Below are 115,343 nucleotides of genomic sequence, written 5' to 3' on the forward strand. Positions count from 1 at the left end.
TGGGGGTCGAGTGCGGCGCAGACTTCGTCGAACGCGGCGGCGAACGCGGGGAAGTGTTCGTACAGTTCCATGCCCATGCCCGGCCGCTGCGCGCCCTGTCCGGTGAACAGGAACGCGGTCTTCCCGGGTGTGGGGGTGCCGGAGACGACGCCCGGCGATGTGGTCCTGCCGTCGGCGAGTGACTCGGTGCCGCTGAGAAGCTCGGTCAGGTCCGCACCTGTGATCACGGCGCGGTGCGTGTGGGTGGTACGGGTGGTGGCCAGGGACCATCCGATGTCGACGGGGGAGAGCGTGGTGCTCCGGCCGACGAAGTCGCTCAGTCGCCGGGCCTGCTCGCGCAGCCCCTGCTCGTTCTTCGCCGACAGCAGCCAGGGAACCACCGACGGCGCCGTGGGGGTGGCGCCGGGCGCGGTCGGGGGGTGTTCCTCGGCCGGTGCCTGCTCGAGGATCACATGCGCGTTCGTCCCGCTCACACCGAAAGCCGAGACGGCGGCCCGCCGTGGAGCCTCCCTGTCCGGCCACTCGCGCTGGCGGGTCAGGAGTTCCACGGCTCCGGAGGACCAGTCGACCATCGGTGTGGGTTCGTCGACGTGGAGCGTCCGGGGCAGGACACCGTGCCGCATGGCCTGCACCATCTTGATGATGCCACCGACCCCGGCCGCGGCGACCGTGTGTCCGATGTTGGATTTGAGTGAGCCGAGGTAGAGGGGGTGGGGGGTGGTGCGGTTGTGGCCGTAGGTGGCGAGGAGGGCTTGGGCTTCGATGGGGTCGCCGAGGCGGGTTCCGGTGCCGTGGGCTTCGACGGCGTCGATGTCGTCGGTGGTGAGGCCGGCGTCGGTGAGGGCTTGGCGGATGACGCGTTCTTGTGAGGGGCCGTTGGGGGCGGTGAGGCCGTTGCTGGCGCCGTCCTGGTTGACGGCCGATCCGCGGAGGACGGCGAGGATCTGGTGTCCGTTGCGGCGGGCGTCGGAGAGGCGTTCGACCAGGAGGAGGCCGACGCCTTCGGACCACGCGGTGCCGTCGGCCGCCGCCGCGAACGACTTGATACGCCCGTCGGGCGCCAGGCCGCTCTGGCGCGAGAAGTCGACGAACCCGCTGGGGGTCGCGGTCACGGTGGCGCCGCCGGCGAGTGCCAGGTCGCATTCGCCGCGGCGCAGCGCGTTGGCCGCGAGGTGCAGGGCCACCAGGGAGGACGAGCAGGCGGTGTCGACCGAGATCGCCGGCCCCTCGAAGCCGAACGTGTAGGAGATACGTCCGGAGGCGACGCTGCTGAGCTTGCCGGTGAGCAGATAGCCCTCGAACTCCTCCGGTCCTTCGAGTCCCAGGTAGCTCTGTTCCACCACGCCCGCGAACACGCCGGTGCGGCTGCCCTTGAGGGTCTCGGGGTCGATGCCGGCCCGCTCGAAGGTCTCCCACGCCGTTTCGAGCAGCAACCGCTGCTGCGGGTCCATGGCCCGGGCCTCGCGCGGCGCGATGCCGAAGAACGCGGCGTCGAACAGCGCGGCATCGTGCAGGAAGCCGCCTTCCCGGGTGTACGACGTGCCCGGCGTCTCCGGGTCGGGGTCGTAGAGCTTCTCCAGGTCCCAGCCGCGGTCCGTCGGGAAGGGGGTGATGGCGTCGACGCCCTCCGCCGCGAGCCGCCACAACTCCTCCGGCGAGGTCGCCCCACCGGGGAAGCGGCAGGCCATCGACACGATCGCGATCGGCTCCCCGGTGCCGCTTTCCAGTTCGGCGAGCCGTTGCTGAGCCTTGTGGAGATCGGCGGTCACCCGCCTGAGGTACTCGACGAGCTTCTCTTCGTTGGACATAGGGGATCAATTTCTCCTTGAGGCACAGGAACGGCGGAGAGTCGTCGGGATGCCGGTCGGCCGGGCGTCGGTGTACGGATCAGCCGAGCTGGGAGTCGATGAAGCTGAAGAGCTCCTCCGCGGACGCCGATGCGAGCGGGTCGTCCTCCTCCCGCGCCGGAGACCCCGCATCGGGCCCCTTCACCCTTGCCATCAGAGCCTGGAGCCGCGCGGTCAGCTCGGCGCGCTCCTCCCGCTGGGGCGGCTCCGCGGCCAGGAGGGCGTCGACCTTGTCGAGTTCGGCCAGCGCCGAGCGCGCCGCGGTGCCCGCGATCGGCCCGAGCCGCTCCAGCAGATGACCGGCGAGGGCCGCGGGACTCGGATGGTCGAAGACCACCGTGGCGGGCAGACGGACGCCGGTGGCCCCGTTGACCCGGTTGCGCAACTCGACGCCGGTCATCGAATCGAGCCCCAGATCCTGGAACGAGCGCTCGGATGTCACGGCTTCGGGCGAGGCGTGACCGAGGACCGACGCCACTTCGGTCCGCACCAGGGCGAGCGCCCACTGCTCCCGCTCCACGGGCGACAACATGGCCAACTGCTCCGTGGCCGACTGCTGCGTCGGCGGCTGCTCGGGCGACGACGGCTCGGGAGCGTGCCGCTCCGGTCCGCTCGACAGCACCGTACGCAGCAGGTGCGGGATCCGGCCTCCGTTACGAATCTCCGACTCGTCCAGCGGGGTGGCCACGACCGCCGGCGCGCCGGAGGCGAGGGACCGGTCGAACAGCGCGAGTCCCTGTGCCCGGGTGGTCGCGCGAAAACCGCTCCGCGCGAACCGGTCGAGGTCCTTCCCGTCCAACCGGCCGTTGATACCCCCTTCTTCCCACAGCCCCCAGGCGATCGACGTCGCCGGCAGGCCGTGCGCCTGACGGTGGTGAGCGAGGGCGTCGAGCCCGGCGTTGGCCGCGGCGTAGTTCGACTGACCGGGACCGCCGAAGACCCCCACGGTGGAGGAGAACAGCACGAACGCCGTGAGGTCCGAGTCACGGGTCAGCTCATGGAGGTTCCATGCGCCGTCGACCTTCGGGCGAAGCACCGCCTGCAGCCGGTCCGGGGTCAAGGTCTCGAACAGACCGTTGTCGAGCACGCCCGCGGCGTGGACGACACCCGTGAGGGGGCGGTCCGCAGGGAGCCCCGACAGCAGTGCGGCGAGGGCGTCCCGGTCGGCGACATCGCAGGCGGCGAGGGTGACGTCGGCGCCGAGTTCCTTGAGCTCGACCGCCAGTTCCGCCGCCTCGGTGGTCTGTTCACCGCCGCGGCCGACGAGCAGGAGGCTCGTGACGCCGTGCTCGACGACCAGGTGCCGGGAGACGGCCGCGCCGAGGAGCCCCGTACCACCGGTGATCAGGACGGTGCCGGTGGCGGACCAGGTGGGCCGGTCCGCTGCGCCGGCGGCAGCCCTGCGGCGCAGGGGGCGCAGCCGCGGAGTCAGTACCGCGCCCTGCCGCAGAGCTGTTTCGGACATCCCGCCCGCCAGTACGGAGGCAAGGAGCGAGGACAGCTGCTGGGTGGAAGCGGCGCCGTCGGTGTCGACGAGCACGATCCTGCCGGGGTGCTCCGTCTGCACGGAACGCAACAGCCCCCACACCGCCGCTGCGGCCGGATCCGTCACGTCCCCGGGTACCGCGCTCACCGCGCCTCGCGTCAGCACGACGAGCGGAAGCCCCGGAAGTCGCTCGTCGGCCAGCGCTTGCTGCACCAGTTCGAGAGCACGGGCCGCGGCATCGTGCACGGAAGTGACGGGTTCCGAAAGGTCCCCCGGCCCCCACAGCACGACGAGCGCGTCGACCTGCGCCGCGGCGGCCGCCGCTTCGATGCCATCGAACTCCTCGACGCCGTCGAACTCCTCGGCGATGAGGCCGGGCTCGACGCCGTCCGCCTGCGTAGCCAGCACGCCCCACCTGCGAGGGCGGACGTCGTCGCGTCCGGCGGCGGCCTCCCACTCGACGGTGAACAGCGCATCGGCCGTCGGCGAGTCCCGCGACTCGTCGGCCGAGGGCATCAGCCAATGCCGCTCGCGCTGGAAGGGGTAGGTGGGCAGGTCGACGTGGTGGGTGGTGTGGGGTTGGAAGAGGGTGGGCCAGTCGATGGTGGTGCCGTGGACGTGGGTGGTGGCGAGGGCGGTGAGGAGGGTGTGGGTTTCGTCGCGGCCGGTGCGCATGAGGGGTATGGCGGTGGTGTTGTCGAGGGTCTGGTGGGTGAGGCCGGTGAGGACGGCGTCGGGGCCGATTTCGAGGTAGGTGGTGGTGCCCTGACTGTGAAGTGTGTGGAGGGCGTCGGTGAAGCGGACGGTTCCGCGGAGTTGGTCGGCCCAGTAGTCGGGGGTGAGGAGTCGGTCGTCGGCGGGTTGTCCGGTGAGGGTGGAGATGATGGGGATGGAGGGCTGGTGGTAGGTGATCGTGGCGGCGATGTCGCGGTAGCCGTCGAGGATGTCGTCCATGTGGGGGGAGTGGAAGGCGTGGCTGACGGTGAGCCGGCCGGCCTTGCGGCCGCGTGACGTCCAGAGGTCGGCGATGCTCTGCGCGACGTCGGGATCGCCCGAGATCACAAGAGAACGCGGGGCGTTGAGTGCGGCGATGCTGACGCTTGACTCGTGTCCGGCGAGGCTGGAGAGGATTTCGTTTTCGTCTGCCTGGATGGCGATCATGGTGCCGCCGGGTGTGGCGGTTTGCATGAGGCGGGCGCGGGCGGTGACGAGTGTGGCGGCGTCGGGGAGGGTGAGAACTCCCGCCACGTGTGCGGCGGTGAGTTCGCCGATGGAGTGTCCTGCGATGAGGTCGGGGTGGATGCCGAAGGATTCGACGAGTCGGTAGAGGGCGACTTCGAGGGCGAAGAGTGCGGGCTGGGTGTTGGCTGTCTGGTCGAGTTGTGGTCCGCCGTTGCGGATCACGTCGGCGATGGGGTGTTCGAGGTGGGGGTCGAGTGCGGCGCAGACTTCGTCGAACGCGGCGGCGAACGCGGGGAAGTGTTCGTACAGTTCCATGCCCATGCCCGGCCGCTGCGCGCCCTGTCCGGTGAACAGGAACGCGGTCTTCCCGGGCGTCACGACACCCGAGACGACACCGGGCGCCGGCTCTCCCTGCGCCACCGCCCGCAACCCGTCGAGGAGTTGGGTCCGGTCCGTGCCGAGTACGACGCTCCGGTGGGTGTGCGTGGCGCGTGTGGTGGCCAGGGACCAGCCGACATCGACAGGAGAGGCCGCCGTGTTCCGGCTGCAGAGGTCGATGAGCCGCTCGGCCTGTTCGCGTAGAGCCTGGTGGCTCTTGGCCGACAGCAGCCAGGGAACCACCGACGGCGCCGTGGGGGTGGCGCCGGGCGCGGTCGGGGGGTGTTCCTCGGCCGGTGCCTGCTCGAGGATCACATGGGCGTTCGTCCCTCCGAACCCGAACGAAGAGACTGCCGCACGCCGTGTCCGACCCGTCTCCGGCCACTCCCTCTGGCGGGTCAGGAGTTCCACGGCTCCGGAGGTCCAGTCGACCATCGGTGTGGGTTCGTCGACGTGGAGTGTCCGGGGCAGGACGCCGTGCCGCATGGCCTGCACCATCTTGATCACCCCGCCCACACCCGCGGCCGCCTGGGCGTGTCCGATGTTGGATTTGAGTGAGCCGAGGTAGAGGGGGTGGGGGGTGGTGCGGTTGTGGCCGTAGGTGGCGAGGAGGGCTTGGGCTTCGATGGGGTCGCCGAGGCGGGTTCCGGTGCCGTGGGCTTCGACGGCGTCGATGTCGTCGGTGGTGAGGCCGGCGTCGGTGAGGGCTTGGCGGATGACGCGTTCTTGTGAGGGGCCGTTGGGGGCGGTGAGGCCGTTGCTGGCGCCGTCCTGGTTGACGGCCGATCCGCGGAGGACGGCGAGGATCTGGTGTCCGTTGCGGCGGGCGTCGGAGAGGCGTTCGACCAGGAGGAGGCCGACGCCTTCGGACCAGGCGGTGCCGTCGGCCGCCGCTGCGAACGACTTGATACGCCCGTCGGGCGCCAGGCCCCGCAACCGGGAGAACTCGACGAAGGCGACCGGCGTCGACATCACGGTGGCGCCGCCGGCGAGTGCCAGGTCGCATTCGCCGCGGCGCAGCGCGTTGGCCGCGAGGTGCAGGGCCACCAGGGAGGACGAGCAGGCGGTGTCGACCGAGATCGCCGGCCCCTCGAAGCCGAACGTGTACGAGAGTCTGCCCGCGGCGATGCTGCCCGCGCTGCCACTGAAGAGATAGCCCTCCGAGGTCTCCTTGGGCAGACCCGGCCGCGAGCCGTAGTCGTTGTACATGACACCCGCGAACACGCCGGTGCGGCTGCCCTTGAGGGTCTCGGGGTCGATGCCGGCCCGCTCGAAGGTCTCCCACGCCGTTTCGAGCAGCAACCGCTGCTGGGGGTCCGCAGTCGATGCCTCACGGGGCGACATCGCGAAGAACGCCGCGTCGAACTCCGCGGCGTCGTGCAGGAATCCGCCCTCACGCCCGTAACTGGTGCCGACCTGAGCCGGGTCGGGGTCGTAGAGCTTCTCCAGGTCCCAGCCGCGGTCCGTCGGGAAGGGGGTGACGGCGTCGACGCCCTCCGCCGCGAGCCGCCACAACTCCTCCGGTGAGGTCGCCCCACCGGGGTACCGGCAGCCCATCGACACGATCGCGATCGGCTCTCGCGCTCTCTCCTCGACGTCGCGCAGTCGGTCGCGCGCGTCACGGGCGTCCGTGATCGCTCGCTTGAGGTACTCGCGGAGTGTGTCCTCGTCCGCCATGATGCTCAGCTCCCCGGTGTGATGTTCTCGTGCTCCCTTGATGTGCGCCACATGACGGAAGTCGAATGTCTCCCACGGAGATGTCTCGCAGCCGGTCATGAATGCGGCGAATTTCAGAAGGGCCCGTAGATCGTAATGCGAAGCTGCGCATGCTGCGGTAACTGCAGCCGGACCCGATGAGGTGGCCGGCTCATTACTTCACAGTGACTGGGTGGTTCCTGACGCGTTGTTACCTTCTCCGGGCATCCAGCCGAAATTCCCTTGGGTGGTTGAGCGGTCGCCTGAACAGAGGAGTTCAATCATGGCGCAACTCACGAACGACGTCGAAAAGCACACGGCGCTCTATGTCGAGGCGTTCAACGCGGGTGACGCGGACGCCGTGAACGCGATGTACACCGAAGACGCCGTGGCGGTCTGGGACCGGGGTGTTCCGCTCACCGGACAGGCCCGGATCGATTCGGTCAAGGCCTACCTCGCCGCGGGTCCGAGGATGACCGCGGTTCCGCGTCAGTCCTTCGTGACCGGCGACACGGCCCTGCTGATCGTCGACTGGACCATCGACACCACGGACGCGGACGGAAACGCCGAGCACCTCTCGGGCGTCGGGGTCGACGTCCTGCGCCTGGGTGCGGACGGGAACTGGCGGTACGCCATCGACGACCCGTACGGCGAGGAGTAGGCGGGCCCGGATCCCCTCGCCTCCGGTCCCGCGCCGGCAGGCGCGTCGTACGCACCATCTCCGTCAACGAAGAAAGCAGGGGTCTCCCACTCCATGGCCATCACCGTCGACATCGACTTCGACAAGCCCGACCTGACCGACGACACCGATCTGCAGAACGAGATATTCCTGCAGGTCTTCAACTCCGGTGACGGTGAGCTGTTCGACAGGCTCTACCGGCCGGACGCGATCTCCAACTTCTCCGGGACGCCGCTGACCGGCAAGGAGCGGCTCACGTTCTTCAAGGAGTTCCTGGCGTCCAAGCCCGTGCTGCAGGCGGAGGTCACGCACTCGTACGTCGCCGGCGACGTGGCCCTGATCGGCGTTCGGTTCGTCATCGACGGCACCGACGCCGACGGCGGGCCGCTGCACATCGAGGGCAACTGCACGGACGTCCTGCGCCGCGGCACGGACGGCCGCTGGCTCATGGCCGTCGACCGCCCCGTCGCCGGCGGTCTGCTGCCCGAGTGACCGAGGGCCCCACCCCTCACCCACGTCCCATCCCCGTGTGCCGGACGGCTTCACCCGGCTCACGGGGATCGGCGTACCGGAGCGGATGGGCGGACCGTTGCCGGTGAATGGGCGGGTGACTGGACCGACGCCCGAAGGTCCTGGAGCCGGCCAGGGCTTCGTTCTCCTCCGGGAGGTCCTTGATTACCCGTCCATTACTGCTCGTTTGAAGGGGGCCGGTAGTTTTGTCGACGCTACTTGCGGTGGCCTCGCGAGATGTGTCCGTAGTCCGTTTCGATATTCGGGATTCGCCTACAGGCATGTCCCCGGGGTCGGCTGGAATTGATCGGCGGATGATCGGACCGGAGTAGCGGTCGACCCTGCTTGGAAGCCGCCGCTTCATCTCGTGCGAAAGCGCGCGCAATTCCCGATCGGAGCATCACGATGATCAATGTCTTCCAGCCGAGCCTCGGCTCCGAGGAACTCGCCGCGGTCGCGGCGGTGTTCGAGAGCAACTGGCTCGGTCACGGACCGCGCACCAAGGAGTTCGAAGCCGCTTTCGCCGCACACCTGGGCGTGGCGGCGGAGCAGACGATCTTCATCAACTCGGCCACCGCCGGACTGTTCCTCAGCACCGAACTCCTCGGCCTCGGCCCGGACGACGACGTCGTGCTGCCCTCCGCGAGCTTCGTCGCCGCCGGCAACGCCGTCGCCGCCACGGGCGCCCGCCCGGTCTTCTGCGACGTCGACCCGCACCTGCTCAACCCGACCGTCGAGCATGTCGAGCGCGCCCTGACCCCGCGCACCAAGGCCGTCCTCCTTCTGCACTACGGAGGGCGGCCCGGCGACGTCGTCGCCATCGCCGAGCTGTGCCGCGCCCGCGGTATCACGCTCATCGAGGACGCGGCATGCGCCGTCGCCTCCTCCGTCGACGGTGTCACGTGCGGCACCTTCGGCGACGTGGCGATGTGGAGCTTCGACTCCATGAAGGTCCTGGTGACCGGCGACGGCGGCATGCTGTACGTCCGCGACCCCGAACTCGCCCGCAAGGCGCGCCGGTTGGCCTACCACGGCCTGGAGCAGTCCAGCGGCTTCTCGGCGGCCAAGGTCTCGCACCGCTGGTGGGAGCTGAACGTCAGGGAGTTCGGCCGCCGGATCATCGGCAACGACGTCACCGCTGCCATCGGCGGCGTCCAGCTCCGCCGTCTCCCCGAGTTCGTGGAGCGCCGCCGGGCCATCGCGGAGCGGTACGACACCCTCCTCGCCGGCGTGGAGGGGCTGCGCCTGCCCGCCCCGCTGCCGGCCGGACACGACTCGACGTACTACTTCCACTGGGTGCAGATGGACGCCGGCATCCGCGACCAGGTCGCCGCCGACCTCCTCGACAAGGGCATCTACACCACCTACCGCTACCCGCCCCTGCACAAGGTGCCCGCGTACGGCGATCCCGGCACCCATCTCCCCGGCACCGACATCGCCGCCGAGACCACCCTCCTGCTGCCGCTGCACCAGGGACTCGACGACAGTGAGGTGAGCACCGTCGCCGACGAGCTGCGAAAGTCGGTCGAGCACCGCCTCGCACAGCTCGCAGGCTGACCGGACGCGACCAGGAGAGGCTGTCATTTCCGTGCACATCGCCGAAACCGCGGTCCCCGGCGCGTACGTCGTCACCCCCGCGCCGCACACCGACGAACGCGGCGACTTCTTCGAGGGCCTGCGCACCGACCTCCTCGAAGCCGCCGTCGGACGACCCTTCGTGCCCCGCCAGATCAACTACTCGACCTCGCGCCGCAACACCCTGCGCGGGATCCACGGCGTGGCCATCCCGCCGGGGCAGGCCAAGTACGTCACCTGTGTGCGCGGCGCACTGCGCGACGTCGTGGTGGATCTGCGGGTCGGCTCGCCCACCTTCGGCGCGTACGCGACCAACGTGCTCGACGCCGCGTCGGGCAGAGCGGTCTACATACCGGAGGGTGTCGGTCACGGGTTCCTCACCCTCACCGACGACGCCTGCATCTGCTACGTACTCTCCAGCGTGTACATCCCCGGCACGCAGATCGACATCAACCCCCTGGACGCCGATCTCGCCCTCCCCTGGGGCTTCACCGAACCCCCACTGATGTCCCGCAAGGACGCGACGGCGCCCGGCGTTCGCGAAGCCGTATCCACGGGACTCCTGGCCTCATGGCAGGAAGCGACCCGAGGCACTCATTCCTCAGCTTCAAGGAAGGCACTGTCATGAAGGCTCTGGTGCTGTCGGGCGGGGCGGGTACGCGCCTGCGCCCCTTCAGCTATTCGATGCCGAAACAGCTGATCCCGATCGTGAACAAGCCGGTCCTCGAGTACGCCGTGGAGAACATCGTCGACCTGGGCGTGAGCGAGATCGCCGTGATCGTCGGCGACCGCGCCGCGCAGATCACCGAGGCCCTCGGCGACGGTTCCCGCTTCGGCGCCCGCATCACCCCCATCCACCAGGACAAGCCGCGCGGGCTCGCCCACTGCGTCGAGCTGGCACGCCCGTTCCTCGGTGACGACGACTTCGTCATGTACCTCGGCGACAACATGCTTCCCGAGGGCATCACCAAGATCGCCGAGGAGTTCCGCGCCGACCGTCCCGCCGCCCAGATCGTCGTCTCCAAGGTGCCCGACCCGCGCGCCTTCGGAGTCGCCGAACTCGACGCGGACGGCGCCGTCGTCTCCCTGGAGGAGAAGCCGAGCCGGCCGCGCAGCGACCTCGCCCTGATCGGCGTGTACTTCTTCACCAGCGCCGTCCACCAGGCCGTCGCCGCCATCGAGCCCAGCGCCCGGGGCGAGCTGGAGATCACCGACGCCATCCAGTGGCTGCTCACCCACGGCCACGGCGTGAAGGCCGGCGAGTACGACGGGTACTGGAAGGACACCGGCAAGGCCGACGACGTCCTGGAGTGCAACCGGCACCTCCTCGGCGCACTGAGCCGTCGCGTCGACGGAGAGGTCGACGCGACCAGCGAACTGATCGGCCCGGTCGTCGTCGAGCACGGCGCCCGTGTCGTACGCTCGCGCATCGTGGGGCCGGTCGTGATCGGCGCAGGCACGCTCGTGGAGGACAGCCGGATCGGCCCGGACACCTCCATCGCCCGTGACTGCGTCCTGCGAGCCACCCAGCTCACCGACTCCATCGTCATGGCCGGCGCGTCGATCACCCAGGTGCCGGGGCTGCACGGCTCGCTCATCGGCCGCTCCGCGAGCATCGGGCCGAGCGACCACGCCGAGGCCCACCACCGTCTCGTGGTCGGCGACCACACCCATGTGGAGGTGGCGGCATGAGGGTACTGGTCACCGGCGGAGCCGGGTTCATCGGATCCCACTACGTCCGCACCATGCTGGCCGGGGGATACCCCGGCTACGAGCAGGCCCACGTCACCGTGCTCGACAAGCTGACCTACGCCGGCAACCGGGACAACATCCCCCTCGGGCACCCCCGCCTCGACCTGGTCGAAGGCGACGTCTGCGACCGCGAGCTGCTGCTCGACGTGCTCCCCGGACACGACGCCGTCGTCCACTTCGCCGCCGAGTCCCACGTCGACCGCTCGCTCGCCCTCGCCGACGCGTTCGTCCGTACGAACGTCCTCGGCACCCAGATCCTCCTCGACGCCTGCCTCGCCGCCCGCGTGAGCCGCGTCGTCCACGTCTCCACCGACGAGGTGTACGGCTCCATCGCCGAGGGCTCGTGGACCGAGGAGTGGCCGCTGCTGCCGAACTCCCCGTACGCCGCGTCGAAGGCCGCGTCCGACCTGATCGCCCGCGCCTACTGGCGTACGCACGGACTGAACCTCTCGATCACCCGCTGCTCCAACAACTTCGGCCCCCACCAGCACCCCGAGAAGCTCATCCCGCTGTTCATCACCAACCTCCTCGAAGGGGAGCGGGTTCCGCTGTACGGCGACGGGCTCAACGTGCGCGAATGGCTGCACGTCGACGACCACTCGCGGGCCATCCAGCTGGTCCTCACCCGGGGACGCGCCGGCGAGATCTACAACGTCGGCGGCGGCAACGAGCAGACCAACCTCTCCGTCACCGAGCGGCTCCTCGAGCTGTGCGGGGCGGACCGGTCGAGCGTCCGGCACGTCGAGGACCGCAAGGGACACGACCTGCGCTACTCGCTCGACGAGACCAAGATCCGTGAAGAGCTGGGGTACGCCCCGCGGATCGACTTCGGCCGGGGCCTGGCGGAGACCGTCGCCTGGTACCGCGACAACGTGCACTGGTGGAAAGCGTCCAAGGAGCGGGCCCGTGGCTGAGGAGCGATCGATGAGCGACCACAAGGCGCTGGTCCTGGACGAGGTGCGCAAGTACCACCTCGACCAGCAGAACACCGACGGGTTCGTGCCCGGGGTCACGGAGATCTGGCCCTCCGGCGCCGTCCTCGACGCCGACGACCGGGCGGCCCTCGTCGAGGCCGCACTCGACCTGCGCATCGCGGCCGGGCCGAGCTCCCGCCGGTTCGAGTCCGCCTTCGCCCGCCGGCTGCGGCGCCGCAAGGCGCACCTGACGAACTCGGGCTCCTCCGCCAACCTGCTGGCGCTGTCCGCGTACACCTCGCACCTGTTCGAGGACCGCAGGCTCCGCCCGGGCGACGAGGTGATCACCGTCGCCGCGGGTTTCCCCACGACGGTGAACCCGATCGTGCAGAACGGACTCATCCCCGTCTTCGTCGACGTGGAACTGGGCACCTACAACACCACGGCCGACCGCGTGGCGCAGGCCATCGGACCCAAGACCCGCGCCATCATGATCGCCCACGCGCTCGGCAACCCCTTCGAGGCCGCAGAGATCGCCCAACTCGCCAAGGACCACGGCCTGTTCTTCATCGAGGACAACTGCGACGGCGTGGGCTCCACGTACAAGGGGCAGCTCACCGGCACCTTCGGCGACGTCACGACCGTCAGCTTCTATCCCGCCCACCACCTCACCATGGGCGAGGGCGGCTGTGTCCTGACCTCCGACCTGAAGCTCGCGCGGATCGTGGAGTCACTGCGCGACTGGGGGCGGGACTGCTGGTGCGAGCCCGGCAAGAACAACACGTGCCTCAAGCGCTTCCAGTACCAGATGGGAACGCTCCCGGAGGGCTACGACCACAAGTACATCTTCTCCCACGTCGGCTACAACCTGAAGGCGACCGACCTTCAGGCGGCCCTGGGCCTCACCCAGCTGGAGAAGCTCGACGGGTTCATCGAGGCCCGTAAGCGGAACTGGCGCCGGCTGCGCGAAGGACTCGACGGCGTCCCGCATCTGCTGCTGCCCGAACCCACCCCGGGCAGCGACCCCAGCTGGTTCGGGTTCGTGATCACCGTGGACGAGGACGCGCCGTTCAGCCGGGCCGAGCTGGTCCATCACCTGGAGGACCGCAAGATCGGCACCCGCCGGCTCTTCGCCGGCAACCTCACGCGCCACCCCGCCTACCTGGACCGCCCCCACCGGGTCGTCGGCGACCTGGTCAACTCCGACATCGTCACGGACCGCACCTTCTGGGTCGGCGTCTATCCGGGGCTGACCGAGCCGATGCTCGACTACGTGATCGCCACGGTCAAGGAGTTCGTGGAGGCCCGCGGATGAACACCGCGCCCTCTCTCCTGAACCCACGTCACGACCCCGGCCTCGGCGCGCGGTTCACCCGGTCGGCACAGGTCACCGACGTCGGCGCACAGCTCCGCACGGCCGACTTCGACCGCTGGCTCCAGGGCCGGAGGCAGGCTCACCACTTCCGCGTGGAGCGCATCCCGTTCGCCGAGCTGGACGGCTGGTCGTTCCAGGACGGCACCGGCAACCTCGGCCACCGCAGCGGCAGGTTCTTCACCGTCGAGGGGCTGTCCGTCGACACCGACACCGGCCCCTTCCCGCACTGGCAGCAGCCGATCATCAAGCAGCCCGAGGTCGGCATCCTCGGCATCCTCGTCAAGGAGTTCGACGGCGTCCTGCACTTCCTGATGCAGGCCAAGATGGAGCCGGGCAACCGCAATCTGCTCCAGCTGTCGCCCACGGTGCAGGCGACCCGCAGCAACTACACCAAGGTCCACCGTGGCGCCGACGTGAAGTACCTCCAACACTTCACCGAGCCCGGCCGCGGCCGGGTCCTCGCGGACGTCCTGCAGTCCGAGCACGGCGCCTGGTTCTTCCGCAAGGCCAACCGCAACATGATCGTCGAGACGGACGAGGACGTCCCGCTCGACGAGGACTTCTGCTGGCTGACCCTCGGCCAGATCGGCGAACTCCTGCGCCGTGACAACGTGGTGAACATGGACTCCCGTACCGTCCTGGCCTGCGCGCCCGTCGCCTCCGCCGAACCGGGCGCTCTGCTGTCCGACACGGCCCTGCTCTCCTGGTTCACGGCCCGACGCTCCGCGCCCGAGGTGCGGGCGGAGCGCATCCCGCTCGGTCAGGTCACGGACTGGGTACGCGGTGAGTCGTCCATCGACCACGTCAAGGGCCGGTTCTTCCGCGTCGTCGCGGTCGCCGTGGAGGCCGCCAACCGGGAGGTGCGCGGCTGGACGCAGCCCCTGTTCGAACCGTGCGGCATCGGTGTCACCGCCTTCGTGACCCGTCGCTTCGGGGGAGTGCCGCATCTGCTCGTCCACGCCAAGCTGGAGGGCGGCTTCCTCGACCGGATCGAGCTGGCACCCACCGTCCAGTACACCGCGGCCAACCACGCGGACCGCACCGGAGACGGCCGGCCGCCGTTCCTCGACCTGGTCCTGTCCGCCGATCCCGCCCGCGTGCGCTACGACGTGCTCCACTCGGAGGAGGGCGGGCGCTTCCTCAACGCGGAGAGCCGCTATCTGTTCGTGGAGGCCGACGAGAGCGAGGCTCCTCTGGACCCGCCCCCCGGATACGCCTGGGTGACCCCCGGCCAGCTGCGCTCCCTGGTCCGCCACAGCCACTACGTCAACGTCCAGGCCCGCACCCTGCTCTCCCTCCTCAACACCGGTGCGGTGCGGCTGTGACCTCGCCCGTACGCCTGGCCGTACTCGGCTGCGCCGACATCGCCCGCCGCCGCATGCTGCCCGCCTTCGCCGCCGGCCGCGACATCACGGTCGCGGCGGTGGCGAGCCGGGATCCCGCGAAGGCCCGCGCGCTCGCGCACACGTACGGCTGCCGCGCTCTCCACGGATACGACGCCGCCCTGGAGGACGACGAGATCGAGGCGGTGTACGTGCCCCTGCCGGCCGCGCTCCACGCCCACTGGGTCAGAGCGGCCCTGCTGGCCGGCAAGCACGTCCTGGCGGAGAAGCCCCTCACGACCAGCCGGGCCGAGACCGCCGAGCTCGTCGCCCTCGCGCGCTCCCGAGGGCTCGCCCTGGTCGAGAACGTCATGTTCCCGCACCACTCCCAGCATGCGGTGGCGCGGAGGCTCGTCGAGGACGGTGCCATCGGCGAACTGCGCTCCTTCCAGGCCGCGTTCACGGTGCCCCGACGCGAGCCCACCGACATCCGCTACCGGGCGGACCTCGGCGGCGGAGCGCTGTGGGACACCGGTGTCTACCCGGTGCGCGCCGCCCTGCTCGCCCTCGGTGACGGACTGCGGGTCGCCGGGGCCGTCGCGCTCCGGGGGCCGAAGGACGAAGTGGACACGGGCGGCACGGTCCTGCTCCACACCCCTGCCGGAGTCGGCGCCCAGCTCGCCTACGGACTCGACGACGCCTACCGCAATGTCTATGCGTACGCGGGCAGCCGGGGCCGGCTGACCGTCGAACGGGCCTTCACCCCACCGGCCGACCACGTCCCCGTGCTGCGTCTGGAGTCCGGCGGCGAGGTCACGGAGGTACGGCTCACCGCCGAGGACCAGGTCGCCCGGGCCGTCGCCGCCTTCGCGAACGCGGTGCGCAGCCGCGCGACGGCGGGCGAGGAGCTGCTGGGACAGGCCGCCCTGCTGGAGGAGATCGCCGCTCGCGCCGCGGGCGCCGAAACCACGTGCCCTCCCCGGACGAGCCTGCGAGACTCCCCACATGTCTAGTGATCTTCTGTTGGGGAAAGTCGTCCTGATCACCGGGGCGAGCAGCGGCATCGGCGCGGCGACGGCGGAGGCGTGCGCCCAGGAAGGCGCGGCGGTGGTCCTGACCGCGCGCAGGGAGGACCGGCTGGCCGAAGTCACCGAGAGACTCAGGGCGAAGGGGGCGCGGGCGTCGTACGTCGTCGCCGACGTCACCGTCGCCGAGGACGCCAAGCGGGCCGTGGACTTCACCGTCGCCGAACACGGGCGGCTGGACGGGGCGTTCAACAACGCCGGCATAGGCGGAGACCGTACTCCGCTGCATCTGATGCCGGACGAGGTCTACGAGACCATCATGGACACCAACGTGCGCGGGGTGTTCAACTGCCTGCGCCAGGAACTCGCGGCGATGCTCGACGGCGGGGGCGGCGCGATCGTGAACAACAGCAGCGTCGGCGGACTGGTCGCCATCCCCACCGCAGCGCCCTACGTCGCGTCCAAGCACGCGGTCATCGGCCTCACGCGGGCCGCTGCGGACGAGTACGCCCACCAGGGCGTGCGGGTGAACGCGATCGCCCCGGGCACCACCCGCAGCGAGATCACCCGCGACTGGTTCGGACGCAACCCCGGCCTGGAGGAGCTCGCCAACTCCCTGACGCCGCAGGGACGGACGGCCGAGCCCGAGGAGATCGCGCAGGCCGTGGTGTGGCTGCTCAGCGATCGCTGCCCGTTCCTGACCGGTGCCGTGGTGCCGGTGGACGGCGGGTTCGTCAACCGATGACGGTCGGCGTGGGCGGGCGTGGCGAGGCCCTCGCCCGCCCGCCCACGCACGAGGGACGGACAGCCGGCGCACGGCCGTGGTGGCCGCGCCGAAGACGGTCAGCTCATCCGCCCGCCCCGCGGAAGACCGCCGAGAACGCGCGCGTACCGTCCTGCGTGCCGGTCACCGACACGGCGAAGCGGCCGGGCTCCGCGGGAAGCAGTTCCGCCTCGATCAGGCACGGCCGGTCGAACTCCACGTACCGGACGTAGCTGGTGGACACCTCCGTGGGCCGGAAGGTCTCGGGCCCCAGTACCGCGTGCGCCGCCTGGTCGGCCGCCTCCATCAGCGTCAGCCCCGGCACATGGTCGACGGGGTGGTCGAAGAGCGAGGTGTTGGCCACGTCGTTGCGCAGGTGCCAGCGGTACGGATCCCTGGTGGGCGAGAGCAGGACGTCGGTGACGTCCTCGCGCCCCACGCGCGCCGGATCCACCGGCTCGGGCAGCGGCCAGGCCCCCCAGTCGACCGTGAGGTGCTCGCCTCTGACGCGGCGGTAGACCTGCGGGGACATCCAGCCGAACTCCGATTCCGCACGCGCCACGGTGGTGCCCTCGTGGCGCAGGCGGAAGTCCATGTGCAGCGAACTGCGGGCCTGGCGACCCCCTTTGGAGCGCGCCACCGTCACATCGACGTCCAGGTGAGCGGGTTGCCCGTCCGGTATCGGGAAGGGATCGGCGACGGTGATGTCGAGGAAGCGCAGCAGGGTCTGGTGATCCAGCGGGACGTCGTACTCGGCATGAGCGACGACCAGTCCGCTCTGCCTGATCGTCTGGTTGAGGACGCGTGGATCGTACGGCCGTCCCGCGGAGGCCGAGGGCCAGTGGACGCGCAGTGTCGAGGTGTGCTCGCCGGTGCGTTCCCAGCTGGTCACGAGGATGGATTCACGGATCGTCAGGTGTGTGAAACCGCCTAAGAGCGCCGAAAGGTCGGTGGTGGAGGATGGTGCGGGGCGGAGACGGCGCGACGTGCAACGGGCAACAGAGACTGCGGGCAAGGCCCCCCCTTGGACTTGAGAACGCTGTCGTGATGTTGTGGTTGTAAAGTACCGGTCCTCCGTTCGGTTTTTTTGGTTTGGTCAATGTGAGTTCAAGCACTGGCAAAGAGAGTGCCATGGAGGCTACTGGTGGCGAGACAGGAACGAGCGATCCGCACCCGCAGAGCGATCCTTGTGGCGGCTGCGGAGATGTTCAACGAGCTGGGGTACGACGCCACCACCATCGGTGGGCTCATCGAGCGGATCCAACTCACGCGTGGCGGGCTGTACTTCCACTTCACGTCGAAGGAGGAGCTGGCGCGTGCCGTGCTGGACGAGGCGGTCACGACCGAAGGTGCCACGCCGCAGCAGTTCAAGCTGCAGGAGTGGGTGGACCTGGCGCTCCTGCTTGCCTACCGCCTGCCCAGGGAACCCCTGTTGAGCGCCTCGGTCCGGCTGTCCGTGGATCCCAAGGCCCGCAGCCTCTTCGGGACCCGGTGGCCCGACTGGATCGTGGTCAGCCGTGATGTCCTCCAAGAGGCGCAGGAGCGGGGGGAGTTGCTGCCCCACGTCGATCCGGGCGAGACGGCTCGGCTGTTCGTCGGGGCGTGGACCGGGGTGCAGTTGGTGACCGAGGCGCTGCCGGACGCCGACCTCTCCGAGGAGATCTCGGCCCTGTTCGCGCTGGTGCTTCCCAACGTCGCGAGTCCCGGTGTGCTGGCGAAGCTGGACACCTCGCCCTACCGCGCCGAGCGGCTGCTGGCGGCCGTCGATCCCGCCCGGCTTGTCCCGGTTCCGATGCGGGGGCAGGGGGCCGGCCACCCCGCCTGACGGAGGAGGCCGGCCCTTCCGGCCGTCTCCACTTCCGTTCGCAGGGATCGTGTTCCATTGAAAACGGACGTCTGACCTGTTTCGCGAGCGGCATCCGGCCGCCAGGGGCCACGTCCGGATCGTCACATCACGGGGGAATCTTGAACAGGCACATCTCGCCACCTGTCCATGCGGCGGGGAACGCCCTGCCGCGTCCCGTTCTCGACGCCGGGCTCGGCCGCCGCCTGTTCGGCTCGCTGCCGCGCGCCGAGCAGCGTCGCAAGGCCGAACAGTACGTGCGCGGCCTGCTCGACCAACCCGGCCGCAAGACCCTGCGCAACATCGCCGCGCAGTTCGACGGGAACGCCGCGCAGCAGAACGTGCATCACTTCATCAGCGCCTCACCCTGGGACTGGGTGCCGGTGCGCCACGCTCTGGCCAGGCATGTCCAGCACGCCCTGGCCCCCGAGGCGTGGGTCGTCAGGCCCACGGTGATCCCGAAGGCGGGGCCCCATTCGATCGGCGTCGACCCCCAGGGGCCCAGCCTCTACGGCCAGCAGGCGGTGGGGGTCTGGATGGCCGCGGGCCGGTACGCCGTACCCGTCGACTGGCGGCTGCGGCTCTCCGGCCGCTGGCTGGAGGACCCGCTCCGAGAGCGCGCGAACATCCCCGCGGACGCCACCTCGGGGACCCTTGAGCAGTGCGTTCGTGAGGCGGTCGCCGGTGTCGAGGGGATCGACGGCGTCCTCGGCGGCCCCGTCGTCGTCGATGCCGAGGAGATAGACGGACCGGCGCTCGCGGGCCGGCTCGCGTCGCGTGGCACCCGCTTCCTCGTACGCGTCCCCGCCGATGCCCTTCTCCGGCTGAACCGGGCCAAGCTGCCCCGGTTCGGCGACCGCGACCGGACCGCGGCGGAGCTCGCGGCCACGCTCCCCCGTCTGCGGCGGCAGGTGAATCCCGGGGACGGGCCCACGACGGCCGCGGCGATCCCCGTCACGCACCCGGAAGCGCTCAGGCGGGGCATGCTGCTGGTGGGGGAGTGGCGCAACGGGCCGGGGGACCCGAGCCTGTGGCTGACCAACGCCGATGCGCCGGATCTGGCGTCGCTGCTGCGGCTGACCCGGCTTCCCGCCGTCGTGGCACGTGACTTCACGGACATCTCCGCGCGCGTGGGTGTGACCGACTTCGCCGGACGCTCGTTTCCCGGTTGGCACCGGCACGTCACGCTGGCGTCGGTCGCCCATCACGTCCTCGCCGCGCATACGCACGGTGTCGGCGGATGACGGTGGCCCGATTCACCGGACTACCGTCCGGTAATATGACATTCTCGCGGTTACTCATGAGGACGCCCGCCCCTCCGCTCCCTAGTGTCGACAGCAACACACCAGCAGCACCGACACAGGCGGCGGAAGCGCCGGAACGGGAGCGTGCACAGTGCAGTTCAACCTCATCGGCCCCTTCGAGATCGTGACCGATGACGGACAGTCGTGCGCTCCCCGGGCACCGAAGATCTGTCAGATGCTCGCCGTGCTCGCGCTCCAGCCGCGTGAGGCCGTCGCCACGGACACGCTGATCAGGGAACTGTGGGGCGAAGAAGCGCCGAACAACGCGATCAGGACGCTGCAGACCCACGTCTACCACGCCCGCAAGATGCTGGAGGAGATCCTGTCGCCCACGGCCGAACTGGTCGTGACCCAGGCACCCGGCTACCGGCTCGACATCAACGACGACGAGGTCGACGCGCTGGTCTTCGAGCAGTTCGTCCGGCGGGCCCAATGGGACCTCGCCCAAGGCTCTCCCGAACGAGCAGCCGATCACCTCACGCGGGCCCAACAGCTGTGGCGCGGCCCCGTACTGAGCAACATCCCGGTCAAGGGAGTGCTCACGGGACGCATCGCCCACCTGCAGGAACTCCGCATCCGGGCCCTGGAACTCCGCGTGGAGACCGAGACCCGCCTCGGCCGCTCCCGCGAGTTCCTCCCCGAACTGCGCACCCTCGTCAACGACCATCCGCTGCACGAGTGGTTCCACGGCCAGCTCATCACGGCCCTGCACCGCGCGGGCCGTCGAGGAGAGGCCCTGCAGGCCTATCAGAGCCTCTACCACATCCTCAGAAACGAACTCGGCCTCGAACCGTCCGAGGAACTCCAGCGCCTGCAGGCCGAGATCCTCCACACGACCGACCGCGCAGCCGTCCCCCTGAGGCCCGGCAAGGGCTTCGCCGCCCGCTCGACCGCCCCCCTGCGAGGCTCGGCGGTCGCCAGCTGAGGACCCGTACGGCGATCGGTCGAACGAACCGGGCGCGTATCTCCTCGTCCGTCACCTGACTCCGCTGCCGTGAACCGGGCCGACCGGCCGGCCGCCCCGCACCACGACCGTCGCACGCCGTCGCCGCACGGGTGCCGACGGGCCAACTCCCGGTCCGGGCGCCCCCGTCCGCACGTACCGGAGCAACCACAGCGCGGCGGATCCCATCACCCGGACCGACCGGGCCCGGCGGTCCGACGGGTCCGGTCGGTACCGGGCGTCTTGTCGACGGTGTGCGCCGGCGTCATGTTCTTCTCGAGGGTCGCGTTCACGGACAGGCCCTTCGCTCGGGAGATCGGCCGGTGCACGATCGATGCCCTCAGTAGAGACCCTGCCGTCGCGTCAAGGTCAACCGGCGTCGCCGCGACGCCCGCCACGACCGCACCCGCCCCGCCAATCGGCCGGACGGGCCGCTCGTACGGGTGAGGTGCGGGCACCGTCGAACGCCGCCGCCACCCCCGGTGTCCGATGATCGCTGGCGGTCGGTCGCCCCGTGTCCCCCGGGCCGTACCGTCCACCGCAACCCGGAAGGGACGCCATGCGCATTCTGCTCATCGCCAGCAGCTTCAACAGCCTCACCCAGCGCGTTCTGGTCGAGCTGCGCGACCGCGGGCACACCGTTCCCGTGGAGGTGACGCCCGACGGATCCGCCATCCGCGACGCCGTCGCGCGCCACACGCCGGACCTGATCGTCGCCCCCATGCTCAAGGCCGCCGTGCCCAGGGACGTGTGGACCGCGCACCGCTGTCTGATCGTGCACCCGGGGCCGGTCGGGGACCGGGGACCGTCGTCGCTGGACCGGGCGGTCCAGGAGGGCGTCGCCGAGTGGGGCGTCACCGTCCTCCAGGCAGAGGAGGAGATGGACGCCGGCGATGTCTGGGCGTCCGTGTCCTTCCGCGTCCCGGACGTCGGCAAGAGCGACCTGTACCGCAACGAGCTGTCCGACGCCGCCGTGACCGCCGTGCTCCTCGCCGTCGAGCGGATCGCCTCCGGTGACGCGCCGCAGCCGCAGACCGGGGCGGTCCACGCCCGCCCCGCGCTCCGCCAGGAACAGCGCGCGATCTCCTGGGGCGACGACACGACGGAGACCGTCCTGCGCATCCTGCGCGCCGCCGACTCGCAGCCCGGGGTCCGCGACCACCTGCTCGGCGCCGAGTGGTTCCTGCACGGCGGCCACCCGGAAGACGGCCTGCGCGGCCGGCCCGGCGAGCTGCTCGCCACCCGGGCCGGCGCCGTCTGCCGTGCCACGGCGGACGGCGCGGTGTGGATTCCCGAACTCCGCGCCCGTACCGGACCCGGCCGGCCGCGTGCGTGCAAGCTCCCCGCCACGCTGGCCCTCGCCGGCCGCCTGCCGAAGCTCCCCGAACTGCCGGCGCCCGCGGACCCGGCGCCCGCGGACCCGGCGCCCGCGGACCCGGCGCCCGCGGACCCGGGACCCGGCGGGCGGACCTGGTCCGACATCCGGTACCGGGAGCAGGGACCGGTCGGAATCCTCTCCTTCGCCTTCCCCGGCGGCGCGATGAGCACCGACCAGTGCCGTCGCCTGCTCGACGCCTACCGGGCCGCCCGTACGCGCCCCACCTCCCTGCTCGTGCTCGGCGGCCGGCGCGACTTCTTCTCCAACGGCATCCACCTCAACGTCATCGAGGCCGCGGCCGACCCGGCCGCCGAGTCCTGGGCCAACATCAACGCCATGAACGACCTGGTCGAGGCGGTCCTCACCACCACCGACCGGCTCGTCGTCAGCGCGATCGGCGGCAATGCCGCCGCCGGCGGGGTGATGCTCGCCCTCGCCGCCGACGAGGTCTGGTGCCGCTCGGGTTCGGTGCTCAACCCGCACTACCGCCGGATGGGTCTGTACGGGTCGGAGTACTGGACGTACACCCTGCCCCGGAAGGTGGGCCCGGCTCTCGCGGCGCGGCTCACCGAAGAGGCCCGGCCCGTCTCCGCGGCCGCCGCGCTCTCCATGGGGCTGGTCGACCGGGTCGTCGACTGCGGACCCGGGGACTTCGCCGACGAGATCACCCGATCGGCCCTCCACCTCGCGTCCCGCGGGGGCATGCAGCCACGTATCGCGGCGAAGAAGGCCGAGCACGAGCGCCGCGAGTCCGTCGCTCCCCTTGCCGCGTACCGCGAGCAGGAGCTCGCCCGGATGCGGCGGATCTTCGACGACCCCGCCGCGGCCTACCACCGACTGCGCCGGGCCTTCGTCCGAAAGGAGGCGAACGCCGCGCGTTCCCCCGACGGCCCAGATGCGGGCGCGGCCGGACCGGTTGACTGTTAAGCAAGACCTAGGCCCGAAATGTGGCCTTTGCCCATCCCTCCTCAGGAGGCGCGACCCATGAGCGCAGCAACGCCGGCCCCGGTCGAGGACCGGGGCGCCGCCCCCGGCAGCGAAGAGAAGCCGATCCACATCCTCTGGATCAACGCGGGTCTGAGCTGCGACGGCGACTCCGTGGCTCTGACCGCCGCCATGCAGCCCAGCATCGAGGAGATCGCTCTCGCCGGGCTGCCGGGACTGCCCAGGATCGCGGTCCACTGGCCACTGATCGACTTCGAGTGCGGCCCGGTGGGCGGTGCCGACACGTTCATCGAGTGGTTCTTCAAGGGCGAGCGGGGCGAGATCGACCCGTTCGTGCTGGTCGTCGAGGGCTCGATCCCGAACGAGGCCATCAAGCAGGAGGGGTACTGGTGCGGCTTCGGCGACGACCCGGAGACCGGCCAGCCCATCACCACGAGCGAGTGGATCGACCGGCTCGCTCCCAAGGCCCTCGCGGTCGTCGCGATCGGCACCTGCGCCACGTACGGCGGCATCCACGCCATGGCGGGGAACCCGACCGGAGCGATGGGCGTGCCGGACTACCTGGGATGGGACTGGAAGTCCCACGCCGGCATTCCGATCGTGTGCGTGCCCGGCTGCCCCATCCAGCCGGACAACTTCGCGGAGACGCTGACGTACCTGCTCTACCAGGCCGCCGGCTCCGCGCCCATGATTCCGCTGGACGACAAGCTCCGCCCCACCTGGCTGTTCGGCGCGACCGTGCACGAGGGCTGTGACCGGGCCGGCTACTACGAGCAGGGCCAGTTCGCCTCGACGTACGACTCGCCCAAGTGCCTGGTGAAGCTGGGCTGTTGGGGACCCGTCGTCAAGTGCAACGTCCCCAAGCGCGGCTGGATGAACGGCGTCGGCGGCTGTCCGAACGTCGGCGGCATCTGCATCGCCTGCACGATGCCCGGCTTCCCCGACAAGTTCATGCCGTTCATGGACGAGCCCCCCGGCGGCAAGGTCTCCAGCGCCGCGAGCGGGGTGTACGGCTCCGTCATCCGCCGCCTGCGCACCATCACGGCGAAGACCGTGGACAAGGAGCCGAAGTGGCGGCACACCGGCGAGCGGATCACCACCGGCTACCGGCCGCCCTGGTGACCGTCGGGTCACCGCACCGCACTCCCCGCTAGACCCCCAACCAACCGCACTGTTCGCGAAGTCGAAGAGCTCACGAAGGGCACCACAACGACCATGGCACCTCCGGCGAAGACGACGGGTGACGGCTCCGGACTGGTGGAGATGGCCTGGGATCCCATCACCCGGATCGTGGGCAGTCTCGGCATCCACACCAAGATCGATTTCAAGCAGAAGCGCGTCGCGGAGTGCTACAGCACGTCCTCCGTGTTCCGCGGCTACAGCGTCTTCATGCGGGGCAAGGACCCCCGCGACGCGCACTTCATCACCAGCCGCATCTGCGGCATCTGCGGTGACAACCACGCCACCTGCTCCGTGTACGCGCAGAACATGGCGTACGGAGTGAAGCCGCCGCACCTCGGCGAGTGGATCATCAACCTCGGCGAGTCCGCCGAGTACATGTTCGACCACAACATCTTCCAGGAGAACCTGGTCGGGGTCGACTACTGCGAGAAGATGGTCCGCGAGACCAACCCCGGGGTCCTGGAGCTGGCCGAGCGCACCGAAGCCCCGCACGCCGCCGAGCACGGCTACCGCACGATCGCCGACATCATGCGGTCGCTCAACCCCCTCGAAGGCGAGTTCTACCGGGAGGCGCTGCAGGTCAGCCGCTACACCCGGGAGATGTTCTGCCTGATGGAGGGACGCCACGTCCACCCCTCCACGCTCTACCCCGGAGGCGTCGGCACCGTCGCGTCGGTCCAGCTCTTCACCGACTACATGAGCCGGCTCATGCGGTACGTGGAGTTCATGAAGCGCGTCGTCCCGCTCCACGACGACCTCTTCGACTTCTTCTACGAGGCGCTGCCCGGCTACGAGGAGGTCGGCCGCCGCCGCGTCCTGCTCGGCTGCTGGGGCGCGCTCAACGACCCCGAGCACTGCGACTTCACCTACGCCAACATGACCGACTGGGGACGGAAGATGTTCGTCACCCCGGGCGTCGTCGTCGACGGCAAGCTGGTGACCAACGACCTCACCGAGATCAACCTCGGCATCCGCATCCTGCTCGGCAGCTCGTACTACGAGGACTGGCAGGGGCAGGAGCAGTTCGTCACCCACGACCCGCTCGGCAACCCGGTCGACCCGCGCCACCCGTGGAACCAGCACACCATCCCGGCGCCGCAGAAGCGCAACTTCGACGACAAGTACAGCTGGGTCATGTCCCCCCGCTGGTTCGACGGCAAGGACCACCTGGCCCTGGACACCGGCGGCGGCCCCATCGCCCGCCTCTGGTCCACGGCCCTGTCCGGCCTCGTCGACATCGGCTACGTCAAGGCCACCGGACACAGCGTCGTCATCAACCTGCCCCGCACCATGACCAAGCCGGAGACCACCTTCGAGTGGAAGATCCCGCAGTGGAGCAACGCCCTGGAGCGCAACCGCGCCCGGACGTACTTCCAGGCCTACGCGGCGGCCGTCGCCCTGCACTGCGCCGAGAAGGGGCTGGAGGAGGTCCGCGCCGGACGCACCCAGACCTGGGAGAAGTTCGAGGTCCCCGACGAGTCCATCGGCGTCGGCTTCACCGAGGCCGTCCGCGGTGTCCTCTCGCACCACATGGTCATCCGCGACGGCAAGATCGCCAACTACCACCCGTACCCGCCCACTCCGTGGAACGCCTCCACCCGGGACACCTTCGGGACCCCCGGGCCGTACGAGGACGCCGTGCAGAACACGCCGATCTTCGAGGAGAACACCCCGGAGAACTTCAAGGGCATCGACATCATGCGTGCCGTGCGCAGCTTCGACCCCTGTCTGCCGTGCGGCGTGCACATGTACACGGGCAACGGCAGGACCGTGAAGTCGATGCACGTCCCCACCGGCCTGAGCGGTCTCGCCGGATGAGCGCGACCACCGCCGAACAGGCGGGCCGGCGGGTCGAGGAGGTGCTGGACCGGCTGGCGGAGAACGGGGACGCCGAGGCCTGTGCGGCGGCCGAGGAAGTCGTACGCGTCCTCATGGAGTTCTACGGAAGCGGCCTCGCCCGCGTCGTGGACCTCCTCGCCCGCCCCGGCGCCCGTCCCTCCACCGGCCCGTCCGCCGCCCCGGCGGCCCCGCAGCCCGCCGGCCCGCTGGATCCGCTGCTCGGGGACGAGCTCGTCGCGAGCCTTCTCACCCTGCACGGACTCCACCCCGAGGACACGCAGACCCGCATCGGACGCGCGCTGTCCGCCCTGCCACAGCCCGTGGAGAACGCCGGATTCGACGCGGAGCGAGGCCTGTTGCGGCTGCGCGTCACCGCCGCTTCCTCCGGCTGCGGCTGTCCCAGCACGCAGGATTCCGTACGGCAGGCGGCCGTGGACGCCCTCGCGTGCTTCGCCCCCGAGGTGACCGACGTCGAGCTGGAGCCCGCCGCTCCGCGCGAGCCGGCGCTGCTCCAGATCGGCACCCGTCCGTCGCTCGCGGGCGCGGACGGCCGCTCCACGGCGGCCCTGTGAACGGGGCGGCGAACGGCGCCGTACGGGCGGCGCGGCGCCCCACGGGGCTGCGCAGGTTCACCGCCCCACGGCCGCCGCGCGAGGAACGCTGCGAACTGTGCGGGGCCCAGCTCGCAGACGAACGCCACCGGCACCTGGTGGACATCGACAAGCGGGCCCTGGCCTGCGCCTGCGGCCCGTGCGCGCAGCTCATGGACGGCTCGGGCGGCTCCCAGGGCCGCTTCCGGGCCGTCCCCGGCCGCTTCCTCGTCGACCCGGCGCACCGGATCGACGACCAGGCATGGGAGTCGCTGCGGATCCCGGTCTCGGTGGCGTTCGTCTTCCGCAACTCCGCCCTCGACCGGCCCGTGGCCCTCTACCCGAGCCCCGCCGGCGCCACCGAGAGCGAACTGGAGGAGACCTCCTGGCGGTCCGTCCTCGACGCCACCCGGCTCGCCGCCCTCCTCGAACCCGACGTGGAGGCTTTGCTGCTGCGCCGCCACGAGGGCCGCACGGAGTGCTTCCTCGTGCCCATCGACCTCTGCTACGAACTGGTGGGCCGCATGAGACTGCTCTGGCAGGGATTCGACGGCGGCGCGGAGGCGCGCGCCGACCTCGACGCCCTCTTCGGCCACGTTCGCGGCCTGGCACGCGAGCCGCAGGGGAGCCGTTCGTGACCGAGTTCTCCTTCAGCTGCACCGACGTCCGCGCCGACCCCTACGCGGCAGGCCCGACCCTCGTGTTCCGGCTGCGCATCACCGCCTCCGGCGGGACCCGCGTCCACGCCCTCGCCCTGCGCTGCCAGATCCGCGTCGAACCCGCCCGGCGCGGCTACGACGACGCCGAGGCCGAGGCGCTCGGCGACCTGTTCGGCGAACGCTCCCGGTGGGGCAGCAGCCTCAACCCGGTCCAGTTCGCCCAGGTCTCCGTCATGGTGCCCGGTTTCACCGACGAGATCGAGACCGACCTCGTCGTCCCGTGCACCTACGACACCGACATCGCCGCGTCCCGCTACTTCCGCGCGCTCTCCGGCGGCGACGTGCCGCTGCTCCTGCTGTTCTCCGGCACCGCGTTCACCGGCGCCGGCGGCTTCCACGTCGAACCCGTGCCGTGGGACAAGGAGATCTCCCACCGCATGCCCGTGAAGGTCTGGCGGGAAATGATCGACCAGCACTTCCCGGGCTGCGGCTGGCTCCGGCTCCCGGCCGACACCATGGACGCCCTGCTCGCCTACCGGTCGCGGAACGCCCTCCCGTCCTGGCAGGCAACCGTCGAGACCCTGCTCGAAGCGGCGGGGGAGAGGACACGATGACCACCGTCGCCTTCACCCCCGGCACCGAGGCGCGGTTCGCCGTCGCCCGGCACGTCGCCGACGCCGTCCTCTTCGAGGGGTACGTGCTCTACCCGTACCGCGCCTCCGCCGCGAAGAACCGCCTCCGCTGGCAGTTCGGGGTCCTCGTGCCGCCGTCCTGGAGCGCGGCCGCGGAGGAGCACGACTTCCAGCACACCGAGTGCCTGATCGAGCCCAGGACCGGCGCCGAACTCGCCGTGGAGGTCCGCTTCCTGCGCGCCCAGCGCCGCACCGTCGAGGAACTCCGCGCGGACGGGACCTTCGCCCCGACCGCCGAACTGCGCCTGGCCGACCGCGTCCTGGTGGCCTGGGACGAAGGAGTCGAGGAGCGGGTCGCCCTCGTCGTCCCCGTCGGCGAACTGGCGGGAGACGGCGCCGCCCTCCCGTTCACCCGCCCCGCCGCCGAGGAGACCGAGGACGTCACCGACTCCGACGGACGTGTCCTCGGACGGCTGGTGCGCCGGCGCGAGGAGATCAGCGGCACGCTGCGGATCTCGGCGACCGAACTCGACGGCCCGTACCGCGTCCAGCGGCTCTCGGTCACCGTGGAGAACACCAGCACCTGGGCCGCCCAGCCGGCCGCGGACCGCCACGCGGCGCTGCCGTACTCCCTGGTCGCCACCCACACGCTGCTCCGTCTCGACGGCGGTTCGTTCCTCTCGATGACGGATCCCCCGGAGTGGGCCAAGGGCGCCGTCGCGGCCTGCCGCAACCTCCACACCTGGCCCGTCCTGGCCGGCGAACCCGGACGCGACGACCTGATGCTCTCCTCGCCGATCATCCTCGAGGACCACCCGGCCATCGCCCCCGAGAGCCCCGGCGCCCTCTACGACGCGACCGAGATCGACGAGATCCTCGCCCTGCGCACCGCCGCCCTCACCGACGAGGAGAAGCGCGAGGCCCGGGGGACCGACGCCCGCGCCGCGGCCGTGATCGAGCTGGCGGACACCATGCCGCCCGAAGTGCTCGAACGCCTCCACGGAGCGGTACGCAGCCTCCAGAGCGTCACCGGACCGAAGGAACCGGACGTCGACGTCCTCCGGCCGGACACCCCCTGGTGGGACCCGGGCGGCGACACCGGCGTCGATCCGGGGCGCGACCACGTCCTCGTCGACGGACGCGCCGTCCGCGCGGGCAGCAGGGTCGTCCTGCGGCCGGGACTGCGCCGCAGCGACGCCCAGGACCTCTTTCTCGACGGACGCACCGCCCTGGTCGAGGCCGTCCTGCACGACGTCGACGGCGGGGTGCACATCGCCGTCACCGTCGAGGACGACCCGGGCGCCGACATCCGCCGTGAACAGGGCCGGTTCCTCTACTTCCAGCCCGACGAGGTCGACGTGGCGGAGGACGCGTGAACGGGCAGCCCGGGCCGGGCGCCGCCGACACCTCAGCGGCCCCGACGGCTCGTACGCTCGTGGCCGGGGTCGGCAACATCTTCCTCGGCGACGACGGCTTCGGGGTCGAGACCGTGCGGCGGCTCACCCGCGAGGAGCTTCCCCCGCACGTCGAGGTGGCCGACGTCGGCGTGCGCGGTGTCCACCTCGCGTACCAGCTCCTCGACGGCTGGGGCACCCTCGTCCTCGTCGACGTCACCGCCCGCGGAGGCGAACCGGGGACGCTGTACCTGATCGACGCCTCGGACACCGCCGGGCGGACCTCCGGTCAGGAGCCCGCACCGCTCGACGGCCACCGGATGACGCCCGACGCCGTCCTCGCCCTGCTCGACACCCTGTGCGCGGGAACCGGAGCCGCACCACCACGGCGGATCTTCGTCGTCGGCTGCGAACCGGCCGCCCTCGACGAAGGCATCGGGCTCACCCCGCGGGTCGCCGCCGCGGTGCCCCAGGCGGTGCGCATGGTGACCGAGCTGGTCCGCCAGGAAGCCGTCGTATGAACACCGAAACGGAGAGCACCATGCCCAAGAACGCCGTCGGCACCGCCGCCGCAGTCACCGCAGCCCTGGCCGCCCTGGCCGTCGTGGTGGGAGTCCTCCCCGACCTCCGGCGCTACCTGCGCATCAGCAGGATGTGACGCCGCGGCCACGGCCACCCGCCCGCGGGCCGGTGGCCGTGGCCGCCGCTGCACCGAACGGACGACACCGTCGTACGATCCCGGCGCGCCGGGCCCGCCCCGCCGCCCGCCCGTCCTCTAATGGCGCCCGAGAGACGCCCCCCCGCGCCCAGGACGGAGACCGATGCACGAGATGTCCGTCGCGGTCGCCGTCGTCGACCAGGTCGAGGCGGCGGCGCGGTCCCGCGGCGCCGTCGGAGTCAGCAGCATCCGACTGGACGTGGGCGAGCTGGCGGGCGTCGTCGACGACGCCCTCGCCTTCTGCTTCGAACTCGCCTGCGCCGGAACCGTCGTCGAGGGCGCCGAACTGATCACCCGTACCGTCCCGGGCCTGGCGCGCTGCGCACCGTGCGCCGAGGACTGGCCGGTCGGCATGCCTCCACGGCTGCTCTGCCCCGGCTGCGGCGCCGCAGCCGACGAACTCGTCTCCGGCCGCGAACTCCAGATCAGGGAAGTCCTCTGGACCGACCCCGAAACGGCCGGCGAACGACGCCCCCGACCGATCACCGAGGAGAGCTGAGCATGTGCCGAGCCGTCGATCTCCAGCGCGCCGTCCTCGCCAAGAACGAGGCCGCGGCAGAGATCCTGCGCACCGAACTGACCGCCCGCGGCACCGCCGTCGTCAACCTGCTCTCCAGCCCGGGAAGCGGTAAGACCGCCCTGCTGGAGCGCGAACTGAGCCTCGCCGGCGAACGGGGCGTCAGCGCCGCCGCGCTCACCGCGGACCTGGCGACCGAGAACGACGCCCGACGGCTGGCCCGGTCGGGCGCTCCCGTGAAGCAGGTGCTCACCGACGGCCTCTGCCACCTGGAGGCCGACATGGTCGCCCGGCACCTGCACGACTGGCTGCCCGAGCACACCCGGCTGCTGTTCGTCGAGAACGTCGGCAACCTCGTCTGCCCGGCAGGCTACGACCTGGGCGAGACCCTCCGGGTCGTCCTCGCCTCGGTCACCGAGGGCGAGGACAAGCCCCTGAAGTACCCGACGGCGTTCGGCCTCGCGCAGCTGGTGATCGTCACCAAGACGGACATGGCCGACGCCGCCGAGTTCGACGAGACGGCCTTCCGCCGGAACGTGGAGCAGGTCAACCCCGGTGTCGAGGTCGTCCTCAGCTCCGTACGTGACGGCCGGGGCTCCGGCGCCCTGCTCGACCGGGCCCTCGCGGCGGCCGAGGGGAACCGCGTCCACACCCCGGTGATGGCCCAGGCCGGCGCGTGACCACGGCACAGCCCGGAACCGCCGCACCCGGCACGGCCCCACGGCGCAGCCGGGTGGTCGTCCGCGGTGTCGTGCAGGGCGTCGGGTTCCGGCCCTTCGTCTACGCCCTCGCCACCGGGCTGCGCCTCTCCGGCCACGTCACCAACACGGCCGACGGTGTCGTCGCCGAGGTCGAGGGCGACGCGGCGGACGTGGCGGCCTTCTGCGCGCGCATCGCGCCCGACGCACCGCCGCTGGCCCGGGTGGAGTCCGTGGAGGCGGCGGAGGTGGCCGCGAGCGGCGGCAGCGGCTTCACGATCGTCCCCTCCCGCCAGGGCGGCGCCGTCCGCACGCTCGTCCCGCCGGACACCGCCACCTGCGCCGACTGCCTCGCCGAGCTGGCGGACCCGGCCGACCGGCGGTACCTCCACCCGTTCATCACCTGCACCCACTGCGGCCCCCGCTTCACCATCGTCACGGGCATGCCCTACGACCGGGTCCACACCACCATGGCCGGCTTCCCGATGTGCCCGGACTGCGCCCGCGAGTACGCGGACCCGTCGGACCGCCGCTTCCACGCCCAACCCGTCGCCTGCCCGGCCTGCGGCCCCCGGCTGCGCCTGGTCACAGCCGGGGGAGGAGGGTCCCGTACCGGCACCGACCCCGTCGCCGAGGCCGGCACCGACCCCGTCGCCGACGCGCGGCGGATGCTCGCGGCGGGCGCGATCCTGGCCGTCAAGGGCCTCGGCGGCTACCACCTCGCCTGCGACGCCACCAACCCCGACGCCGTGACCGAACTGCGGCGCCGGAAGGCGCGCGGTGACAAACCGTTCGCGATGATGGCGGGGGATCTCGCCGACATCGAGCCCCTCGTCCACCTCGGCCCGCTCGAACGCGACCTCCTCGCCGGGAGCGTGCGGCCCGTCGTCCTCCTGCGGCGCCGACAGGACGCGCAGCCGCGCCACGGGGCCGCCCCGGCGGAGGCGGTGGCACCCGGCAGCCCGGACCTCGGCGTCATGCTCCCGTACACCCCCGTCCACCATCTGCTCCTCGGCCTGGGCGCACCGGACGGGCCGGGCCCGCGGCTGCTGGTCATGACCAGCGGCAACCTCTCGGGCGAACCCATCGTCACGGACGACGCCGAGGCGCTGACCCGACTCGCCGGCCTGGCGGACGCCTGGCTGCTGCACGACCGGCCCATCCACGTGCCCTGCGACGACTCCGTCGTCCGCGTCTGCGACGGCGAGCAGCTGACACTGCGGCGGTCGCGGGGGTACGCCCCGCTGCCGGTGACGCTGCCCGTCGAGGTCACCCCCGCGCTCGCCGTGGGAGGTGACCTGAAGAACGCGTTCTGTCTCGGCGAGGGGCGCCAGGCATGGCTCTCCGCCCACATCGGCGACATGGACGACCTCGCCACCCAGCTCGCCCTCGCCTCCGCCGAGCGGCAGTTGGAGTCCATCACGGGTGTACGCCCCGGTCGGCTCGCCGCCGACCGCCACCCCGCGTACCGGTCCACCCGCTGGGCGCGCGGCCAGGCCGCCGGGCGCCCCGTCGTACCGGTGCAGCACCACCACGCGCACGTCGCGGCCGCGATGGCCGAGAACGGCCTCGACGGTACGCGGCCCGTCATCGGTGTGGCGTTCGACGGCACGGGCTACGGCCTGGACGGCGCGGTGTGGGGCGGCGAGTTCCTCGTGGCGGACTACGCCGGCTTCTCGCGGTTCGCCCACCTTGCCTACGTCCCGCTCCCCGGTGGAGACGCGGCCGTACGAAGGCCCTACCGGATGGCGCTGGCCCACCTGCGGGCCGCCGGCCTGACCGCCGATCCGGGGCTGCCGTGCACCCGGGCCTGCCCGCCCGCAGAACTCCCCGTACTCACACGGCAGTTGACGCGTGAGCTGAACTGCGTGCCCACGTCCAGCATGGGGCGTCTCTTCGACGCCGTCTCCTCCCTCGCGGGGATCTGCCACCACGCCGGCTACGAGGCCCAGGCCGCGATCGAGCTGGAGGCCGCCGCCCTGCGTGAGCCCGCCGTCGAGGAGGACGAGCGCTACGTCTTCCGGCCGGGCCCCCGGCAGCCCGGTGAACCGCTCGCCGCCGACCCCGCGCCCCTGCTGGCGGCGGTGGTCGAGGACGTGCTCGGCGGCACCCCCGCCCCCGTGGTCGCGGCGCGGTTCCACCGTGCCGTGGCGCGCTGGGTCCGTACGGTCTGCGCCGCCGCGCGGAGCGGGACCGGAGTGGAGACGGTCGCCCTGACCGGGGGAGTGTTCGCCAACGTGGTGCTCTCCTCCGCCTGTGCCCGGGGACTGCGGGAGGACGGCTTCACCGTGCTGCGCCACCGCCGGATCCCGCCGAACGACGGCGGTCTGGCCCTCGGCCAGCTCGTCGTGGCCGCCCGCGCCACCGACCACCCGGCGGGCGCGGACATCACGGCCCACGCGGTGGGCGCGGACGTCACGGACCGACCCGCGGCCGTCCCCGGCACGCCACGACGAGAGCGACAGTGAGGAGACACCCATGTGCCTGGCGGTACCCGGAAAAGTGCTGGACGTCGAGGACCGGGACGGCACCCGGATGGCCACGGTCGACTTCGGCGGCGTGGTCAAGGAGGTGTGCCTGGAGTACCTGCCGGACCTGCAGCCCGGTGAGTACGCGATCGTCCACGTGGGATTCGCCCTGCAACGCCTGGACGAGGAGTCGGCCATGAGGACGCTGGAGCTGTTCGAGACGCTCGGCATGCTCCAGGAGGAGTTCGGCGACCCGTGGGAGTCGGCCGCGGGAATGACGGTAGACGACGAGCGGCCGGCGCACGAGGGCGTGGCCGGAGAGGTGCAGCGGTGAAGTACATCGACGAGTTCCAGGATCCCGGGCTGGCCCGGCGGCTGCTCGACGACATCCGCGCGACGGTGACGCGGCCCTGGGCGCTGATGGAGGTCTGCGGTGGTCAGACCCACACCATCATCCGGCACGGGATCGACCAACTGCTGCCGCCAGAGGTGGAGTTGATCCACGGGCCGGGCTGTCCGGTGTGTGTGACGCCGCTCGAAGTGATCGACAAGGCACTGGAGATCGCGTCGCGGCCGGGCGTGATCTTCTGTTCGTTCGGGGACATGCTGCGGGTGCCCGGTACCGACCGCGACCTGTTCCAGGTCCGCGGCCAGGGCGGCGACGTCCGGGTCGTCTACTCGCCGCTCGACGCGCTGCGGATCGCCGAGCAGAACCCGGACCGCGAAGTGGTCTTCTTCGGCATCGGGTTCGAGACGACGGCCCCGCCCAACGCGATGACGGTCCATCAGGCACACAAGCTGGGCATCCGTAACTTCAGCCTGCTGGTCTCCCACGTCAGGGTACCCCCGGCGATCGAGGCGATCATGAACTCCCCCGACTGCCGCGTCCAGGGCTTCCTCGCGGCGGGGCACGTGTGCAGTGTGATGGGCACGGAGGAGTACCCCGAACTGGCCGAACGCCACCGGGTGCCGATCGTCGTGACCGGCTTCGAGCCGCTGGACATCCTCGAAGGCGTACGGCGCACCGTCCGCCAGCTGGAGCGCGGGGAGCACACCGTCGAGAACGCCTATCCGCGGGCGGTGCTCGCCGAGGGCAACCCGGCCGCGCGGGCGATGCTCGACGACGTCTTCGAGGTCACGGACCGGGCGTGGCGCGGGATCGGGGTCATCCCGGACAGCGGCTGGAAGCTGTCGGAACGGTACCGGGCGTACGACGCCGAGCACCGGTTCTCCGTCGAGGGGATCACCACCCGCGAGCCGGCCGAGTGCCGGAGCGGCGAGGTCCTGCAGGGGCTGCTCAAGCCCCACGAGTGCGAGGCGTTCGGCACGACCTGCACCCCGCGCTCCCCGCTGGGCGCCACGATGGTCTCCAGTGAAGGGGCGTGCGCCGCCTACTACCTCTACCGGCGGCTCGACCTCGGCACCCCGGCGCGGAAGTCTCCGGCCGAGAAGTCGCCGGCACAGAAGTCCGCCGCCCTGGAGGGGAGTTCCGTTGTCTGAGCTGATGCGCGACACCGCTCCGGGCCAGGCGCCCGACATGCTCGCCTGGACGTGTCCGGCGCCGCTGAGGGACCAGCCGCGTGTGGTGATGGGCCACGGCGGCGGAGGCGCCCTCTCCGCCGAACTGGTCGAGCACGTCTTCGCGCCCGCCTTCGGCGGCCCCGCGCTCTCGGTCACCACCGACGCCGCGACCGTCGAACTCGGCGGCGCCCGGCTGGCGTTCTCCACCGACTCCTTCGTCGTGCGCCCCCTGTTCTTCCCCGGGGGCAGCATCGGCGACCTGGCCGTCAACGGCACGGTCAACGACCTCGCCATGAGCGGTGCGCGTGCGGCCTACCTGTCCTGCGGGTTCATCCTGGAGGAGGGCGTGGAGACCGACGTCGTGACCCGTGTCGCCCAGGCGCTCGGCGCGGCGGCGCGGACGGCGGGCGTGCAGGTGGTCACGGGCGACACCAAGGTGGTCGAGGCAGGCCACGGCGACGGCATCTACATCAACACCTCCGGCATCGGCGTCGTCCCCGCCGGGGTCGATCTCCGGCCGCAGCGCGTGGTACCCGGTGACGTGGTGATCGTCAGCGGTCCCATCGGCGTCCATGGCGTGGCGATCATGAGCGTGCGCGAGGGCCTGGAGTTCGGGGTCGAGATCGAGAGCGACTGCGCCGCGCTCGGCGGCCTGGTCGAGGCGATGCTGGCGGTCACTCCGGACCTGCACGTGCTGCGTGACCCCACGCGCGGGGGGCTCGCAGCCTCGCTCAACGAGATCGCGAGCGCGTCGGGCACCGGAGTCGTCGTCCGGGAGCGGGACATCCCCGTCCCGGACCCCGTGGCGAACGCGTGCGCGGTGCTCGGCCTCGATCCGATGTACGTGGCGAACGAGGGCAAGCTGGTGGCCTTCGTTCCGCGCGAGCACGCCGACGCCGTACTCGCCGCGATGCGCGCGCACCCGCTGGGCGCCGGGGCGGCCGTGATCGGGGAGGCCGTCGAGGCGCATCCCGGCATGGTGGTCGCCCGTACCGGCCTCGGTGGTACGCGTGTGGTGGACATGCCGCTCGGGGAGCAGCTGCCGCGGATCTGCTGAAGGTCAGCCGCGGGCGCGGCGGTGGCGCGAGGTGTCGAGGGTCCAGGTGTGGGTGCAGTTCGGGCACTGCAGATGGACCCGAGGCCCCTTGTTGGAGATCAGGTAGCGCCAGTGCTCCGAGCAGTTGCGGCGCTCGCCGCAGGGCGCGCAGTCACGTGCGTCGTCGCATCCGGGGCAGGCGACCCAGGCGCGGCGGGCCCGGTCGGCGTGGGGATCAATGGGAAGACGCACGACCCGGCTCCTGTCCCGGCAGCACACCCTCCGCCACGAGCATCGCGTGGATCCGCTGCTGCTCCTCGTCCAGTCCGGAGTAGAGCAGGGCGTACGCGGCCTCCTCCTCCCGCAGCACGGCCACGGGGTCCCAGTCGGGGCCCAGCGCCGCCACGACCTCGGCCCGGCGGCGGGCCTCCTCAAGGGTGAGGTCGATGGTGAAACTGACGTGGTCGGGATCGGTGCCGTGGTTCATGGGAGCGCTTTCGATGGTGCTTTCGGAGGAACCCCGAAAATCGAACAGGTTCTGCCACGTGTATCAGAGGGGGCAGGAGGTGCGGAAGGGGCGGCTTGCGCGGCGAGACGCGGTCGGGAGGCGCGTCCCGACGCCGTGAAGCCGCCCCGTGCGGCACCTGACGGCGCAGATCAAAGGGCGCCGGCCCCGGAGGACGGGCGATGGCGTACCTCCGCGCATCCCGGCGGTGTGTCGCATCTCATGCGAAACCGGTCACCCGGACTCGGGTGACCGGGCCTCGCCCGGGCCGCTGTCCGGGCATCTCGCAGGTACCGGAATCCCACCGACCGGTCGGAAGATCGTTGTAGTGTCCGCGCCATGACTACGGACACCGCCGACGCGGAATGCCTCGCCCTCACACGCACGCTGCGCCGCCGGGGCGCGATCGTCCTCGCGGTGTTCGCCCTGGTCTGGGCCCTCGCCGGCGGCTCGGGGATATCGGCGGCACCGGTGTCGGTCGCGGTCGGCGTCGTCGCGGCCCTCGTGACGGCCGGCGCGGTGGTGCTGGCCTTCCGGGGTACGACGGGCCCCGTGACGCGACCGGTGCGGCTGCCGGAGAAGTGGAACCGGGGGGTCGGCCTGGTCAACATGGCCGAGCTGGTGGCGATCTTCGCCGTGATCGCCGCGTCGAACGCCTCGGGCCACCCGGAGTTCATCCCCGTCGGGATCTGCCTCGTCGTGGGGCTGCACTTCTTCCCGCTGGCCCGCCTCTTCGACCAGGGGCAGTACAAGTGGACCGCGATCTTCCTGACGGCCGTCGCCCTGGTGGGGCTCGCGGTCCTGGCGGCCGGGACATCGGCGGAGACGATCCGCACGGTGGTGGGTCTGGGGGCGGCGGTCGTCCTGTGGGCCTCGTCCTTCCACGTGGCCCTGCGCGGCTGACTCCCAGGCCCCGTTCGGCGCAAGCCGCGGCCGTGTTCGCGCCGTACGGGCCGCCGGCAGGGCAGCGTGGGCGGTGACCGAGGGAAGGTGGCTCCGACCGTGCAGCCGAGCGAGATCGCCGAGATCCTGAACCGTCCGCTCAGCCGGGAACTCCTGGCCCGCGACCTGACCCGCCTGGCGTACGTGGGCAGGGACGACGCGCCCCGGGTCGTCCCGATCGGCTTCACGTGGAACGGCACGGAAGTCGTGATGTGCACACCGACGAACGCCCCGAAGATCGCGGCCCTGCGCCGCAACCCGTCGGTCGCCCTGACGATCGACACCGAGGTCCACCCACCGAAGATCCTGCTGCTCCGCGGCCAGGCGGAGCTGGACGTCGTCGACGGCATCCCGGACGAGTTCTTCCAGTCGAGCGGCAGCTACGAAATGACGCCCGAGCAGCGGGCGGAGTGGGAGACCGAGGTCCGCTCGCTCTACGACGGCATGGTCCGGATCGTGGTGACCCCGACGTGGGCGAAGCTGATCGACTTCGAGACGACGCTCCCGAGCGCGGTCGAGGAACTGCTGAAGCGTCGCGAGGAACGCGAAGGCGCGTGACAGCGGACCCCGTGCCGGGAGAGTTCACCTTCGAGTCCGGCGTCATGGCCGTGGTCCGCCACGGGGGCCTGGTCCGACCGCGCGACCGCGCGCGTCGAGGTCGGACTCCCCTCCGGTGCGCACCGGCCCCTGGAGCGGGGCCGGGTTCCGTGTCGGGGTGGTGGCGGGGGCGGCGTGCCGCCCCCGCCGGGTCAGGCCTCGCAGTTGATCTCGGCGTCCGTGCCGGTCTCGCCGTCGCAGTCGTCCGTGCCCGCGCCGCCGTTGAGGCTGTCGTTCGCCGGGCCGCCCCGGAGGTTGTCGTCCCCGGGTCCGCCGTGGATGACGTCGGAGCCGCCCGCGGTGCCCGCCGAGCCGCCCTGGGTGTTGAACGAGTCGCCGACGATGCGGTCGTCGCCGCCGCGCCCGTCGATCACGTCGTGGCCCGCGGTGGAGCCCGTCGGGTCGCCGAAGGCGCTGTCCCCGATGATGAGCTCCTCGTTCGCGGAGCCGCCCGTGATGCGGTCGTTCCCGGAGCCGGTCGCCCGGCCGAAGAACGTCGCGTGGTCACCGTTCGCGCCGATGCCGCCGTCCTCGCCCAGGTCGATGACGTCGTCGCCGCCGGCGCCGCTCGCGTTGCCCAGGGCGGCCTCGTTGTCGCCGGTGACGTAGCCGAACTCCCCCGGACCCTCGAGGAGTACGTCGTCGGCGGCGCCCGTGGCGTCGAAGAAGGCGATCGAGTCGCCGACGAGTGAGTCGCTGCCCGGGCCGCCCTCGAGTCGGTCGGTCGCCGCGCCGAAGGTGTGGTCGGCGAGGCTGTCGCCGACGAGTGAGTCCTCGTCGTTCCCGCCGGAGAGCAGGTCCGTGGAGGCGCCGCGAGCGGCGCCCTGCACGGCCACGTGGTCGCCGGTCAGCGAGTCGAGGCCGGCGCCTCCCGAGAGCCGGTCGCGGCCCGTGGGGCCGGTGGCGTCCCCGGTGAGGACCCAGTCGTCGCCGACCAGCGAGTCGTCGCCGGCGCCGCCGTCGAGCTGGTCGTCACCGGCTCCGCCCGAGATCCGGTCGTCGCCGGCCCCGCCGATCAGGGTGTCGCTGCCGCCCATCCCGCAGATCAGGTCGTTGCCGCCCCCGCCGTCGATCACATCGCGGCCCGGGGTGCCGATGATCACGTCGTCCCCGGGGGTGCCGGTCGTGGTCGTGGCCGGGGCGTCGAAGCAGGTGGGTGCCGCGGCCACGGCGGGCCGGGCGCCGAGTCCGACGAGGGCGGTGACCACCGCGGGCGCACACAGGGTGGCCAGGACGCGGCGTCCGCGGGTGGTGGTTCTTCGGTCCCCGGGCATCTGGGCTCCTTCGGCTGCTGAGTGGGATCGGATCCGAGTGGCATCATGAAGCGAAATGTCACCCAGGGTGCTCAGTGATCGCGGAGAGTGATCGCTGCGCGTGATGCCTGCCAGCAGCCGGGGCGCGAGTCCCAGCGTCCGTCCTGTTTTCATCCGATCGGATTTTCGGCGGATGCCACGGATGTGGTGATGCCCCCGGTCGCCCGCCCGGACATGGGCGGCCGACCGGGGGCATCAGGGTCCGGCCGGCTCAGGCGAGGTCGAACCGGTCGAGGTTCATCACCTTGTCCCACGCCGCCACGAAGTCGCGTACGAACTTCTCGCCCGCGTCCTCGGAGGCGTACACCTCCGCGATCGCCCGGAGCTGGGAGTGCGAACCGAAGACGAGGTCGACGGCGGTCGCGGTCCACTTGACGTCGCCCGTGGCGCGGTCCCGGCCCTCGAACACGTTCTCCGTCGAGGCCGACGGCTTCCACTCCGTACCCATGTCGAGCAGGTTGACGAAGAAGTCGTTCGTCAACGCCTCCGGCCTGTCCGTGAACACACCGTGCGAGGACTGCTTGAAGCCGGTGTTCAGGGCCCGCATGCCGCCGGTCAGCACCGCCATCTCCGGAGCGGTCAGCGTCAGCAGGTTGGCGCGGTCCAGCATGAGGGTCTCCGGCGACAACTTCTCGCCGGCCCGCAGGTAGTTGCGGAACCCGTCCGCCCTCGGTTCGAGGACGGCGAACGCCTCCACGTCCGTCTGCTCCTGCGAGGCGTCCGTGCGTCCCGGGGCGAACGGGACCGTCACGTCGTGCCCCGCGTTCTTCGCGGCCCGCTCGACGGCCGCGCAGCCGCCCAGCACGATCAGGTCGGCGAGTGAGACCTTCTTGCCGCCGGACTGCGCGTCGTTGAAGTCCCGCTGGATCTGTTCGAGGCCACGCACCACCTCGGCCACCTCGGGCAGGTCGTTGACCTCCCAGTCCTTCTGCGGCGCGAGCCGGAGCCGCGCTCCGTTGGCCCCGCCGCGCTTGTCCGTGCCGCGGAAGCTCGCCGCCGACGCCCAGGCGGCCCCGGCCAGCTGGGAGACGGACAGCCCCGAGTCGAGGATCCGGCGCTTGAGGTCGGCGATGTCCGCGTCCCCGACGAGCTCGTGGTCGACCTCGGGCACGGGGTCCTGCCACAGCTGCGCCTCGGGAATCCACGGGCCGAGGTAGCGCGAGGCGGGCCCCATGTCACGGTGCAGCAGCTTGTACCACGCCTTGGCGAACGCCTCCGCGAGCAGCTCGGGGTTCTCGTGGAAGCGCTTCGAGATCGGGGCGTAGACCGGATCCAGCTTCAGCGAGAGGTCCGTCGTCAGCATCATGGGCGCGTGGCTCTTCGACCGGTCGTGGGCGTCGGGCACCGTGCCCTGCGCCGCGGGGTCCGTCGGCTTCCACTGCTGGGCCCCGGCCGGGCTCGTCGTCAGCTCCCACTCGTACCCGAACAGGTTGTCCAGGTACCCGTTGTCCCACCTCGTCGGTTCCGAGGTCCAGGCGCCCTCCAGACCGCTGGTGATCGTGTCGGCGCCCTTGCCGGTGCCGGACGTGTTGAGCCAGCCGATGCCCTGCTGCTCGACGGGAGCGGCCTCGGGCTCGGGACCGACGTACGAGGGATCCACCGCGCCGTGGCACTTGCCGAACGTGTGGCCGCCGATGATGAGCGCGACCGTCTCCTCGTCGTTCATCGCCATGCGTCCGAACGTCTCCCGGATGTCGCGCGCCGCGGCGACCGGGTCCGGATTGCCGTTGGGACCCTCCGGGTTGACGTAGATCAGCCCCATCTGCACGGCGCCGAACGGGCCGGACAGTTCCCTGTCGCCGCTGTAGCGCTCGTCGCCGAGCCAGGTGTCCTCGGGGCCCCAGAAGATCTCCTCGGGCTCCCAGATGTCCTCCCGCCCGAAGCCGAACCCGAAGGTCTTGAACCCCATCGACTCCATGGCGCAGTTGCCGGCGAAGACCAGGAGGTCGGCCCAGGAGATCTTCCGGCCGTACTTCCGCTTCACCGGCCAGAGCAGACGACGCGCCTTGTCGAGGCTCGCGTTGTCCGGCCAGCTGTTGAGCGGGGCGAAGCGCTGGGCGCCGGAGCCGCCGCCGCCCCGGCCGTCCTCGATGCGGTACGTGCCCGCCGCGTGCCAGCTCATGCGGATGAAGAGCGGCCCGTAGTGGCCGTAATCGGCGGGCCACCAGTCCTGCGACGTCGTCATCACGTCGATGACGTCCCGCTTCAGCGCGTCGACGTCGAGGGTCGCGAATTCCTTCGCGTAGTCGAAGTCGCCGTCCATCGGACTGGACTGCGGCGAGTGCGTGTGGAGGACCTGAAGGTCGAGCTGATTCGGCCACCAGTCCCGGTTCGTCCTGGGGCGATCCGGCGTAGGGGTGGGGGAGTCGATTACCGGGTTTTCGCTTTCGCTGCCGGACACGTCCGTCCTTCTTCCTGTCTCGTCATTTCAGGTGGCGTCCGTATGGTCGCGCACGGGGGACCGCGCCGCACGGGAACACGCAGGGCACGCCCGCTTAAGGCCCGGCGGAAAAGCGGCTTCGCGGGCGGCGGATCGCCGCTTCGGTGGTTGTGCCGCCCCGGGAGTGGGACGCTGATAGAGAGCTGGGGGCCCGTTCCGAGGAGAAACGGGAGGGCAGAATGGGACGTGATGTCCCGGCGCTGGAGTTCACCCGTGAAGACCGTCGCCGGTTCCGGAGCAAGATGCACTCGTGCCTCGACGTGTTCGCGCGGATGCTGCGCGAGTCGAGATTCGATTTCGAACGGCCGCAGGTCGGTCTGGAAATCGAACTGAATCTCGTGGACGCCACCGGCGAGCCCGCCATGCGCAGCACGGAGGTTCTGGAGGCGATAGCGGATCCCTCCTGGTCGACCGAGCTGGGCCGGTTCAATCTGGAGATCAACGTCGAGCCGAGGCGGCTCACCGCGGGCGGCCCCGATTCCTGGGAGCAGGAAATCCGTGACGCGCTCAACCATGCCGAGGCGAAGGCCGCGGAGATCGGCGCCCATCTCGTCATGATCGGTATTCTCCCGACGCTGGAGCTGAAGGACGCGGGCCCCGATTCCCTCTCCGAGAATCCGCGGTACCACCTGCTGAACGAGCAGATCTTCTCCGCGCGCGGCGAGGACCTGCTGATCTCGGTGGACGGCGTGGAGCGACTGCGGACCTACGCGGAGACGATCACGCCGGAGGCGGCGTGCACCAGCACGCAGTTCCACCTCCAGGTCTCGCCGGACGAGTTCGCGGAGTACTGGAACGCCGCGCAGGCCATCGCCGGCGTGCAGGTGGCCCTGGCGGCGAACTCCCCGTTCCTGTTCTCCAAGGAGCTGTGGCGCGAGACGCGCATCCCGCTCTTCGAGCAGGCCACCGACACCAGGCCGGACGAGATCAAGGTGCAGGGCGTACGGCCCCGGGTCTGGTTCGGCGAGCGGTGGATCACCTCCGTCTTCGACCTGTTCGAGGAGAACACGCGGTACTTCCCCGCCCTGCTGCCGCTCTGCGACGACGAGGACCCGGAGGAGATGCTCGAGCACGGCGAGACCCCGGGTCTGGCCGAGCTCACCCTGCACAACGGGACGGTCTACCGCTGGAACCGCCCCGTCTACGCCGTCGTCGACGGCGTGCCGCATCTGCGGGTGGAGAACCGGGTGCTGCCCGCCGGCCCGACGGTCGCCGACGTGCTGTCGAACGGCGCCTTCTACTACGGGCTCGTCCGCGCCCTCGTCGACGAGGACCGGCCCGTCTGGTCGCGGATGTCGTTCGCGGCGGCGGAGGACAACCTCCACGCCGCGGCCCGGCACGGAATCGACGCCCAGCTGTACTGGCCCGGCATGGGCGAGGTCCCGGCGACCGAGCTGGTCCTGCGGCGGCTGCTGCCGCTGGCCGACCGCGGCCTCGAGCGGCTCGGCATGGACGCGGGCTGGCGGGAGCCGCTCCTCGGCATCATCGAGCAGCGCTGCGTCACCGGCCGTAACGGCGCCGTGTGGCAGTCCGAGATGTTCCACCACATCCAGGACATCGCCCACGCGGACCGCCACCAGGCGCTCCGGCGGATGACCCAGCAGTACATCGAGTACATGCATCTGAACGCTCCGGCGCACACCTGGCCGGTCGAGTGAGACCGCCCCGGAGACCTCTCGGACCGCCCCGGAGACCTACCGGAGGGCCGACGACGTGACGCGCCCCGAGTGGCTCCTGACCGCAGCCGAACGCGGCAACGACGCCACCTGCCTCGACAGCCGCCACCTGGACGGAAAGGCCTGGTCAGAGGGGAACCAGGCGCGCCCCCTGGTGCACGGTGCGGTGTACTTCCGGGAGCTGCTGGCGGCCGTCCGCGTCATGCGCCGCGGCGACCTGCTGCTCTTCACCGACTGGCGCGGCGATCCCGACGAGAGGCTCGCCGGACCGGGCACCGAGATCGGCGCGGTGCTCGGCCGTGCGGCCAGGCGCGGCGTCGTCGTGAAGGGGCTGCTGTGGCGCTCGCACCTGGACGGTCTGCGGTTCAGCGAGGAGGAGAACCGGCATCTCGGCGCCGAGATCGAGGAGGCGGGCGGCGAGTGCCTGCTCGACCTGCGCGTACGGCCCGGAGGCTCGCACCACCAGAAGATGGTGGTGCTGCGGCACCCCGGCCGCCCGGAACTGGACGTGGCGTACGTCGGCGGCATCGACCTCTGCCACAACCGGAACGACGATGCCGCCCACCGGGGAGACCGCCAGTCCCTGCCCATGGCCGCCGCCTACGGTCCGCACCCGCCGTGGCACGACGTCCAGCTCGCCCTCCGCGGCCCGGTCGTCGGCGACGTCGAGGCCGTGTTCCGGGAGCGCTGGGAGGACCCCGCTCCGCTCAGCCGCAGTCCGCTCACCCGGCTCCGCGCGCTGGCGCACCGGGAGGACACCTCGGCGGGCACGCTGCCGCCGCAGGAACCCGATCCGGCGCCCTGCGGCACGCACTCCGTGCAGCTCCTGCGCACGTACCCGAACCGGCTGCTGCGCGGATATCCCTTCGCACCCGACGGTGAACGGAGCATCGCCCGGGGGTACCTCAGGGCACTGCGCCGGGCCCGTGCGCTGATCTACGTCGAGGACCAGTACTTGTGGTCCCCGAGGGTGGTCGCCGGTTTCGCCCGGGCGCTGGCGGGGGAGCCCGGCCTGCTGATGATCGGTGTCGTCCCCTCGGTCCCGGAGCAGGACGGCCGGTTCTCACGGCCCATGAACCTGATCGGGCGCGTCGAGGCGCTGGACGAGCTGCGCCGCGCGGGCGGTGACAGGGTCGCGGTGTACGGAGTGGAGAACCGCGCGGGGACCCCCGTCTACGTGCACGCGAAGGTGTGCGTGATCGACGACGTGTGGGCCTCCGTCGGCTCCGACAACATCAACCTCCGCTCCTGGACCCACGACTCCGAACTCAGCTGCGCCGTCGTCGACGAGACCCCGGACCCGCGGCGGCCGTCGGACCCCGGCGAACTGGGAGACGGCGCGCGGGTCTTCGCCCGTGAGCTGCGCCTGGAGCTGATGGGCGAGCACCTGGACGTGGAAGGGACGGCCAGGCAGCGGGCGGCGGCGTCGGACGCGCTGTGCGACCCCGCGTTCGCCTTCGCCGCCTTCGAGAAGGCGGCGGCCGCACTGGACGCCTGGCACGCGCGCGGTCGCCGTGGGCCACGGCCGCCGGGACGGCTGCGCCGCTACGCCGCCCCGGATCTGCCCGCCGTCCAGCGGGTGTCGGCGACTCCGCTGCACCGTGCGCTGATCGACCCGGACGGCCGTCCGCAGCGGCTGCGGCGCCGTAACGCGTTCTGATCCGGGCCGGCCGATCTCACGCGCTAGGGGGCGACCGCCGTGATCGGCACGCCGTTGCTGCGCAGCACTTCCCGGACGTCCAGGATCAGCGGGAACACCTCGTGGTTCCGGTCCCTGCCCTGCTCGTCCCAGGCCCGCTGCTCGGCCTCCACCGCCATCCGGTCCTGGGCGAACACCCGCTCCGTGAAGCGGCGGATGAACGGCCAGGCGAGGTCCAGCGCTCCCGGGATCGACGGCTTCGCGATCATCAGCAGGCCGTACGCGTGGTTGGTGCGCTGCTCGGCGTCCTCCGGCACATAGGCGACCCAGAGGGAGAACGCGGGGAGTTCGGAATGCGTGGGCACCGCCTGAAGCGTCTGGTACGGGTATTCGGTGCGTACGGTGACGACGTCGGGGGAGTCGGCACCACCGATCCCCTCGGCGGACAGCAGCCCGGCGCCGCGGTCTTTCCGGCCGCCGCCGGGAACGAAGAGATAGCGCGCCTCGACGAACCGCGGTCCGGTTTCGTAGCCCAGGAGTTTGGGCTGGATCTTGCCCAGGACACCCCGGTGGAGAAACTGGTGGTTCATGTCGAGCAGGTTCTCGTGCATGAAGGTGTAGTGGCACCGCACGGTGCGCGAGAACGTCATGGTCTTGTGCCTGGGCGAGTGGAACTCCGGCAGCACGGGAAGCGGAGTCGTCGCCGCCTTCTCCGGGTCCCCGGGAAAGACGAACACCAGTCCGTACATTTCCCGGACCGGAAAGGCGCGTACACCGCGCGGCGGCCGGTCGACCCCCTTCGGGAGATAGGGGATCTGCGAGATGCGCCCGTTTCCGCGGTACGCCCACGCGTGGTAGCAGCATCGGAGCGTCTCGCCCTCCACGACTCCCATGCTCAGCGGTACCTGACGGTGCGCGCACCGGTCCTCCAATGCGAAGACCTCGCCGCTCGCACCGCGGTACAGCGCGATCCGTTCGCCCGCGAACACGGCCGCGAACGCCTTCCCCTTGGGGACCTTCCGCGACAGCGCGACCGGATACCAGAAATCGGGATGGATTCCGATTCTCCTGAGGTCGGTGAGTGCCCCGGACTCTTCGGCGGTCGTATGCCGTGGTTGCGCCTCGGTCATTCACCACTCCCTCGCCGGGCAGGCCTTCGCTGCGGGAACGCTCTCTTCTGCAGGGTGACAGCGGGCGGACGGTTCAGCCACCGCGTGCCGGGCCGTCACGGCCGGTGCCCCGCCCTCCCCGTCGGGCTCCCGGCCCCGGCCCCGTCCAGCTCACGGACGGTGCCAGGGCCGGGAGAGGGGGCGACGGGCGACACGACCGGCAGGAGGGCCGGCAGCAGGGCCGGCAGGGTGACGGCCGACCCGGTCGGCCGGCCGTCACCCTGCCGCCGGAGCCGACCGGAGCCGCGCCGGCGCCGGCGGGTCAGTCCCTCGCCGGACTGGGAGCGACACACAGTCCCCAGATGATGAGGGCGTCGAGCGCGATGAACAGCAGCGCCCACCCGGGGGTGTACGGCAGCCACATGAAGTTGGCGATCATGCTGAGGCCCGCCAGCCCCACTCCGACGATCCGGGCCCAGGTGGCGCCCGTGAAGAGGGCGAGCCCGGTGAGTGCGATCAGGATGCCCAGGATGAGATGGATCCAGCCCCATGCGGTGAGGTCCAGCTCGTAGACGTAGTTGCGGGTCGCGATGAACACATCGTCCTCGGCGATGGCCGAGATGCCTCCGAGCAGCGTCATGATGCCGCTGAAGAGCATGATCACGGCGGCGAACACGAGCCAGCCGCTGCTGTGCGTCGTCTCTCTGCGGCCGGGTTCGCTCACGTGTGTGGTCATGACAGGTCCTCCCTGTCGTCTGGCCTGTCCGCCGGGACACCTCTCGGCGCGGCGAGTCGGATACATCCAATCTGACCCCGTGCCACCCCGGGCGCACGTCGACAGCGGGCGGAGTGGAGAGCTCCGGATCATGTCGGCCCGTGTCGGGAACCGAACCCGTCGCGTTGGCACTCATGATCCATGGGCTCCGGGGAAGGCACGCGCCGCGGCCGGGTCCTCCGGAGCCTCCCGGCACACCGCAGCCCGTGTGCCGTGTCGAACGAGTCGAGGAATTCACGTGCCCCTGTCGTCGCATCGACGCCTTGCCCTCAGCACCACCCTGCTCGCCGCCCTCGCGGCCGGAGTCGTCCCCGCCACCGGCGCGGTCGCCGCACCGGCCGCTCCCGCCGCCTCCGCCACGGCCTCCGACGCGGCCGCCGCGGCGGCGGCCGCCCGCCCCACCAGCCCCGCCCCCGACATGGAGGGCGTGACCGCCGCGCTGAACGCGGCCATGGCCAAGGGCGCGCCCGGCGCCATGGCCCGGTTCACCGGTCCGAGAGTCGTGAAGGCGAAGACCCTCGGCGTCCGCGACCGCGTCTCGGGCGCGCCCATGGACGCCGCCGCGCGCTTCCGGATCGGCAGCGTCAGCAAGACCTTCTCCTCCGTCGTCCTGCTGCAGCTGGTGGACGAGGGCAAGGTGGAGCTGGACGCACCGGTCAACCGCTACCTGCCCGGGCTGCTGCCCGACGACAAGATCACCGTGCGTCATCTGCTCACCCACCGCAGCGGGTTGGCGGACTACACCGACAAGATGTTCAACCAGACCGTGCCCGGCTTCGAGGCCGTACGGAAGCGGGTCTTCAGCTACCAGGAGCTGGTGGACCTCTCCCTGGCCGAGCCGCGCACCACGCAGCCCGGCGTGTCGTACAAGTACTCCAACGCGAACTTCGTGGTCGTCGGCATGCTCATCGAGAAGGTCGCCGGCGGTCCGGTCGCCCAGGAGTACGAGCGCCGCATCATCAAGCCGCTGGGCCTGCGGAACACCTCGTACGTGCACCCCGACACCCAGATCGCCGGGCTGCACGCGCGCGGCTACCTGCACCCCGACGAGGCCGGCGCGGCGCTCGTCGACTCCACGGAGCAGACCGTGTCCTGGGCGCAGTCTGCCGGGGCGATCATCTCCAACCCGGCGGACCTGAACACCTTCATGACCGCGCTGATGCGGGGCAGGCTCCTTTCGCCGGCGATGCTCGACGCGATGACGACCGTCACCCCGACGGACGCCACCAACACGCGGTTCTACGGCCTCGGGCTGCGCCGCTACGACCTGTCCTGCGGCACCCAGGTGTTCGGTCACACGGGCACCGTGCAGGGCTTCTACACCTACGCCTTCGCCACACGGGACGGCCGGCGCAGCCTCGCCGCGATGGCGAACACCTCGAACCGGGGTGAGGCCAACACCGCCCTGGGCGGAACGCTGGAGGCCGCGTTCTGCGGCAAGAAGCCGGCGACGGCGAAGTCGGCGTCCCCGGCGGACCGCGGCTTCTCGGTGCTCCCGGCCGAGCAGGACCTGCGCGAGCGCGGCTGATCCATGCCCCCGCCCCGCCCGCGCGCAGTCGCGGGCGGGGCCGGGCGCGATCCACCTCGGGGGCCATGGCGAGGACCGCGTACCCCCACCCTGCCACCGGTCGTCGGCACGCAGAAGAGCCGTGCACGAAAGAACCGCGGGCATATTCCGAGACGATCACGCCGACCCCGCCGTGCGAGGCGGGTCCGCCGCCTCCGGCACGTCACGCGCCTCGATCGTGCGGCGTGTGAGCTCCTGAAGGACCGGGAGGTGCTCGCCGAGAGCGGGGCCCGCGGGGCCACCACCAGGCACGTCCGTCGGTCCGCCGGCTCACACCGTAGGCCGGGCGGGTGTGTGACGAGCGTTACCGTGCATGATCGTCCGTGGTCACACCGACGCAACGGACGTTCCGTACCGTCGGGGCCACGCTCGATCGAATGAGAGGCCCCAGCCCGTGCCCCCACAGGACTCGCCGGCCGCTGTCGCCCAGGTGCGCACCGTCTGCTCCTACTGCGGCGTGGGGTGCGGCCTGCTCCTCGACATCGCCGCGGGCCCCGACGGCCGTCGCACCGTCCTCAAGGCCTCGGGGGACAAGGCGCACCCCGCCAACCGCGGCAGGCTCTGCACCAAGGGCGCGACGACGGCCGAGATGCTCGCCGCGCCGGGCCGGCTGACCACCGCCCTCGTACGCCCGGAGCGAGGGGCCGAGCCCCGGCCCGCCCCGGTGGACGAGACGATCACGAGCACCGCCCTGCGCCTGCGGGCGCTCATCGACGAGCACGGACCGGACGCCTTCGCGCTGTACGTGTCCGGGCAGATGAGCCTGGAGGCGCAGTACCTCGCGAACAAGCTGGCCAAGGGCTTCATCCGCACGCGGCGGATCGAGTCCAACTCCCGGCTGTGCATGGCGAGCGCCGGCAGCGGCTACAAGCTCTCCCTCGGCGCCGACGGCCCGCCCGGTTCGTACGAGGACTTCGAACGGGCCGACGTCTTCCTCGTCATCGGCTCCAACATGGCCGACTGCCACCCCATCCTGTTCCTGCGCATGATGGAGCGGGTGAAGGCGGGTGCCCGGCTGATCGTCGTCGACCCGCGGCGCACCGCCACCGCGGACAAGGCCGACCTCTTCCTCCAGATCACCCCGGGCACCGACCTGGCACTGCTCAACGGGCTGCTCCACCTCGTGCACGAGAACGGGCACACGGACGCCCGCTTCATCGCGGAGCACACCGAGGGCTGGGACGCGATGCCGGGCTTCCTCGCCGACCATCCGCCCGCGAAGGTCGCCGAGATCACCGGGCTGCACGAGGCGGACATCCGGCGCGCGGCGGAGTGGATCGGCACGGCGGGGGAGTGGACGAGCTGCTGGACCATGGGGCTCAACCAGTCCACGCACGGCACCTGGAACACCAACGCCCTGATCAACCTCCACCTGGCGACCGGCGCGATCTGCCGCCCCGGCAGCGGCCCCTTCTCCCTGACCGGCCAGCCCAACGCCATGGGCGGACGGGAGATGGGGTACATGGGCCCGGGGCTTCCCGGGCAGCGCTCGCTGCTCGTCGACGAGGACCGGGCGTTCGCCGAGGAACTGTGGGGGCTGGAGCCCGGCACCGTACGCGAGGACGGATCCGGCACGGGCACCGTCGACCTGTTCCGGCGCATGGCCGACGGCGAGATCAAGGCCTGCTGGATCATCTGCACCAACCCCGTCGCCTCCGTGGCCCACCGCAGCACCGTCATCGAGGGCCTGGAGGCGGCCGAACTCGTCATCACGCAGGACGTGTTCGCCGACACCGAGACCAACGCCTACGCCGACGTCGTCCTGCCCGGCGCCCTGTGGACCGAGACCGAGGGCGTACTGGTCAACAGCGAACGCACCCTCACCCTCGCCCGGCCCGCCGTCGATCCACCGGGGGAGGCACTCGCGGACTGGCGGATCATCGCGCGGATCGCCTGCGCGATGGGGTACGAGGACGCCTTCTCCTACGGCAGCGCCGAGGAGGTCTTCGAGGAGATCAAGCGCGCCGCGAACCCGAAGACCGGGTACGACCTGCGGGGCGTGACGTACGAGCGGCTGCGCGCCACGCCCGTCCAGTGGCCCGCCCCGGCCGCCGACGGCCCCGACCGCAATCCGATCCGCTACCTGGCGGAGGACGGCGGTCCGGTGTTCCCGACGGCGAGCGGACGCGCGGTGTTCTTCGCCCGCCCCCACCTGCCGGCGGCCGAGATGCCCGACGACGACTATCCGTTCGTCCTCAACACCGGGCGGCTGCAGCACCAGTGGCACACCCTCACCAAGACCGGCAGGGTTCCCGCCCTCAACCGTCTCGCCCCCGGCCCGTTCGTCGAGATCCACCCGGAGGACGCGGAACGCCTCGGCATCGCCGAAGGCGACTCCGTCGAGGTCGCCTCGCGGCGCGGCCGGGCCGTGCTGCCCGCGGTCGTCACCGACCGGGTGCGCCCGGGCTGCTGCTTCGCCCCGTTCCACTGGAACGACCTGTTCGGCGAGTACGTGAGCATCAACGCGGTGACCAACGACGCCGTCGACCCCCTCTCCCTCCAGCCCGAGTTCAAGATGTGCGCGGTGACGCTGACGAAGGTCGCGGCCCGCGCGGAAGCGTCGCTGACGACCTCCGAGCCGCCCGCGCTCCCCGAGGCGCTCCCGGTCGTCGAGCCCTCCGTGGCCTCCGGGCCGTTCGCGCTCGTTCCCTCCGCCGTGCTGCCCGGCGCGACGGCCGTCTTCGGGCTGGACACCACACCCCCGCCCGCGCTCGCCGAGCACGAACGCCAGTACCTGGTGGGCTTCCTCGCGGGGCTGGCGTCCGGGGCGCCCGGGGTTCCCGTACTGCCGCCGGGCGCGCCGTTCAGCGAGGAGCACGCCCGCTGGGTGAACGGCGCGCTCGCGGGCCTGTACTCCCGGGCGCCGGGGTCCGTCCCGGAACCCGAGGCGGGCACCACGTCCACCGGACGTGAGGTCGTCGTGCTCTGGGCCTCCCAGACGGGCAACGCCGAAGGGTTCGCCGCGTCCGCCGCCGAGCGGCTCGCCGCGGCGGGCCACCGAGCCGCGCTCCTCGGCATGGACGGCGCCGATCCGAAGTCCCTGCCGCCCGCCGCCGACCTCCTGCTCATCACCAGCACCTTCGGCGACGGCGACGCCCCGGACAACGGCGCCGGTTTCTGGGACGCGCTCACGGCCGCCGACCCCCCGAGCCTGGAGGGCCGTCGCTATTCCGTCCTCGCCCTCGGCGACTCCTCGTACGACGACTTCTGCGGACACGGCCGCCGCCTGGACCGGCGCCTGGACGAGCTGGGCGCCGTCCGCCTGGCACCGCGCACCGACTGCGAGCCGGACGACGACCACTCCGCCGACGCCTGGCTGGAGCAGGTCCTCGACCGGCTCACCGGAGAGCCGGCGCCGGCGGCCGCACCGCTCGCCACCGCCACCGCCACACCGGCGGTCGCACCTCTCCGTACGACGAGGCAGGCCCCCGCCACCGCACGGCTGACGGGCAACCGACTGCTCAGCCTGGAAGGCGCGGGCAAGGAGGTCCGCCGGTTCACCTTCGACACCCGGGACAGCGAGACTCCGCTCCGCTACGAGGCCGGCGACGCCCTCGGTGTGCACCCCGTCAACTGCCCCGACCTCGTGAACGAATGGCTGGCGGTCACCGGAGTCGATCCCGCGGCCACGGTCGAGGTCGACGGCCTCGGTGCGGTCGGCCTCGCCGAGGCCCTGCACCGGCACCTGGACATCACCCGGCTCACGCCCGCCCTCCTCGCCTTCGTCAACGAACGCACCGGTGGCCGTGACCTGAAGAAGCTGCTGCGCCCCGACAACAAGGGCGAGCTCGCCCGCTGGTCCTGGGGCCGGCAGGCCGTCGACGTCATCGCCGAACACGCGGTCCGCGCCACCGCGCAGGAGTGGGCAAGCGTACTCAAGCGCCTCCAGCCGCGGCTGTACTCCATATCCTCCAGCCCGCTCACCGACCCCGACGAGGTGGCGCTGACGGTCTCCGTGGTCCGATACGAGAACCTTCACGGCCACCCCCGCAAGGGAGTCTGCTCGCCGTTCCTCGCCGACGCGCCGCTCGGCACCGCCGTGCCGGTCTTCGTCCAGCGCTCACCCCACTTCAGGCCCCCGGCCGACCCCGGCACACCGATGGTCATGGTCGGCCCGGGGACGGGCGTCGCGCCCTTCGTCGGCTTCCTCGAAGAACGCCGGGCCCGCGGCCACGGAGGCCCGAACTGGCTCTTCTTCGGGGAGCAGCACCGAGCCACCGACTTCCTCTACGAGGACGAGCTGACCGCCTTCCTCGCGGAAGGCACCCTCAGCCGGCTCGACACCGCGTTCTCGCGCGACCAGCGCGCCAAGGTCTACGTCCAGGACCGGATGCGCGAGCACGGCCACCAGCTCTGGAACTGGCTGCAGGACGGCGCGCACTTCTACGTCTGCGGCGACGCGTCGCGGATGGCCAAGGACGTCGACCGGGCGCTGCGCGACATCGCCGTCGCCCACGGCGGTCTCGACGAGGAGGCGGCGGCCGTGTACGTCAAGCAGCGCGCCGCCGACAAGCGGTACGTGCGCGACGTCTACTGACACCCCGTGCGCCGCCTCGCGCACCCGCACTCCGGCCGGCGCCGGTCAGCCGCCGTCGGGCGAGGACCCGGGCGAGGAGCCGAGGGAGCGCAGGGCCTCCTCGGCCCGCTTCTCCATCTCCTCCGGTGCGACGTCCTCCACGTGCGTGGCGACGCTCCAGCGGTGACCGAAGGGGTCCTCGAACTGGCCCGTCCGGTCACCGTAGAACTCGTCCTTGACCGGCGACAGCTCCGTGGCGCCGCCGGCGAGGGCCCTGGCGAAGACCGCGTCCACGTCCTCCACGTACACATGCAGGGTCACGGGCGTGCCGCCCACCGCCTTCGGCGAGCGGAAGCCGATGTCGGGGAACTCGTCCGCGAGCATGATCATCGAGTTGCCGAGCGCCAGCTCGGCGTGGCCGATCCTGCCGCCGGGCGCGGGCATCCTCATCCGCTCGTCCGCGCCGAGCACGGAGACGTAGAAGTCGATCGCCGCCGCGGCTCCGTCGACACAGAGATAGGGAGTGACGCTCGGATAGTCCTCGGGAACGGGCTTCACGCTCACTGGACCTCCGCCTTTCGCAGATGGACGATCACCGCCGACCGTCGCCTGCCACCACTGATATCCCGAACCTCCGGGGCCCCGCCCACGCCGCGCGGCGCCCCGCGGCCGCGTACCCCGAAGGGCCGCCCGCGGCTGCTCCCCGCCCCCGACTGCTCGCCGGCCCCTGGCCTCCGCCGGTCCGGCCCCGATACTCCCTTGTCCGCCCGATGATCACGGGTTACTGTGCCCCGGCCCCGGCACTCGTCGGGTGATCACTGCAGGTGGGGGACATGGCGGAGGACATCGACGCGCTGCCGAAGGGCGCGGGCATGTGGGGGCAGGTCGTCGCGGGTCTGCTGCTGGTGCCGGCGCTGGGTCTCGGCGCGTGGGCCCTGGGGGAGACGGCCGACACGGGCGGCGGCCCGCCGCGGCCCGCGGCGTGCTCGGCAGGGGAGCCGGAGGAGACGCGGGGGGAGACCGCCGCGGCCCGCGGACGGCTCTCCGGAGACCAGCTGTGCGAGGCGCTGAACCGCCCTGATCTCGCCCGACTCCTGGGCACCCCCGAGGAGATGGCGACGTCCGCGAACGGAAGTGACGGCTCCCTCAAGCTCGTGGGCGAGGCCAGGGACATCGCCACGCCCACGTCCGAGGTCGAGTTCCCGACCTACACCGTGACCCTGGCGGCCACCTACGACGGACGCCCGGTGGCCGGATACACCCCGTTCGGCGGGCACAGCGCCGAGGAGCGCACCGTGCTGGGCCGCCCGGCGGTCCTCTACTCCGACCAGACGATCAGCATCCGCTTCCGCCTCGACGGCAGCGACGCCGAGACCGGTCCCGGCGTCCCGGCCCGCACGGTCGTGGTGGCCCGGGACGCCAAGGACAGCGGCGGCTCCTACGAGGTGACGCTCTGGCGCCGGGACGGTGCGGTCCCGGACGACGCGGTGCTCCTCCGGGTCGCCGCATCGGTCCTGCCGACGCTCCCGGGGTGGGCCCCCGTGAGCGCCGTGCAGCAGTGACCGGTTCCCGCTAGACGGACGGGGTGCGCGGCTCGCGCCACATCGCCCACAGCACCGGTCCGCCACCCGGCAGGCGCAGTTCCTCGCGCACGCCGAACCCGAAGTGCTCGTAGAAGGGCAGGTTGTCCGGCTTGGAGGACTCCAGATAGGCGGGCAGCCCCGCCGCGTCGGCCTTGGCCAGGCCCGAGCGCAGCAGCGCGGCCCCGTGGCCCTGGCCCTGCGCGGCCGGGTCGGCGCCGATCAGCGCCAGGTACCAGTGCGGTTCCCGGGGCGTGTGCTGGGCGGCGGCCTCGACCGCGGCCCCGAACACGGGAGCCCGGTCACCGAGTATGTTCTGCAGTTCCTGGATCGTCTCGGCGTCGGGAACGGCCTTGGCCTGCGCCTCCGGAGGCACCCAGAAGGCCGCCGCCGCCGCGGTGCGCTCGCACACCGCGTGGTGGACGTACTGCCGGGTGAACAGGGTGGTGAAGTAACGGCCGAGGGTCGCCTCGCGCGAGACGTCGTCGGGGAAGAACCAGCGCATCATCGGGTCGTCGTCGAAGGCGCGGGTCAATGCGCGGCCGATCAGCGGGGCGTCGTCGATCGTCGCCGTCTGCGGAATGTTCGTTGTCGACATACGGGTCATTCTGCTTCCCGATGATCTTGGACTGCGTGGCGGGGTCCGGTTCGTCCGCTCGCGCTCCCGTCACTCGGGCGTCGCCTGCGGCTCGTCCGAGTCGAGGATCGACGTCTCCAGCTTCCGCAGGAGGCGGGCGAGTTGGCGGCGCTCGGCGGGCGACATCGCGTCGAGCATCCGGCGTTCGTTGTCGAGGTGCTCGGCGAACACCGTGTCCACGGTGGCGAGGCCGTGGTCGGTGAGGCGGGAGTAGACGACCCGCCGGTCGTCGGCGTCCCGTTCGCGCACGATCAGGCCGTCCTTCTCCAGCCGGTCGATCCGCAGGGTCACCCCCGCGGACGAGACGAGACCGGAGTCGGCGAGCTGTCCCGCCGTCAGCCGGTACGGCTCACCCGAGCGCCGCAGGGCGGTGAGCACGTCGAATCCGGCCACGGAGAGTCCGTGCCGCTCGATCGACGCGGTGATCCGGGTGTTGTAGCGGAGGAAGGTGCGGTGCAGGCGGGCGAGAACGTCGAGGGGGCTCGTGTCCAGCTCCGGGCGTTCGCGCGCCCAGTCCTCCATCACCTTCGCCACCGCGTCGCGGCTCGCCGGCTTCGATGCAGCCATGGTCATCCCCTCGTACGGCTCCGGCCGGCACCCCCTCCGGCATCTCACAGCGCTGAGAATCTTACCGCTCAGGCATTCGGGGGCCGGGGGTGGCGGGACGCCGAACGCCCCGGGGCGGCGGGAGGCCGCCGGCCCGGGGCGTACGTACGACGTCCGGTGTCAGCTGTTGAGCTCCTCCAGCGTCCGGCCCTTGGTCTCGACGGCGAACCATGCGATCACGGCGCCCACCAGGGCCACCGCCGCGAGCTGCGCGAAGACCAGGGGCAGGCTGCCGCCCGCGCCGATGATCGTGCCGACGACGACCGGCCCCAGGATGACCCCGAGCCGGTTCCACAGACCGCCGAACGCTGCGCCCTTGGCCCGGTTGGCCGTGGGGTACAGCTCGGGGGAGTACAGGTAGAGACCCGCGTTGATCGCGTACAGGAAGAAGGTCGTGCAGGAGGCGAAGAGGGCGACCTGGCCGCCCGACGTCGCGCCCGCCAGAGCCAGCACGCCGAGCGAGAGCGCGCCGCCGACGAGTGCGGCCATCAGCGCCGGCCGGCGGCCGATGCGGTCGATCAGCAGGGCGACCAGGAACGTGCCGAACAGGCCCGTGACGTTGCTCAGCAGGGTGTAGACGAGGGCCGTCGTCAGATCGAGGCCGAACTGCTTGGTGTAGAGCGAGGGCAGCCAGGTCGAGATGCCGTGGTTGACGTAGTACGCGACGAACCACAGTCCGGACAGGACGGCCGTACGGCGCAGGTAGCGGCCCCGGAACAGGTCGCTGAGGCGGCCGGCCCGGGCGACGTCCTCGGCGACTCCGGCGGCCGGCGCCGGCAGGGGCTCGGCGGTGGCGCGGCCGACCTCGGCCTCGATCCGGGCGATGGCCGCCTCGGCCTCCCGCGTGCGGCCGCGGGCCAGCAGCCAGCGCGGGGACTCCTCGACGTGACGGGGCAGCGCGGCGGCGATCAGGACCGGGAGGGTGCCGATGACGAACATGGCGCGCCAGCCGAGGTTGGGGACGACCCAGACGGCGACCAGCGTCGCCGCGGCGAGACCGGCCGGGAAGATCATCTCGTACAGCAGCACGAAGCGGCCGCGCTTGTCGGAGCGCGCGATCTCGTTGATGTACGTGGCGGCGACGGGGACGACCCCGCCGATGCCGAGGCCCTGGACGAACCGGAAGAGCGAGAAGGTCTCGATGGAGCCGGAGAAGGCGACGGCGAGGCTGGCGAGGCCGGTGACGGCGACACCGAGAGCGACCGTGCGCACCCGGCCGATCCGGTCGCCCAGCCATCCGGCGCCCAGCGCGCCGAGGAGCATGCCGATCGAGGCGGCCGTCACCGCGAAGGTGGCCTGCCCGGTGGTCAGATTCCACTCCTTCATCAGGACGGGCAGTGCGGAGGCGGCCAACAGCTGGTCGAACGCCTCGAAGAAGGTGACGGCGCCGATCAGGAATCGCACCTTGACGTGCCAGCGCGAGTGCGGCAGTCGTTCGAGTCGCGCGGCTATCGAGCCGAGGGCTGGCTTGCCGGCCACAGTCGTCATGGAGGGGTCCTTCCGCGAACAGAGAAGTTGCGGAGACAGTAGGTTCAGCTATCTAAGCGGTCAATGGTTAAGGGCTTAGTAATCTCGAACCCGCCGACTCGTCACACATCCTCTCGGTGGGCCCACTCCACGCTCAAGACCTGTTGGGCAACGATTTCGAGCCGGGGGTCTTGTGTCAGATTATTTAAGCGCTTAGATTTCAAGCACTTCGAGAACGGCTTCGCCAGGAGGTTCGCCCGTGCCCCACCACCCCACCGACATCCTGATCGCGGGCCAGTGGCGACGCGGTGCGGGCGAACCGCTCGACACCGTCGACCCGGCCACCGGGAGGCTCCTCGCCACCGTCGGCTCCGCCTCCGCCGAGGAGGTCGCCGAGGCCGCGGAGGCAGCGGCCGCGGCAGCGGCCGACCCCACCTGGCGGGACCTGCTCCCGCACGAGCGCGCCCGTCTCCTGCACCGGATCGCCGCGCTCACCGAGGAGGCGGCCGACGAGCTCGCGGCCCTGCAGACCGCCGACACCGGCAAGACCCTCACCGAGACCCGCGCCCTCGCCCTCAGCGCGGCGGGCACGTTCCGTTACACCGCCGCCGCGCTGGAGACCGCCGAGGACTCCCTCACCCCCTCCCGCGGCGCGTACGTCACGATGAGCGTGCACGAACCGATAGGGGTCGTCGGGGCGATCAACCCCTGGAACTCGCCCATCGCCAGCGACGCCCAGAAGATCGCGCCCGCCCTCGCCGCGGGGAACGCGGTCCTCCTCAAGCCGGCCGCCTGGACGCCCCTGGTCTCCCTCGCCCTCGGCAGGCTGATCACACGGGCCCTGGAGGAGTTCGGCCTGCCCACGGCCCTGCTCTCCGTGCTCCCCGGCAGCGGCCGGGTGGTCGGCGACGCTCTCGTACGCCACCCCCTCGTCGCCCGCATCGGATTCACCGGAGGCACCGCGACGGGACGCTCCATCGCCGCCGTCGCGGCGGAGAAGCTGATCCCCGCCTCCCTCGAACTGGGCGGGAAGTCGCCGACCGTCGTCCGGGCCGACGCCGACGTCGAGCAGGCCCTGGCCGGTGTGCTGTTCGGGATCTTCTCCTCCAGCGGTCAGTCCTGCATCGCCGGCTCACGGCTCTTCGTCGCCCGGGAGATCTACGACTCCTTCGTCGGCGAGCTCGTCGAACGCGTCCGGAAGCTGCGGGTCGGCCCCGGCACCGACCCCGCCACCCAGGTCGGCCCCCTCGTGCACCACCGCCACCGCGACGCCGTCGCCGCCTACGTCGACCTCGCCCGGTCCGAGGGCGGACGGGTCCTGTGCGGCGGATCGGCCCCGGAGGGGGAGCGCTACCGGGACGGCGCGTACTACCTGCCGACCGTCCTCGACGGCCTGCCGAACTCCTCCCGCACCTGCCAGGAGGAGATCTTCGGCCCGGTCCTCGTCGCGCTCCCGTACGAGGACGAGGACGACCTGGTCCGCCAGGCCAACGACTCCGTCTACGGGCTCGCCTGCGGCATCTGGACCCGGGACGCCCGCGCCGCGTGGCGGCTCGCCCGCCGGATCCACGCGGGGACCGTCTGGATCAACACGTACAAGCAGTTCAGCGCCGCCACGCCGTTCAGCGGCTGGAAGGAGAGCGGCCTCGGCACCGAGAAGGGCCGCGACGCCATCCGCGCCTACCAGCGCCAGAAGTCCCTCTACTGGGGCACCTCCGACGCCCCCCTGCCCTGGGCCAACTGAAACCCGGGCACGCCCGCCCCGTCTGGAGAGACACATGCACGCCGCACCGCCCGGCCCGATCGCCCGCCTCCGCTCGCTGCGCTACGTCGAGCTGCACACCCCCGCCTTCACCGAGGCCGCCGACTTCTACCAGGAGGTCTGGGGACTCGAGACCGTCGAGTCCGACAGCGGCGCGCGCTGGCTGCGCGGAACCGGCGACGAGCACCACGTCCTGCAGCTGACCGAGCGTGAACGCGTGGGCCTCGGCCGGCTCGCCTTCTCCGTCGCCACGCCCGCCGAGGTCGACGAGGCCGCCCGGCGCCTCGAAGCACGCGGCATCGTCCCCGTCTTCGGCCCCGGCCCCCTCGACCAGGCGGGCGGCGGCTACGGCCTGCGGTTCACCGACCCCGAGCGGCGGCTCGTCGAGATCAGCGCCCAGGTCGAGGCCGTCGCCCCGCGCGGCCGCGACGGCGCCGTGCCCGTCGGGGTCACGCACGCCGTGCTGAACACCACCGACATCGACGCCGCCGTCGCCTTCTACCGCGACGTCCTCGGGCTGCGGGTATCGGACTGGTCCGAGCACCAGATGGCGTTCCTCCGCTGCAACGCGGACCACCACTGCATCGCCTTCAACCAGGCCGAGTGGACCTCGCTGAACCACGTCGCATACGAGATGAGCTCCGTCGACCACTTCATGCGCGGCCTCGGACGGCTCCGCCACCACGGCATCACCCCCCGGTGGGGCCCCGGACGGCACGGCCCCGGCAACAACACCTTCTCCTACTTCACCGACCCGTCCGGACTCGTCTGCGAGTACACCTCCGAGGTCGCGCAGATCGTCGAGGACACCTGGATCGCCCGGGTGTGGCGGCGGGTGCCGGAGCTCTCCGACCTCTGGGGCACGGCCGGCCCGCCGTCGAAGGAGATCCGCTGCCACATGGCGGGCACGCCGGACCCCGGCCCGCTCGCCCCCGTCGACGCCCGGAAGGACACCGCATGAGCACCGCACGCGTACGCAGGGTCGGATTGGTCGGCTGGGGGGCGATCGGCCGGATCGTCGGCACCGCCCTCGCCGAGGGGCGGGTGGAGGGCGCCGCGCTGGTGTGCGTCGTCGACAACCGCCCGCTCGGCGAGACGGCGCCCGCGCCCCAGGTCTCCTTCGAGGAGGCGCTCGACCTCTGCGACCTCGTCGTGGAGGCCGCGGGCCAGGGCGTCGTACGGGAGTGGGGAGAGCGCGTCCTCGCCTCCGGCACCGATCTGCTGATCGCCTCCAGCGGGGCGATGACCGACGAGGAGCTCGCCAAGCGCCTGCTCGCGGCAGGACCGGGACGCGTGTACTTCACCGGCGGCGCCGTCGGCGGGCTCGACCTGCTCCAGGCGGCCCGTGCGCTCGGCCCGCTCGACGAGGTCCGCCTGACCACCACCAAGCTGCCGTCTACCCTCGAACAGCCTTGGATGGACGATGAGTTGCTGAACCGCATGCGGACGGCGACCGGACCGGTCGAGGTCATGTCCGGCACCGCGCGCGAGGTTCCGGTGAAGTTCCCCAAGTCGACGAACGTGGCCGCCTCGGTCGCGCTGGCCGTCGGCGACCTGGACGCTGTGCGGGTCCGGGTCGTCGCCGACCCCGCCGCGCACCACACCCGGCACGTCATCGAGGCGTCCGGCGCGCACGGCGCGTACCGCTTCGAGGTAGCGCACGTGCCCGACGCGGAGAACCCCGCCACCAGCCGGGTCGTGCCGTACGCGGTGCTCCGCAGCCTCGCGGCGCTCGCCGGGCGGACGGGACAGATCCTGTGACCGCCCACACCGGCCTCCGTCCCGAACGGCGCTTCGACGTGCACGTCGAGGAAGCCGGCGAGCGCGGTCCGCTGCTGCTGTGCCTCCACGGCATCGGCTCGTCCTCGGCCGCCTTCGCACCACAGCTGGCCGAACTCTCCCCGTACGTACGGGTCGTGGCCTGGGACGCCCCCGGCTACGCCGCCTCGCCCGACCCCGAAGCCCCGCTCACCCTCGACGACTTCGCGGACGCGGCCGCCGCCGTCATCCGGGCACGCGGCACGAGCGCGCACGTCCTCGGCGTCTCCTGGGGCGGGGTGATCGCCCTGCGGCTCGCCGCCCGCCATCCCGGACTCGTCGACTCCCTCGTCGTCGCCGACTCCAGCCCCGGCTCCGCCACGGACGCGACGAAGGCCGCGGGCATGCGGGCCCGCACCACCGAGCTGGCCGAACTCGGCCCACGGGCCTTCGCCGAGGCCCGCGGACCGCGCCTGCTGTCACCCGGCGCCCCGGCCGCCCTCGTCCGGCGGGTCGTCGACACCATGGCCGGCTCGGTCAGGCTGCCCGGCTACGGGTACGCCGCCGAGTCCATGGCCTCGGCCGACCTCCGCCCCGAACTGGCCTCGATCGCCGCGCCCTCGCTCGTCCTCTGCGGCGACCAGGACACGGTCACGGGCGTCGAGGCGAGCCAGGCCGTCGCCGGGGGCCTGCACAAGACCGCCTTCGTGATCGTCAAGGACGCCGGTCACCTGGCCAACCAGGAGCAGCCGGGCCGCTTCAACGCCTGGGTCCTCTCCCACCTCCGCATCACCGCACGCATACCCGAACAGGAGCTGTCACCATGCCTCTGACCACCACCGCCTACGACAACGGCGACGACCTCGCCGCGTACACCGACTCCCTCATCGCCACCAAACGGTCCCGTGTGGCGGACTTCGACACCCTCTCCTTCCAGGAGAAGGCCGGTCCCCAGTACCGCCGCGGTCAGATCCGCTACGTCGGCTCGGGCGCCACCGGCAACCACGAGGGCGACAGCCGCATCATCCCGTCCGGCGGCTTCACCTTCTCCAACATGCTGCTGCCGCCCGGCGCCGAGGGCCCGGCCCACACCCACCACGACGTCGAGGAGGCCTTCTTCGTCCTGGAGGGCGAGGTCAGGGTCGGCATCCACCGCGGCCCGGACGAGGTCGAGTACCGCACCCTCGGCTACCGCGACATGATCGTCGTCCCGGCCGGGGTGACCCGCTCCCTGAAGAACGAGGGCGACACCGACGCCCTGTTCTGCGTCGTCATCGGCACGCAGAAGCCGCAGGTGCCGTCGTACCCCGAGTACTCCCCGATGCACGGGGTCACCCGTGACTGACCCTCGGGTCGTCGTCGTCACCGGGGCGGGCCGTGGCCTGGGACTGGCCATGGCCCGCCGGGCCGGCGCCGACGGCTTCCGGGTCGTCCTCGCCGAGCTGGACGCCGACCGGGGAGAGCGCGCCGGCGCCGAACTGCGCGCGGAGGGCCTCGACGCCCACGTCGTACGGTGCGATGTCGCCGACCCGGCGTCGGTGGACGCCCTGGCGACCGCCGTACGGGCCCTGGGCCCGCTGTACGGGCTGGTCAACAACGCGGCCCTCGCCAACGGGGTGGGCGGCAGGGAGTTCCAGGACATCGACATCGAGGTCTGGGACCGGCTCATGGCGGTCAACGCCCGCGGCCCCTGGCTGGTGTCGAAGGCGCTCCACCCGCTGTTCGCCGCGCCCGGACGGATCGTCAACATCGCCTCGGACGCGGCCCTCTACGGCTCACCCCGGCTGGCCCACTACATCGCCTCCAAGGGGGCGGTCATCGCCCTCACCCGGGCGATGGCACGCGAGCTCGGCGACCGGGGAGTCACCGTGAACGCGGTCGCTCCCGGACTCACCGAGGGCGAGGCCACCGAGACCGTGCCCGCCGAGCGGCACGACCTCTACCGCGCGAACCGGGCCCTCACCCGGGCGCAGCAGGCGGAGGACATCACCGGGATCGTCTCCTTCCTGCTCGGCGAGGAGTCCCGCTATCTGACCGGACAGGTGATCGCCGTCAACGGCGGCTTCACCATGAACTGAGCTGTAGGAGTCACGCGTTATGGATCTGGGCCTCGCCGACCGCACCATCGTGGTCACCGGCGGCAGCTCGGGTGTCGGCCTGGCCACGGTCCGCGCCCTGCTCGACGAAGGCGCCCGCGTCGCCACCTGCGGCCGCGACGCCGAGCGGCTGAAGAACGTGGCCGCGACCCTCGGCGCCGGACGGGACCGGCTGCTGACCGAGGTCTGCGACGTACGGGACGCCGACGCCGTGCACGCGTTCGTCCGGCGCACCGCCGAGGAGTTCGGCGGCGTCGACGGACTCGTCAACAACGCCGGGCAGTCCCGGATGAAGGGGCTCGACGACGCGACGGCCGAGGACTGGCGCGACGAACTGGAACTCAAGTTCGCCGGGGTCCTCAACCCGCTGCACGCGGCCCGCCCCCATCTCGCCGCCTCCGACGCGGCGAGCGTCGTCAACATCAACGCCGTGCTCGCCAAGCAGCCCGAGACCCGGCTGATCACCACCAGCGCCGCCCGCGCCGGCATCCTCAACCTCTCCAAGTCCCTGTCGGCCGAGCTCGCCGCCGACGGCATCAGGGTCAACTCCGTCTGCCTGGGCCTCGTCGACACCGGCCAGTGGACCCGCCGTCACGCCGCCGCCGACCCCGGCATCGGCTACGAGGAGTGGCAGGCGGAGCTCGCCGCCGACCGGGGGATCGCGCTCGGCCGGCTCGGCCGCGCCGAGGAGGTCGCGTACGCGGTCGTCGCGCTGCTCTCACCCCGTGCCTCGTACATCACCGGCACTGCCGTAGACGTCTGCGGCGGCGTCGGCCGCTCCATCCTCTGAGGAGACACCATGCGTCACGACAACGGAGGCGATCTCCTCGTCGCCGTCCTGCGCGAACTCGGCATCGACACCGTCTTCGGCATCGTCAGCGTGCACAACCTGCCGCTGGTGGAGGCCGTCGACCGCGACCTGCGGTTCGTCCCCGTACGCCACGAGGCGTCCGCCGTGAACGCGGCGGACGCCTACGGGCGGGCGCGCGGCTCGATCGGCTGCGCGCTCACGTCCACCGGCACCGGCGCGGGCAACGCCGCCGGCTCGCTCATCGAATCGCTCAGCGCGGGCAGCTCCGTGCTGCATGTCACCGGGCAGGTGGAGAGCGAATTCCTCGGCAGCGGACGGGGGTTCATCCACGAGACCAAGGACCAGCTGGGCATGCTGACCGCCGTGTCGGCGTACGCGGCGACCGTCCCCGACACGGAGCGGGCGGGGCGGATCCTACGCGAGGCGGCGCGCGCGGCGCTGGCCACGCCGGGCGGCCCGGCGAGCGTCGAGTGGCCGGTCGACCTCCAGTACGCGGCCCAGAGCGACGCCCCGCACACCCTCCCCGCACCCGTCCTCCCGTCCCCCACGGACGGTGAACTGGAGGCGGCCGGGAAACTGTTGGCCTCCGCGCGCCGCCCCGTGATCTGGGCCGGCGGGGGCGCGGTCCGCGCCCGCCGTGAGCTGACCCGGCTCCTCGAAGCGACCGGTGCCGCCCTCGTCACCTCCAACTCCGGGCGCGGCGCGATCCCCGAGGACCACGGGCAGGTCGTCGGCAACTTCGCCACCACGCCGGCCGTCCGGGCCCTGCTCGCCGACGCGGACCTCCTCCTCACCGTCGGCACGCACTTCCGCTCCAACGAGACCGCCGACTACACGCTCGCGCTGCCTGCGGCGCACATCCAGATCGACGCCGACGCCGCCGCCCTCGGCAGGGTCCACCCGGCCACCCACCCCCTGCACGGCGACGCCGGAGCCGTCCTCGACGGCCTGGTCCCGTATGCCCGGCAGGCCGAGGACGCCTGGACCGGGCGGGTCACCGCCGTACGCGCCGAGGTGCGGGCCGCCCTCCACGACGGCATCGGCCCCCAGGCCGCGATCTGCGACGCGCTGCGGGCCGTGCTGCCCCGCGAGGCGGTCGTCGCCCGCGACGTCACGATCCCGTCGAGCAGCTGGGGCAACCGCCTCCTGGAGATCTACGACCCCCGGGACAACGTCTTCCCGCGCGGCGGCGGAATCGGACAGGGCCTCGGGATGGGGATCGGCGCGGCCCTCGCCCGCCCCGGCGCACCCACCGTGGTGATGGCCGGCGACGGCGGACTCGCCGTCCACCTGGGCGAGCTCCTCACGCTCGCCCAGGAGCGGCCGCGCCTCACGCTCCTCGTCTTCAACGACGGAGGCTACGGCGTCCTGCGGAACATGCAGGACCGGTACGCCGAGCGCCGCTCCGGCGTCGACCTCGTCACCCCCGACTTCGCCGCGCTGGCCCACGCCTGCGGTCTGCCGTACCTGCGCATCGCCGCCGAGGAGCACGCGGAGCCGGTGCTCGCGGAGGCCGTCGCCACCGACGGGCCCGTGCTGGTCGAGGTCGACCTCACGGCGCTCGGCCCCATGAAGAGCCCGTTCACCCCGCCCGTACGGATCCCGGGGCAGTAGGCCCCGTCCCCAAGACAGTCAGGAGGCAGCAGAGCATGAGCGAGAAGTCGTTGCGGCTGGTCGTCCACCGTATGACGTGGGAGGCGGACGGCGTCCTCTCCGTCGAGCTCGTCCATCCGGACGGAAAGCCGCTGCCCGCGTGGACCCCGGGCGCCCATGTCGACGTGCACGTCGGCGGACTCGTACGCCAGTACAGCCTGTGCGGCGACCCGCGGTCGGCCGGTGTCTACCGGATCGGCGTACTCAACGAGCCGTCCTCCAGGGGCGGTTCGCGCCATGTGCACACCGCGCTCCGTCCCGGACAGCAGGTCACCGTCTCCGAGCCGCGCAACCACTTCGCCCTGGAGGACGCCGGCGGCTACCTCTTCGTGGCCGGCGGCATCGGCATCACACCGATCCTCGCCATGGCGAGGGAGGCGGCCCGCCGCGGCGCCCGCTGGCGGCTCGTCCACGGCGGTCGCACCCGCGCCTCCATGGCCTTCACCGGCGAGCTCACCGCGCTGGGCGGCGGCGCCCTCACCCTCGTACCCCAGGACGAGGCCGGACACATCGACCTGGACGCGGCGCTGGCCGGTCTGGACGAGGACACGCTCGTCTACGCCTGCGGCCCCGGGCCTCTCCTGGCCGCCGTCGAGGAGCGCTGCCCGCCGGAACGCCTGCGGCTGGAACGGTTCTCCGCTCCCGTGGTCGAACGCGAGGGAGAGGACGAGGGTTTTGACGTCGAGTGCCGCGCCTCCGGACTGACACTCGCCGTCGGCGCGGACACCTCGATCCTCGACGCCGCCGAGGCCGCCGGCCTCGACGTACGGAGCTCGTGCCGGGACGGCATCTGCGGCTCCTGCGAGACCCGGGTCGTCGACGGCGTCCCCGACCACCGCGACCTCCTCCTGAGCGAGGCCGAGCACGCCGCGAACGCCACGATGATGATCTGCGTCTCGCGGTGCCTCTCCGGCCGGCTCGTCCTCGACCTCTGACCCCTCCGCCCCACCCCCCGCTTGGAGCCACCATGACCGACGCCTGGCCCTACCTGGAGATCCACCAGAGCCGCACGCGCGAGCCGAGCCCGTACGAGTACAAGCTGGCCGCCACGCTCGAGGAGGTCTTCACCGACGAGGGCCACGAACTGCCCGACGTGGTCCGCGGGCTCAACGCCCGCAAGATCCACGCCCCGGACGGGCAGCCGTGGACCGAGACCTCCTTCCGCGCCGAGATGCACCGACTGGGAGCCTGACCATGACGCTGTCCACGACCGCTTCCGCGGACCACATCCACGCCCACGGTCTGCGCAACCAGTGGCACCCCGTCGTCCCCTCGCGATTCGTCGCCCCCGGAGCGATGCGCAAGGTCACCGCGCTCGGCGAGCAGTGGCTCCTGTTCCGCCGCTCCGACGGCACCCTCGCCATGCTGGCGGACCGCTGCCCGCACCGCGGCGCCCCGCTCTCCCTCGGCAAGCACCTCGGCGACCGGGTGGCCTGCTGGTACCACGGCGTCGAGGTGGAGACGGACGGCACCGTCTCCTCCGTGCCGGGGCTGCCCGGCTGCAACCTGGAGGGCAAGAGGCTGGTCACCTCGCTCCCGGTGCGCGAGGTGGCGGGCGCGGTGCTGGCGTACTTCGGCGACGAGGAGCACCCCGAGCCGGTGCCGCTGGAACTCCCCGGCCCGCTCGTCGATCCGGAGACGGACGCCTTCCTCTGCTACGCCGAGTGGAACGTGCCGTGGCGGTACGCGGTGGAGAACCTGCTCGACCCGATGCACGGCGCCTTCCTGCACCACGAGTCCCACACCATGTTCGACGGCGACACCACGGCCAAGTTCCGCATCCGGGAGACCGACCGCGGCTACTTCTTCGAGAAGACGGACCAGAAGGGCGTCAACTTCGACTGGGTGGAGCTGTGCCGCACGGGGGTGGACTGGGTGGACCTGTCCATCCCGTACCCGCCCTCGGCGGGACCCGGCGGTCCCTTCGGCATCGTCGGGATGGTCTGCCCGGTGGACGCCGTGCGCACCGGTGTCTTCTTCTGGCGCTACCGCACGGTCCAGGACTGGCAGCGCGACTCCTGGCGCTTCCTCTACCGGACGCTGATCGAGAAGCGGCACTGGGAGGTCCTGGAGCAGGACCGCGTCATGCTCGAAGGCATGCCCGTCGACGCCGACCAGCGGGAGAACCTCTACCAGCACGACCTCGGTGTGGTGCGCCTGCGCCGGCTGTACCGCGCGGGGGCCGAATCCCAGTCCTCGGCGGCGGTCTGATCGGCCGTCAGTCCGGACGTGAGCCGATCCCTCCGCGCGCCTGATGCCCTCGCCCGAATGTGGGCATATGGTGCGAAGTGACTGGTTTGATGGCAAAGGAGATGACCATGTCCGAGCTCATCGTTATCGGCTACGACGACCCCTCCGTGGCGAAGAAGGCCTTCCACGCGGTGCAGGGGCTCCAGAGCAGCCACGTCGTCGAACTCGGGGGGCTCGCGGTCGTCACGGTCGACCAGGAGGGTGAGACCCACGTCGACACGCCCTCGAAGCTGGACAAGATGGCCCTCTCGGCCACCGCGGGGGCGCTGTGGGGCCTGGTCTTCGGGATTCTCGTCCTCACGCCGGGCCTCGGGGTGGTCGGCGCCGCGCTGGGCGGACTCATCGGCAAGCTGAACCAGATGGGAGTGGACAAGGACTTCCGCAGCAAGGTCGACTCCCTGCTCAAGCCCGGCTCCGCCGCCGTGGTGATCATGGCTTCGAAGGTCACCGAGGACAAGTTCGCGGCCGCCATGCAGTCCTTCGGCGGCACCGTCCTCAAGACGTCGCTCTCGGAGAAGGACGAGCAGGCGCTCGTGGAGCAGCTGGCCGGCGCGTAGCCGCCGATCCCCTGTGGGGCGGCACGGAGAATCTCCGTGCCGCCCCACAGGGCCGTCCGGGTGGCGGTCAGTAGCGGAGGACGGCGGCGATCCGGCCCGAGCCGGACAGCGTCCCGTCGGGAACGAAGCGCACCGCCGCTCCGGTCGACAGGGTCTGCTCGACGATCTCGTCCACGATGTCGTCCCGCGAGTCGAGGTCGCCGGGGTCGGCCGGTTCGAGGTGGTCGCCGTAGTCGCGTACGACCGTCTGGTAGTGCTCCTCCACGGCCAGCAGGCGCACCCGGCCCTCCTTCGCGGCCACCCAGACCTCGTCGACGCCTCCGGCGAACTCGCGGCGGCCCTGCGCCGCGTCCAGCTCGGAGACCACGGCGGCCGTGTCGGACTCCAGCCGCGCCGTACGAAGGGGCTCCAGCACCTGCCACACGGCCGCGGCCGGCCCGGAGGCCAGACCGCCGCTCCGTACGGTCGTCGTGTCCTTGGCCAGGGGTCCGGCCTCCTCCAGAAGGGCGATCGCCGCCGCCTCGCCGATCACGTAGAGGGGCCGGGGGGAGGAGCTGAGCACGACGCGCATCGCCTCGTGGGCCTCGCGCAGGAAGTGGCGGGTCTGCTCGTCCCGGAACGTGCTCGGCACATCGCCGATCTGCTCCTTGCGCTCGGCGTCGGGGTCCTCCAGGCTCCGCGTCCGCGGGAAGCCGTCCGCGGTGTGCTCGTGGACGCGCTCCTGGTCGCCGCTCCACAGGGCGACCCGGTCGGCGGCCACGGTCAGCGCCCAGAAGGGCTCCTCGGCCGCCTGGGCCGCGACGAGGTTGCGCGTGAGGAAGGTGTCGGCGACGACGACCCGCTCCGGGACCGTCCGGGCCACCGTCCACACCAGGTGCTCCCCGGGGGCCGCGTAGATCACGAGGCCGTCCTCGGCGTGGGCGAGGTCGACCTCGGTGAGGGCCTGCTCCAGCTGGCTCAGCACGTCGAGCCGCCGCTCACGGGTCACCGCCGGGTCCTGCTCGATCAGCTCTCCGGCCCGGGCCACGAGATTGCGGAGCCGGACGGGGTCCTGGGTGTTGTCGGGCTCCCGGCGGTGCGTCGGCATGACGAGCGAGACGGCCGGATAGGGGCGCGGCTGACGCAGCTTCGCGAGCAGTTCGGTGCTGAGCGCAGGATGCATGGGAGCAGGCCTTTCGGGGGCGATCGCAGGGGCGTGGACGGTGCCGCGGCACGCGGGCCTCCTGGGAGAACGGCCCATCGGAACGCACGATATGCCCGCATGTGCGCGTCGGCGCGCTGTGCGATCGCGCGCTGCTCCACCGGGCGACGGAAGTCACCGTTCGGGCCTGCCGGACTGCGCGGGCGGGTGCGAGGCGGCAGCCTGGACGCCACCCCCGGTAAGGAGCGTGACCAGCGTGGCCCGGAACCGCCGTCTGATCCTGAGCTCGCCGTCCGAGGTCTGGCGCCTTCTCTCCGACGGCCGCCGTTACGGGGAGTGGGTGACCGGCACCCAGCAGGTCCTGGCCGCGGACCCCGGCTGGCCGGACGTGGGCGCCCGCCTCAAGGTCCGTGTCGGCGTGGGGCCCATGACCCTCGACGACACCTGTGTGGTCCGCATCTGCGAGCCGGAGCGACGCCTCGAACTGGAGGCGAAGGCCGAGCCCTTCGGCGCGGCCCGTATCGCCATGTACCTCACGCCCTGGGGGGAGAACACCCTCTTCACCCTGGACTGGCACCCCCTCCGCGGCCCGGGCACCCGCATGCACGGACTCCCGGTGGACTACATCGTCGCGGTCCGCAACGGCATGATGCTGACGAAGCTGGCCCAGATCGCGGTCCGCGAACACGCGGCGAGGGTGTGAGCGGTCCGCGACGTCGCCTCGAAATGCCGTGATCATCCTGTATGCCTAGGCTGGCAGGGACATTGCCGGCCCCCGGGCACACGCCCGCACGGCGGAAGGTCAGGACCTTGAGCGCCTCCCCCGAAGAACAGGCACGGGAACAGGCGGAAGCGCGCGTGGGCCCCGAGCCCGCGGCGGAGCCGGAGTTCCACCCCTATCACCACCCGGCCGCCGGGTGGGGCGCGGCGAAGAGCGTGACCCGGTTCATGATGCGTGAGGGAGCCGTGACGGACGGCCCCCGGGCGATCATGAAGATGAACCACGAGAACACCGGGTTCGACTGTCCCGGCTGCGCGTGGCCCGACGACACCAAGGGCCTCCACCTCGACATCTGCGAGAACGGGATCAAGCACGTCACCTGGGAGATGACCCGCAAGCGGGTCGACCGGGCGTTCTTCGCCGCCCACTCGGTGACCGAGCTGGCCGGCTGGAGCGACTACGACCTGGAGAACCAGGGGCGGCTGACCGAGCCGATGGTCTACGACCCCGACACGGACCACTACGCGCCCATCAGCTGGAAGGACGCCTTCGAACTCGTCGGGCGGACCCTCCGCGAGCTGGACTCCCCGCATGAGGCGTCGTACTACACCTCCGGCCGGCTCGGGAACGAGGCCACCTTCCTCTACCAGCTCATGGCCAGGGAGCTCGGCACGAACAACCTGCCCGACTGCTCCAACATGTGCCACGAGGCCAGCGGCCGCGCCCTCCAGGCGGCCCTGGGCACCGGAAAGGGGACCGTCGACCTCAAGGACTGGGAGACGACCGACGCCCTGTTCATCATGGGCGTCAACGTGGCCTCCAACGCGCCCCGGATGCTCACCGCCCTCTCCGAGGCGTACCACCGAGGCGCCAGGATCGTCCACATCAACCCCCTGGTCGAGGCGGGCGCCACACGCGCGATCATCCCGCACGACTTCAAGGACATGGCCACCTTCCACGCGACCCGGACGAGCACGCTCAACCTCCAGCCGCGCATCGGCGGCGACATGGCGCTCGTACGGGGCATGGCCAAGGCGGTCCTGGAACAGTCTGCCTCCGACCCCAAGGCGCTGGACCGGGAGTTCATCGACCGCCACACCGCGGGCTTCGACGAGTACCGCGCCGTGTGCGAGGCCACGTCCTGGGAGGAGATCGAGCGGCAGTCCGGCATCGGCCGCGCCGGCATCCTCCAGGCGGCCCGTGTCTACCGCGAGGCCGACCGCTCCATCGTCAGCTGGTGTCTCGGCGTCACCCAGCACGAGCACGGCGTCGACACCGTACGGGAGATCGTGAACCTCCTGCTGCTGCGCGGCAATCTGGGCCGCGAAGGGGCCGGGCCCTCCCCGGTGCGCGGTCACAGCAACGTCCAGGGCAACCGCACCTGCGGCATCGACCACCGCCCCGGCGCGGAGTTCCTCGACCGGCTCGCGGACGTCTGCGCGATCGATCCGCCCCGCGAGCACGGCCTGGACACCGTACGGACCATCGAGGCGATGCGCCGCGGCGAGGTGAAGGTGTTCGTCGCCATGGGCGGCAACTTCGCCCTCGCCGCGCCCGACACCCCGCACACGTACGAGGCGCTGCGCGCCTGCGAACTCACCGTCCAGGTCAGCACCAAGCTGAACCGCAGCCACATCGTCCACGGCCGCCGGGCACTCATCCTGCCCTGCCTCGGCCGCACCGAGAAGGACCACCAGCGCAAGGGCGTCCAGAGCACCTCCGTCGAGGACTCGATGAGCATGGTGCACCTGTCGGTCGGCATGAAGCGACCGGCCTCCCCGCACCTGCTCTCCGAGCCGGCGATCGTCGCCGGCATGGCCCGGGCTGCCCTGCCCGACAGCGAGACGCCGTGGGAGTGGTACATCGAGGACTACGACCGCATCCGCGACACGATGGCCCGTGCCCTGGACGGCTTCGAGGACTTCAACCGCCGTGTCCGGCTGCCGCTCGGCTTCCGCATCAAGCAGCCGGCGCGGGAACTCGTCTTCCTCACCCCGTCCGGGCGCGCCGAGTTCTCCACCGCCGCGCTCCCCGACGTGGTCCCCGCCCCGGGGACGCTGGCCCTCGGGACCATGCGCTCCCACGACCAGTGGAACACCACGATCTACTCCGACAACGACCGCTACCGCGGCATCAAGAACCTGCGCACGCTGGTCTTCATGAACGAGGACGACATGCGAGAACGCGGGATCGCGAAGCTCGGCCCCGTCGACATCACCAGCACCGCGGGCGACGGCAGCCGCCGGCATCTCCACGGCTACCTGGCGATCCCGTACGACATCCCGCGCGGCTGCGCCGCCGGATACATGCCCGAGATGAACGTCCTGTGCGCGCTCGGGGACCACAGCACCCAGAGCGACCAGCCGATCATGAAGCACCTCAAGGTCACCATCACCCCCGCCGCCTGACTCGAACCGCGTCGCCCGGCGGGCGCCGCTGCCGCGCGAGGAAATGCCGGGGCGGAGATCGACCCGGCGCTACGGTTACCGGCCATGACACAGTGGCTGCCCCAGTCCGCGGTTCCCCGGCTCGCAGGGGCGGTCGTCGCCGGAGCGGGGATCGGCGCGGCCGTCGGCGGACTGACCGACGCGCCACTGGGCGTGCTCGCCGGTGTCGCCCTGACGGAGACGTTCTTCGTCGTGGCCGGCTGGCTCGTGCTCTGGCCGATGGACGCGGACACCACGCGGCGCTCCGCCCGGCGCGAGGACTTCCGGCCCGTGGCCGACGAGATCATCATCGTCGTGGTCGCCCTCTGCGGGCTGGGCAGCATCGTCGTGATCCTGCTGCGCGGCGCGTCCGACCCCGGTCACGCCGCGGCCGCCACCGGCCTCAGCGGGGTCTTCATGGCCTGGGCGGCCCTGCACCTGATGTACGCCACGCGCTACGCGTACCTGTACTACGGGTCCGCCGGCGGAGGGATCGACTTCAACTCCGACCGGCCGCCCGCGTACCGCGATTTCCTGTACTTCAGCTACAACCTGGGAATGACGTATCAGGTCTCCGACACCGACGTCTCGAGTTCGACGATCCGTGCGGTGGTACTCCGGCATTCGCTGCTCTCGTACGTCTTCGGAACCAGCATTCTGGCCACCGCCGTCAACCTGGTGGTCGGACTGGTGACCGGCTGACGGCGGCCCGGGCGCGTCCGGCGGAGAACCAGCAGGCCGGAGCGGGAGCCGTGCGGGGTCGGGCGTGTGTGGGCCGAACGTGGCCCGAAGCGACGCGGAGTGACGAATTCCGTGCACGTTCGACCACACCGTGCTACAGTCGACTCAGTTGCAGTTGTGGTTCCCATAAACTTCAAGTGCCTTTGGTGAATTCATTTTCACCAGGCACTTTTTGTATTTTCGGTGCTGTTTCCGGACGGGGCAATCGCGCGGCGACGCCGGGATTCACGCGGTGTGGATCCCCGGGTAGTGCCTCGAAGGAGATTTAAAATGGCTAATGGCACCGTGAAGTGGTTCAACTCGGAAAAGGGCTTCGGCTTCATCGAGCAGGAGGGTGGCGGCCCGGACGTGTTCGCCCACTACTCCAACATCGCGACCTCCGGCTTCCGTGAGCTCCAGGAGGGCCAGAAGGTGACCTTCGACGTCACCCAGGGTCAGAAGGGCCCGCAGGCGGAGAACATCCTCCCCGCCTGACGCCGAGCCTTCCGACGCAGCTGGGGTCCTCACCGACCAGGTGAGGGCCTCAGCTCGTTCGCATTTTCGGACGAGGTCTCTCTGATGAACGAATTCGCACCCCCGGTCACCCACACCCCGGCCCTTCCCGCGGTCGCCGCCTTCGGCGAGCTCGACCTGCCCGCCGAGGTGCTGGCGCTGCTCACCGAGCTCGGCGTCGACACGCCCTTCCCGATCCAGGCCGCCACACTGCCGAACGCCCTGGCAGGACGTGACGTCCTCGGGCGCGGACGCACCGGTTCGGGAAAGACCCTCGCGTTCGGCCTCGCGCTGCTCGCGCGCACCGCCGGCCGCCGGGCCGAGTCGCGCAAGCCGCGGGCCCTGATCCTCGTCCCCACGCGTGAGCTGGCCCAGCAGGTCACCGACGCGCTCACGCCGTACGCCCGCGTCCTGAAACTGCGCATGGCCACCGTCGTCGGAGGCATGTCGATCGGCCGTCAGGCCGCCACGCTGCGCGAAGGCGCCGAGGTCCTCGTCGCGACCCCCGGCCGCCTCAACGACCTCGTCGAGCGCAAGGACTGCCGCCTGGACCGCGTGGACATCACCGTCCTCGACGAGGCCGACCAGATGTCCGATATGGGCTTCCTCCCGCAGGTCACCGAGATACTCGACCTCGTACGCCCCGACGGCCAGCGCATGCTGTTCTCCGCCACCCTCGACCGCAACGTCGACCACCTGGTGCAGAACTACCTCCACGACCCGGTCGTGCACTCGGTCGACCCCTCGGCCGCCGCCGTCACCACCATGGAGCACCACGTCCTCCAGGTGCACGGCGCCGACAAGTACGCCACCGCCACGGAGATCGCCGCCCGCGACGGGCGCGTGATCATGTTCCTGGACACCAAGGCCTCCGTCGACCGCTTCACCAAGCACCTGCGCGGCAGCGGAGTGCGCGCGGAGGCACTGCACGGCGGCAAGTCGCAGCCGCTGCGCAACCGCACCCTGGAGCGGTTCAGGAGCGGTGACATCACCGTCCTCGTCGCGACCAACGTGGCCGCGCGCGGAATCCACGTCGACCAGCTCGACCTCGTCGTCAACGTCGATCCGCCCGCCGACCACAAGGACTACCTGCACCGCGGCGGCCGCACCGCCCGCGCCGGCGAGTCCGGCAGCGTCGTCACGCTGGTCCTGCCGGACCAGCGCAAGGACGTGGTCCGCCTCATGGGCGAGGCCGGGATCCGCGCACGCGTCACCCAGGTCCGTTCCGGCGAGGCCGAGTTGAGCCGCATCACCGGCGCCAGGGCCCCGTCCGGCCGGCCCGTCGACGGCGCAGCGCCCACCACCGAGGGCCCCAAGCGCGGCGGCGCGGCCTTCCGCGGCATCGGAACCGTCCCGGGCAAGCCCGGCCGCGCCAAGAACGAGTCACGGCGCTCCGCCGAGGCGCGCAAGACGGCCGAGGCCCGGCAGGCCGCCCGGATCCGCCGCGGACGCTAGGGCGGGTTACCCCGGGCAGAGGCGTACGCGCCGAGGAAATGTCCGGAAGGTATCGCCGTCCGCCCGCAGGGCGGGGCTGCCGGGCGTCGCGGGCCGGGCGGGACTTTCCGGACACGACCCGGTGCCGCGGCGTCCGGCGGGAGAGGCACCCCGAGTGCGGCCCGTCCGGCCGGAGCGGCACTGTCCGACCCGGATGGTGGGATGTTCCTCGTCGGCACATGAGCGCGAGGGGGAACAAGAACATGTCCGGTGCACCCACGGCCCCGGCCGAACTGCGTCGTCTCATCGACGCGTTGATCGGCCCCGGCAGCCCGTCCGGTGACGGCGCGGCCGTCGTGGCGGAGCGGAGCGACGGCGGTACGGCCGTCGGGACGGTCCGGTCGACGCGCCCCGCGCGCGGCCTGGCGCGAGCGCTCCGCCGGGACCTGCCGCCGGCCGGCGCCGCCGCCGTTCTGCTGGGCGAGCTGGCGGACCGCCACCTCGCGGGATCCGGGCCGCGCTGGCGGCGGCTGCACGATGCCCTCACCACGGCACCGGGCACGCTGCCGGAGCTGCTCGCCGAGCTGCCCGTCCCGAGCGAGGCCGAAGCGGACCGGCTCCCGCCCAAGTCCGTCTGCGACACCCTGGATCTGCTCCTGGAGCGGGCAGCCCCCGCGCACGCGGCGGCCGCGCTGGCCGCGCTGCCGGAGCGGACCCTGGAGACGATCCTCGCGGGAGGCTCCCTCCCCGGCCCCTCGCTGACCTCCGCCGTCGTGCTGCACGGCGACACCCGGGCCCGCACCGCGCTGGCCCGGCACCCCCGGATCGACGCCAGGGTCCTCAAGCAGCTGGTCGGCGCGGACGACCCGCAGGTGAACGCGGCCGTCTACCGCAACAACCGCTGCACCCCGTCCCTGCGCCGCACGATCGTCCACACCCACGCGCAGGACCGCGTCGCCCTCGAGGAGACGCTCAGGGCGGAGCTGCTGTCGCCCGCCGGCGCCGCGTCACGTGCCCGGACCGCGCCCCTGCTCGTCAGCGGGGACCCGGCTCTGGTCGGACAGGCGCTGACCTGGGGCGTACGCAAGGTGGCGCAGCGCCACGCCCTGCTGCGGGTCCTGGAGTGCCGGGGTGCCGACGCCCTGCGCACCATGCTCGCCGACCCGTCCGTCGTGCCGCTCGTCCACCCGGAGATCCGCGCCGAGGCGGCCGGTGCCCTCCAGGGCGAGGACCCGGCGGCCCGGCTGCGGGCATCGGGTGAACCGTACGACGACCCGGCCGCGCTGCCACGGCTCCTCGGCGTCTCTCGTGGCACCAGCACCCTGCGCGACCTGCTCAACGAGCCGTACGCCCATGACTTCCGGGCCTTGGCGGCGGCCAACCGGACGCGTCCCTTCATGCCGAAGGCGGCGGAGGAGCTGCTCCGCCACGAGGACGCCACCGACGCCGAGCGCGCGGAGTTCCGGCTGACCCTGCTCAACGGCCCATGGCGGGCCGGTGGCCGTATCGCGGGCAACCTCACTCCGCCGGACCGCCGACTGGCCGAGGAGGCGCTGGACGACTCGGCCGCCGACTGGGCCGTCGGCATGGTCGAGGCCGGGCTCCTCGACCCCGGCCGGCTGGTGACGACGGCCAGGCCCGCGGCCCGCGCCGCGGAGGCGCTCCGTGCCGTGGCAGGACGGGGCCTGGACGCCGGTGGCGTCAGGAACACACTGGCCACGCTGTACGAGGACCACCTGGCGGGGCGCCCCGATGCCGTGGAGACGCTGCTGCAGAACCTTCCCGATCACCCGGGCACGCTGAGCGAGGCGGTAAGGGACGCGGGCGTCGCGCAGCCGTCGCCGTCGCCGTCCCCGTCGCCGACGCCGGGTCGGACCGACGGCGACGACCTGCCCCGGGCCGCGAGCGGTCCCGCGCCGGACCTCGACGCGGCCGCACCGCCGGCGCGACCGGTCGGTGAGCGGGCGCGTGCCGCGCTCGGCGCGATCGACCTGCTGCGGTCGCTGGCCGTCCCCGGCACCGCACCGTTGCCGGACGATCCGGAAATCCTGCGCCGCCTGTCCGCCCACGCGCGGGACGACGTCCCCGGCCGACGTCACCCCGACTGGCTGCACGAGGCCTGCCTGGCGCAGGGGCTGGACGACCTCGCGCACCTCTGCCACCCGCCCACACGCGCGGACGCGCTCGCACGGATGGCGCAGACACCGGAGTCGGGCTCCTTGGCCCGCATCGCCGAACAGGCCTATCTGCACGGCACGGTGTCGGCCGACGACCTGCTCCACCACCTCCCGGCCGCCCCCACGCTGCGCGTGCCCCACGACTGGAACGACCTGGCCTTCCTCGCGGCCTGGCGACGCTCCCTCGCCACCTTCCTGGAGCGCGAACTGGGGACGGACGCGGACGCGTGGCTGCGGCTCGCGGCCACCGCCCGACGGTCGATGACCGAGCCGGTCGACGACGGGACCGCCGGCCGCCACACGGCCACCTGGCCCGAACTCCTCGACCGGTCGCGGCGGGACGCCCGGCGCACGGCCGTCCCCCTGGAAGAGGCGCGCGCACCCCTCGGCCATGCCTCGACCTTCGCCCCCACCGAGCCGCCCACCTCGCCCGGGTCGGCGGTACGCCTGCTCGCCCGTGGCAACCATCTGTGGGCCTGGCCGCTCGGGACACTGCTCTGCGCGGCGGGGCCCGCCGCCCTGGCCGCGGTGATGGCCCGCCTCGGCCCCGACGGGCCGTGGATGCTGGCCGCGTTCGTCCTCCGGTCCCGCGCGACCCCGCCCACCCCCTTCGCCCACCTCCTGGCCCAGCGCGACCCGTCGGCCCTGACGGTGCTCTCGGAGCAGTCCCGTTGGCTCGACCCCACCGCACTGCACCGGCTCCTCGACCTTGCCGACCCGGACGTGGATCTCGCCGTGCTCCGCGCCAACGGCGATCCGGACGTGTCCCGACGCATCGCCGCCCGTCCCGGCGCCCTCACGCAACGCCTCGCCGATGCCCTGCGCGCCGACCCGCTCGCCGAACTCCCCGGCGGGCGTACGGCATGGCTGGAGTCCGCCGAGCCGGAACTCATCGAGCTGGTCTTCGACAGAGCCGGCAAGCACCTGACGATGGCCCAGCAGCTCGTGGGCGCGCTCAACCTGCTGCGCCACGGCGGGCCCGGCCGGGCGGCCGCGCTCGCGGCGAGCGGACGGCTCGGGGCCGCCGTCACCCGCCTGTGCCAGAAGGCTCTGGCGAGCGACGATCCGGCCTCCGTTCTGGCCGCCCGGGCCGCGAAGGAGCTGGCGCCCGGACGCCTCGCGGCGCGGCTGCGGAAGTGCCGTACGCACGGAGATGCCCGTGCCCTCCTCGACAGCACACCGGGCACCCCGGAGTGGCAGGCGCTGGAGGCCGAGCACGCGCGGGAACCGGTCCCGTTCTGGGAGGCCGTGGTCCGGCACCCCACGGCTCCCCGGGACTTCCGGATCCGGCACGCCGGGCACCTCCACCGGCTGTCGGCGTTCGGTACGCCGCCGGACCGGGAGGTGACCGTGGCGCGCGTCAGGCACGGCGTCGACACGTACGGGCGCGAGCCGCTGGACGCCCTGCTGGACCACCTGCTGAGGACCGGCCGGCTGAGCGGCCGCGACCTCGTCCGGGAGGCCGCCCCGGCGGCCGTCGTCCTGGGCTACCTGGGCCGTGCCCGCCGTCGGCCGGACGCCCCCGAGGAAGTGGGGGCCGCCCTGGAAGAGGCCGCCCGGCTGGTGGCCGAGCGGCTCGGTGACGACCCCGACGCCTGGCGTGCCCTCCACGCCCGTCTCACGGATCCGGACGTGAACCGGGCACCGGCCTTCGCCACGCCCGAGCTGCTGTCAGGCCCTAGGGGGCCGTCTCGCAGCGGTAGGTGAAGCGGGTCTCCGCGGTGTGCCGGCCGGGGGAGACGACGACGAGCCGTGCCGTCGCCCGGTGCTCGCCGGGGCCGTGGAACGTCCACAGCAGATGCAGGCGCGCCTGCGTCTGATGGCGGGCGAGCCGCTCCCGCAGCAACCCGGAGGAGGTGCCGTCACTGCGCTCCCAGCGGTACGTGACGGTGCCGGGCCGTCCGTCGGTCTCGAGGACCGCCACGACGTCGGCGGTGCCGTCGCAGCCGGGCGGCCGTGCCGGGGCGGCGACCGTGACCCCCCGTACCGCGACCTCCGGCCCGAGCCGCTGCCAGGCGAGGAACGCGAGGACGGCGAGCAGGACGGCGGCGGGCAGGGCGTACCGCCGCAGCGCCCTGCGGCGGCGCGGCGGGACCTCGGGCGGAGCGCCGTGCCAGATCTGGGCGGTCGTCGGGCCACCGGCCATGCGGTGCCGGACGGCCGGAGTCACCCCGGGGCCGAACCGGAGGACGGCGCCCTCCACCCGGTCCGGCTCCACGTCCCGCCGCTCCGGCTCCACGTCCCGCGCGGGTCCCTCGAACCAGTGGCTGCCGAGCACCGTGGCGCTGTACTCGTCGGGGTCGTCGCCGCTCATGAGATCGTGCACCTCCTCGTGAGGATCTGCTGCGTGGAAGCGCCGTTCGCGGCGGCCGGGTCCGTGGTCGCCCGGACGCCCCAGTAGCAGCCGCCGGCCCTCGGGAAGGTGTGCGGCAGCGTGATCGTGTACCGGGTCGCGCCACTGCGCCGTACGCTCTCGGAGCCGTCCGGCACCCCCGCCGAGCCCTTGGCGTCGGCCGTGAACCAGGAGAGCTGGAGGACCACCGGACCGGTCCCGTCCGTCACGACCTCGAACGAGGCCTCCGCCGTGCTCGTGCCCGTCTGGCGCAGCGCGGTGACGGAGACCGCCTTCACGCCGACCGGACGTGTCGTGGGGGGTGTCGTCGGCGGAGTGGTGGGTGGTGTCGTGGGTGGTGTCGTCGGTGGTGTGGTCGGCGGATCCGTCGTCGGCGTGGGGACGAGGGTCGCCGTCGGTGTCGGGGTCACCGTGAGCGTCGGCGTCGGAGTGGCCGACGGGGTCGCCTCCTCGGACGCCGAGGGCGTGGCTTCGGGGGACGCCGTGCCCGTGGGCGGCGCGGCCGTGGGGGAGACCGGGGCGGTCGGCAGCGTGCTCGTGGTGGCGAACGCCTCCGCCGTCGTTCGGCCCCCCTCGTCACCGGCGCGTGCGGCGACGGCCGCGAGCAGGGCGAGGATCACCGCGGTGATGCCGGCCGGGACGACGATCTCCGGCCACAGCCGGCGCCCGCGACCGGGCGGCCGGGGCAGGGTGGTCGTGCCAAGGGCGGTCGTGCCGGTGGCCGGCTCGCCGCCGGACGTGGGGAAGAGCAGCGGCAGGAGGGCGGCGAGCGCGGCCAGCTTGCGCTGCCCCCGTTCCTCCCAGTCGGCCCCGTAGGCGGCCGTGGCGACCCCTTCGAGCTCGTCCACGAAGGCCGTCGCGTGTGCGGGGCGCTCCCCGGCGGTCTTCGCGAGACCGCGCCGGATCAGCGGCCGCAGGGGCTCCGGGACGTCCGCGTCCGGCACGGGCGCGTCGAGATGCTGCAGCGCCAGCTCGGCGATGTTCTGGCCGGTGAACGGTTTGCGTCCGGTCAGGCACTCGAAGAAGGTCGCCGTCGCCGCGTACACGTCGGCGGCCGGGGAGGCGGGTTCGCCGTTCCACTGTTCGGGCGCCATGTACGCGGGTGTGCCCGCGACCCCCGGCGTGCTGCCGTGGTCGGTCGCGATGCCGAAGTCCACGAGCGTGGACGAGCCGTCGGCGGCGACCAGGACGTTCTCCGGTTTGTAGTCGCGGTGCACGACCCCGGCCCGGTGCGCGGCGGCCAGGCCGAGGAGCGAGCCCTTGAGGACCACGAGCGCCGCCTCGGGGCCGGTGGCGCCCTCCCGGGCGAGCAGCGCGCGCAGGGCGACCCCGTCGACCAGCTCCATCACGATCGCGGCGCCCCACGGCGCCTCCACGTACTCGTACAAGCCCACGACGTGCGGCGATTCGAGTGCGGCGAGCCGTCGTGCCTCCGCCCGGAAGCCCCGGACGAAGGCGGGATCGGTCCGCAGGCGCTCGCCGAGGTACTTCACGGCCACCGGCAGACCGGTCGCCTCGTGGACGGCGAGCACCACCCGCCCGCTCGCGCCCGCACCCAGCTCCCGGTACTCCGTGTATCCGGGCACCACCCAAGCGTTCATCCCGTCCCCCAGTCTTCTTCAACGGGGACAGATTCCGGCCACGACCGGTTCCCGGCAAGGGCGCGCGCGTGGGGTGCGGGCGGCGCGAGGACCGCGTACGGGCGGCGCATGGACTTCTTGCGCGACCCCATGGACTCTTCGCACACGGCCCCCGCCGGGCGGCGGCGGACCCTACGGTGAACGTCGGCCGCGGGCGCGCCCCCGGCCGCGGACGGACCCGGGGCGGTGGTGACGTCCCGGCAGTTCCGCGATCAGGCGCCCCGCGTTCACGTCCTGTACCGCGCCCCCACGCATCGACGACACGTCCACGTCCTCTCACCCACTGATCTTGGGCTCGCTCGGACCACCGTCCTCCCCCGGAATCCATCAGAGGTGCTCAGACCCATGACCGAACTCAACCGGCGCCGCTTCCTCCAGATAGCCGGCGCCACCGCCGGATTCGCCGCGCTCGACAGCAGCATCGCGCGGGCCGCCGCCATCCCCGCCGCCCGGACCTCCGGCACCCTCGCGGACGTCGAGCACATCGTCGTGCTGATGCAGGAGAACCGGTCCTTCGACCACTACTTCGGAGCCCTGAAGGGTGTCCGCGGTTTCGGCGACCCGCGCCCCATCACGCTCCCCAGCGGCAAGTCGGTCTGGCACCAGCAGGACGGCTCCAAGACCGTGCTGCCGTACCACCCCACCGCCGAGGACCTCGGCATGCAGTTCATCGCCGGTCTGAACCACGACTGGGCCGGCGGTCACAGGGCCTTCAACAACGGCAAGTACGATCAGTGGATCCCCGCCAAGTCCGCGGGCGCCATGGCCTACCTGAACCGGAACGACATCCCGTTCCACTACGCCCTGGCCGACGCCTTCACGATCTGCGACGCGTACCACTGCTCGTTCATCGGCGCCACGGACCCCAACCGCTACTACATGTGGACCGGCCACACCGGCAACGACCGCACCGGCGGCGGCCCCGTCCTCGGCAACGAGGAGGCGGGGTACAGCTGGAAGACGTACCCCGAGCGACTGGAGCAGGCCGGGGTCTCCTGGAAGATCTACCAGGACATCGGCGACGGTCTGAACGCGGCCGGGCACTGGGGCTGGATCAACGACGCCTACCGCGGCAACTACGGCGACAACTCCCTGCTGTACTTCAACCAGTACCGCAACGCCCAGCCGGGCAACCCGCTCTACGACAAGGCCCGCACCGGCACCGACGCCTCCAAGGGCGACGGGTTCTTCGACATCCTGCGGGCCGACGTCGCCGCCGGACGGCTCCCGCAGATCTCCTGGATCGCCGCCCCCGAGGCCTTCACCGAGCACCCCAACTTCCCCTCGAACTACGGCGCCTGGTACATCTCGCAGGTCCTGGACGCGCTGACCTCCAACCCGGAGGTGTGGAGCAGGACCGCGCTCTTCATCACGTACGACGAGAACGACGGCTACTTCGACCACGTCGTCCCGCCCTACCCGCCGGCCTCCGCCTCCCAGGGGCTCTCGACCGTCGACACCTCCCTCGACCACTTCTCCGGCAACGCGAGCTACGCCGCCGGTGTCTACGGACTCGGCCAGCGCGTCCCGATGCTGGTCGTCTCGCCCTGGAGCACGGGCGGTTACGTCTGCTCCGAGACCTTCGACCACACCTCGATCATCCGGTTCATGGAGCGCCGCTTCGGAGTGGCGGAACCCCAGATCTCGCCCTGGCGCCGCGCCGTCTGCGGCGATCTCACCTCCGCCTTCGACTTCGGCCTCGAGGACACCGCGCCGGCGGCGCTGCCCGACACCTCCGCCTACAAGCCGCTCGACAACGACCGGCACCCCAGCTACGTACCGAAGCCGCCGGCCAAGCCGGCGCTGCCCGTCCAGGAGACGGGAGCGCGCCCGGCCAGGGCGCTGCCGTACGAGCTGTACGTCGACGGCGCGGTGACGCCGTCGACCGGGCGCCTCGCGCTCACCTTCGGCGCGGGCGCCAAGGCCGGTGCCTGCTACTACATCACCGCGCCGAACCGCACCGACGGGCCGTGGACGTACACGGTGTCGGCCGGCAGGAGCATCTCCGACTCCTGGAACTCCGCCTACTCCGCCGGGGTCCACGACCTCACCGTGACCGGCCCCAACGGCTTCCTGCGCGGCTTCCGTGGGCCGGGCACGACGGCGGGCCCGGAGGTGACGGCCCGTCATGACGCCGTCTCCGGCAACGTCGTGCTGACGATGACGAACACCGGTGCCGCCGCCGTCACCCTCACGGTCACCAACGCGCCCGCCTACGGAGGCCAGGTCCAGCGCGTCGCGGTCGCCAAGGGCGCCACCGTCACGCACACGGTGGATCTGCGCGGCAGCAAGCGCTGGTACGACCTGTCGGTCGTCTCCAGCGGGAACAGCACCTTCCTCCGGCGCTTCGCGGGCCATGTCGAGAACGGCACGGCGGGCGTCAGCGACCCGGGGATCATCACCGGCTGAGGCCGGAAGGGGGCGGTGCGGCGGCAGGTCAGACGGTGACGACCCGTACGTCGGCGTCGGTCAGCCGCCGCACCGCATCCGCCGGGATGGCCGCGTCGGTGACCAGCACGTCGACGCGGTCGAGGCCGCAGATCCGGGCGAAGGCGCGCCGCCCCATCTTCGAGGAGTCGGTGACCACGACGACCCGGCTGGCGCGCTCGGCGAAGAGCCGGCTGATCCCGGCCTCGTCCTCGTGGTGCGCCATGATGCCGAGCTCGGGTTCGATGCCGTCGACGCCGAGGACGACGACGTCGAGCACCACCTCGTTCAGGACCCCGGCGGCGAGCGGGCCGACGAGTTCGTACGTCTGCGGGCGCGCCACGCCCCCCGAGACGACGATCTTGATCTGGGGCCGTACGGCGAGCTCGCCGGCGATGTTGAGCGCGTTGGTCACCACGGTCAGCGCGGGGGCGGGCGGGGTGCCGGGCGACTCCGTCCTGCCGCCGCCGAAGCGCAGCGCCAGCGCGCGGGCCACCTCGGTGGTCGTCGTCCCGCCGTTGAGGCCGAGCACCTCGCCCTCGTGGACCAGCTCCGCCGCCGCGGCGGCGATGCGCTGCTTCTCGGAGGCGTGCCGGGAGGACTTGTACCGCAGGGGCAGCTCGTACGAGACACCGTGCGGGACGGCTCCGCCGCGGGTGCGGACCAGGAGCCGCTGTTCGGCGAGCTCGTCCAGGTCCCGGCGGATCGTGGCGGGGGAGACGTCGAGCGTGGCGGCGGCCTCCTCGACCTCCAGTCTGCCGGTGGAGGCGAGGAGTTCGAGGAGCGTGTTCCACCGCTCGTGCTTCGACATGATCGCGATTTTAGCGCCGCGCCGACGCCGTGGGCCCTGGACCGTACGCCGCCGCTGATGGATACTGCGCACAGTGATCGATGCTCGAAGATGCTCGAAAATCATCTCTTACGAGCACGACTGAGCATCTTCTGTCTGTGAAGGAGTCGCACGTGCCCCCTACGGGACCCTCCCGCACCGCCGCCGAAATCGCCTCCCAGCCCGCCTCCTGGCGCAAGGCCGCAGAGACCCTGCCCCAGCACCGCGCGGCGCTGCCGGTGCGCGGCGAGCGCGTCGCCGTCGTCGGCTGCGGCACCTCCTGGTTCATCGCCCAGGCCTACGCACAGCTCCGCGAGACCGGCGGTCACGGGGAGACCGACGCCTTCGCCGCCTCCGAGTTCCCGCCCGGGCGGCGCTACGACCGGATCCTCGCCCTCACCCGCTCCGGCACCACCACCGAGGTCCTCGACCTGCTCCGCCGGGTCCGGGGGACCGTCGCCACCGGCGCCCTCACCGCCGACCCGACGACCCCCGTCATGGCCGCCGCGGACGCCGTCGCCGTCCTCGACTTCGCCGACGAGGAGTCGGTGGTGCAGACCCGCTTCGCCACCACCGCCCTCGCCCTGCTCCGCGCGCACCTGGAGGCGGAGGACGCCCTCCCGGCCGGCGTGCGTACCGTCGAACGGGCGGCCAAGGACGCCGAGCGCGCCGTCGCCGAACCCCTCGCCGCCGAGATCACCGGTGCCGAGCAGTACACCTTCCTCGGCACCGGCTGGACCTACGGGCTCGCCCTCGAGGCGGGCCTGAAGATGCGCGAGGCCGCCGGCGCCTGGACCGAGGCCTACCCGGCCATGGAGTACCGCCACGGCCCGATCAGCATCACCGCGCCCGGCCGGGTCGCCTGGTCCTTCGGCCCCGTCCCCACCGGCCTCGCGGCCGACGTGGCCCGCGTCGGCGGCACCCTCGTCGCGGAGTCCGGCGACGCCGACGGCGAACTCGACCCGATGGCCGACCTCGTCCGCGCCCAGCGGCTCGCCGTCCTGCTCGCCGAGGCCCAGGGGCAGAACCCCGACCGGCCGCGCAACCTCACCCGGTCCGTCGTCCTCGACCACGGCGCGACGGAGGAGAGCTGATGCCGCTCACCACCACCGGCGAGATCGTCCTCGAAGCCCGCGAGCGCGCGGCGGGCGCCGGGGCGTTCAACGTGATCCAGATCGAGCACGCGCAGGCCATCGTGGCGGGCGCCGAGGCCGCGGGCCGTCCCGTGATCCTCCAGATCAGCGAGAACACCGCCCGCTATCACGGGGCCCTGGAGCCCATCGCCCTCGCGGCCCTCGCCATCGCCCGCCGGGCCTCCGTTCCGGTGGCCGTGCACCTCGACCACGCCGAGTCGCCCGACCTCGTCCGCGAGGCCGTCGCCCTCGGCTTCGGCTCCGTCATGTTCGACGCCTCGACCCTCTCGTACGAGGAGAACGTCGCCGCCACCCGCGAGATGACCGAGTACTGCCACCGCGAGAACGTCTGGGTGGAGGCCGAACTGGGCGAGGTGGGCGGGAAGGACGGTGCCCACGCGCCCGGCGTGCGCACCGACCCCGCGGAGGCCCGCGCCTTCGTCGCCGCCACCGGTGTCGACGCCCTCGCCGTCGCCGTGGGCACCTCCCACGCGATGCTCACCCGGGACGCCGTCCTCGACCTCGGCCTCGTCTCCCGGCTGCGCGAGGCCGTGGACGTACCACTCGTCCTGCACGGCTCCTCGGGCGTCGGGGACGCCGACCTCGGCCGGGCCGTCGGCGCCGGGATGACGAAGGTGAACGTGGCCACGCACCTCAACAAGGCGTTCACGGGCGCCGTTCGGACCCATCTCGGGGAGAACGCCACGACCGTCGACCCGCGCCGCTACCTCGGCCCGGCGCGCACGGCCGTCGCGGAGGCCGTCTCCCATCTGCTGGGCGTACTGGGAGCCGAGGCGCCCCTGGTGCGCAGCTCGGTCGCCGGTCCCTGAGCCCCGCGGGGCCGCGGCCTGCGTGGTGCCGGGGCCTGCGTGTGCCGGGGCCTGCGCGGTGCCGGGCCTGCGTCGTCAGTCCTGCGCGGGCGAGTCCTGCGCGGTTCCCGGGGCCTCGTCGGCTCCCGGCTCCTCGCAGGTGACGCGGTCGCGCGGGGTGTAGTGCGTACGGAAGGTCTCCCGGCCGACCTCCGCCCCGCCGTCGCGGAAGACCCGGTCCACGGTGATGTCGAAGCCCTCCAGCGGGGTCTGCGGCTCGCACTTCGGGCCCGAGCCGGTCCGCTCGGAGGGCTCCGTGAGGTTGGTGCGGGGACCCTCCACCGCCTCCACGGCGTCGAACTTCTTCGTGCCGAGGAAACTGACCGTCACGGAGGAGTCGGTGGAGCTCGCCTTGATGTAGATCCAGGCGTCGGAGTTGTTGCGGAACTTCAGGTCCAGCGTGCCCCAGGCCACCGTCGCCTCCCGGCCCGGCGGGTACCGCTCGATGTAGAAGGAGTGCGCCCCGTACTCGACCGGCTTGACCCCCGCGAAGAAGATCGCGTTGAAGACCGTGGTCGCGACGGCGGAGACCCCGCCGCCCGGCGCCGCGTGGTACTGCCCGTCCAGGATCATCGTGCCGTCCACGAAGCCGTTGGCCTTGGTGCGCTCCCCGACGGTCTTGTTGAAGCTCCAGACCTCGCCCGGCTTCACCAGCGAGCCGTTGATCAGCTCCACCGCCCGGCCGATGTTGATCGTCCGGTACGGCGCGGTGGGGAAGTTCACCGTGAACGTCGACATCTGCTCCTTGATCCCCATCTCCGCCACCGACTTCCGGGTCAGCACCGGCTGGATCAGCTTGGTGGCCACGGGACCGGTCCGCGCGGCGTCGCCCCGCTTCGGCAGCAGCGGCATGACCGCCGCGCCCAGGGACTCGGCCGTCACCTCGTGCCCCGGCCGCCCGTCCGCGAGGACCACCACCCGGCCGTTCTCCACCCCGAGGCGCGCCTCGACCGGGCCGGTGGCGACCCTGTCGAGGGGACGCGCCACGGCCGGGTCACGGATCAGCCCCTGCTCGTCGAGCGTGGGGACGAGCCGGCCCTCGTCGTCCGCCTTCACCGTCAGATGCGCACCGAGCGTCGTCGGAGTGATCCGCAGGCTCTCGCCGTCGACGGTGAGGGTCACGGGACCCGACATCGCGGGCGTGCCGAACGTGTTGAGGAACCGGGCCGTCTCCGCCTCGCCGGTCCTGGGCGGGGACACGGCGGTCGGCAGCGGCACCGGGCTCTCGCCCTCGGGCTCGGGATAGTTCGCCCGCAGGGTGTCCACGGCGCCGTCGACGTCCAGCTTCTGTCCGATGCGGGGCTGCACGGTCACCGCCTGCCCGTCCTCGAAGGAGACGGCCCCCTCGACGGTCGTCCGGTCGTAGGTGCGGGCCGCCTCGGTCATCGCCGCGCGGGCCTCGGACTCGTCGAAGGCGACGACCGGTTCGACGTTCCGCTCGTCGGTGGAGAACAGCCGGCCGATCACGGTCGCCGGATCACGCGAGGGATCCGCCGCCTTGTCGACGGTCTTCTCCACGTCGACGCTCAGCCCGGCCGTGGCGGGATCGACGGTGCCGGTGCTCGCCCCGATCCGAACCGGTATCGGGGACGTCCAGGACGAGGGCGCAGCCGCCGTCAGTGCCGCCCGCGCCTCCTGGCGGCTCATGCCGCCGATGTCCACACCGTTCACCCGGGTGCCCTCGGAGATGTCGTTCCCCGTGGCGAGGAGTCCCGCCGCGTACAGCCCGCCCGCGGCGACGAGGGCCACTCCGGCCGCCGTCACCGCGATGCGTATGCGCCGACCGCGAGAGGACGACGGCGTCGCGTCGTCCTCGTGCCTGGAGTCGCTGGAGTCGCTCACACGGCCTCCCGGTGGGTCGGGGTACCCGAGATCCAACCGCGACGTTACGCCGAGCGGGTGGTCCACGCACGTCGGACGGCTCTGACCTGCTGTTATGTGACGGACTCCGGCCCTTCGACGCCCGGCCCTTCGACGCCCGGCCCGCCGAGGGACGGCCGGGACGTCGCCCGCACGTCGAGCGAGATCCAGACGTCGGGAGGTACGTCCGGCCGGCCCGGTACCGGCCTGCGCTCCTCGTCCCAGGCCTCGCCGGCGATGTCGGCGGCCACCCGGCGCCAGAACCGCACGGCTCCGGTGTTCTCCTCCTGGAAGGCGATCTCCCAGCGCCCCGGGTGTGCGGCCATGACGTCCCGCACCGCGCGCAGCCCGATCCCCGCCCGTCGTGCGGCGCGCACCACGAAGAAGCTGTTGAGCACGCGCGTGTGGGCGGTCAGGCCGCGGACGAACGCGAGACCCACCGGGTGCTCGCCGCTCGTCACGAGGTAGGCGGCCCAGTCGGCGTCCGTGAAGGCCGAGTCGAGCCGCTCCCTTCGGAAGCTTCCGTCCGGGTGCGGCAGCACGCCGCTGTACTCGGACATGTCATGGCGGAACATCAGCCAGAGACGTTCCACGGTCGGGTGGTCGGCAGGGCCCGCGCGGCGTACGGACACGTCGGGCAGGGGCCGCTTCGGGGCTCGGGGGAGGGGACTTCTCGGGTTCTGTGGCATGAAAAAAGCCTCCCGGGCGGGGCGACGGCCCAGCCGGAGAGGCGCATTGATCCATGGGAAGGATACCAACCGCCCCGGAGACGGAAGGGGCCGGGGTGGTGCGTGAGGGACGGACTCTCCCTCACGCACCAGGCACGGTTCAGCCCTCCACCGGGTCCACCAGTTGGTTCGACCGCGCCACGCGCGCGTACCAGTGCGCGCTCGACTTGGGGGTGCGGGCGAGCGAGTCGTAGTCGACGTGGACCGCGCCGAACCGCTTCGCGTAGCCGTACGCCCACTCGAAGTTGTCCATCAGGGACCAGAGGAAGTAGCCGCGGACGTCCGCCCCGTCCTCGATCGCCCGGTGCACGGCGGCCAGATGACCGTGCACATAGGCGATCCGGTCGGGGTCGTGGACCGAGCCGTCCGCGCCGACCTCGTCCTCGTACGCGGCGCCGTTCTCCGTGATCAGCAGCGGCAGGTCGGGGCAGCGTGCGGAGATCCGGCTCAGCAGCTCGTACAGCCCGTCCGGGTCGACCGCCCAGCCCATGGCCGTGCGCTCGCCCGGCGCCCGGTGGAAGGCGACGTCGTCCGCACCGGGCCAGGGGGAGTGGTCGCTCGCCCCGTGCCCGTCGTCCTGCGGCTTCGCCATCCCCTCGGTGACCGACGACACCACCGTCGGCGTGTAGTAGTTGATGCCGAGCGAGTCCAGCCTCCCGCCGATCGTGGCCGTGTCGCCGTCGCGTACGAACGCCCAGTCGGTCAGCGAGGCGGTGTCTGCGAGGAGGTCGGCCGGATACGCGCCGTCGAGGAGCGGCCCCAGGAAGACTCCGTTGCCGACCGCGTCGATCCGGCGGGCCGCCTCCCGGTCCGCGGCCGACGTGGTGAGCGGACGGACCTCGTGCAGGTTCAGGCTGATGGAGATCCTCGCCCGCCCGGGGTGCGCGGCGCGCAGCGCCTGCGCGGCGAGCCCGTGGCCCAGGTTCAGGTGGTGCGCGGCGCGCAGGGCCGCGACGGGGTCGGTGCGACCGGGGGCGTGGACCCCGGAGCCGTAGCCGAGGAAGGCGCTGCACCAGGGCTCGTTGAGGGTGGTCCAGCGGGAGATCCGGTCGCCGAGCGCCTCGCCGACCAGCGCCGCGTAGGCCGCGAACCGCTCGGCCGTGGCCCGCTCGGGCCAGCCGCCCGCCGTCTCCAGCTCCTGCGGCAGGTCCCAGTGGTAGAGCGTGGCGACCGGCTCGATGCCGGCCGCGAGCAGCTCGTCGACGAGACGGCGGTAGAAGTCCAGACCCTTCTGGACGGCCGGTCCGCGGCCGGTGGGCTGGACGCGCGGCCACGACACCGAGAAGCGGTAGGCGCTCAGGCCGAGGTCCGCCATCATCCGGACGTCGTCCCGGAAGCGGTGGTAGTGGTCGACCGCCACATCGCCGGTGTGGCCCTCGAACACCCTCCCCGGGGTGTGCGAGAAGGTGTCCCAGATCGAGGGCGTACGGCCGTCCTCGGCCGCCCCTCCCTCGATCTGGTACGCGGCGGTGGCGGCGCCCCACAGGAAGCCGGGCGGGAAATGGCGGACCGTCGTGTGCGGTCGGGGATCTGTCGCGGTCATGCGGAAGTGCTCCCGGGTGAGAGGGGTGTACGGGGGAGGGAAGGGGAGGGAAGCGAAGACAGGGGCCGGCCACCGGTCCGCGGGCCGGGTCGTGCCCCGCGGACCGGCCCGTGCCCTCGGGTCAGCTCTTGACCGCGCCCGTGGTGATGCCGCCGACGATGTGCTTGCCCAGCACGGCGAAGACCAGCAGCAGCGGCAGGGTGGATATCAGCGCGCCGGTCAGCACGATCGACTGGTCGACGGTGTGGTTGCCGGCTCCCAGACCGGCCAGGGCCACCTGGAGCGTGGGACTGCCGTCCGGGGTGAGCGCGATGAACGGCCAGAAGAAGTCGTTCCAGGCCTGCACGAAGACCAGCATGCCGAGCACCGCCATCGCGGGCCGCGCGACCGGGAACACCACGTGCCAGATGATCCGCAGGCTGTGCGCGCCGTCCACCCGGGCCGCCTCCACGAGTTCCACGGGCAGTGCCTCGATCAGGTACTGGCGCATGAAGAAGACGCCGAACGCGGCGACCAGGGACGGCAGGACGACGGACTGGAGCTGGTCGACCCAGCCCAGGTCGGTGATGATCCGGTACAGCGGGATCACGCTGAGCTGGGGCGGGATCGTCATGGTCGCCACGACGAGCGCCAGCATCGCGCTCCGCCCCCTGAAGGGCAGCTTGGCGAAGGCGAAGCCCGCCAGGGTGGCGAAGAGCACCGTGGACACCGCCACGAGCCCCGCCACCACGGTCGTGTTGACCAGTGCCTCGCCCATGTCCACCTGGTTCCAGGCGAAGGTGAGGTTGTCGAAGAGCCGGGGTCCGGGCAGCAGCGGCGCCGGGGGCGAGACGACACGCTCGCCCGAGTGGGAGGCGGCGACCAGGTTCCAGTACAGCGGGAAGAGCGAGATCAGGGCCGCCAGTCCGAGCAGGACGTAGGTCAGCGGGCCGGCCCGGTGCTGGTCACCGGCCGGCGGGCGCGGACGGAGACGGAGAGGAACACGCAGACGTGACATGCGGTCAGGCCCCCAGCTTCTTGCGGTTCGCCCGGGCGAGGAGCGTGCGGACAGCCCCGATCACCAGCAGGAGCAGCAGCATCACCCAGGCGATGGCGGACGCCTGGCCGAGCGCTCCGGTCACCCAGCCCTTCTCGTACATCAGCAGGCTCAGCGTCTGGAACTGGTTGCCGCTGCCGCCGCTGATGCCGAGGCTGCCGCCGAAGATCATCGGTTCGCCGAACAGCTGGGTGGCGCCGATCGTGGAGACCACGATCGTGAAGAGGATCGTCGGACGGATCGACGGAATCGTCACGCTGAGGAACTGGCGCCACCGGGAGGCCCCGTCCAGCGCCGCCGCCTCGTACAGGTCCTTCGGCACCGCCTGCATCGCGGCCAGGTAGATCAGCGCGTTGTAGCCGGTCCAGCGCCAGGTCACGATCGTCGAGATCGCGATCTGCGCGGGCCACTTGGAGGACTCCCAGTCCACCGGCTCGAACCCGACCCAGCCCAGGACGGTGTTGATCAGGCCGTAGTCGGTGTTGAAGAGCTGGGCGAAGACGAGGGTGGCCGCCGCGATCGAGGTGGCGTACGGGGCGAGGACCGCGACCCGGAAGAACCCCCGGGCGCGCAGCCGGTAGTTGAGCAGATGGGCCACACCGAGCGCCATCAGCAGCTGGGGGACGGTCGACACCACACCGATCGTGAAGGTGTTGGCGAGCGCGTTCCAGAAGAACTCGCTCTCCGCGAGGGAGGTGTAGTTGTCCAGACCCCGCCACTCCGCCTCACCGCCGAGCTCCACCCGGTGCAGCGAGAGCCAGCCGGTGTAGATCAGCGGGAAGAGCCCGAAGGCGGCGAAGGTGAGGAAGAACGGTGCGACGAACGCGTACGGGCTGAACCGCAGGTCCCAGCGGTAGAGCCGGCTGCGCAGGCCTGCGCGGGGCGGTGGGGGAGTGGGCGGGGTGGGAGAGGGCGGAGCGGGCGGCGGGGAGCCGTCGGCCGCCGCCCGGAGGGAGGTGGCCACGGGGGCGTCCCTTCGGAATCGGTACGGATGCGCGGCGCGCGGTCGGTGCGGGCCCGGCGCGTGCCGTGGTGCGGGCCGACGCGCGGAGCCGTACGAGCTCGGCGCGTGGGCGGCGCGGGCCGACGCGCGGGGCCGTACGGGCCCGGCGCGTGGGCGGCGCGGGGGTGTGGCGGAAGGCGGGGCGGAAGGCGGGGCGGAAGGCGGGGCGGAAGGCGGGGCGGTGGCCGCCCGGCGGGGGAGCGCCGGGCGGCCTGCGGCCTCGCGTCCCGGCTACTGATCGATCTTGTCCTCGATCAGCTTCCTGACGTTCTCCCACGCCTTCGCGGGATCCGTGCCGCGCTGCTCGATGTCGAGGATGCCGTTGTCGGTGAGGAAGGTCTTCACCTGGCCGTCCCAGCGGCTGATCGGGGCCGGGGTGATTCCCGCCGCGGCCTCCGAGTAGATCCGGCCGACGGGCGTGTCCCCGAAGTACGGCAGCTTCGCGTCCTGCACGGCCGCCGACGAGAGCGTGTCCTTGGTCGAGGGGATGTTGCCGTTCACGCCGAAGACCTTGGCGTGCTGCGCGGGCGCCGTGAGCCAGGCGGCCAGCTCCGCGGCCTCCTTGGCGTGCTTGCCCGACTTGGGGACGGCCAGGAACGAGCCGCCCCAGTTGCCGGCCACCGGCGGCGCGGCGATGTCCCACTTGCCCTGGTTGCCCGCGCCCGCCTGGTCCTTGATGATGCCGGTCATCCAGCTCGGGCAGGCGACCGTGGCGAACGCGGAGTTCTTGAAGGCCGCGTTCCAGGTGCCCTTCTCGTCGAACTGGCGGAGCTTGGCGGTGAGACCGCCCTGCGCCGCCGCGACGGCGGTCTCCCAGGCCTTCTTCACGCCCGGGCTGTTCTCGTAGTCCAACTCGCCCTTGGTGTCGGCGTACTGCACGGCCTCGCTGGAGACGACGGCGTTGAACAGACCGCTCGCGGAGTCGTGGAACGACGTTCCGGGCGGAGCGGCCTTCTTGTAGGTCTCGCCCGTCTTCAGGAACTTGGCCCAGTCCCCCTGCCACAGCGCGCCGACGGCGGCCCGGTCGGTGGGCAGCTTGGCCTTGGCGAAGAGTTCCTTGTTGTAGCAGATCGCCATCGGGCCGATGTCGGTGCCGAGTCCGATGACCTTGCCGTCGGCGGTGGTGGCCTGCTTGACCTTCCAGTCGAGGTAGGCGCCCAGGTCCGCGCCGCCGGTCGTGCCGAGGTCGACCCACTTGTCCGCCATGGCGGGGCCGGTGGCCTCCGCGACGTAACCGACCTCCAGGGCCTGGATGTCGGCGAGTCCGCTGTTGCGGGAGAGCCGCAGCTTGAGGGTGTCCCAGTACTTCTGTCCGTCGGCGACGTTCGACTCGACGATCTTGATGTTCGGGTGTGTCTTCTCGTACTCGGCGTAGAGCTTGGCGCCCGTCTTGTCGTCGTAGCCGAACGACCCGAACGTCCCGATGCGCAGGGTGATCCGTCCGTCGCCGCCGGCCTCGTCGGAGCCGCCGTCGCTGCCGCAGCCGGTGATCAGGGCGGCGCCGACGGCGACCCCGGCGACCGCGGCCCGCGCGGTGCGGCGCCGTGCCTGTCTGCTGCGGCTCGTGCTGGAAGTGCGCATTCGACTCTCCTCGTCCGGGGTGGTGCGATGCGTGGCTCTGTCCGGCCCGCGCGGCTCGTGCGTGGGAGCGCTCCCACTGCGTCTCGCCGGAAGGTTCCTGCCTGGCGCGTACGGGTGTCAAGAGGCGGGTCGAAATCCGTTACGCCGTTCTTGGGAGCGCTCCCATGCTTGATACAGTCACGGGACGCAGGGGACATGAGGGGAGACGGCAGATGGTGGTGAACGGGCGCCAGACCGGCAGGCCCACCCTGGAGGAGGTCGCGGCCAGGGCAGGTGTCGGCCGGGGCACGGTCTCGCGGGTGATCAACGGCTCCCCGCGGGTGAGCGAACACGCCAAGGCCGCCGTCGCCCGCGCGGTCGCCGAACTCGGCTACGTGCCCAACCGCGCCGCCCGGGCGCTGGCGGGCAGCCGTACGGACGCGGTGGCGCTCGTGATCCCCGAGACCGAGGCCCGGCTCTTCGCCGAGCCGTACTTCCTCGACATCATCCGCGGAGTCAGCGCCGAACTCGCCGACGCGGACAAGCAGTTGCTGCTCACACTGATCCGGAACGACAAGGAGCGGCAGCGCTTCGAGCAGTACCTCGCCGCCCAGCGGGTGGACGGTGTCCTGCTCGTCTCGGTCCACGGCGACGATCCCCTGCCGGACCAGGTGCGGGCGCTCGGCCTGCCCGCCGTGCTCAACGGGCGCCGTACAGAGGCGGAGGAGGTGGCCTATGTGGACTCCGACAACGTCGGTGCGGGGCGGTCGGCCGTCACCCATCTCGCCGGGAGCGGCCGCCGCCGCATCGCGACCATCACCGGCCCCCTGGACATGTACGTCGCCCGCTGCCGCCTCGACGGATACCGCCGGGGCCTCGCGGAGGCCGGGATCGCCGCGGACGAACGGCTCGTCGCCACGGGCGACTTCACCGAGGAGGGCGGACGGAGGGCGATGCGGGAGCTGCTCGACCGCGAACCGGGCCTCGACGCCGTCTTCGCCGCCTCGGACGTGATGGCGGCGGGAGCCCGCGGTGTGCTGAGGGAGTCGGGGCGCAGGGTCCCGCAGGACGTGGCCCTCGTCGGGGTCGACGACTCGGCCGTGGCCCGGCACATGGACCCACCGCTGACCAGCGTGCGGCAGCCGATCGAGGAGATGGGGCGCACGATGGCCCGGCTGCTCCTCCAGGAGATCGCCGAGGCGTCGGAGGAACAGCCGCACCGGGTGCTGCCGACGGAGCTGGTCGTCCGCGAGTCGTCCTGACGCCTCTCCGTCCTGAGCCTCTCCCAAGATGCACCGGGCCCCCGATGCCCGGAGAATTGCAGCAACAAGGCCCGTTTCCGCCACCGGGCGCAACCTGGCAAGGGGGCGGTCGACGATGCCGCTGCGACAGGAGTACCGGTCATTCATGGCCGGGACACTGCGGCAGTGGGTCGTCGTCTATGTGTGTGTCGTCGGCGTACTCACGGGCTTCTACCTCACGGTGCCGTCGCGGCACACGCTCCTCTGGGCGCTGATCGGCCTCGGCGGCGTCGCCGCGATCCTCACCGGTGTCCACATCCACAAGCCCGCCAAACGGTGGCCGTGGCTCGTACTCGCGGGCGCCAACTTCACGTTCGTCGCCGGCGACACCGCGTACAACCTTCTGGAAGCCCTGTTCGACCAGACCAATCCATTCCCGTCGGTCGCGGACGCCCTGTACCTGGCCACGTACCCGCTGTTCGCCCTCGGCCTCTTCGGCTTCATCCGCTACCGGGCGGCCGGACGCGACCTCGCCGTCGCGCTCGACGCCCTCATCCTCACCTCGGGGCTGGCCCTGCTGTCCTGGGTGTACCTGATCACCCCGCTCAGCAAGTCGCCCGACATGACGTGGATCGAGAAGGCCATCTCGATCGCCTATCCGCTCGGCGACGTCCTGATGCTGGCGATGCTCGCCCGCCTTCTGGTGCCCGGCGGGCTGAGATCACGGGCGGTGCAGCTGCTCACCGTGGGGACCTGCGGAATCCTGGCGTCCGACGTCATCTACGGAACGCTCCAGCTGAAGGGGACCTGGGCGGTCGGGACCGGCTGGGACCTCGGCTGGGTCGTCTTCTTCACCGCCTGGGGCCTCGCGGCCCTGCACCCCTCCATGACCGGGCTGACCGAGCGGGTGCCCCAACCGCCGCCGGTCATCGCCGAACGGCGTCTGGCTCTGCTCGCCGCGGCCTCGCTCGTCGCCCCCGTCCTGCTGCTCTACCAGTCGGTGCGTGACCACCGGGAACAGGACATCGCCGTCATCGCCGTCTTCTCCGCGATCATGTTCCTGCTGGTGCTCACCCGCCTGTGGTACATGATGGCCGAGCACCGCAGCGCCGAGGCCCGCGAGCGCAGTCTGCGGGTCGCCGCCGCCTCCCTGGTGGCCGCGCTGAGCCCCCGCGAGGTCGCCAGCGCCGTCGAGGTGGCCGCCGCGACCCTCGTCGGGCCCGGCACGCCGCACAAGACGATGCTCCTCGCCCGCGACCGCCGGCGCTTCCTCTACGCCGTCCCGACCGGGCACCTGCCCTGGAACTTCCGCGGTACGGAACTCTCCGGCCCCCAGAGCCCGCCCTGGCCCGACCTGCTCGCCCAGGGCAGCCGGCTCGTCGGCACCGACGAACTCGATCCCACCGTCGCGCACGCCCTCGGGCCGCTGTCACACGCCCTGCTCTGCCCGCTGGCCCTGCAGGCGCCCGCCGCCGGAGAGACGATGCTCGGCGCGCTGCTGCTCGCGGCCCCGGAGAAGAAGCTCCGCGACATCTCCGGCCCCGCGCAGTCCCTCGCCTCCCAGGCCGCTCTGGCCCTGGAGCGCTTCGGGCTCAGCGAGGAGGTCAACCGCCGCACCAGCGAGGCGTACTTCCGTACCCTCGTCCACAACACGTCGGACGTCATCCTGATCGTCGACGACGACGACACCGTGCGGTACGCCAGCCCGTCGGCCGAGACGATGTTCGGACACGCGCTGATGCCCGGGACGCCGCTGACCGACCTCCTGGCTCCCGGTGACGCCGCCAGCGCGCTGCGGATCCTCGCGGGCGTCCGTTCGCGCGACGACGTGGACGCCCGGGACGACTGGAAGCTGCGCCGTGGCGAGTCCACGGACCTGCACGTCGAGGTCCGGTGCAGCAACCTCCGCAGCGAACAGACCGTCCACGGTCTCGTCCTCACCCTGCGGGACGTGACGGAGCAGCGGAAGCTGGAGCGCGAGCTCACCCACCGCGCCTTCCACGACTCGCTCACCGGACTGCCCAACCGGGTCCTCCTGCTCGAACGGATCGAGCGGGCCCTGCTGCGCGGCCGTCGCGACTCCACCCTGACCTGCATGCTCTTCGTCGACCTCGACGACTTCAAGGTCGTCAACGACACCATGGGGCACTCGGTCGGCGACGAACTGCTCGTCGCCGTCGCCCGTCGGCTGACCTCCGTCCTGCGGCTCAGCGACACCGCCGCGCGGCTGGGCGGGGACGAGTTCGCCGTCCTGATCGAGGGCGCCAAGGAACCCGGTGACGCCGAAGCCCTCGCCGCCCAGATCGTGCACACCCTGAGCCAGCCCTTCCACCTCACCGACGGAGCCGTTTCCGTGTCGACGAGCGTCGGCATCGCCACCGTCCTGGACAGCGCCCACGCCGAGGAGCTCCTCGGCCACGCCGACCTCGCGCTGTACGCCGCCAAGGCCGCGGGCAAGAAGCGCTGGCGGCGGTTCAAGCCCGAGCTGCACGCCCGTCTCGTCGCCCGCCACGAACTGCAGGAGGGCATGGACACGGCCATCGCCGACCACGCCTTCGCCCTGCGCTACCAGCCGATCGTCGACGTCGCCGGCGGGGGCGTCGCCGGCTTCGAGGCACTGATCCGCTGGCCGCACGCGCGGCGCGGGATGGTCCCGCCCGACCAGTTCATCACCCTGGCCGAGGAGAGCGGGCACATCATGCCGCTCGGCGCCTGGGTGCTCGAACACGCCGCGCTCGACGTCGCCCGCTGGCAGCGGGCCCGACCGGAACGCCGGCCGCCGCTGTACGTCAACGTCAACGTCTCGCCCCGGCAGTTCCGCGACCCGGGCCTCCTCGACGACGTCCGCCGTACTCTCAACTCCTCCGGGCTCGCACCCGGCACCCTGGTCCTGGAGCTCACCGAGACCGTGCTGATGCGCAGGGACGAGCAGATCCGCACCACCATGCGGCAGCTGCGTGAACTCGGGGTCTCCATCGCGATCGACGACTTCGGCACCGGGTTCTCCTCGCTCAGCTATCTGCGGGAGTTCCCCATCGACGTGCTCAAGGTCGACAAGTCGTTCATCGACGACATCACCACCGACCGGCAGCAGCTGGCCCTGGTCGAGGGGATCGTCCGGATCGCCGACGTTCTCGGCCTGGAAGTGGTGGCGGAGGGCATCGAGCACGAGGGGCAGCGCGAACTCCTCGCCGACATGGGCTGCCAGTACGGCCAGGGCTACCTCTTCGCCCGGCCCATGACCGCCCACCAGGCCGAGTCCTTCCTGCGCCGCTCCTCGCCCGGCCCCACGTCCGCACCCGCCGGCAGTGCCGGCGCCGGGCGGCCCCCTGCGTCCGTCCGGCCGATGACCGCGCAGCAGGCCGAGGCCGAGGCAGCGCGGGAACGGGCCGCCGCGGCGCCGGCGGCGGGGAACCGGCCGACCGGAAGTGCACGGCGCGGTCCGGCGCAGCGCGATCGCCGGTGGCGCGACCTGGAGCGGCTGAAGCGGACCAGCCCGATGTGCGACGCCGTCATCGACGAGATCGACGGCCGCAAGCTGCGCGTCGAGAACGAGTGGCTCGTCGACTTCGCCTCCTGCAACTACCTCGGCTTCGACCTCGAACCGGAGATCATGGCGTCGATCGGCCCGCAGGTCAGCAGCTGGGGCACGCACCCCAGCTGGTCCCGCCTGATCGGCAGCCCCCGGCTGTACCCCCGGATCGAGGAGCGGCTGACCGAGCTGCTCGGCGCGCCGGACACCCTGCTGCTGCCGACGATCACCCTCATCCACCAGTCGGTGATCCCGTTGCTCGCCGGCGACGGACACGTCTTCGTCGAGGCGACGGCGCACCGCACGGTGTACGACGGATGTGTGGTGGCCCGCGGCCAGGGCGCGACCGTGCAGCGCTTCCAGGCGGACAGCCCGTGGGAACTGGACGTGCAACTGCGTTCCGTCCCCGGCGGGGAGAGCCGCCTGGTCTGCATGGACGGCGTCAACAGCATGACCGGCAACTTCCCGGACCTCCGCGAGATCGCCCGGATCTGCCGTGAGAACGGCGCCCTGCTCTACGTGGACGACGCCCACGGGTTCGGAGTGATCGGCGAACGGGGCAGCGGCGAGTCCTCGCCCTGGGGCTCGCGGGGGAACAGCATCATCCGCCACCTCGGTGAGTCCTACGAAGGTGTCGTCCTGGTCGGCGGCTTCTCCAAGGCCTACTCGTCGCTGCTCGCCTTCCTCGCCGTACCCAAGTGGCTGAAGGACCACCTCAAGGTCGCGGCCGCGCCCTATCTCTACTCCGGGCCCTCCCCGACGGCCTCGCTCGCCACCGCACTCGCCGGACTCGACGTCAACGCCGAGCGCGGGGACGCCATCCGGGCCGATCTGTACCGCAAGACCGCGCGGGTCCTCGACCACGTACGCGCCCTGGACATCGCCACCCCCAACACCGACGGACTGCCGATCATCGAGATACCGCTCGCCGACGCACAGGACCTCGAAGCGGTCGCGTCGTTCCTGTGGGGGCGCGGCATCTACGTCACACTGGCCAGCTACCCCCTCGTCCCGCGCAACCGGGTGGGCTTCCGCATCCAGGTCACGGCCGCCAACACCGACGAGGAGATCGGCCAGCTCAACGCGGCGCTGACCGACCTCTCGCTGCGCTTCGCCCTGCAGCGGGTGCACGGAGGTCCGCACCCCGGCGTCGCCGCCGGCCGGCCCGCGGACTCCCGATGAGCTCGTCGGCGCGGGCGCGGGCGCTCCGGCACAACCGCGACGCGGACTGGGACGCGTGGCCCGTCTCCGACTACCTGGCGGAGAACTACCGGCAACTGCACCCGTGCGACATCGGCGTCATCCACCACCACGCCGCCTTCTACCGGCAGTTCGCGCCGGGCAGCATCGCCCGCTCCCTGGAGTTCGGCGCCGGGCCCAACCTGTATCCCCTGATGCTGGCCGCCGCCGCCAGCCGGCGCATCGACGCCCTCGAACCCAGCCGGGCCGGCATCGGATATCTCCGCGAACAGCTGGTCAACGGGCCCGACGCGAGCTGGCAGGCCTTCTACACGCTCTGCCGCGAACTCGACCCCGGCCTGCCCGAGACGCCCGCCGAGGCCCTGGCCCGGGTACGGATCGTTCCCGGCGACGCCGACGACGTCTCCCCGGGGACGTACGACCTCGCCTCGATGAACTTCGTCGCCGAGAGCGTCACCGAGGACTTCGCCGAGGTCGCCGCGCTGTGCGCCGACTTCGTCCGCTCGGTACGGCCCGGAGGGCATCTCGTGGCCGCCTTCATGGAACGCATGCCCAGCTACCGCATCGGCGACGGCCCGGAGTGGCCGGCCTGCCCGGTGGACGCGGGCGCGATCCGCTCCGTCTTCGCGCCGCTGACCGACGAGCTGCGCATCAGCCGGCTGGCGAAGGACCGCACCCTGCCCGAGTACGGAGACACGGGCCTTCTCCTCCTCACGGCCCGCCGGACGGACCGGCCACCGCGGCCCTGACCGACCCGGGAAACCGCCCGCCACCTGCGGCTTCGCGACGGGTCCCCACGTTAGGATGGTTCGATGGGAGGAAACCACCGACGTCGTCGGTCGGTCACGATGATGGCGGTGACCGCGTTCACGGCCGTCGCGCTCCTGAGCACCGGATGCGCCTCTCGGGCCCCGGCCGACCTGCGCGTGGGAATCGCCTACGGCGACCGTCTGGTCTGGATGTCCGACAAGGACCTCGAGGCCGCCCTCGACGACGCCGTGGACGTCGGCGCGCAGTGGGTGAGGGCGGATCTGCTCTGGTCGAACGTACAACCGGACGGGCCGGACACGTACCGCTGGGAGGCCTTCGACAGAGTCGTCACCGCCGTCGCGGAGCGCGGCCTGACCCTCCTGCCGGTCATCGGATTCACACCGGAGTGGGCACGCCCCGCCGGCTGCGCCGGCAAGCAGTGCCGCCCCGCCGACCCGGCGGCTTTCGCCGCGTTCGCCGGCGCCGCCGCCACGCGTTACGCGCCACGAGGGGTCCACACCTGGGAAGTCTGGAACGAGCCGAATCTCACCCAGTCGTGGGCGCCCGCACCTGACGAAGGCGCGTACACGGCCCTGCTGAGGGAGACGAGCGGGGCCCTGCGGGCGAGCGATCCGGAGGCGTACGTCATTCTCGGCGGGCTGGCGGCGACCACCACCGAGGACGGGAACATCTCCCAGACCGCGTTCCTGCAGGGGGTGTCGGCGCGTGGCGGAAACCACCTGGTGGACGCCATCGGCTACCACCCGTACACCTACCCGTTCCTGGCGAGCGCCGTGACCGAGTGGGGTACCCCGTGGGAGCGGATCGACGGCACCCGGGACAGCCTGAGGAGCGTGCTCGTCGCGAACGGCACACCGAAGATGCCTGTGTGGATCACCGAGTTCGGCGCACCGACGAACGGTCCCGGAACCGCGTCGGACGGCCGGCCGGGCACCGTCGGGGCGGATACGACGCACGTGCCGGAGGCCCGTCAGGCGCAGATCGCCGCGGACGCCGTGCGCACAGCGGCCTCGACCCCGCTCGTCGCCGCACTGATCTGGTACGCGGAGCGCGATCTCGGCACGGACCGGCGGGACAGCGAGAACTTCTACGGTCTCCGCCGGGCCGACGGGAGCGCGAAACCCGCCCTCGACGCGCTGCGCCACGCGGTCGCCGACCTCAACCGCGGCTAGGCGCGGGTGCCAGTGACCGGAACAGGTCGAGGTAGCGGTCGGTGAGGGCGGGCCAGGCGTAGTGCTCGACGGCGCGCCGCCTGCCGTTGGCGCCGAGCCGGTCGGCGAGGTCGCCGTCGTTCAGTACGCGTGCGCAGGCCTTGGCCAGAGCTTGAGGATCGCCGCGGGGGACGACGAGGCCGGTGTGCTCGTCGGTGATGACGTAGGGGATGCCACCGGCGTCGGATCCGACGACGGGGGTGGCGCAGGCCATGGCCTCGACCAGGACCATGCCGAAGGACTCGGCGGCGGTGAGCGAGGGCAGGACCAGCACGGCGGCGTTCCGCATCTCGGCGACGAGAGAGGCGCCGGTGAGCGGTCCGGTGAACTCGACGCGGTCGGTGATGCCGAGGTCCTCGGCGAGTGCCGCGTGGTCGGCTGCCGCGTCCCCGCCTCCCACCAGGCGCAGCCTGGCTTCGGGCAGTTCGTCCGCCAGGGTCGCGAAGGCGCGCAGCAGGACGTCGACGCCCTTCCAGGGGGACGTCCGGTCGAGCCTTCCCACGTACACGAGCGTGCGCGGCCGGGTGGACGCCTTCGGTCCGGGAGTGAACCGTTCCACGTCCACGCCCGGCGTGATCTCCAGAGCCCCGGGACGGCCGGAGGCCAGCGAGGCCGGTGACACCGCGACCAGTGCGCGGGTGCGGGCGAACACCCGGGGCAGGGCGTACCGCTCGTACCAGCCCAGGAGCCGGTCGCGGAGCCTGTCGCCCTTGACCATGGTTCCGGCGTGGTAGGTCATGACGGCCGGTCGCTTTCCCGACACCGCGACCGCGAGTTCGCCGAGGCCGGGCACCGGGGCATGGGCGTGGACGACGTCGACGCGGAGCCGGCGCAGCCAGCGGCGCAACTGGAGGGGCCACAGCGGGTTCACCGGTGTGTTGACGTACCGGCTCGTCCAGGTGCCCAGGCGGACGACCGGCACGCCGTCCTCGACGGACACCGAGGTGCGCCGACCGGTCGTGCTCGCCGTGATGACCGCGGCGCGCATCCCGGGATCCGCGGCGACCGCGTGCGCGACATGGTGCGCGTACAGCTCGACGCCGCCGATGTGAGGCGCGTAGTAGGGCGCGACGACGGCGACCGTGCGCGCCCGTCGGCCGGGGTCGGCGGCGCGGTCGAAGACCGCGACGGTACGGTCCACCAGCTCGTCCCAGCGCGGTTCGCCCGGCGCGCCGTCGGGGGTCCGCCGGCCGATCGCGGTGGCCCGGGCCGCGAGGACCCCGGGCAGGTCGGCCGTCGAGTCCGACACGCACACGATCTCGCGGGCTTGGGAGGCGACCGGGGCCGGGACCGGCCGGGAGACCGGGGCCGGGACCGGCCGGGAGACCGGCACACGTGGCCTCCGCGCGGGCCGGCCGGTATGGCAGGTCAGCACGAACGGAAGGTCGCCGCAGGCCCGCGCCGCGGCGGCGGCGAGCAGGGGCGCGGGGACGTGGACGTCGACGAGGTCCACCCGCTCCCTCTCGACGATGCGGCGCAGGTCGTTCCCCCAGCGCAGCGCCAACGGGGTGCCGGGAGCAGCCAGTCGGTACACCGTCATGCCTTCGCGGCCTTCGCGGCGTCGCCCCTTCGTTCCCCGTACAGAGGGGGCCACGACCACCACCCGGTGATCGTGGCGGGAGTGCAGGAGACGCGCGAGCCGCCACACGTGCTGCGCCATCGGACCGGTGTCGTCGGGCGGGAGGTGCGGTGCCACGATCAGAACCGAACGGGAGTTCATGAGAAGGCTCCTGACACTGGATCTGCCCGGGTCAGTGCCGGAGGCCGCTGCCGGCGGGTGTCGGGGGCAGTGAACGGAACAGGTCGAGGTAGCGGTCGGTGAGGGCGGGCCAGGCGTAGTGCTCGACGGCGCGCCGCCTGCCGTTGGCGCCGAGCCGGTCGGCGAGGTCGCCGTCGCTCAGCACACGTGCGCAGGCCTTCGCCAGGGCTTGTGCGTCGCCGCTCGGCACGACGAGGCCGCTGTCCTCGTCGGTGATGACGTAAGGGATGCCACCGGCGTCGGATCCGACGACGGGGGTGGCGCAGGCCATGGCCTCGACGAGCACCATGCCGAAGGACTCCGCGGCGGTGAGCGAGGGCAGGACCAGCACGGCGGCGTTCCGCATCGCGTCGAGCAGCACGTCTCCGGGAACGCTTCCGGTGAACTCGACGCGGTCGGTGATGCCGAGCTGCTCGGCGAGTGCCGCGTGGCCGGCTGCCGCGTCCCCGCCTCCCACCAGGCGCAGCCTGGCTTCGGGCAGTTCGTCACCCAGAATCGCGAAGGCGCGCAGCAGCACGTCGACGCCCTTCCAGGGGGAGGCCCGGTCGAGCCGTCCCACGAACACGATCGTCCGCGGCCGGGTGGACGCCTTCGGCCCCGGAGTGAACCGCTCCACGTCCACCCCCGGGTTGATCTCCAAGGCCCCCGGACGGCCGAAGGCCAGCGAGACCGGGGAACTGGCGACGAGCGCGTCGGCGCGGGCGAACACCCGGGGCAGGGCGTACCGCTCGTAGGCGCGGACCAGCAGATCGACGTCCTTGTGGCCCTGGAGCATCGACCCCGCGTGGTAGGTCATCACGGCCGGCCTGCTCCCGGAGCAGGCGATCGCCAGGTCGCCCAGGCCGGGAGCGGGCGCGTGGGCGTGGACGACGTCGACGCGGAGGCGCCGCAGCCAGCGGCGCAACTGGAACGGCCACAACGGGTTGACCGGGGTGTTGAGATGACGCACCCAGGTGCCCAGACGGACGACCGGCACACCGTCCTCGACGCCCACGGAGGTACGCCATCCCGTCGTACTCGCGGTGATGACCGCGGCACGCATCCCCGGATCCGCGGCGACCGCCTGCGCGACGCGGTGCGCGTAGTGCTCGACACCGCCGCGCCGCGGGGGGAAGTTGGGCGCGACGACGGCGACCGTGCGCGCCCGGCGACCGGGATCGGCGGCGCGGTCGAAGACCTCGACGGTACGGTCGCTCTGCCGGTCCCAGGTCAGCTCGCGGGCCACGTGCTCCCGGCCGGCGCTGCCGAGGCGCTGGGCCAGGGCGTGGTCGCCGAGCACCTTCGCCAGCGCGTCCGCGAGGCGCCGCGGGTCCCCGGGGGGCACCAGGAGCCCGTTGCTCCCGTCCTCGACGAGCGAGGGGATGCCGCCCACAGGGGTCGTCACCACCGGGCGTCCGCCGGCCATCGCCTCGACGAGCACGCACGGGAAGCTGTCGAAGTGCGTGGGCAGCGCCAGGACGCGGGCGTCGCGGTAGGCCGCCGCCAGGTCCGCGCCTTCGACCCGCCCCCGGAACGCCACGTGCCGGGAGATGCCGAGACGGTGTGCGAGTACCTTGTGGTCGGCGGCCCCCGAGCCGTCTCCGACCACGTCGAGGTGCAGATCGGGGAACTCGCCGACGAGCTGCCTCACCGCTCGCAGCAGGTCGGGAAGCCCCTTGTAGGCGGCGGCCCGGTCCAGCGAACCGACGAAGACGATGCGTGGCGCGTCCGGCACCGGGCTCGCCGGGAAGCTCTCCAGGGTCACGCCCGGCGAGATGGTCGTGCACCGGCCCGCGAAGAGCCGGGGCAGGTCACCCGGGACGTAGTCGGACGAGCACACGATCTCCTCGGCGCGTCCGGCTGTCCGGGCCAGCACCGTCCGCTCGTAGGCCGCGCAGACCAGGTCGGGCAGGAGATGGCCCTTGCGCATCCGGCCCGTGTGGTAGGTCAGCACGAACGGCAGGTCGCCGCACGCCTGCGCGGCGGCGTCGGCGAAGAGGGGCACCGGCGCGTGCGCGTTGACGAGTTCGACTCCCTCGTGCTCGATCACGGTGCGCAGGCGGCCGCTCCAGTGCAGGCCCAGCGGTGTGTGGGAGATCCGCAGGGGAGCGGGCAGACGGTAGACCGGGAAGCCGTCGGGGTGGTCGTACCGTCCGCCGGGTGTGCCGCGGGGCGCGGTCGTGGCGACGACGACCCGCATGCCGTGCCGGGACCTCAGCGATCGCGCGAGATTCCAGACGTACTGCTCCAGTCCTCCGAGGGCGGGCGGGAAGTACGGGGAGGCGAGCAGGACGGCGCGCGGTGTCATGACGGTTCCTCCTTCGGCGCGTGTCTCATCACGTGAGAGGCGGGTGACGTGGTGAGTCTTGGGGTTGGCACGAGGGCCGGGGTTCTCGGCCGCCCGGCGAAGGGCGGCGCGACGGTCGCGGTGGCGGTCATCGGCTGTCTCCCCCGGGCGGAGTGGGTTCCGGCGTGGCCGCCGGGCGACGGACGGTTCGTCGTCGGGCGAAGAGCGCGACGCAGCCGTAGACGCCGGAGGCGAGGTTGCCCACCAGCCAGGCGAAGCCGATCCACACCAGGCCCTTCGGCGCCCACGCGATCGCGAGGCCGACGGTCACCGCGGTGAGGACGACGCCGCTCGCGACCAGGTGCCCGAGGCGGCCGGCCAGTTTGAGCCCGAAGCTGACCCACGTCCGCAGGGCGACGGCGAGGGCGCCGACCGTCAGAACGATCAGCGGGCCCCGGGCGTGGTCCACGTACGAGCCGCCGAACAACCGCAGGACCAGGCTTGCGGCGACGACGAGGACGACCGAGGCGGGGATCTGTACCGAGGCGAGGATGAGGGCCGAGCGCCTGAGCATGTCGGCGAACCGCGACTCGTCGTAGGAGACTTCGGCGAGCAGGGCCTCTCCGACGTTGTCGGACAGGGTGTTCAGCAGGTTCGCGATCTGGAAGGCGACGAAGTAGTAGCCCGCTGCGGCGGCACCCAGCCAGTGCAGCGCGATCAGCGGCGTCACCAGGATCGGCACCAGGGTCAGCGAGCTGAACGCGTAGCTCGCGGCCGAGAAGCCGGCCTGGGGGAGCAGGGGGGCACGGCGGAGCTTGAGGTCGACGCGGAAGCCGACCCTGCGCCACAGGAAGAAGAAGGAGGCGAGCACCGCCGCGGCGCAGGCGCCACCGGACGCGGTGACGATTCCGTACGATCCGACACCCACGAGGAGCAGGGGGAGAACGATTTTCGTCAGTCCCTGGACGCCTCCGTCGACGATCAGGTTGAACTGCGGTTTGCGGGCACCGATGAAGACGGCGTCGGTCAGCTGGTTGAGGGCGGCGAAGACGCAGAACGCCACGAAGGCGGCCGCGAGCAGCAGGTCGGACCGTACGAACAGCAGGTCGCGGCCGTACCAGCGCAGGCCGAAGAGGTAGGCCGACGCCAGGATGCACGCGGCGCCCGCCACGAGGAGTACCGACTTGGTGATCTGCGCGTTGCGGGTACCCGCGGGGGCGAGGAAGCGGATGAGCGTGCTGTTGAGCCCGAAGAGGCTGAAGAAGGCGATCAGTTCGGTCGCCGAGATCAGGGTCGTGGCGAGACCCACCTGCTCGGGCGGGTAGAGACGGGCGACGATGATCCAGAAGACGAAGCCGAGTACGGCCATCGCCAGCGACGAGGCCATCAGGAAGAACGAGCTGCGGGTCAGCTGGTCCTGACGCCGTGTGCTCCCGCCTCCGCCGGCGGAGCCGGCAGGGGGGCCCGAGTACGGCCGTGCCCGCGCCTTCATCGGTAGATCTCCGCCCCGTCGCTGCTGTAGATCTTGTTCTTCGTCTCCTCCAGAAGGCTGGTGGGGTACTTGTAGGTCACCAGGTCACCGCGGTGGAAGATGGTCGCTTCGCCGCTGCGCATCGTCGTCGTGCCCAGCAGCACGGTCGCGTCCTCACGGATGAGGAACGGGTAGATGTCGTTCCTCGCCGTGGTGGGGACCGAGGTCCCGTCGTGGCTCAGGTTGTAGCGGTCGCTCAGGTTCTCCGACTGGACGTCCCCGAGTTCGCCGGGCGGAGTACGGGCGGTCAGCCAGGCCAGGGCCGCGCGCTCCTGGTCGTGCGGGTAGTAGATGTCGTAGTACGTGCCTGCGTTGTCGAGGTGCAGTTGCGGCGGATTCCCGCCGAAGAGCCGGGGCAGCGCTCCCGTCAGGTCGAAGAAGAGCAGCAGGACCACGGAGCAGGCCAGCGCTTCCGTCCACCGCCGTCCCACCCAACGGCACACCCACACCACCCCGGCCGCGATGAAGGGCGCGAAGACGAAGAGCCCCTGCTGGAACGCGCGCAGTACGCCGTACTCGACGGAGAGCTGCGGCAGCACGGTGAGCATCCCGACGACCGCGACCATGCCGGCGGCCAGGGTCACCTGGTCACGGGTCGGCCGGAACTCCTTGCGCCGCCCCCAGAGGGAGGTGACGATGCCGAGCAGCAGGAACACCTGCCACAGCCGCGCGACGGCCTGCCGCAGGAAGTCGCCGACCGCCGACACGTCGACGCCCCGGTCCTCCGCCGCCTGCCCGAGCGAGGTGAGGGGGAGGCGCGGCTCCGGTGCGGGCTCGACGGCCGCACCGTCGGGGGCCACCGACCACGGCACGTACACCCCGGCCGCCCGCTCGGCGGCCGTGCCGCTCAGAGTGACGGTCTGGAAGTCGCGCAGCCGCTCCGCCGGACTGCTCCGCTCCCCGCCGAACAGGCTGTACGCCACGTCGGACGACCAGGCCGAAGGCTCCCTGCCGCCGCCCGTGACCTCCTGCACGGTGGTGACGACGGTGGACCTGAGCTGGCCGGCCGTATGGGTCAGCGGGCCCGTCCACAGGAGCGCTGCGGCCACGGCGGACACGACGATCCACCAGGTCACGAAGGCCGGCTCCCCGGCGGCCGCGGGCCGCGCACGCCGGGTGCGCGAGAGCATCCGCCAGCAGAAGTCCGCCCCGAGCGCCAGCGCGAGCGCCGCGAGGAACAGGTATGCCGTCGAGTAGTGCGCCAGGACGACGCCGACGGCCAGCACCACGAAGGTGATCCGGCGTCGGCGCAGCGCCCGGCCTCTGTCCGTCAGCACGAGCATCGCGCATCCGAGGAAGAGGAACGCGATCTCCTGACGGGTCAGGAACATCATGTCCGTGAAGAAGGTCGGGAAGATCATGAACAGGACGGCCGAGAGCACCGCCACGAACGGGGGCGCCACGTTGCGCACCGAGCGGTGGACGAGCACGGGTGCGAGTGCGAAGAGGAGAGGCAGGACCGCCTTGAAGACGTACGGCCCGGGAATGTCGGTCAGCCGGACCCAGGACGTCGGCAGCAGGGTGATGCTCAGGCAGGCGTTGTAGGGGTCGGCGAACGTGGACATGTCCCAGCGGCTCTGGTCCGACGTCAGCCCGAAGACCTCGTACTCGCGCTGGATGTCGTGGCCGGTGATGTACCAGCCGCGCAGCGAGCTGAGGAACAGCAGTCCGGCGGCGGCGAAGAACAGGCCGACGCCCACGACGGGCGAGGAGTAGCGGCGGTGCCTGAGCATCAGGAGCCCCAGGAGGGTCCCGATGACGACCAGCGCGGCGATACTGGCTCCCGAGCCCAACTGGTTGTTGAGCCGTACCGGCCCCGCGACGGAGAGCACGAGCGCGAGCGTTCCCAGGGCCGTCACGGCGACGAGGCCGGCCGGCAGGCCGCGCGCACGGTACCGCAGCCACCAGGGGGGAGCGGCCGGGTCCTTGGCCGGAGGGTCCACCACGGCGGCGGTGACCGTGACGGCCAGGGCCGAGGCGACGGCGAGCGCCGCGCGGGTGAGCGGCCCGTCGACCCCGACGAGCGGAAGAGCCGAGTTGACCACGAGGGCCACGACGACGGAGGAGAGGACGCTCAGTCCGGCGGCCAGCAGGACGCGTCCGTCCCGCGTCGACACGATCCGGGAGGCGGGCCCGTACCAGACCGCGGTCGGTGCGACGAGGAGGAGCCAGATCCCGGCCAGGGTCGGCAAGGGGGTGAGCCCGCCGGGCAGGAGCTCGACCAGAGTGGCCAGAACGGTCGCGGCGAGGATGCCCCGGCGGGCGACGAGGCGCCGTCCGACGCGGTCCGCCGCACGCTCCACCGGCGGGGCAGTGGTCGCGGCGCCTCCTCCGGGCGGGTGGGCGGTCATCACCGCACCCGTTCCGGAAGATCGCGGTTGGGGAGGTAACCGACCCCCGTGCGTCCCGATATGTGGCTGAGCACGCGCTCCAGACGGTGCCAGTCGCGGTGCGCGTCGACCTCCCAGCTGTGGCCCCAGAGGTGGAACACGCCACCGCGCTCCAGGCAGAGGTCGAACCACCCGACGGCGAGCTCGTCCCACTGGAGGAACAGCTTGGCGGCCCTTCGCGGCCGCAGCCGCGCCAGGCGCAGGGCGACCGGCCCGTCGACGCGGTGGGCGTAGGCGTGGACGGTGGTGGGCAGTTCCAGCGGCGGACCGGCGGCGAGCGAGTTGCGGCGCACGGTGCGCGCGCGCTCGAAGCCCACCGCCCGGGCGGAGTCGACGTGGGCCGCGGTGTACTCCCCGCGTGGATAGCAGAAGCTCGTGACCGCCGCGCCCACCGTGCCCTCGAGCTCTTCCTTGCCCGCGCGTATCTCGTCGGCGGCGGCGCTGTCCGTCAGCCGCGGAAGGCGCTGGTGCGTCAGCGTGTGCCCGCCGATCTCGAACCGCTCGGCCAGCTCACGGACGCCCGCCGGGGAGAGCCGGTCGCGGGCCGCGATCTCGGCGTTGTGGGGCGCGATGTAGAACGTGCCGGCGATGCCGTACCGGTCGAGCAGGGTGGCGAGGCGGTCGTCGAGCCGGTGCCCGTCGTCCCAGCTCGTCGTCACCACGACACGGGGGCGCGCGCGTCCTTCGTCGGTCATGGGGTACTCCCGGGTGCCGGGGCGCCTTGGGCGGGCAGCCGGAAGTGCAGACTCTGGCTGCTGTCCAGGAGCGCGACGCGGACGATGACGGAACCCTCGCGCAGCGGCAGTCGGGAGACGGCCGACGCGGGAGCGTCGGAGCCCGGTGTGAGGGCCGTGGTGGTCGACGCCGTGGTGCGGCCGTCGGCCGCCTCGACCGAGACCCGCAGCCGGTGTGTCCGTTCGCCGGGCCCGCGGTCCTCCACGGAGACCGGGACGAGCACCGAGCCCCCCGTGACGACGGGGGCGCTGGTGAAGTACAGCTCGGTGTACCGGGCGGGCACCGGTGAGAAGGACTGCGTCAGTTCCTTGCGGATCGCGGGAGTCGCGACGGCGACGACGGCGGCCACCACGACCGCCAGCAGGACCAGGACGACCGTGCGCAGGCGAGGCGGCAAGGGCCTCCTGCGCGGACGGGGGCGGAGCCGGCGCATCGAGCGCCGGCAGGCTTCCGACGCCTCGTTCCATGCGTGCTTGGCAACCGACGGACTGCTCATCGCAGGTCACTCCGTGGGAACACCCGTTGTGGGCCCTGGGACGTTTTCAGCGCACACGCGCGAACACTCAGCCCCGAGCACGCAAGGCGCACATGACCTCCCGATCGGGGTAGCACCCCGCATACGGAAGATTTCCATCATAAGATGATTTCGTCTATTTACGCCGTATACGTCCATACTGTGCTCTTGCTCGGGCAGAGTCAAGACGGCGACGCACCCATAAGGTCGGGTGGTGAGGAGGAACGCTCATGGCACAGGACTCGGCAGCCCGCCCCGCGCGTCGGGCGGGTGACCACGGGCACCGCGGCAGGCTCAGCCGGGAGGTCGTGCTGGCGGCGGCCCTCGAACTCGTCGACCGGGAGGGTCTGTCCGCGCTGAGCATGCGCCGCCTCGGCGCCGAACTCGGCGTGGAGGCCATGGCCCTGTACCGGTACGCCAACGGCAAGGACGCGCTCCTGGACGGGCTGGTCGAGGCCCTCTACCTGGAGTTGGAACAGCACCCCGACCAGGCCCAGGCAGCCGCCCCGGATGCCGACTGGAGAGCCGGACTGCACAGGATGGCGCTGCAGACGTACCAGACGTGCCTCGGGCACCCCCATGTCGTGCCCCTGCTCGCCACCCGCATGCTGGCGGTCCCCCTGGCGCAGCGGCCGCTCGCGGTCCTCAGGAGCCACGAACGCATGCTCGCTCTGCTCAGGAGGGCGGGGCTCGGGCCGGTCCAGGCCGCGGCCGCCTTCCGTGCCGTCACGGCGTGGATCCTCGGCTACGTCTCGGTGGAGCTGGGTGCGATGGTGGACAACCCCGCGGAGCCCGACCCCTCGTTCCGGCTGGGCCTGCACCGCATGCCGGCGCAGGAGCTGCCCACCCTGCGCGAGATCACTCCGGTGCTCGCCGAGCGGGGCGGCTACGCGGGCCTCATCGCCGGCCTGGACGCGCTGCTCGACCGGTTCACGAGAGAGGAACCGTAGGGGCGAGGAGCCGTGGGGGCCGTAGGGGCGAGGGGTCGTGGAGGGGCGCTGTCCCGAGGGGTCCCGGGGCTCACGCCGTACTGCGACCGGTGAGGGGCTCGGGGGCCTGGGCCGGTTCTCCCGCGGGGAGTTCGGCGGAGGCGCTCCTGCGGCGGAACCGGTGCGCGAAGAGCTGGCAGAGGTTCGCCGTGCCGTCGTGCAGGGCGTGCAGCTTCACCTCACCCCCGCGTACGCGGTACGTGATCGGGACCTCCAGGCAACGGCACCCCGAGAGCGTCGCCGCGTTCTTGATCTCCTGTGAGAACGCCATGCCCGTCGACCGGACGTCGAGGGACTGCCAGACGTAGCGGCGGAAGACCCACATGCCCGACTGCGAGTCGTGCAGTCCGTTGTGGAACAGCATGCGGCTCACCAGGCTCAGCACATGGTTGCCCATGGAGTGCGTCGGCTGCATCGCGTCGCGGTTGGCGGGGACGAGCCGATCCGTCGTCAGGAACTCCACGTCCAGGGCGTCCAGGACCTTGAGCAGCCCCGGAAGCGCGTCGAACGGGTACGTGCAGTCGGCGTCGCCGGTGGCGATCACGTCGCCCCGAGCCGCCGCGAATCCGGCGTGGTAGGCGTTGCCGTAACCCCGTTCCGGCTGGGGCACGACACGCGCCCCGAGCGAACGGGCGACCTCACCCGTGCCGTCGGTGGACGCGTTGTCCACCACGACCAGTTCCGTCTCCCAGCCCGCGTCTGCCAGCTCTGCCACCGGAACGGCGGCTATCACCTTGGGGAGATTGGACGCCTCGTTGTATGCGGGCATGACAACCGAAAGACTGCTCATCGCAGGTCACTCCGTGTGCGGACTCCAGCCCCACGAAGAACAGCCGGAAGTATCCGCTGTAGACCAACAACGCCCATTTACGACGTATACATACACTTTGCGACGATTGGCGCCCTGCGTCAAGAGCGACCGGAGCGGCGCCGACGGCCTCAGGCCAGCAACTCCCGGTACAGGGCGCCGTACCGGTCCGCGAACCGCTCGGGCCCGAAGGACTCCTCCACGGCCGCCCGGCCGCGTTCCGCGAGCATGTCCCAGACCCGGGGCTGTTCCAGCAGCCAGGCGAGCTGCTGCCCGGTCCTGCGGGCGTCTCCGGCGGGAGCCCGCAGCACCGCGTCCCCGAAGTCGGCGAACTGCGGCAGGTCGCTCAGCACCGCCGGCCGCCCGGTGGCCAGCGCCTGCAGGACCGTGAGCGGGATGTCCGGCGTGCCGCCGACCACGGGAGGCGGGAAGAGCAGCACGTGCGTCGAGGCCAACAGGGCACGCATGTCGTCGACATGGCCCCGTACCTCCACGTCGGTCAGGCCCCCGGACCCGGCCCGCTCCCGCAACTCCTCCCGCAGCGCGGCCGTGTGCTGCCCCGGCCGCCCGTGGACGGCCAGGACCAGCCGGAACTCCGCCCCGGACCGCGCCGCCTCCGCCGCCGCCTCGACGGCGGTCACGACACCGCCCCGCGGATCGAGACGGCCGGCGTAGAGGACCGTCGGCACACCCCCGGGGCGCGGCAGGAAGGGCCACTCGCTCAGCCGGACCATGGGCGGGATCACCCGGACGTCACCGAAGTGCGCGGCACGCAGCCGCCGGGCCATCGACTCCGACAGCGCGACCGTCGTCCCCAGTGGCCGGGTCCTCGCGAGCAGCCGCGCCTCGTCCACACCGGGCACGGTGTGGACGACCGGGCGCGCTCCCAGCATCACGGGGCGCAGCCAGGAGAAGGCGGGGAAGGCCTGTCCGACGGTCACGAACGCGTGGACCAGGTCGGCGCGACGTGCGGCGACGGCCCCGGCGAGCGTGGCCTGCAGAACGACCGGGCGCCCGTGCGGGGAACTGCCCGGGGTCCACAGACGGATCGCCCGGCCGGCCGGCGGGGGCGGCCGGCCACGTCGCGCGGGCCACTGGCGGAACCAGAGGAAGTCCATGTCGGGCAGGGCCCCGAGCACGTCCCTCGCCAGCGCCACGTCGGCTCCGTCCGCGCCGTCCAGCGGGCTGCCGGTCAGGAGCAGGACACGCGGTGGCCGCGGGCCGACGGTCATGATCCACGCCCGGGATCGGCCCGGGGCGGCAGCGTACGGTTCGGCGGCACGCCCGCCTCGGGACGCGGTGACAGCACGACCGGGAGGTGGTCCGGTGCGATCGGCGTGGTCAGCGGCTCGTCGGCCATGCCCCGGCCCTCCTGTCCCGCCTCGGCCGCCGCACGCGGACGGAGTCGTCCACCAGACGGCGCGTCAGGGCCAGGTACCGGCCCGTCATCTCGTCCCAGGTGTAGTGCTGCGCCGCCTGTCCGGCCTGCCGCCCGAGGGCGCGCCGCGCCCGCTCGTCGGAGGCCAGCATCCGCATCCGGTCGCCCAGCGCCACGACGTCGAACGGCGGGACGGCCACGTCGCCTCCGTCGCGCATCCACCGCAGCGCGGGCAGATCGAAGTGGACGACCGGCTTCCCGTACGACATGGCTTCGAGCGCCACCAGGCCGAAGCTCTCGTGGCGCGACGGCATGACCAGGAAGGCGCTGTTCCGCAGGAGGTCCCGCTTGAGCTCCTCCCCGGCGAACCCCACCCAGCGGACGCTGCCCGGGTGCGCGGCGAGCAGCGCCGCCAGCTTGCGTTCCTCCCCCTGCGTACCGCTGCCGGCCAGCACCAGCGGCAGCGGAGGACGGCTCAG

General features: G+C 72.0%; 93 protein-coding genes (1 of these 93 running past the window's edge). 61 read left to right on the forward strand and 32 right to left on the reverse strand.

The features are described 5' to 3' along the window. The coding region (locus ACFVGW_RS28705; RefSeq protein ID WP_385853969.1) for a type I polyketide synthase at positions 1–1,808 on the reverse strand (1,808 nt) is incomplete at its 3' end. A 79-nt stretch (positions 1,809–1,887) separates the two neighbouring features. Beyond that, a complete protein-coding gene (locus ACFVGW_RS28710) occupies positions 1,888–6,570 on the reverse strand; it encodes an SDR family NAD(P)-dependent oxidoreductase (RefSeq protein ID WP_385853970.1) in 4,683 nt (1,560 codons plus the stop codon). A 301-nt stretch (positions 6,571–6,871) separates the two neighbouring features. On the opposite strand from ACFVGW_RS28710, the gene ACFVGW_RS28715 reads away from it, so the two are divergent. The 10 genes from ACFVGW_RS28715 to ACFVGW_RS28760 all read left to right on the forward strand — a co-directional run bounded on the left by ACFVGW_RS28715 (position 6,872) and on the right by ACFVGW_RS28760 (position 16,485). Next, positions 6,872–7,249, forward strand: coding sequence for a nuclear transport factor 2 family protein (locus ACFVGW_RS28715; RefSeq protein ID WP_352192818.1), 378 nt, complete (start codon positions 6,872–6,874; stop codon positions 7,247–7,249). A gap of 93 nt (positions 7,250–7,342) precedes the next feature. Next, positions 7,343–7,759: a nuclear transport factor 2 family protein gene (locus tag ACFVGW_RS28720; RefSeq protein WP_352192819.1), complete on the forward strand. Its 417-nt coding sequence runs from the start codon at positions 7,343–7,345 to the stop codon at positions 7,757–7,759. Between the two features lie 423 nt (positions 7,760–8,182). Continuing rightward, positions 8,183–9,334 carry a DegT/DnrJ/EryC1/StrS family aminotransferase gene (locus tag ACFVGW_RS28725; RefSeq protein WP_385853971.1) on the forward strand — a complete coding sequence of 384 codons (1,152 nt, stop codon included), beginning with the start codon at positions 8,183–8,185 and terminating at the stop codon, positions 9,332–9,334. A gap of 31 nt (positions 9,335–9,365) precedes the next feature. Continuing rightward, positions 9,366–9,980, forward strand: a complete 615-nt coding sequence (locus ACFVGW_RS28730) for a dTDP-4-dehydrorhamnose 3,5-epimerase family protein (RefSeq protein WP_385853972.1) — start codon at positions 9,366–9,368, stop codon at positions 9,978–9,980. Then, on the forward strand, positions 9,977–11,044 hold the full coding sequence (locus ACFVGW_RS28735; protein WP_385853973.1) for a glucose-1-phosphate thymidylyltransferase: 1,068 nt from the start codon (positions 9,977–9,979) through the stop codon (positions 11,042–11,044). The genes ACFVGW_RS28730 and ACFVGW_RS28735 overlap by 4 nt, the downstream gene beginning before the upstream one ends. Further along, the gene (gene rfbB / locus ACFVGW_RS28740) at positions 11,041–12,018 is read left to right on the forward strand and encodes a dTDP-glucose 4,6-dehydratase (RefSeq protein WP_383229380.1); all 978 of its coding nucleotides are present in this window, start codon (positions 11,041–11,043) and stop codon (positions 12,016–12,018) included. Before ACFVGW_RS28735 ends, rfbB begins: the two co-directional genes overlap by 4 nt. Before the next feature lie 10 nt (positions 12,019–12,028). Continuing rightward, positions 12,029–13,333 (forward strand): lipopolysaccharide biosynthesis protein RfbH, encoded by a 1,305-nt coding sequence (rfbH, locus tag ACFVGW_RS28745; protein WP_385854085.1) that lies wholly within the window; start codon positions 12,029–12,031, stop codon positions 13,331–13,333. After that, a complete protein-coding gene (locus ACFVGW_RS28750) occupies positions 13,330–14,718 on the forward strand; it encodes an NDP-hexose 2,3-dehydratase family protein (RefSeq protein WP_385853974.1) in 1,389 nt (462 codons plus the stop codon). The genes rfbH and ACFVGW_RS28750 overlap by 4 nt, the downstream gene beginning before the upstream one ends. Then, positions 14,715–15,728: a Gfo/Idh/MocA family protein gene (locus ACFVGW_RS28755; protein ID WP_385853975.1), complete on the forward strand. Its 1,014-nt coding sequence runs from the start codon at positions 14,715–14,717 to the stop codon at positions 15,726–15,728. Before ACFVGW_RS28750 ends, ACFVGW_RS28755 begins: the two co-directional genes overlap by 4 nt. After that, complete coding sequence (locus ACFVGW_RS28760; protein ID WP_383229384.1) at positions 15,721–16,485, forward strand: SDR family NAD(P)-dependent oxidoreductase; 765 nt, start codon at positions 15,721–15,723, stop codon at positions 16,483–16,485. Before ACFVGW_RS28755 ends, ACFVGW_RS28760 begins: the two co-directional genes overlap by 8 nt. Before the next feature lie 103 nt (positions 16,486–16,588). On the opposite strand, the gene ACFVGW_RS28765 is transcribed toward ACFVGW_RS28760, so the two are convergent. After that, complete coding sequence (locus ACFVGW_RS28765) at positions 16,589–17,518, reverse strand: ScbA/BarX family gamma-butyrolactone biosynthesis protein (RefSeq protein WP_385853976.1); 930 nt, start codon at positions 17,516–17,518, stop codon at positions 16,589–16,591. 129 nt (positions 17,519–17,647) lie between these two features. Here ACFVGW_RS28765 and ACFVGW_RS28770 point away from each other — a divergent pair, with 129 nt between their 5' ends. The 18 genes from ACFVGW_RS28770 to hypE all read left to right on the forward strand — a co-directional run bounded on the left by ACFVGW_RS28770 (position 17,648) and on the right by hypE (position 36,191). Beyond that, complete coding sequence (locus ACFVGW_RS28770) at positions 17,648–18,328, forward strand: ScbR family autoregulator-binding transcription factor (RefSeq protein WP_352191250.1); 681 nt, start codon at positions 17,648–17,650, stop codon at positions 18,326–18,328. 140 nt (positions 18,329–18,468) lie between these two features. Beyond that, positions 18,469–19,590 (forward strand): IS701 family transposase, encoded by a 1,122-nt coding sequence (locus ACFVGW_RS28775; RefSeq protein ID WP_385853977.1) that lies wholly within the window; start codon positions 18,469–18,471, stop codon positions 19,588–19,590. A 151-nt stretch (positions 19,591–19,741) separates the two neighbouring features. Beyond that, the gene (locus tag ACFVGW_RS28780) at positions 19,742–20,575 is read left to right on the forward strand and encodes a BTAD domain-containing putative transcriptional regulator (RefSeq protein ID WP_385853978.1); all 834 of its coding nucleotides are present in this window, start codon (positions 19,742–19,744) and stop codon (positions 20,573–20,575) included. A 577-nt stretch (positions 20,576–21,152) separates the two neighbouring features. Beyond that, positions 21,153–22,898, forward strand: a complete 1,746-nt coding sequence (locus tag ACFVGW_RS28785; protein ID WP_385853979.1) for a hydrogenase maturation protein — start codon at positions 21,153–21,155, stop codon at positions 22,896–22,898. A gap of 57 nt (positions 22,899–22,955) precedes the next feature. Beyond that, positions 22,956–24,038 carry a hydrogenase expression protein HypE gene (locus tag ACFVGW_RS28790; protein WP_383229396.1) on the forward strand — a complete coding sequence of 361 codons (1,083 nt, stop codon included), beginning with the start codon at positions 22,956–22,958 and terminating at the stop codon, positions 24,036–24,038. Between the two features lie 93 nt (positions 24,039–24,131). After that, the gene (locus ACFVGW_RS28795; protein WP_352191255.1) at positions 24,132–25,916 is read left to right on the forward strand and encodes a nickel-dependent hydrogenase large subunit; all 1,785 of its coding nucleotides are present in this window, start codon (positions 24,132–24,134) and stop codon (positions 25,914–25,916) included. Next, complete coding sequence (locus ACFVGW_RS28800; protein WP_385853980.1) at positions 25,913–26,509, forward strand: hypothetical protein; 597 nt, start codon at positions 25,913–25,915, stop codon at positions 26,507–26,509. The genes ACFVGW_RS28795 and ACFVGW_RS28800 overlap by 4 nt, the downstream gene beginning before the upstream one ends. Next, entirely contained in the window at positions 26,506–27,165 is a 660-nt protein-coding gene (locus ACFVGW_RS28805) for a DUF5947 family protein (RefSeq protein WP_385853981.1), read from the forward strand. Before ACFVGW_RS28800 ends, ACFVGW_RS28805 begins: the two co-directional genes overlap by 4 nt. Further along, complete coding sequence (locus ACFVGW_RS28810) at positions 27,162–27,800, forward strand: DUF6084 family protein (protein WP_352191258.1); 639 nt, start codon at positions 27,162–27,164, stop codon at positions 27,798–27,800. The genes ACFVGW_RS28805 and ACFVGW_RS28810 overlap by 4 nt, the downstream gene beginning before the upstream one ends. Next, positions 27,797–29,194 (forward strand): hypothetical protein, encoded by a 1,398-nt coding sequence (locus tag ACFVGW_RS28815; RefSeq protein WP_385853982.1) that lies wholly within the window; start codon positions 27,797–27,799, stop codon positions 29,192–29,194. Before ACFVGW_RS28810 ends, ACFVGW_RS28815 begins: the two co-directional genes overlap by 4 nt. Beyond that, entirely contained in the window at positions 29,191–29,733 is a 543-nt protein-coding gene (locus tag ACFVGW_RS28820; protein WP_385853983.1) for a hydrogenase maturation protease, read from the forward strand. The genes ACFVGW_RS28815 and ACFVGW_RS28820 overlap by 4 nt, the downstream gene beginning before the upstream one ends. Continuing rightward, positions 29,730–29,870 carry a DUF6893 family small protein gene (locus ACFVGW_RS28825; protein WP_383229406.1) on the forward strand — a complete coding sequence of 47 codons (141 nt, stop codon included), beginning with the start codon at positions 29,730–29,732 and terminating at the stop codon, positions 29,868–29,870. Before ACFVGW_RS28820 ends, ACFVGW_RS28825 begins: the two co-directional genes overlap by 4 nt. A gap of 163 nt (positions 29,871–30,033) precedes the next feature. Beyond that, positions 30,034–30,429, forward strand: coding sequence for a hydrogenase maturation nickel metallochaperone HypA (locus tag ACFVGW_RS28830; RefSeq protein ID WP_383571758.1), 396 nt, complete (start codon positions 30,034–30,036; stop codon positions 30,427–30,429). 2 nt (positions 30,430–30,431) lie between these two features. Beyond that, positions 30,432–31,127: a hydrogenase nickel incorporation protein HypB gene (gene hypB, locus ACFVGW_RS28835; protein ID WP_385853984.1), complete on the forward strand. Its 696-nt coding sequence runs from the start codon at positions 30,432–30,434 to the stop codon at positions 31,125–31,127. After that, the gene (hypF, locus tag ACFVGW_RS28840) at positions 31,124–33,613 is read left to right on the forward strand and encodes a carbamoyltransferase HypF (RefSeq protein ID WP_385853985.1); all 2,490 of its coding nucleotides are present in this window, start codon (positions 31,124–31,126) and stop codon (positions 33,611–33,613) included. The genes hypB and hypF overlap by 4 nt, the downstream gene beginning before the upstream one ends. 10 nt (positions 33,614–33,623) lie before the next feature. Further along, complete coding sequence (locus ACFVGW_RS28845; RefSeq protein WP_352191265.1) at positions 33,624–33,947, forward strand: HypC/HybG/HupF family hydrogenase formation chaperone; 324 nt, start codon at positions 33,624–33,626, stop codon at positions 33,945–33,947. Next, positions 33,944–35,113, forward strand: a complete 1,170-nt coding sequence (gene hypD, locus ACFVGW_RS28850) for a hydrogenase formation protein HypD (protein WP_385853986.1) — start codon at positions 33,944–33,946, stop codon at positions 35,111–35,113. Before ACFVGW_RS28845 ends, hypD begins: the two co-directional genes overlap by 4 nt. 4 nt (positions 35,114–35,117) lie before the next feature. Next, positions 35,118–36,191: a hydrogenase expression/formation protein HypE gene (gene hypE / locus ACFVGW_RS28855; RefSeq protein WP_385854086.1), complete on the forward strand. Its 1,074-nt coding sequence runs from the start codon at positions 35,118–35,120 to the stop codon at positions 36,189–36,191. A gap of 3 nt (positions 36,192–36,194) precedes the next feature. On the opposite strand, the gene ACFVGW_RS28860 is transcribed toward hypE, so the two are convergent. Both ACFVGW_RS28860 and ACFVGW_RS28865 read right to left on the reverse strand, forming a co-directional pair. After that, positions 36,195–36,422 carry a hypothetical protein gene (locus tag ACFVGW_RS28860; protein ID WP_352191267.1) on the reverse strand — a complete coding sequence of 76 codons (228 nt, stop codon included), beginning with the start codon at positions 36,420–36,422 and terminating at the stop codon, positions 36,195–36,197. Continuing rightward, positions 36,406–36,657: a DUF6400 family protein gene (locus tag ACFVGW_RS28865; RefSeq protein ID WP_385853987.1), complete on the reverse strand. Its 252-nt coding sequence runs from the start codon at positions 36,655–36,657 to the stop codon at positions 36,406–36,408. The genes ACFVGW_RS28860 and ACFVGW_RS28865 overlap by 17 nt, the downstream gene beginning before the upstream one ends. 357 nt (positions 36,658–37,014) lie before the next feature. Here ACFVGW_RS28865 and ACFVGW_RS28870 point away from each other — a divergent pair, with 357 nt between their 5' ends. After that, positions 37,015–37,578, forward strand: coding sequence for a DUF7010 family protein (locus ACFVGW_RS28870; protein WP_385853988.1), 564 nt, complete (start codon positions 37,015–37,017; stop codon positions 37,576–37,578). Positions 37,579–37,677: 99 nt separating this feature from the next. Next, positions 37,678–38,175 carry a pyridoxamine 5'-phosphate oxidase family protein gene (locus ACFVGW_RS28875; protein WP_385853989.1) on the forward strand — a complete coding sequence of 166 codons (498 nt, stop codon included), beginning with the start codon at positions 37,678–37,680 and terminating at the stop codon, positions 38,173–38,175. 191 nt (positions 38,176–38,366) lie between these two features. On the opposite strand, the gene ACFVGW_RS28880 is transcribed toward ACFVGW_RS28875, so the two are convergent. Both ACFVGW_RS28880 and katG read right to left on the reverse strand, forming a co-directional pair. After that, positions 38,367–39,488, reverse strand: coding sequence for a calcium-binding protein (locus tag ACFVGW_RS28880; RefSeq protein ID WP_385853990.1), 1,122 nt, complete (start codon positions 39,486–39,488; stop codon positions 38,367–38,369). A gap of 250 nt (positions 39,489–39,738) precedes the next feature. Next, positions 39,739–41,928 carry a catalase/peroxidase HPI gene (gene katG / locus ACFVGW_RS28885; RefSeq protein ID WP_385853991.1) on the reverse strand — a complete coding sequence of 730 codons (2,190 nt, stop codon included), beginning with the start codon at positions 41,926–41,928 and terminating at the stop codon, positions 39,739–39,741. A 218-nt stretch (positions 41,929–42,146) separates the two neighbouring features. Here katG and ACFVGW_RS28890 point away from each other — a divergent pair, with 218 nt between their 5' ends. Then, entirely contained in the window at positions 42,147–43,625 is a 1,479-nt protein-coding gene (locus ACFVGW_RS28890) for a glutamate--cysteine ligase (RefSeq protein ID WP_383225176.1), read from the forward strand. 55 nt (positions 43,626–43,680) lie between these two features. Then, positions 43,681–45,303 (forward strand): phospholipase D family protein, encoded by a 1,623-nt coding sequence (locus ACFVGW_RS28895; protein ID WP_385853992.1) that lies wholly within the window; start codon positions 43,681–43,683, stop codon positions 45,301–45,303. Between the two features lie 23 nt (positions 45,304–45,326). Here the strand turns inward: ACFVGW_RS28895 and ACFVGW_RS28900 are convergent, their stop codons facing one another. Then, positions 45,327–46,412, reverse strand: coding sequence for a Rieske 2Fe-2S domain-containing protein (locus ACFVGW_RS28900; protein WP_385853993.1), 1,086 nt, complete (start codon positions 46,410–46,412; stop codon positions 45,327–45,329). Positions 46,413–46,713: 301 nt separating this feature from the next. Then, positions 46,714–47,127, reverse strand: coding sequence for a hypothetical protein (locus ACFVGW_RS28905; RefSeq protein WP_352190718.1), 414 nt, complete (start codon positions 47,125–47,127; stop codon positions 46,714–46,716). 277 nt (positions 47,128–47,404) lie between these two features. Between ACFVGW_RS28905 and ACFVGW_RS28910 the strand changes: the two genes are divergently transcribed. Together ACFVGW_RS28910 and ACFVGW_RS28915 are read left to right on the forward strand one after the other, a co-directional pair. After that, positions 47,405–48,694: a serine hydrolase domain-containing protein gene (locus tag ACFVGW_RS28910; protein WP_385853994.1), complete on the forward strand. Its 1,290-nt coding sequence runs from the start codon at positions 47,405–47,407 to the stop codon at positions 48,692–48,694. Between the two features lie 508 nt (positions 48,695–49,202). Continuing rightward, the gene (locus ACFVGW_RS28915; protein WP_385854087.1) at positions 49,203–53,270 is read left to right on the forward strand and encodes a molybdopterin-dependent oxidoreductase; all 4,068 of its coding nucleotides are present in this window, start codon (positions 49,203–49,205) and stop codon (positions 53,268–53,270) included. 45 nt (positions 53,271–53,315) lie between these two features. On the opposite strand, the gene ACFVGW_RS28920 is transcribed toward ACFVGW_RS28915, so the two are convergent. Then, positions 53,316–53,813 (reverse strand): VOC family protein, encoded by a 498-nt coding sequence (locus tag ACFVGW_RS28920; protein ID WP_385853995.1) that lies wholly within the window; start codon positions 53,811–53,813, stop codon positions 53,316–53,318. A 269-nt stretch (positions 53,814–54,082) separates the two neighbouring features. On the opposite strand from ACFVGW_RS28920, the gene ACFVGW_RS28925 reads away from it, so the two are divergent. Continuing rightward, a complete protein-coding gene (locus tag ACFVGW_RS28925) occupies positions 54,083–54,811 on the forward strand; it encodes a DUF6215 domain-containing protein (RefSeq protein ID WP_385853996.1) in 729 nt (242 codons plus the stop codon). 10 nt (positions 54,812–54,821) lie between these two features. On the opposite strand, the gene ACFVGW_RS28930 is transcribed toward ACFVGW_RS28925, so the two are convergent. The 3 genes from ACFVGW_RS28930 to ACFVGW_RS28940 all read right to left on the reverse strand — a co-directional run bounded on the left by ACFVGW_RS28930 (position 54,822) and on the right by ACFVGW_RS28940 (position 57,560). Further along, positions 54,822–55,436 (reverse strand): GNAT family N-acetyltransferase, encoded by a 615-nt coding sequence (locus ACFVGW_RS28930; RefSeq protein WP_385853997.1) that lies wholly within the window; start codon positions 55,434–55,436, stop codon positions 54,822–54,824. 60 nt (positions 55,437–55,496) lie between these two features. Beyond that, entirely contained in the window at positions 55,497–56,033 is a 537-nt protein-coding gene (locus tag ACFVGW_RS28935; protein ID WP_383296221.1) for a MarR family winged helix-turn-helix transcriptional regulator, read from the reverse strand. A 159-nt stretch (positions 56,034–56,192) separates the two neighbouring features. Further along, positions 56,193–57,560, reverse strand: a complete 1,368-nt coding sequence (locus ACFVGW_RS28940) for an MFS transporter (protein WP_385853998.1) — start codon at positions 57,558–57,560, stop codon at positions 56,193–56,195. A 238-nt stretch (positions 57,561–57,798) separates the two neighbouring features. Here ACFVGW_RS28940 and ACFVGW_RS28945 point away from each other — a divergent pair, with 238 nt between their 5' ends. From ACFVGW_RS28945 to ACFVGW_RS29000, 12 genes are all read left to right on the forward strand, one after another. Further along, a complete protein-coding gene (locus ACFVGW_RS28945) occupies positions 57,799–59,283 on the forward strand; it encodes an aldehyde dehydrogenase family protein (RefSeq protein WP_385853999.1) in 1,485 nt (494 codons plus the stop codon). Between the two features lie 34 nt (positions 59,284–59,317). Continuing rightward, the gene (locus ACFVGW_RS28950; protein ID WP_385854000.1) at positions 59,318–60,262 is read left to right on the forward strand and encodes a VOC family protein; all 945 of its coding nucleotides are present in this window, start codon (positions 59,318–59,320) and stop codon (positions 60,260–60,262) included. Beyond that, entirely contained in the window at positions 60,259–61,062 is an 804-nt protein-coding gene (locus tag ACFVGW_RS28955; RefSeq protein ID WP_385854001.1) for an aspartate dehydrogenase domain-containing protein, read from the forward strand. Before ACFVGW_RS28950 ends, ACFVGW_RS28955 begins: the two co-directional genes overlap by 4 nt. After that, positions 61,059–61,892 (forward strand): alpha/beta fold hydrolase, encoded by an 834-nt coding sequence (locus ACFVGW_RS28960; RefSeq protein WP_385854002.1) that lies wholly within the window; start codon positions 61,059–61,061, stop codon positions 61,890–61,892. The genes ACFVGW_RS28955 and ACFVGW_RS28960 overlap by 4 nt, the downstream gene beginning before the upstream one ends. Continuing rightward, a complete protein-coding gene (locus ACFVGW_RS28965) occupies positions 61,883–62,404 on the forward strand; it encodes a cupin domain-containing protein (RefSeq protein WP_383311724.1) in 522 nt (173 codons plus the stop codon). The genes ACFVGW_RS28960 and ACFVGW_RS28965 overlap by 10 nt, the downstream gene beginning before the upstream one ends. Beyond that, positions 62,397–63,137, forward strand: a complete 741-nt coding sequence (locus ACFVGW_RS28970) for an SDR family oxidoreductase (protein ID WP_385854003.1) — start codon at positions 62,397–62,399, stop codon at positions 63,135–63,137. The genes ACFVGW_RS28965 and ACFVGW_RS28970 overlap by 8 nt, the downstream gene beginning before the upstream one ends. 19 nt (positions 63,138–63,156) lie before the next feature. Continuing rightward, entirely contained in the window at positions 63,157–63,945 is a 789-nt protein-coding gene (locus tag ACFVGW_RS28975) for an SDR family oxidoreductase (protein WP_385854004.1), read from the forward strand. A gap of 9 nt (positions 63,946–63,954) precedes the next feature. After that, positions 63,955–65,580 carry a thiamine pyrophosphate-binding protein gene (locus tag ACFVGW_RS28980; protein WP_385854005.1) on the forward strand — a complete coding sequence of 542 codons (1,626 nt, stop codon included), beginning with the start codon at positions 63,955–63,957 and terminating at the stop codon, positions 65,578–65,580. Positions 65,581–65,615: 35 nt separating this feature from the next. Beyond that, entirely contained in the window at positions 65,616–66,554 is a 939-nt protein-coding gene (locus tag ACFVGW_RS28985; RefSeq protein WP_385854006.1) for a PDR/VanB family oxidoreductase, read from the forward strand. A gap of 32 nt (positions 66,555–66,586) precedes the next feature. After that, positions 66,587–66,811, forward strand: coding sequence for a recombinase-like helix-turn-helix domain-containing protein (locus ACFVGW_RS28990; protein WP_352190736.1), 225 nt, complete (start codon positions 66,587–66,589; stop codon positions 66,809–66,811). Positions 66,812–66,813: 2 nt separating this feature from the next. Beyond that, a complete protein-coding gene (locus ACFVGW_RS28995; protein ID WP_385854007.1) occupies positions 66,814–67,830 on the forward strand; it encodes a Rieske 2Fe-2S domain-containing protein in 1,017 nt (338 codons plus the stop codon). 107 nt (positions 67,831–67,937) lie between these two features. Next, positions 67,938–68,426 carry a DUF1269 domain-containing protein gene (locus ACFVGW_RS29000; protein WP_385854008.1) on the forward strand — a complete coding sequence of 163 codons (489 nt, stop codon included), beginning with the start codon at positions 67,938–67,940 and terminating at the stop codon, positions 68,424–68,426. A 67-nt stretch (positions 68,427–68,493) separates the two neighbouring features. On the opposite strand, the gene ACFVGW_RS29005 is transcribed toward ACFVGW_RS29000, so the two are convergent. Beyond that, a complete protein-coding gene (locus ACFVGW_RS29005) occupies positions 68,494–69,588 on the reverse strand; it encodes a chemotaxis protein (protein WP_385854009.1) in 1,095 nt (364 codons plus the stop codon). Between the two features lie 235 nt (positions 69,589–69,823). On the opposite strand from ACFVGW_RS29005, the gene ACFVGW_RS29010 reads away from it, so the two are divergent. From ACFVGW_RS29010 to ACFVGW_RS29035, 6 genes are all read left to right on the forward strand, one after another. Further along, on the forward strand, positions 69,824–70,270 hold the full coding sequence (locus tag ACFVGW_RS29010) for an SRPBCC family protein (RefSeq protein ID WP_385854010.1): 447 nt from the start codon (positions 69,824–69,826) through the stop codon (positions 70,268–70,270). A 107-nt stretch (positions 70,271–70,377) separates the two neighbouring features. Next, a complete protein-coding gene (locus ACFVGW_RS29015) occupies positions 70,378–72,696 on the forward strand; it encodes an FdhF/YdeP family oxidoreductase (protein ID WP_385854011.1) in 2,319 nt (772 codons plus the stop codon). Between the two features lie 84 nt (positions 72,697–72,780). Next, the gene (locus ACFVGW_RS29020; protein ID WP_385854012.1) at positions 72,781–73,416 is read left to right on the forward strand and encodes a DUF1345 domain-containing protein; all 636 of its coding nucleotides are present in this window, start codon (positions 72,781–72,783) and stop codon (positions 73,414–73,416) included. 309 nt (positions 73,417–73,725) lie between these two features. After that, on the forward strand, positions 73,726–73,929 hold the full coding sequence (locus tag ACFVGW_RS29025) for a cold-shock protein (RefSeq protein ID WP_015031667.1): 204 nt from the start codon (positions 73,726–73,728) through the stop codon (positions 73,927–73,929). A gap of 84 nt (positions 73,930–74,013) precedes the next feature. Continuing rightward, the gene (locus ACFVGW_RS29030; RefSeq protein WP_385854013.1) at positions 74,014–75,402 is read left to right on the forward strand and encodes a DEAD/DEAH box helicase; all 1,389 of its coding nucleotides are present in this window, start codon (positions 74,014–74,016) and stop codon (positions 75,400–75,402) included. Positions 75,403–75,644: 242 nt separating this feature from the next. Beyond that, positions 75,645–79,265: a hypothetical protein gene (locus ACFVGW_RS29035; RefSeq protein WP_385854014.1), complete on the forward strand. Its 3,621-nt coding sequence runs from the start codon at positions 75,645–75,647 to the stop codon at positions 79,263–79,265. Here the strand turns inward: ACFVGW_RS29035 and ACFVGW_RS29040 are convergent. Both ACFVGW_RS29040 and ACFVGW_RS29045 read right to left on the reverse strand, forming a co-directional pair. Further along, a complete protein-coding gene (locus ACFVGW_RS29040) occupies positions 79,237–79,872 on the reverse strand; it encodes a hypothetical protein (RefSeq protein ID WP_385854015.1) in 636 nt (211 codons plus the stop codon). The genes ACFVGW_RS29035 and ACFVGW_RS29040 overlap by 29 nt on opposite strands. After that, a complete protein-coding gene (locus tag ACFVGW_RS29045) occupies positions 79,869–81,512 on the reverse strand; it encodes a protein kinase (protein WP_385854016.1) in 1,644 nt (547 codons plus the stop codon). Before ACFVGW_RS29045 ends, ACFVGW_RS29040 begins: the two co-directional genes overlap by 4 nt. Before the next feature lie 384 nt (positions 81,513–81,896). Between ACFVGW_RS29045 and ACFVGW_RS29050 the strand changes: the two genes are divergently transcribed. Continuing rightward, positions 81,897–83,960 (forward strand): phosphocholine-specific phospholipase C, encoded by a 2,064-nt coding sequence (locus ACFVGW_RS29050; RefSeq protein ID WP_385854017.1) that lies wholly within the window; start codon positions 81,897–81,899, stop codon positions 83,958–83,960. A 28-nt stretch (positions 83,961–83,988) separates the two neighbouring features. Here ACFVGW_RS29050 and ACFVGW_RS29055 read toward each other — a convergent pair whose 3' ends face one another. Further along, positions 83,989–84,789: a DeoR/GlpR family DNA-binding transcription regulator gene (locus ACFVGW_RS29055; RefSeq protein WP_385854018.1), complete on the reverse strand. Its 801-nt coding sequence runs from the start codon at positions 84,787–84,789 to the stop codon at positions 83,989–83,991. 152 nt (positions 84,790–84,941) lie between these two features. On the opposite strand from ACFVGW_RS29055, the gene ACFVGW_RS29060 reads away from it, so the two are divergent. Both ACFVGW_RS29060 and ACFVGW_RS29065 read left to right on the forward strand, forming a co-directional pair. Next, the gene (locus ACFVGW_RS29060; RefSeq protein WP_383225104.1) at positions 84,942–85,901 is read left to right on the forward strand and encodes an SIS domain-containing protein; all 960 of its coding nucleotides are present in this window, start codon (positions 84,942–84,944) and stop codon (positions 85,899–85,901) included. Then, positions 85,901–86,770, forward strand: a complete 870-nt coding sequence (locus tag ACFVGW_RS29065; RefSeq protein ID WP_385854019.1) for a ketose-bisphosphate aldolase — start codon at positions 85,901–85,903, stop codon at positions 86,768–86,770. The genes ACFVGW_RS29060 and ACFVGW_RS29065 overlap by 1 nt, the downstream gene beginning before the upstream one ends. A 75-nt stretch (positions 86,771–86,845) precedes the next feature. Here the strand turns inward: ACFVGW_RS29065 and ACFVGW_RS29070 are convergent, their stop codons facing one another. The 6 genes from ACFVGW_RS29070 to ACFVGW_RS29095 form a co-directional block, all read right to left on the reverse strand. After that, positions 86,846–88,651 (reverse strand): VanW family protein, encoded by a 1,806-nt coding sequence (locus ACFVGW_RS29070; RefSeq protein WP_385854020.1) that lies wholly within the window; start codon positions 88,649–88,651, stop codon positions 86,846–86,848. Between the two features lie 92 nt (positions 88,652–88,743). Next, positions 88,744–89,310, reverse strand: a complete 567-nt coding sequence (locus tag ACFVGW_RS29075; RefSeq protein WP_385854088.1) for a GNAT family N-acetyltransferase — start codon at positions 89,308–89,310, stop codon at positions 88,744–88,746. Between the two features lie 187 nt (positions 89,311–89,497). Then, the gene (locus ACFVGW_RS29080; RefSeq protein WP_385854021.1) at positions 89,498–90,940 is read right to left on the reverse strand and encodes a GH1 family beta-glucosidase; all 1,443 of its coding nucleotides are present in this window, start codon (positions 90,938–90,940) and stop codon (positions 89,498–89,500) included. A 121-nt stretch (positions 90,941–91,061) separates the two neighbouring features. Beyond that, on the reverse strand, positions 91,062–91,937 hold the full coding sequence (locus tag ACFVGW_RS29085; RefSeq protein WP_385854022.1) for a carbohydrate ABC transporter permease: 876 nt from the start codon (positions 91,935–91,937) through the stop codon (positions 91,062–91,064). Positions 91,938–91,941: 4 nt separating this feature from the next. Continuing rightward, positions 91,942–92,940: a carbohydrate ABC transporter permease gene (locus tag ACFVGW_RS29090; RefSeq protein WP_385854023.1), complete on the reverse strand. Its 999-nt coding sequence runs from the start codon at positions 92,938–92,940 to the stop codon at positions 91,942–91,944. Positions 92,941–93,210: 270 nt separating this feature from the next. Further along, entirely contained in the window at positions 93,211–94,560 is a 1,350-nt protein-coding gene (locus ACFVGW_RS29095; RefSeq protein WP_385854024.1) for an ABC transporter substrate-binding protein, read from the reverse strand. A 212-nt stretch (positions 94,561–94,772) separates the two neighbouring features. On the opposite strand from ACFVGW_RS29095, the gene ACFVGW_RS29100 reads away from it, so the two are divergent. The 4 genes from ACFVGW_RS29100 (at position 94,773) to ACFVGW_RS29115 (ending at position 102,455) form a co-directional block, all read left to right on the forward strand. Next, positions 94,773–95,801 (forward strand): LacI family DNA-binding transcriptional regulator, encoded by a 1,029-nt coding sequence (locus ACFVGW_RS29100; RefSeq protein WP_385854025.1) that lies wholly within the window; start codon positions 94,773–94,775, stop codon positions 95,799–95,801. A gap of 145 nt (positions 95,802–95,946) precedes the next feature. Beyond that, positions 95,947–100,494: an aminotransferase class I/II-fold pyridoxal phosphate-dependent enzyme gene (locus ACFVGW_RS29105; RefSeq protein ID WP_385854026.1), complete on the forward strand. Its 4,548-nt coding sequence runs from the start codon at positions 95,947–95,949 to the stop codon at positions 100,492–100,494. Beyond that, a complete protein-coding gene (locus ACFVGW_RS29110; protein WP_385854027.1) occupies positions 100,491–101,261 on the forward strand; it encodes a class I SAM-dependent methyltransferase in 771 nt (256 codons plus the stop codon). The genes ACFVGW_RS29105 and ACFVGW_RS29110 overlap by 4 nt, the downstream gene beginning before the upstream one ends. A 108-nt stretch (positions 101,262–101,369) precedes the next feature. Further along, positions 101,370–102,455 carry a cellulase family glycosylhydrolase gene (locus tag ACFVGW_RS29115; protein WP_385854028.1) on the forward strand — a complete coding sequence of 362 codons (1,086 nt, stop codon included), beginning with the start codon at positions 101,370–101,372 and terminating at the stop codon, positions 102,453–102,455. Here ACFVGW_RS29115 and ACFVGW_RS29120 read toward each other — a convergent pair. From ACFVGW_RS29120 to ACFVGW_RS29145, 6 genes are all read right to left on the reverse strand, one after another. After that, the gene (locus tag ACFVGW_RS29120; RefSeq protein ID WP_385854029.1) at positions 102,442–104,214 is read right to left on the reverse strand and encodes a glycosyltransferase; all 1,773 of its coding nucleotides are present in this window, start codon (positions 104,212–104,214) and stop codon (positions 102,442–102,444) included. The two genes, ACFVGW_RS29115 and ACFVGW_RS29120, sit on opposite strands and share 14 nt — an antisense overlap. A gap of 31 nt (positions 104,215–104,245) precedes the next feature. Continuing rightward, complete coding sequence (locus tag ACFVGW_RS29125) at positions 104,246–106,540, reverse strand: glycosyltransferase family 4 protein (RefSeq protein WP_385854030.1); 2,295 nt, start codon at positions 106,538–106,540, stop codon at positions 104,246–104,248. 127 nt (positions 106,541–106,667) lie between these two features. Continuing rightward, positions 106,668–108,011 (reverse strand): lipopolysaccharide biosynthesis protein, encoded by a 1,344-nt coding sequence (locus tag ACFVGW_RS29130; RefSeq protein WP_385854031.1) that lies wholly within the window; start codon positions 108,009–108,011, stop codon positions 106,668–106,670. Further along, positions 108,008–110,401: a DUF2206 domain-containing protein gene (locus ACFVGW_RS29135; RefSeq protein ID WP_385854032.1), complete on the reverse strand. Its 2,394-nt coding sequence runs from the start codon at positions 110,399–110,401 to the stop codon at positions 108,008–108,010. The genes ACFVGW_RS29130 and ACFVGW_RS29135 overlap by 4 nt, the downstream gene beginning before the upstream one ends. Continuing rightward, on the reverse strand, positions 110,401–111,135 hold the full coding sequence (locus ACFVGW_RS29140) for a polysaccharide deacetylase family protein (RefSeq protein ID WP_385854033.1): 735 nt from the start codon (positions 111,133–111,135) through the stop codon (positions 110,401–110,403). The genes ACFVGW_RS29135 and ACFVGW_RS29140 overlap by 1 nt, the downstream gene beginning before the upstream one ends. Then, entirely contained in the window at positions 111,132–111,572 is a 441-nt protein-coding gene (locus tag ACFVGW_RS29145) for a hypothetical protein (RefSeq protein WP_385854034.1), read from the reverse strand. The genes ACFVGW_RS29140 and ACFVGW_RS29145 overlap by 4 nt, the downstream gene beginning before the upstream one ends. A gap of 347 nt (positions 111,573–111,919) precedes the next feature. On the opposite strand from ACFVGW_RS29145, the gene ACFVGW_RS29150 reads away from it, so the two are divergent. Beyond that, positions 111,920–112,639, forward strand: a complete 720-nt coding sequence (locus tag ACFVGW_RS29150; protein WP_385854035.1) for a TetR/AcrR family transcriptional regulator — start codon at positions 111,920–111,922, stop codon at positions 112,637–112,639. Between the two features lie 70 nt (positions 112,640–112,709). On the opposite strand, the gene ACFVGW_RS29155 is transcribed toward ACFVGW_RS29150, so the two are convergent. The 3 genes from ACFVGW_RS29155 to ACFVGW_RS29165 all read right to left on the reverse strand — a co-directional run. Then, positions 112,710–113,447 carry a glycosyltransferase family 2 protein gene (locus ACFVGW_RS29155; protein ID WP_385854036.1) on the reverse strand — a complete coding sequence of 246 codons (738 nt, stop codon included), beginning with the start codon at positions 113,445–113,447 and terminating at the stop codon, positions 112,710–112,712. A gap of 170 nt (positions 113,448–113,617) precedes the next feature. Beyond that, positions 113,618–114,718: a glycosyltransferase family 4 protein gene (locus ACFVGW_RS29160; protein ID WP_385854037.1), complete on the reverse strand. Its 1,101-nt coding sequence runs from the start codon at positions 114,716–114,718 to the stop codon at positions 113,618–113,620. A 109-nt stretch (positions 114,719–114,827) separates the two neighbouring features. Then, positions 114,828–115,343: the 3' end of a glycosyltransferase family 4 protein gene (locus ACFVGW_RS29165; protein WP_385854038.1), read on the reverse strand. 1,245 nt of this gene lie beyond the right edge of the window; only the last 516 of its 1,761 coding nucleotides appear in the window; its start codon lies off the right edge, out of view; the stop codon is at positions 114,828–114,830.

Source organism: Streptomyces sp. NPDC127129, assembly GCF_042671585.1.
Classification (GTDB): domain Bacteria; phylum Actinomycetota; class Actinomycetes; order Streptomycetales; family Streptomycetaceae; genus Streptomyces.

Excerpts from the sequence above, each read along its gene's own strand:
- ACFVGW_RS28710 (WP_385853970.1), bottom strand. The coding sequence starts at position 6,570 with ATGGCGGACGAGGACACACTCCGCGAGTACCTCAAGCGAGCGATCACG.
- ACFVGW_RS28715 (WP_352192818.1), top strand. The coding sequence starts at position 6,872 with ATGGCGCAACTCACGAACGACGTCGAAAAGCACACGGCGCTCTATGTC.
- ACFVGW_RS28720 (WP_352192819.1), top strand. The coding sequence starts at position 7,343 with ATGGCCATCACCGTCGACATCGACTTCGACAAGCCCGACCTGACCGAC.
- ACFVGW_RS28725 (WP_385853971.1), top strand. The coding sequence starts at position 8,183 with ATGATCAATGTCTTCCAGCCGAGCCTCGGCTCCGAGGAACTCGCCGCG.
- ACFVGW_RS28735 (WP_385853973.1), top strand. The coding sequence starts at position 9,977 with ATGAAGGCTCTGGTGCTGTCGGGCGGGGCGGGTACGCGCCTGCGCCCC.
- rfbB (WP_383229380.1), top strand. The coding sequence starts at position 11,041 with ATGAGGGTACTGGTCACCGGCGGAGCCGGGTTCATCGGATCCCACTAC.
- rfbH (WP_385854085.1), top strand. The coding sequence starts at position 12,029 with ATGAGCGACCACAAGGCGCTGGTCCTGGACGAGGTGCGCAAGTACCAC.
- ACFVGW_RS28750 (WP_385853974.1), top strand. The coding sequence starts at position 13,330 with ATGAACACCGCGCCCTCTCTCCTGAACCCACGTCACGACCCCGGCCTC.
- ACFVGW_RS28760 (WP_383229384.1), top strand. The coding sequence starts at position 15,721 with ATGTCTAGTGATCTTCTGTTGGGGAAAGTCGTCCTGATCACCGGGGCG.
- ACFVGW_RS28785 (WP_385853979.1), top strand. The coding sequence starts at position 21,153 with ATGCGCATTCTGCTCATCGCCAGCAGCTTCAACAGCCTCACCCAGCGC.
- ACFVGW_RS28790 (WP_383229396.1), top strand. The coding sequence starts at position 22,956 with ATGAGCGCAGCAACGCCGGCCCCGGTCGAGGACCGGGGCGCCGCCCCC.
- ACFVGW_RS28795 (WP_352191255.1), top strand. The coding sequence starts at position 24,132 with ATGGCACCTCCGGCGAAGACGACGGGTGACGGCTCCGGACTGGTGGAG.
- ACFVGW_RS28800 (WP_385853980.1), top strand. The coding sequence starts at position 25,913 with ATGAGCGCGACCACCGCCGAACAGGCGGGCCGGCGGGTCGAGGAGGTG.
- ACFVGW_RS28815 (WP_385853982.1), top strand. The coding sequence starts at position 27,797 with ATGACCACCGTCGCCTTCACCCCCGGCACCGAGGCGCGGTTCGCCGTC.
- ACFVGW_RS28825 (WP_383229406.1), top strand. The coding sequence starts at position 29,730 with ATGAACACCGAAACGGAGAGCACCATGCCCAAGAACGCCGTCGGCACC.
- ACFVGW_RS28830 (WP_383571758.1), top strand. The coding sequence starts at position 30,034 with ATGCACGAGATGTCCGTCGCGGTCGCCGTCGTCGACCAGGTCGAGGCG.
- hypB (WP_385853984.1), top strand. The coding sequence starts at position 30,432 with ATGTGCCGAGCCGTCGATCTCCAGCGCGCCGTCCTCGCCAAGAACGAG.
- ACFVGW_RS28845 (WP_352191265.1), top strand. The coding sequence starts at position 33,624 with ATGTGCCTGGCGGTACCCGGAAAAGTGCTGGACGTCGAGGACCGGGAC.
- hypE (WP_385854086.1), top strand. The coding sequence starts at position 35,118 with ATGCGCGACACCGCTCCGGGCCAGGCGCCCGACATGCTCGCCTGGACG.
- ACFVGW_RS28865 (WP_385853987.1), bottom strand. The coding sequence starts at position 36,657 with ATGAACCACGGCACCGATCCCGACCACGTCAGTTTCACCATCGACCTC.
- ACFVGW_RS28870 (WP_385853988.1), top strand. The coding sequence starts at position 37,015 with ATGACTACGGACACCGCCGACGCGGAATGCCTCGCCCTCACACGCACG.
- ACFVGW_RS28880 (WP_385853990.1), bottom strand. The coding sequence starts at position 39,488 with ATGCCCGGGGACCGAAGAACCACCACCCGCGGACGCCGCGTCCTGGCC.
- ACFVGW_RS28890 (WP_383225176.1), top strand. The coding sequence starts at position 42,147 with ATGGGACGTGATGTCCCGGCGCTGGAGTTCACCCGTGAAGACCGTCGC.
- ACFVGW_RS28900 (WP_385853993.1), bottom strand. The coding sequence starts at position 46,412 with ATGACCGAGGCGCAACCACGGCATACGACCGCCGAAGAGTCCGGGGCA.
- ACFVGW_RS28905 (WP_352190718.1), bottom strand. The coding sequence starts at position 47,127 with ATGACCACACACGTGAGCGAACCCGGCCGCAGAGAGACGACGCACAGC.
- ACFVGW_RS28925 (WP_385853996.1), top strand. The coding sequence starts at position 54,083 with ATGGCGGAGGACATCGACGCGCTGCCGAAGGGCGCGGGCATGTGGGGG.
- ACFVGW_RS28930 (WP_385853997.1), bottom strand. The coding sequence starts at position 55,436 with ATGACCCGTATGTCGACAACGAACATTCCGCAGACGGCGACGATCGAC.
- ACFVGW_RS28935 (WP_383296221.1), bottom strand. The coding sequence starts at position 56,033 with ATGGCTGCATCGAAGCCGGCGAGCCGCGACGCGGTGGCGAAGGTGATG.
- ACFVGW_RS28940 (WP_385853998.1), bottom strand. The coding sequence starts at position 57,560 with ATGACGACTGTGGCCGGCAAGCCAGCCCTCGGCTCGATAGCCGCGCGA.
- ACFVGW_RS28950 (WP_385854000.1), top strand. The coding sequence starts at position 59,318 with ATGCACGCCGCACCGCCCGGCCCGATCGCCCGCCTCCGCTCGCTGCGC.
- ACFVGW_RS28955 (WP_385854001.1), top strand. The coding sequence starts at position 60,259 with ATGAGCACCGCACGCGTACGCAGGGTCGGATTGGTCGGCTGGGGGGCG.
- ACFVGW_RS28965 (WP_383311724.1), top strand. The coding sequence starts at position 61,883 with ATGCCTCTGACCACCACCGCCTACGACAACGGCGACGACCTCGCCGCG.
- ACFVGW_RS28975 (WP_385854004.1), top strand. The coding sequence starts at position 63,157 with ATGGATCTGGGCCTCGCCGACCGCACCATCGTGGTCACCGGCGGCAGC.
- ACFVGW_RS28980 (WP_385854005.1), top strand. The coding sequence starts at position 63,955 with ATGCGTCACGACAACGGAGGCGATCTCCTCGTCGCCGTCCTGCGCGAA.
- ACFVGW_RS28985 (WP_385854006.1), top strand. The coding sequence starts at position 65,616 with ATGAGCGAGAAGTCGTTGCGGCTGGTCGTCCACCGTATGACGTGGGAG.
- ACFVGW_RS28990 (WP_352190736.1), top strand. The coding sequence starts at position 66,587 with ATGACCGACGCCTGGCCCTACCTGGAGATCCACCAGAGCCGCACGCGC.
- ACFVGW_RS28995 (WP_385854007.1), top strand. The coding sequence starts at position 66,814 with ATGACGCTGTCCACGACCGCTTCCGCGGACCACATCCACGCCCACGGT.
- ACFVGW_RS29000 (WP_385854008.1), top strand. The coding sequence starts at position 67,938 with ATGTCCGAGCTCATCGTTATCGGCTACGACGACCCCTCCGTGGCGAAG.
- ACFVGW_RS29005 (WP_385854009.1), bottom strand. The coding sequence starts at position 69,588 with ATGCATCCTGCGCTCAGCACCGAACTGCTCGCGAAGCTGCGTCAGCCG.
- ACFVGW_RS29020 (WP_385854012.1), top strand. The coding sequence starts at position 72,781 with ATGACACAGTGGCTGCCCCAGTCCGCGGTTCCCCGGCTCGCAGGGGCG.
- ACFVGW_RS29025 (WP_015031667.1), top strand. The coding sequence starts at position 73,726 with ATGGCTAATGGCACCGTGAAGTGGTTCAACTCGGAAAAGGGCTTCGGC.
- ACFVGW_RS29030 (WP_385854013.1), top strand. The coding sequence starts at position 74,014 with ATGAACGAATTCGCACCCCCGGTCACCCACACCCCGGCCCTTCCCGCG.
- ACFVGW_RS29035 (WP_385854014.1), top strand. The coding sequence starts at position 75,645 with ATGTCCGGTGCACCCACGGCCCCGGCCGAACTGCGTCGTCTCATCGAC.
- ACFVGW_RS29040 (WP_385854015.1), bottom strand. The coding sequence starts at position 79,872 with ATGAGCGGCGACGACCCCGACGAGTACAGCGCCACGGTGCTCGGCAGC.
- ACFVGW_RS29045 (WP_385854016.1), bottom strand. The coding sequence starts at position 81,512 with ATGAACGCTTGGGTGGTGCCCGGATACACGGAGTACCGGGAGCTGGGT.
- ACFVGW_RS29050 (WP_385854017.1), top strand. The coding sequence starts at position 81,897 with ATGACCGAACTCAACCGGCGCCGCTTCCTCCAGATAGCCGGCGCCACC.
- ACFVGW_RS29055 (WP_385854018.1), bottom strand. The coding sequence starts at position 84,789 with ATGTCGAAGCACGAGCGGTGGAACACGCTCCTCGAACTCCTCGCCTCC.
- ACFVGW_RS29065 (WP_385854019.1), top strand. The coding sequence starts at position 85,901 with ATGCCGCTCACCACCACCGGCGAGATCGTCCTCGAAGCCCGCGAGCGC.
- ACFVGW_RS29080 (WP_385854021.1), bottom strand. The coding sequence starts at position 90,940 with ATGACCGCGACAGATCCCCGACCGCACACGACGGTCCGCCATTTCCCG.
- ACFVGW_RS29085 (WP_385854022.1), bottom strand. The coding sequence starts at position 91,937 with ATGTCACGTCTGCGTGTTCCTCTCCGTCTCCGTCCGCGCCCGCCGGCC.
- ACFVGW_RS29095 (WP_385854024.1), bottom strand. The coding sequence starts at position 94,560 with ATGCGCACTTCCAGCACGAGCCGCAGCAGACAGGCACGGCGCCGCACC.
- ACFVGW_RS29100 (WP_385854025.1), top strand. The coding sequence starts at position 94,773 with ATGGTGGTGAACGGGCGCCAGACCGGCAGGCCCACCCTGGAGGAGGTC.
- ACFVGW_RS29105 (WP_385854026.1), top strand. The coding sequence starts at position 95,947 with ATGGCCGGGACACTGCGGCAGTGGGTCGTCGTCTATGTGTGTGTCGTC.
- ACFVGW_RS29110 (WP_385854027.1), top strand. The coding sequence starts at position 100,491 with ATGAGCTCGTCGGCGCGGGCGCGGGCGCTCCGGCACAACCGCGACGCG.
- ACFVGW_RS29120 (WP_385854029.1), bottom strand. The coding sequence starts at position 104,214 with ATGAACTCCCGTTCGGTTCTGATCGTGGCACCGCACCTCCCGCCCGAC.
- ACFVGW_RS29125 (WP_385854030.1), bottom strand. The coding sequence starts at position 106,540 with ATGACACCGCGCGCCGTCCTGCTCGCCTCCCCGTACTTCCCGCCCGCC.
- ACFVGW_RS29130 (WP_385854031.1), bottom strand. The coding sequence starts at position 108,011 with ATGAAGGCGCGGGCACGGCCGTACTCGGGCCCCCCTGCCGGCTCCGCC.
- ACFVGW_RS29135 (WP_385854032.1), bottom strand. The coding sequence starts at position 110,401 with ATGACCGCCCACCCGCCCGGAGGAGGCGCCGCGACCACTGCCCCGCCG.
- ACFVGW_RS29140 (WP_385854033.1), bottom strand. The coding sequence starts at position 111,135 with ATGACCGACGAAGGACGCGCGCGCCCCCGTGTCGTGGTGACGACGAGC.
- ACFVGW_RS29150 (WP_385854035.1), top strand. The coding sequence starts at position 111,920 with ATGGCACAGGACTCGGCAGCCCGCCCCGCGCGTCGGGCGGGTGACCAC.
- ACFVGW_RS29155 (WP_385854036.1), bottom strand. The coding sequence starts at position 113,447 with ATGCCCGCATACAACGAGGCGTCCAATCTCCCCAAGGTGATAGCCGCC.
- ACFVGW_RS29160 (WP_385854037.1), bottom strand. The coding sequence starts at position 114,718 with ATGACCGTCGGCCCGCGGCCACCGCGTGTCCTGCTCCTGACCGGCAGC.